The 105,904-nt window shown below is 64.4% G+C and carries 90 protein-coding genes and 1 pseudogene (1 of these 91 cut by a window edge); 51 read left to right on the top strand and 40 right to left on the bottom strand.

Annotation, left to right across the window (positions count from 1 at the left end; translation table 11 throughout):
* The 4 genes from BGRAMDRAFT_RS02945 to BGRAMDRAFT_RS02930 form a co-directional block, all read right to left on the bottom strand.
* A partial coding sequence (locus BGRAMDRAFT_RS02945; protein ID WP_044020204.1) for an RICIN domain-containing protein occupies nucleotides 1-1,178 on the bottom strand: 1,178 nt, incomplete at its 3' end.
* A 76-nt stretch (nucleotides 1,179-1,254) separates the two neighbouring features.
* The gene (locus tag BGRAMDRAFT_RS02940) at nucleotides 1,255-1,878 is read right to left on the bottom strand and encodes an SCO family protein (RefSeq protein ID WP_044020130.1); all 624 of its coding nucleotides are present in this window, start codon (nucleotides 1,876-1,878) and stop codon (nucleotides 1,255-1,257) included.
* A gap of 312 nt (nucleotides 1,879-2,190) precedes the next feature.
* Nucleotides 2,191-3,993, bottom strand: a complete 1,803-nt coding sequence (locus tag BGRAMDRAFT_RS02935) for a NosD domain-containing protein (protein ID WP_006047162.1) — start codon at nucleotides 3,991-3,993, stop codon at nucleotides 2,191-2,193.
* A 54-nt stretch (nucleotides 3,994-4,047) separates the two neighbouring features.
* Nucleotides 4,048-4,959, bottom strand: coding sequence for a polysaccharide deacetylase family protein (locus tag BGRAMDRAFT_RS02930; protein ID WP_157140577.1), 912 nt, complete (start codon nucleotides 4,957-4,959; stop codon nucleotides 4,048-4,050).
* A gap of 586 nt (nucleotides 4,960-5,545) precedes the next feature.
* Here BGRAMDRAFT_RS02930 and BGRAMDRAFT_RS02925 point away from each other — a divergent pair.
* The 4 genes from BGRAMDRAFT_RS02925 to BGRAMDRAFT_RS35235 all read left to right on the top strand — a co-directional run bounded on the left by BGRAMDRAFT_RS02925 (nucleotide 5,546) and on the right by BGRAMDRAFT_RS35235 (nucleotide 10,227).
* Entirely contained in the window at nucleotides 5,546-7,798 is a 2,253-nt protein-coding gene (locus BGRAMDRAFT_RS02925) for a polysaccharide biosynthesis tyrosine autokinase (RefSeq protein WP_006047160.1), read from the top strand.
* Between the two features lie 248 nt (nucleotides 7,799-8,046).
* On the top strand, nucleotides 8,047-9,132 hold the full coding sequence (locus BGRAMDRAFT_RS02920; protein ID WP_232292222.1) for a hypothetical protein: 1,086 nt from the start codon (nucleotides 8,047-8,049) through the stop codon (nucleotides 9,130-9,132).
* Between the two features lie 10 nt (nucleotides 9,133-9,142).
* Nucleotides 9,143-9,634 carry a hypothetical protein gene (locus BGRAMDRAFT_RS35240; protein WP_232292213.1) on the top strand — a complete coding sequence of 164 codons (492 nt, stop codon included), beginning with the start codon at nucleotides 9,143-9,145 and terminating at the stop codon, nucleotides 9,632-9,634.
* Complete coding sequence (locus BGRAMDRAFT_RS35235; protein ID WP_232292212.1) at nucleotides 9,583-10,227, top strand: hypothetical protein; 645 nt, start codon at nucleotides 9,583-9,585, stop codon at nucleotides 10,225-10,227. The genes BGRAMDRAFT_RS35240 and BGRAMDRAFT_RS35235 overlap by 52 nt, the downstream gene beginning before the upstream one ends.
* A 61-nt stretch (nucleotides 10,228-10,288) precedes the next feature.
* Here the strand turns inward: BGRAMDRAFT_RS35235 and BGRAMDRAFT_RS02910 are convergent, their stop codons facing one another.
* From BGRAMDRAFT_RS02910 to BGRAMDRAFT_RS02875, 7 genes are all read right to left on the bottom strand, one after another.
* Nucleotides 10,289-11,221 carry a glycosyltransferase gene (locus tag BGRAMDRAFT_RS02910; protein WP_006047157.1) on the bottom strand — a complete coding sequence of 311 codons (933 nt, stop codon included), beginning with the start codon at nucleotides 11,219-11,221 and terminating at the stop codon, nucleotides 10,289-10,291.
* Nucleotides 11,222-11,294: 73 nt separating this feature from the next.
* A complete protein-coding gene (locus BGRAMDRAFT_RS02905) occupies nucleotides 11,295-12,236 on the bottom strand; it encodes a glycosyltransferase (RefSeq protein WP_006047156.1) in 942 nt (313 codons plus the stop codon).
* 58 nt (nucleotides 12,237-12,294) lie between these two features.
* Nucleotides 12,295-13,449: a glycosyltransferase gene (locus BGRAMDRAFT_RS02900; RefSeq protein WP_044020128.1), complete on the bottom strand. Its 1,155-nt coding sequence runs from the start codon at nucleotides 13,447-13,449 to the stop codon at nucleotides 12,295-12,297.
* 1,099 nt (nucleotides 13,450-14,548) lie between these two features.
* Nucleotides 14,549-15,679, bottom strand: a complete 1,131-nt coding sequence (locus BGRAMDRAFT_RS02890; RefSeq protein WP_175130913.1) for an amidohydrolase family protein — start codon at nucleotides 15,677-15,679, stop codon at nucleotides 14,549-14,551.
* Between the two features lie 8 nt (nucleotides 15,680-15,687).
* Nucleotides 15,688-16,995: an MFS transporter gene (locus tag BGRAMDRAFT_RS02885; RefSeq protein ID WP_006047153.1), complete on the bottom strand. Its 1,308-nt coding sequence runs from the start codon at nucleotides 16,993-16,995 to the stop codon at nucleotides 15,688-15,690.
* A 117-nt stretch (nucleotides 16,996-17,112) separates the two neighbouring features.
* Entirely contained in the window at nucleotides 17,113-18,387 is a 1,275-nt protein-coding gene (locus tag BGRAMDRAFT_RS02880; protein ID WP_006047152.1) for a CaiB/BaiF CoA transferase family protein, read from the bottom strand.
* Nucleotides 18,384-19,343, bottom strand: a complete 960-nt coding sequence (locus tag BGRAMDRAFT_RS02875) for a hydroxymethylglutaryl-CoA lyase (RefSeq protein ID WP_175130917.1) — start codon at nucleotides 19,341-19,343, stop codon at nucleotides 18,384-18,386. Before BGRAMDRAFT_RS02875 ends, BGRAMDRAFT_RS02880 begins: the two co-directional genes overlap by 4 nt.
* Before the next feature lie 263 nt (nucleotides 19,344-19,606).
* Between BGRAMDRAFT_RS02875 and BGRAMDRAFT_RS02870 the strand changes: the two genes are divergently transcribed.
* The 11 genes from BGRAMDRAFT_RS02870 (at nucleotide 19,607) to BGRAMDRAFT_RS02820 (ending at nucleotide 33,358) form a co-directional block, all read left to right on the top strand.
* Nucleotides 19,607-20,380, top strand: a complete 774-nt coding sequence (locus BGRAMDRAFT_RS02870; RefSeq protein ID WP_006047150.1) for an IclR family transcriptional regulator — start codon at nucleotides 19,607-19,609, stop codon at nucleotides 20,378-20,380.
* A gap of 643 nt (nucleotides 20,381-21,023) precedes the next feature.
* Nucleotides 21,024-23,453, top strand: a complete 2,430-nt coding sequence (locus BGRAMDRAFT_RS02865; RefSeq protein ID WP_044020123.1) for an FAD-dependent oxidoreductase — start codon at nucleotides 21,024-21,026, stop codon at nucleotides 23,451-23,453.
* 237 nt (nucleotides 23,454-23,690) lie between these two features.
* The gene (locus tag BGRAMDRAFT_RS02860; RefSeq protein WP_006047148.1) at nucleotides 23,691-24,581 is read left to right on the top strand and encodes a nitrilase family protein; all 891 of its coding nucleotides are present in this window, start codon (nucleotides 23,691-23,693) and stop codon (nucleotides 24,579-24,581) included.
* 57 nt (nucleotides 24,582-24,638) lie between these two features.
* Nucleotides 24,639-25,808, top strand: coding sequence for a substrate-binding protein (locus BGRAMDRAFT_RS02855; RefSeq protein WP_044020121.1), 1,170 nt, complete (start codon nucleotides 24,639-24,641; stop codon nucleotides 25,806-25,808).
* Between the two features lie 67 nt (nucleotides 25,809-25,875).
* Nucleotides 25,876-26,709 (top strand): branched-chain amino acid ABC transporter permease, encoded by an 834-nt coding sequence (locus tag BGRAMDRAFT_RS02850; RefSeq protein ID WP_006047146.1) that lies wholly within the window; start codon nucleotides 25,876-25,878, stop codon nucleotides 26,707-26,709.
* Nucleotides 26,702-28,561 (top strand): ABC transporter permease subunit, encoded by a 1,860-nt coding sequence (locus BGRAMDRAFT_RS02845; RefSeq protein WP_006047145.1) that lies wholly within the window; start codon nucleotides 26,702-26,704, stop codon nucleotides 28,559-28,561. The genes BGRAMDRAFT_RS02850 and BGRAMDRAFT_RS02845 overlap by 8 nt, the downstream gene beginning before the upstream one ends.
* Complete coding sequence (locus tag BGRAMDRAFT_RS02840) at nucleotides 28,558-29,265, top strand: branched-chain amino acid ABC transporter ATP-binding protein (RefSeq protein WP_006047144.1); 708 nt, start codon at nucleotides 28,558-28,560, stop codon at nucleotides 29,263-29,265. Before BGRAMDRAFT_RS02845 ends, BGRAMDRAFT_RS02840 begins: the two co-directional genes overlap by 4 nt.
* Before the next feature lie 20 nt (nucleotides 29,266-29,285).
* Nucleotides 29,286-30,602: an amidase gene (locus BGRAMDRAFT_RS02835; RefSeq protein ID WP_006047143.1), complete on the top strand. Its 1,317-nt coding sequence runs from the start codon at nucleotides 29,286-29,288 to the stop codon at nucleotides 30,600-30,602.
* A 51-nt stretch (nucleotides 30,603-30,653) separates the two neighbouring features.
* Nucleotides 30,654-31,829: a transporter substrate-binding domain-containing protein gene (locus BGRAMDRAFT_RS02830; RefSeq protein ID WP_044020202.1), complete on the top strand. Its 1,176-nt coding sequence runs from the start codon at nucleotides 30,654-30,656 to the stop codon at nucleotides 31,827-31,829.
* Nucleotides 31,826-32,446: an ANTAR domain-containing response regulator gene (locus tag BGRAMDRAFT_RS02825; protein ID WP_006047141.1), complete on the top strand. Its 621-nt coding sequence runs from the start codon at nucleotides 31,826-31,828 to the stop codon at nucleotides 32,444-32,446. The genes BGRAMDRAFT_RS02830 and BGRAMDRAFT_RS02825 overlap by 4 nt, the downstream gene beginning before the upstream one ends.
* 159 nt (nucleotides 32,447-32,605) lie before the next feature.
* Nucleotides 32,606-33,358, top strand: coding sequence for a phage tail tip lysozyme (locus tag BGRAMDRAFT_RS02820; protein ID WP_006047140.1), 753 nt, complete (start codon nucleotides 32,606-32,608; stop codon nucleotides 33,356-33,358).
* 99 nt (nucleotides 33,359-33,457) lie between these two features.
* Here the strand turns inward: BGRAMDRAFT_RS02820 and BGRAMDRAFT_RS02815 are convergent, their stop codons facing one another.
* Both BGRAMDRAFT_RS02815 and BGRAMDRAFT_RS02810 read right to left on the bottom strand, forming a co-directional pair.
* A complete protein-coding gene (locus BGRAMDRAFT_RS02815) occupies nucleotides 33,458-34,939 on the bottom strand; it encodes a helix-turn-helix transcriptional regulator (protein WP_006047139.1) in 1,482 nt (493 codons plus the stop codon).
* Nucleotides 34,940-34,943: 4 nt separating this feature from the next.
* Nucleotides 34,944-35,270, bottom strand: coding sequence for a hypothetical protein (locus BGRAMDRAFT_RS02810; protein ID WP_044020119.1), 327 nt, complete (start codon nucleotides 35,268-35,270; stop codon nucleotides 34,944-34,946).
* A gap of 76 nt (nucleotides 35,271-35,346) precedes the next feature.
* On the opposite strand from BGRAMDRAFT_RS02810, the gene BGRAMDRAFT_RS02805 reads away from it, so the two are divergent.
* Entirely contained in the window at nucleotides 35,347-37,593 is a 2,247-nt protein-coding gene (locus BGRAMDRAFT_RS02805; RefSeq protein WP_006047138.1) for a winged helix-turn-helix domain-containing protein, read from the top strand.
* A gap of 80 nt (nucleotides 37,594-37,673) precedes the next feature.
* Here BGRAMDRAFT_RS02805 and BGRAMDRAFT_RS02800 read toward each other — a convergent pair whose 3' ends face one another.
* Complete coding sequence (locus tag BGRAMDRAFT_RS02800) at nucleotides 37,674-38,096, bottom strand: HrpB1 family type III secretion system apparatus protein (protein WP_006047137.1); 423 nt, start codon at nucleotides 38,094-38,096, stop codon at nucleotides 37,674-37,676.
* A 266-nt stretch (nucleotides 38,097-38,362) separates the two neighbouring features.
* On the opposite strand from BGRAMDRAFT_RS02800, the gene BGRAMDRAFT_RS02795 reads away from it, so the two are divergent.
* Nucleotides 38,363-38,974 (top strand): hypothetical protein, encoded by a 612-nt coding sequence (locus BGRAMDRAFT_RS02795; protein WP_006047136.1) that lies wholly within the window; start codon nucleotides 38,363-38,365, stop codon nucleotides 38,972-38,974.
* A 59-nt stretch (nucleotides 38,975-39,033) separates the two neighbouring features.
* Nucleotides 39,034-40,233 (top strand): cytochrome P450, encoded by a 1,200-nt coding sequence (locus tag BGRAMDRAFT_RS02790; RefSeq protein ID WP_044020201.1) that lies wholly within the window; start codon nucleotides 39,034-39,036, stop codon nucleotides 40,231-40,233.
* A 78-nt stretch (nucleotides 40,234-40,311) separates the two neighbouring features.
* On the opposite strand, the gene BGRAMDRAFT_RS02785 is transcribed toward BGRAMDRAFT_RS02790, so the two are convergent.
* Nucleotides 40,312-41,130: a hypothetical protein gene (locus tag BGRAMDRAFT_RS02785; RefSeq protein WP_006047134.1), complete on the bottom strand. Its 819-nt coding sequence runs from the start codon at nucleotides 41,128-41,130 to the stop codon at nucleotides 40,312-40,314.
* 528 nt (nucleotides 41,131-41,658) lie between these two features.
* On the opposite strand from BGRAMDRAFT_RS02785, the gene BGRAMDRAFT_RS02780 reads away from it, so the two are divergent.
* Nucleotides 41,659-42,348 carry a DUF3455 domain-containing protein gene (locus BGRAMDRAFT_RS02780; RefSeq protein ID WP_006047133.1) on the top strand — a complete coding sequence of 230 codons (690 nt, stop codon included), beginning with the start codon at nucleotides 41,659-41,661 and terminating at the stop codon, nucleotides 42,346-42,348.
* 93 nt (nucleotides 42,349-42,441) lie between these two features.
* Here BGRAMDRAFT_RS02780 and BGRAMDRAFT_RS35230 read toward each other — a convergent pair whose 3' ends face one another.
* Nucleotides 42,442-42,945: a hypothetical protein gene (locus BGRAMDRAFT_RS35230; RefSeq protein WP_232292211.1), complete on the bottom strand. Its 504-nt coding sequence runs from the start codon at nucleotides 42,943-42,945 to the stop codon at nucleotides 42,442-42,444.
* Between the two features lie 579 nt (nucleotides 42,946-43,524).
* Here BGRAMDRAFT_RS35230 and BGRAMDRAFT_RS02775 point away from each other — a divergent pair.
* Entirely contained in the window at nucleotides 43,525-46,092 is a 2,568-nt protein-coding gene (locus BGRAMDRAFT_RS02775; protein ID WP_006047132.1) for a hypothetical protein, read from the top strand.
* 51 nt (nucleotides 46,093-46,143) lie between these two features.
* Here the strand turns inward: BGRAMDRAFT_RS02775 and BGRAMDRAFT_RS02770 are convergent, their stop codons facing one another.
* Nucleotides 46,144-47,229, bottom strand: coding sequence for an aromatic ring-hydroxylating dioxygenase subunit alpha (locus tag BGRAMDRAFT_RS02770; protein ID WP_232292210.1), 1,086 nt, complete (start codon nucleotides 47,227-47,229; stop codon nucleotides 46,144-46,146).
* A gap of 607 nt (nucleotides 47,230-47,836) precedes the next feature.
* Between BGRAMDRAFT_RS02770 and BGRAMDRAFT_RS02765 the strand changes: the two genes are divergently transcribed.
* Complete coding sequence (locus BGRAMDRAFT_RS02765; RefSeq protein WP_006047130.1) at nucleotides 47,837-48,859, top strand: response regulator transcription factor; 1,023 nt, start codon at nucleotides 47,837-47,839, stop codon at nucleotides 48,857-48,859.
* A 15-nt stretch (nucleotides 48,860-48,874) separates the two neighbouring features.
* Here the strand turns inward: BGRAMDRAFT_RS02765 and sctC are convergent, their stop codons facing one another.
* The 9 genes from sctC to BGRAMDRAFT_RS02720 form a co-directional block, all read right to left on the bottom strand.
* A complete protein-coding gene (gene sctC / locus BGRAMDRAFT_RS02760; RefSeq protein WP_006047129.1) occupies nucleotides 48,875-50,704 on the bottom strand; it encodes a type III secretion system outer membrane ring subunit SctC in 1,830 nt (609 codons plus the stop codon).
* Between the two features lie 184 nt (nucleotides 50,705-50,888).
* Entirely contained in the window at nucleotides 50,889-51,704 is an 816-nt protein-coding gene (sctT, locus tag BGRAMDRAFT_RS02755) for a type III secretion system export apparatus subunit SctT (RefSeq protein WP_006047128.1), read from the bottom strand.
* Between the two features lie 54 nt (nucleotides 51,705-51,758).
* Complete coding sequence (locus BGRAMDRAFT_RS02750; RefSeq protein WP_006047127.1) at nucleotides 51,759-52,298, bottom strand: type III secretion protein; 540 nt, start codon at nucleotides 52,296-52,298, stop codon at nucleotides 51,759-51,761.
* Nucleotides 52,299-52,302: 4 nt separating this feature from the next.
* Nucleotides 52,303-53,664: a type III secretion system ATPase SctN gene (gene sctN, locus BGRAMDRAFT_RS02745; RefSeq protein ID WP_044020199.1), complete on the bottom strand. Its 1,362-nt coding sequence runs from the start codon at nucleotides 53,662-53,664 to the stop codon at nucleotides 52,303-52,305.
* A gap of 29 nt (nucleotides 53,665-53,693) precedes the next feature.
* The gene (sctL, locus tag BGRAMDRAFT_RS02740; protein ID WP_006047125.1) at nucleotides 53,694-54,551 is read right to left on the bottom strand and encodes a type III secretion system stator protein SctL; all 858 of its coding nucleotides are present in this window, start codon (nucleotides 54,549-54,551) and stop codon (nucleotides 53,694-53,696) included.
* Complete coding sequence (locus BGRAMDRAFT_RS02735; protein ID WP_114158040.1) at nucleotides 54,536-55,489, bottom strand: type III secretion protein HrpB4; 954 nt, start codon at nucleotides 55,487-55,489, stop codon at nucleotides 54,536-54,538. Before BGRAMDRAFT_RS02735 ends, sctL begins: the two co-directional genes overlap by 16 nt.
* 2 nt (nucleotides 55,490-55,491) lie before the next feature.
* Entirely contained in the window at nucleotides 55,492-56,286 is a 795-nt protein-coding gene (sctJ, locus tag BGRAMDRAFT_RS02730; protein ID WP_175130916.1) for a type III secretion system inner membrane ring lipoprotein SctJ, read from the bottom strand.
* 57 nt (nucleotides 56,287-56,343) lie between these two features.
* The gene (locus tag BGRAMDRAFT_RS02725) at nucleotides 56,344-56,742 is read right to left on the bottom strand and encodes a type III secretion protein HrpB2 (protein WP_006047122.1); all 399 of its coding nucleotides are present in this window, start codon (nucleotides 56,740-56,742) and stop codon (nucleotides 56,344-56,346) included.
* A gap of 66 nt (nucleotides 56,743-56,808) precedes the next feature.
* Nucleotides 56,809-57,384, bottom strand: coding sequence for an HrpB1 family type III secretion system apparatus protein (locus BGRAMDRAFT_RS02720; protein ID WP_006047121.1), 576 nt, complete (start codon nucleotides 57,382-57,384; stop codon nucleotides 56,809-56,811).
* 367 nt (nucleotides 57,385-57,751) lie between these two features.
* Between BGRAMDRAFT_RS02720 and sctU the strand changes: the two genes are divergently transcribed.
* From sctU to BGRAMDRAFT_RS02670, 11 genes and pseudogenes are all read left to right on the top strand, one after another.
* Nucleotides 57,752-58,873: a type III secretion system export apparatus subunit SctU gene (gene sctU / locus BGRAMDRAFT_RS02715; protein ID WP_006047120.1), complete on the top strand. Its 1,122-nt coding sequence runs from the start codon at nucleotides 57,752-57,754 to the stop codon at nucleotides 58,871-58,873.
* Nucleotides 58,857-60,941, top strand: a complete 2,085-nt coding sequence (sctV, locus tag BGRAMDRAFT_RS02710) for a type III secretion system export apparatus subunit SctV (RefSeq protein ID WP_006047119.1) — start codon at nucleotides 58,857-58,859, stop codon at nucleotides 60,939-60,941. The genes sctU and sctV overlap by 17 nt, the downstream gene beginning before the upstream one ends.
* A 29-nt stretch (nucleotides 60,942-60,970) precedes the next feature.
* On the top strand, nucleotides 60,971-61,666 hold the full coding sequence (gene sctP / locus BGRAMDRAFT_RS02705; protein WP_006047118.1) for a type III secretion system protein SctP: 696 nt from the start codon (nucleotides 60,971-60,973) through the stop codon (nucleotides 61,664-61,666).
* A 58-nt stretch (nucleotides 61,667-61,724) separates the two neighbouring features.
* The gene (sctQ, locus tag BGRAMDRAFT_RS02700) at nucleotides 61,725-63,065 is read left to right on the top strand and encodes a type III secretion system cytoplasmic ring protein SctQ (protein WP_006047117.1); all 1,341 of its coding nucleotides are present in this window, start codon (nucleotides 61,725-61,727) and stop codon (nucleotides 63,063-63,065) included.
* Nucleotides 63,049-63,698: pseudogene (sctR, locus tag BGRAMDRAFT_RS02695) on the top strand (type III secretion system export apparatus subunit SctR). Before sctQ ends, sctR begins: the two are co-directional and overlap by 17 nt.
* Nucleotides 63,699-63,752: 54 nt before the next feature.
* Nucleotides 63,753-64,016 carry a type III secretion system export apparatus subunit SctS gene (gene sctS / locus BGRAMDRAFT_RS02690; RefSeq protein WP_006047114.1) on the top strand — a complete coding sequence of 88 codons (264 nt, stop codon included), beginning with the start codon at nucleotides 63,753-63,755 and terminating at the stop codon, nucleotides 64,014-64,016.
* Complete coding sequence (locus BGRAMDRAFT_RS02685) at nucleotides 64,013-64,918, top strand: hypothetical protein (protein WP_006047113.1); 906 nt, start codon at nucleotides 64,013-64,015, stop codon at nucleotides 64,916-64,918. The genes sctS and BGRAMDRAFT_RS02685 overlap by 4 nt, the downstream gene beginning before the upstream one ends.
* A 189-nt stretch (nucleotides 64,919-65,107) precedes the next feature.
* Nucleotides 65,108-66,397 carry a hypothetical protein gene (locus BGRAMDRAFT_RS02680; RefSeq protein ID WP_006047112.1) on the top strand — a complete coding sequence of 430 codons (1,290 nt, stop codon included), beginning with the start codon at nucleotides 65,108-65,110 and terminating at the stop codon, nucleotides 66,395-66,397.
* Between the two features lie 7 nt (nucleotides 66,398-66,404).
* Nucleotides 66,405-66,665 carry a hypothetical protein gene (locus BGRAMDRAFT_RS02675; RefSeq protein WP_006047111.1) on the top strand — a complete coding sequence of 87 codons (261 nt, stop codon included), beginning with the start codon at nucleotides 66,405-66,407 and terminating at the stop codon, nucleotides 66,663-66,665.
* Nucleotides 66,666-66,757: 92 nt separating this feature from the next.
* Nucleotides 66,758-66,922, top strand: coding sequence for a hypothetical protein (locus BGRAMDRAFT_RS34870; RefSeq protein ID WP_006047110.1), 165 nt, complete (start codon nucleotides 66,758-66,760; stop codon nucleotides 66,920-66,922).
* Between the two features lie 136 nt (nucleotides 66,923-67,058).
* The gene (locus BGRAMDRAFT_RS02670) at nucleotides 67,059-67,526 is read left to right on the top strand and encodes a CesT family type III secretion system chaperone (protein WP_029970641.1); all 468 of its coding nucleotides are present in this window, start codon (nucleotides 67,059-67,061) and stop codon (nucleotides 67,524-67,526) included.
* Nucleotides 67,527-67,654: 128 nt separating this feature from the next.
* On the opposite strand, the gene BGRAMDRAFT_RS02665 is transcribed toward BGRAMDRAFT_RS02670, so the two are convergent.
* Nucleotides 67,655-68,113 carry a hypothetical protein gene (locus BGRAMDRAFT_RS02665; protein ID WP_232292209.1) on the bottom strand — a complete coding sequence of 153 codons (459 nt, stop codon included), beginning with the start codon at nucleotides 68,111-68,113 and terminating at the stop codon, nucleotides 67,655-67,657.
* Nucleotides 68,114-68,336: 223 nt separating this feature from the next.
* On the opposite strand from BGRAMDRAFT_RS02665, the gene BGRAMDRAFT_RS02660 reads away from it, so the two are divergent.
* From BGRAMDRAFT_RS02660 to BGRAMDRAFT_RS02645, 4 genes are all read left to right on the top strand, one after another.
* Nucleotides 68,337-69,029, top strand: coding sequence for a GNAT family N-acetyltransferase (locus BGRAMDRAFT_RS02660; RefSeq protein ID WP_006047107.1), 693 nt, complete (start codon nucleotides 68,337-68,339; stop codon nucleotides 69,027-69,029).
* Between the two features lie 94 nt (nucleotides 69,030-69,123).
* Nucleotides 69,124-72,732 (top strand): hypothetical protein, encoded by a 3,609-nt coding sequence (locus BGRAMDRAFT_RS02655; RefSeq protein ID WP_006047106.1) that lies wholly within the window; start codon nucleotides 69,124-69,126, stop codon nucleotides 72,730-72,732.
* Between the two features lie 684 nt (nucleotides 72,733-73,416).
* Complete coding sequence (locus BGRAMDRAFT_RS35225) at nucleotides 73,417-74,097, top strand: hypothetical protein (protein WP_232292208.1); 681 nt, start codon at nucleotides 73,417-73,419, stop codon at nucleotides 74,095-74,097.
* A 375-nt stretch (nucleotides 74,098-74,472) separates the two neighbouring features.
* Nucleotides 74,473-75,435, top strand: coding sequence for an alpha/beta hydrolase (locus BGRAMDRAFT_RS02645; protein ID WP_044020114.1), 963 nt, complete (start codon nucleotides 74,473-74,475; stop codon nucleotides 75,433-75,435).
* On the opposite strand, the gene BGRAMDRAFT_RS02640 is transcribed toward BGRAMDRAFT_RS02645, so the two are convergent.
* Nucleotides 75,415-75,909 carry a lytic transglycosylase domain-containing protein gene (locus BGRAMDRAFT_RS02640; protein ID WP_006047103.1) on the bottom strand — a complete coding sequence of 165 codons (495 nt, stop codon included), beginning with the start codon at nucleotides 75,907-75,909 and terminating at the stop codon, nucleotides 75,415-75,417. The two genes, BGRAMDRAFT_RS02645 and BGRAMDRAFT_RS02640, sit on opposite strands and share 21 nt — an antisense overlap.
* A gap of 291 nt (nucleotides 75,910-76,200) precedes the next feature.
* On the opposite strand from BGRAMDRAFT_RS02640, the gene BGRAMDRAFT_RS02635 reads away from it, so the two are divergent.
* The 3 genes from BGRAMDRAFT_RS02635 to BGRAMDRAFT_RS02625 all read left to right on the top strand — a co-directional run bounded on the left by BGRAMDRAFT_RS02635 (nucleotide 76,201) and on the right by BGRAMDRAFT_RS02625 (nucleotide 79,490).
* Nucleotides 76,201-77,202, top strand: a complete 1,002-nt coding sequence (locus tag BGRAMDRAFT_RS02635; RefSeq protein WP_006047102.1) for a sulfonate ABC transporter substrate-binding protein — start codon at nucleotides 76,201-76,203, stop codon at nucleotides 77,200-77,202.
* A gap of 207 nt (nucleotides 77,203-77,409) precedes the next feature.
* Nucleotides 77,410-78,816 (top strand): selenium-binding protein SBP56-related protein, encoded by a 1,407-nt coding sequence (locus BGRAMDRAFT_RS02630; RefSeq protein WP_006047101.1) that lies wholly within the window; start codon nucleotides 77,410-77,412, stop codon nucleotides 78,814-78,816.
* Nucleotides 78,813-79,490 carry a hypothetical protein gene (locus tag BGRAMDRAFT_RS02625; RefSeq protein ID WP_006047100.1) on the top strand — a complete coding sequence of 226 codons (678 nt, stop codon included), beginning with the start codon at nucleotides 78,813-78,815 and terminating at the stop codon, nucleotides 79,488-79,490. Before BGRAMDRAFT_RS02630 ends, BGRAMDRAFT_RS02625 begins: the two co-directional genes overlap by 4 nt.
* A gap of 126 nt (nucleotides 79,491-79,616) precedes the next feature.
* Here BGRAMDRAFT_RS02625 and BGRAMDRAFT_RS02620 read toward each other — a convergent pair whose 3' ends face one another.
* Nucleotides 79,617-79,850: a DUF2795 domain-containing protein gene (locus BGRAMDRAFT_RS02620; RefSeq protein ID WP_006047099.1), complete on the bottom strand. Its 234-nt coding sequence runs from the start codon at nucleotides 79,848-79,850 to the stop codon at nucleotides 79,617-79,619.
* Nucleotides 79,851-79,913: 63 nt separating this feature from the next.
* Nucleotides 79,914-81,179, bottom strand: coding sequence for an aldose epimerase family protein (locus BGRAMDRAFT_RS02615; protein WP_006047098.1), 1,266 nt, complete (start codon nucleotides 81,177-81,179; stop codon nucleotides 79,914-79,916).
* A 318-nt stretch (nucleotides 81,180-81,497) separates the two neighbouring features.
* On the opposite strand from BGRAMDRAFT_RS02615, the gene BGRAMDRAFT_RS02610 reads away from it, so the two are divergent.
* From BGRAMDRAFT_RS02610 to BGRAMDRAFT_RS02600, 3 genes are all read left to right on the top strand, one after another.
* Nucleotides 81,498-83,708: a VTT domain-containing protein gene (locus BGRAMDRAFT_RS02610; RefSeq protein WP_006047097.1), complete on the top strand. Its 2,211-nt coding sequence runs from the start codon at nucleotides 81,498-81,500 to the stop codon at nucleotides 83,706-83,708.
* Nucleotides 83,705-84,481: an endonuclease/exonuclease/phosphatase family protein gene (locus BGRAMDRAFT_RS02605; protein ID WP_006047096.1), complete on the top strand. Its 777-nt coding sequence runs from the start codon at nucleotides 83,705-83,707 to the stop codon at nucleotides 84,479-84,481. The genes BGRAMDRAFT_RS02610 and BGRAMDRAFT_RS02605 overlap by 4 nt, the downstream gene beginning before the upstream one ends.
* Before the next feature lie 153 nt (nucleotides 84,482-84,634).
* A complete protein-coding gene (locus BGRAMDRAFT_RS02600) occupies nucleotides 84,635-84,955 on the top strand; it encodes a hypothetical protein (protein ID WP_006047095.1) in 321 nt (106 codons plus the stop codon).
* A gap of 35 nt (nucleotides 84,956-84,990) precedes the next feature.
* On the opposite strand, the gene BGRAMDRAFT_RS02595 is transcribed toward BGRAMDRAFT_RS02600, so the two are convergent.
* From BGRAMDRAFT_RS02595 to BGRAMDRAFT_RS02585, 3 genes are all read right to left on the bottom strand, one after another.
* Entirely contained in the window at nucleotides 84,991-86,973 is a 1,983-nt protein-coding gene (locus BGRAMDRAFT_RS02595; protein ID WP_006047094.1) for a DNA-binding protein, read from the bottom strand.
* 148 nt (nucleotides 86,974-87,121) lie between these two features.
* Entirely contained in the window at nucleotides 87,122-88,468 is a 1,347-nt protein-coding gene (locus BGRAMDRAFT_RS02590) for a PQQ-dependent sugar dehydrogenase (RefSeq protein ID WP_006047093.1), read from the bottom strand.
* Nucleotides 88,469-88,506: 38 nt separating this feature from the next.
* The gene (locus BGRAMDRAFT_RS02585) at nucleotides 88,507-90,171 is read right to left on the bottom strand and encodes an alpha-amylase family protein (RefSeq protein ID WP_006047092.1); all 1,665 of its coding nucleotides are present in this window, start codon (nucleotides 90,169-90,171) and stop codon (nucleotides 88,507-88,509) included.
* Nucleotides 90,172-90,219: 48 nt separating this feature from the next.
* Between BGRAMDRAFT_RS02585 and BGRAMDRAFT_RS02580 the strand changes: the two genes are divergently transcribed.
* Entirely contained in the window at nucleotides 90,220-91,794 is a 1,575-nt protein-coding gene (locus tag BGRAMDRAFT_RS02580) for an alpha-amylase family glycosyl hydrolase (RefSeq protein WP_006047091.1), read from the top strand.
* 3 nt (nucleotides 91,795-91,797) lie between these two features.
* On the opposite strand, the gene BGRAMDRAFT_RS02575 is transcribed toward BGRAMDRAFT_RS02580, so the two are convergent.
* On the bottom strand, nucleotides 91,798-93,555 hold the full coding sequence (locus BGRAMDRAFT_RS02575) for an ATP-binding protein (protein WP_006047090.1): 1,758 nt from the start codon (nucleotides 93,553-93,555) through the stop codon (nucleotides 91,798-91,800).
* A 49-nt stretch (nucleotides 93,556-93,604) separates the two neighbouring features.
* A complete protein-coding gene (locus BGRAMDRAFT_RS02570) occupies nucleotides 93,605-94,747 on the bottom strand; it encodes a substrate-binding domain-containing protein (RefSeq protein ID WP_006047089.1) in 1,143 nt (380 codons plus the stop codon).
* A 301-nt stretch (nucleotides 94,748-95,048) separates the two neighbouring features.
* Here BGRAMDRAFT_RS02570 and BGRAMDRAFT_RS02565 point away from each other — a divergent pair, with 301 nt between their 5' ends.
* The 4 genes from BGRAMDRAFT_RS02565 (at nucleotide 95,049) to nosR (ending at nucleotide 98,922) form a co-directional block, all read left to right on the top strand.
* Nucleotides 95,049-96,464: an ATP-binding protein gene (locus tag BGRAMDRAFT_RS02565; protein ID WP_006047088.1), complete on the top strand. Its 1,416-nt coding sequence runs from the start codon at nucleotides 95,049-95,051 to the stop codon at nucleotides 96,462-96,464.
* Between the two features lie 9 nt (nucleotides 96,465-96,473).
* Nucleotides 96,474-96,842 (top strand): response regulator, encoded by a 369-nt coding sequence (locus BGRAMDRAFT_RS02560; RefSeq protein ID WP_006047087.1) that lies wholly within the window; start codon nucleotides 96,474-96,476, stop codon nucleotides 96,840-96,842.
* The gene (locus BGRAMDRAFT_RS02555; protein WP_006047086.1) at nucleotides 96,835-97,437 is read left to right on the top strand and encodes a chemotaxis protein CheC; all 603 of its coding nucleotides are present in this window, start codon (nucleotides 96,835-96,837) and stop codon (nucleotides 97,435-97,437) included. The genes BGRAMDRAFT_RS02560 and BGRAMDRAFT_RS02555 overlap by 8 nt, the downstream gene beginning before the upstream one ends.
* 63 nt (nucleotides 97,438-97,500) lie before the next feature.
* Nucleotides 97,501-98,922: a response regulator c-di-GMP phosphodiesterase, NosR family gene (gene nosR / locus BGRAMDRAFT_RS02550; RefSeq protein WP_006047085.1), complete on the top strand. Its 1,422-nt coding sequence runs from the start codon at nucleotides 97,501-97,503 to the stop codon at nucleotides 98,920-98,922.
* Nucleotides 98,923-98,947: 25 nt separating this feature from the next.
* Here the strand turns inward: nosR and BGRAMDRAFT_RS02545 are convergent, their stop codons facing one another.
* Nucleotides 98,948-99,445 carry a hypothetical protein gene (locus BGRAMDRAFT_RS02545; RefSeq protein ID WP_006047084.1) on the bottom strand — a complete coding sequence of 166 codons (498 nt, stop codon included), beginning with the start codon at nucleotides 99,443-99,445 and terminating at the stop codon, nucleotides 98,948-98,950.
* The gene (locus BGRAMDRAFT_RS02540) at nucleotides 99,445-99,753 is read right to left on the bottom strand and encodes a DUF6566 family protein (RefSeq protein WP_006047083.1); all 309 of its coding nucleotides are present in this window, start codon (nucleotides 99,751-99,753) and stop codon (nucleotides 99,445-99,447) included. The genes BGRAMDRAFT_RS02545 and BGRAMDRAFT_RS02540 overlap by 1 nt, the downstream gene beginning before the upstream one ends.
* Before the next feature lie 116 nt (nucleotides 99,754-99,869).
* Between BGRAMDRAFT_RS02540 and BGRAMDRAFT_RS02535 the strand changes: the two genes are divergently transcribed.
* On the top strand, nucleotides 99,870-100,778 hold the full coding sequence (locus BGRAMDRAFT_RS02535) for a DUF72 domain-containing protein (RefSeq protein ID WP_044020189.1): 909 nt from the start codon (nucleotides 99,870-99,872) through the stop codon (nucleotides 100,776-100,778).
* A gap of 19 nt (nucleotides 100,779-100,797) precedes the next feature.
* Here the strand turns inward: BGRAMDRAFT_RS02535 and BGRAMDRAFT_RS02530 are convergent, their stop codons facing one another.
* Entirely contained in the window at nucleotides 100,798-101,472 is a 675-nt protein-coding gene (locus BGRAMDRAFT_RS02530) for a UdgX family uracil-DNA binding protein (RefSeq protein ID WP_006047081.1), read from the bottom strand.
* A 246-nt stretch (nucleotides 101,473-101,718) separates the two neighbouring features.
* Between BGRAMDRAFT_RS02530 and BGRAMDRAFT_RS34865 the strand changes: the two genes are divergently transcribed.
* The 3 genes from BGRAMDRAFT_RS34865 to BGRAMDRAFT_RS02520 all read left to right on the top strand — a co-directional run bounded on the left by BGRAMDRAFT_RS34865 (nucleotide 101,719) and on the right by BGRAMDRAFT_RS02520 (nucleotide 103,931).
* Entirely contained in the window at nucleotides 101,719-101,889 is a 171-nt protein-coding gene (locus BGRAMDRAFT_RS34865; protein ID WP_006047080.1) for a hypothetical protein, read from the top strand.
* Nucleotides 101,890-102,053: 164 nt separating this feature from the next.
* On the top strand, nucleotides 102,054-103,319 hold the full coding sequence (locus tag BGRAMDRAFT_RS02525) for an acyl-CoA dehydrogenase family protein (protein ID WP_006047079.1): 1,266 nt from the start codon (nucleotides 102,054-102,056) through the stop codon (nucleotides 103,317-103,319).
* A gap of 93 nt (nucleotides 103,320-103,412) precedes the next feature.
* Nucleotides 103,413-103,931 carry an SLATT domain-containing protein gene (locus tag BGRAMDRAFT_RS02520; RefSeq protein WP_006047078.1) on the top strand — a complete coding sequence of 173 codons (519 nt, stop codon included), beginning with the start codon at nucleotides 103,413-103,415 and terminating at the stop codon, nucleotides 103,929-103,931.
* 10 nt (nucleotides 103,932-103,941) lie between these two features.
* On the opposite strand, the gene BGRAMDRAFT_RS02515 is transcribed toward BGRAMDRAFT_RS02520, so the two are convergent.
* Together BGRAMDRAFT_RS02515 and BGRAMDRAFT_RS02510 are read right to left on the bottom strand one after the other, a co-directional pair.
* Nucleotides 103,942-104,643 carry a YceH family protein gene (locus tag BGRAMDRAFT_RS02515; RefSeq protein ID WP_006047077.1) on the bottom strand — a complete coding sequence of 234 codons (702 nt, stop codon included), beginning with the start codon at nucleotides 104,641-104,643 and terminating at the stop codon, nucleotides 103,942-103,944.
* Between the two features lie 258 nt (nucleotides 104,644-104,901).
* A protein-coding gene (locus tag BGRAMDRAFT_RS02510) for an acetate/propionate family kinase (RefSeq protein ID WP_006047076.1) crosses the window boundary here: on the bottom strand, nucleotides 104,902-105,904 show its 3' portion. Its footprint extends 146 nt past the window's final position; 1,003 of the gene's 1,149 nt are visible here — the last part of the coding sequence; its start codon lies off the right edge, out of view; the stop codon is at nucleotides 104,902-104,904.

Below are 105,904 nucleotides of genomic sequence, written 5' to 3'. Positions count from 1 at the left end.
ATGTCGTACATGACCGCGTTGCCGTTCATCGCATCGGTATCGTTCGCGCGCTTGCCCGCATCGGTCACATTGCCGTTACCCGCGGTGTCGAACCAGTGCATGGCCTGGCTCGGCCCCGCGTGGAAAACGCGTCCGTTGGCCACCGCGAACAACCACGCGTGGTTATCGGCGCGGAATATGCCCGCCGCGTCCTGCGTCAATATGTAGTCGGCGAGTATCGCGCCGTTGATTTGCCAACCCACGCCCGATGTCCACGTCTCGCCGTTCTTGCCGCCCTCCCCGCCATTCCACGAGCCGCCCAGCGTGAACACGCTGCCGTTGCTCAACGTGACGGTGCCCTGATAGCCGCGCGGGATTTTCATCAGGTTGCTTGACGTCCATTGACCCGTCGACGGCGTGTAGATACTCGTCTTCGAACTGCTCGATCCGCCGTTGACCAGCAAGCGGCCGTCAGGCAGATTCGCGATGCCTGGACAGAACATGTCGTGCCCGGTATTGCTGACCAGTACCTGCTTGTTGGTCCCTGTGGTTGGGTTGAAGACTGCGGTGTAGGTCTTTCCCGGCGTGATTTCACCCGAGGTGAAATCGAGCAGCATATCGGAGGACCACACCAGCACGTTGCCATCGGGAAGATTGGCTGCCGCTGCGGGAACCATCGGCACGCCGAAAGGCCCCGACCATTTGGACGGCAACGTCTTCACATTCAGACCGCTCAACTGCCAGGTCTGCAGCGCGCTGCCATTGCATGTCTGCTGGCGGATTTGCTGACCCCATCCAGTGAGACTCTGCGCGGCCAGACACAAGCCGCTATGCGCAGCCACTATCGCGTAGCCGTTGCCTTGCGGCTTCGCGGTGAAGGTCTGGTTCGTCTGACCGTTGCACGACCACTGGATGATCGCGGCGTCCGCAGCCTTGCTCTCCGCGTTCACATCCATGCACAGGCCGCTGTTCTGATTAACGAAATGGAATTGCGACCCGATAGGTACAGGCCGCCACTGCTGATTGGCGCCGCCCGAGCAGCCCCAGGAGATCACCGAGGCGCCGGGAGTGGTCGATGCAGAGTCGACGTCCGCGCACACATTGCCGCCGAGCGCTATCGACCCTACCGTTTGCGCTTCTACGCGTCCGGCAAACATGGCAAGCGTCAACGCCAGTGCAGCGACGAAAAATGCATTCATGCACTTGCCGGCATAGCGCGAGAAGAATCTGACAAACGGAATTGGCGCCACGGTTTCTGCTCCAGTGAAGGTTGTACTACGCGCGCCCCAATGCGCTCAGCGCATTGCAAATTTCATCTGCACGCGGAAGATCCGCGCTGCGCCAGCGCAATCGCGCGTTGGCATCGAAGCAGTAGATCTGGGTTGCGTGATCCGCAATATTGCCGAGCGGCAGGCGGCTGCCTGCAAGCGCCATACGCATGCCGTCGATGTCGCGCAATGTGGGTGTCGCCGCAGTCCATGCAGGGCCCGCCTGAAAGCGCTTGAGCCACGCATGCAACGCGGATGGCGAGTCGGAGAGCGGATCGATTCCTATCGACAGCAATCGAACCGGATAACGCCCACGTATTTGTGGCAACCGCTCCTGGACCGCGCTGAACAGCGCCCCTTGCAAAGGACATACGGAACTGCATCCGGTATAGATGGTTTGAAGCGCAGTCACGCCGCCTAGCAACAAGCTGTTGAGCAATCGCTCGGTGCCGGCCTGATCGACCAGCCGCGTATCGTCGAGACGAACAGGCGGCGTGACGAGACCCGAAGTTCCATGCTGTGCATATGACGGCAAAGGCGCCGCCGCGATAGCAAGCGATGCGATATCGCGCAGGAAGACGCGACGCGACGATCTTTCAAGCGGGATGGACTCGCCGGCTTTAGCGCGCATGAGAGCTTTCGGATCAAACAAGGTGTCGTCCTCCGCAAAAGCTCTTTGGGGAAGTCGGCGATCACTACGTTGCTTCGGTTTCGGGGGGCGGAAAACCGGTCACGTATTGGAGGTAGCGATTAACGCCGACGGCAAACGATCGTATGCGAAGATCGCGGCTTCGGTTTGTTTAGTACCCCACACTTCGCAGTGTTTGATGACGCGAAGCGCATACGCGCGCGGCAAGTCAGCGCGTGGGCGAAATGAAAGATCTGGGCAATGCGAAAGCACTGCGGCGATCTCTATTAATTCGCGTGCCGCGATGCTGTTTTTTTAACCCGCGCTGGCATTGCTCGCGAGCAGCATTCCCGAACCGCGAGCCTGCGAATAGCCCGTGCCGCAGCTCATCGCACTGTTTCCTGTGACCGACATGTCGGTGCAGCCCGACAGATTCATGCCGGTCTCGCACCGGCGCACGAGATTCGCCGACACAACGCCGCCGATGCGATTTGCCGCCGCAATGCCGCTTCCGCCCGGCCCGTTGAAACCTTCGACGACATTGCCGACTACCACGGCGCCCGTCGCGCTCGCCTCGAGATAGATGCCGTGCTTCGCGCTTTGCTGACCGAGTACGGTATTGCCGTTGATCACGGGATCGGACACGTCCATGCAATGGATTCCATGCGCGCCCATGTAGCGCAGGTTATTGCCGAGAATCGACGGCGAATCCTGATACTGCGCGAAAATGCCCATTGCGCCATCCGCGGCATTGCACAGCACACTGTTATTGGTGACAGCGGTGCCCTGCCCGCGCTCATGCCACTTGAAAGTCAGTAGCGGCGAGCCGGCGCCTATCGGATTGCTTGCGAGCAGCGCAGTCCCCGCAACACTCACAACGAACGTCGCTGACGGCACGCCTGGCCCGGTGATGAGCTGCCCAAGTTGCACGGCCGGATTTGCAGATGCAAGCGTGGCGCGAGCCGTGCCGTTTGTCGCCGCCCGCTGCTCCACCGCGACCGCGTCATCCACGTCCGAGCCCAGCAAGCAGATTGCGGCTCTCGCGTGACCGCGCGTGAGATCGATGGTATTGCCCGATATCACGCATTGCACCGCTCCGCCATACACGGCAATGCCGGCGTGAATCGGGTCCCATGCGGAGCCGGTGCCGTCCGTTGCCGCGCGGTCGAATATCACCGTGTTGCCTGTGACCGAGCATGCCAGCGATCGGACGATAGCGATGCCCCACCACTTTGCGCCTTCGCAGGTGTTGCCTGTGATGGTCGAGTTGTTGACGTTTTCCGTGACGATGCTTCGCCGAAACGGACCTCGCACGACGTTGCCGACCACCGTACACATGTTGTCCTGAAGTGGGAAAGAGTCGGCATGGTAGTTCGCCAGCCCTTCCATGTGTATACCGATGCGGCAGTCCTGGCCCGCCTTCGCCGTCACGAGATTGCCGGTGATCGTCGCCGCGCAACCCCACACCGTGATACCGTCGCCGCGATCCTCGCCATACGTGGATTTTTGCGTGGGCCCGCCGCCGGCGCCGATACAGTCGATAACCCGGTTGTTCGCGATGATGAAGTCGTGGTACTCACCGGTCGATTCAACCTGGATGCCATTCTGAAAATAGCGAATGGTCGAGCGCGTCACGGAACCCAGACTTGCGCGAAACATGATGCCGACGTTTCGCGCCCCGCTATTCGACTGAAGCATGTTCGGGTTCGTCAGATAGACTCCGTCGAATTCGCAGCCAGGAGCAGTCACCGTGATCGCCGCCGCATTCGCGATGCCTGCGGTAAAGCGCAACTCGCCGCCGCCCATCACCCGAATCGTCTTCTCTATCTTGAGCGGCTTCGTCAGCTTGAACACGTACCCGCCTGGCACATTCACTACTGCGGCGCCGCTGCTGAAAGCCGCTTGTATCGCGGCGCTATGATCGAGCGACGGCGCGCCGGAGCGTGCGTCAGCGCGTGCCTCGGCTGACATGAAGTCCAGCACGCTTGCTTCGCCATTCGGCCCGCGTACATTGACTGCATTCGACGCAGTTGCCGGATTGGCCGAAAAGTACCCCGCCACTGCCGCGCCCGCGGTCGTAGTTATCTTCGTCAGGAAGTTGCGCCTTTGTTCACTCACAATTTTTCCAGCAAGTTGGAGTACAACTGTTGGCCGTTGCGACTTACCGCTTAATTAACCGGCATTCGTCTGCGGCTTGCCAAGGCGAGCAAAGTTCAGCGTTCTGATCAGTATCGACTTGACCGTGCCCAAAGGTAGAAGCCGCCAGGCGAGCGGCACGCCCGTCATTTGCGCGGCAAACCACGGTAATGAGGAATCGTCTTCGATATCGAATGCGCTCAGGCGAAACGGATCGCTTCTTTCGTCGTTCCAGCCCACTGCCGTAGTGCGCCCGGTTTTGTATCCGGTCGCCTTGAGCATCGCCACCTCGCGCGATCCATATCGGCCATACGGGTAAGCGAAGTGTTCGCAAGGTGAGCCGGTCAACTGCTCAACCTCACGCTTCGATTGCGCGAGTTCGTCGATACATTCCTGATCGTCGAGGCGTGTGAGCGTCGGATGAAAGCGCGTGTGCGATTGAAAGTCCACGTACGGCAGCATGGCTTCTATCTGCTCTCTGCTTAGTCCGCTGACCGGTGCTTCGTCGCTGCGCACGTCCTGTTGAAATCCGCGCCGCGCTAACTCCTCGAGCCTTTGCGAATTGGGGAGCTTGATCAGACGCTTGACTCCCGCATGCTGCGCGCCGGGTGTCAGCCACCAGTGAGTGCGCTCGTGCGCCACGATACTGCTGCAAATATAAATAGTCGGACGAACGCCATGCTTGATGAAAATCGGCAACAGTGCCGCGTTTCCGACGTGGCCATCGTCGAATGTCAGTGCTGCGCGCCGGCGACCCTTACCCGGTTTATTTACTTCGGACATCGGAACAAAATCGCAATTCCGCTTCAGATACGCAAGATGTGAATCCAGTGTGGCAGGATCGGGATCGTGATAAAGAAGTACAGCAACCCGGTCTCGCCATAGCAGCAAGCGTGTGAGCGCGGGCAAGCCGCTTACAAGAATGGCGTGCGTAAAGATCGTGCGCATTAGTTGCTTCGGCTTCATGTCACCTCTTGAGATCACGAAGTACAGCACGTGTTGTGCGCTTCCTTATACCGTTGCCGATAAGGTGCGAACGTACGGTTAACCACAAACGCGCCGTGTGCGCCGACTTTCGCGTAACGGCTTTGCTTTTTGCGAATACGATCGCTAGAAAACGCAGCGCAAATGATCCAATAGAACTTGTGCGCTCGCGAACATACGCGTCGAAAATGGCACCGCAGACTCTGGCAGTGCTGACCGGTGCGCGTCACGCAGTGCGCCGCCTTCACACCGTTCTACATGCGACCCGGCTTCATTCAGGCACGAAGCGAGTGTGACGAGTCGCAGCATTCCGACAACGTATGAGCCTTGTTTGCCGCCATGTTTTATCGAGGCAAGAAAGAGGCGTCTGATCGGCATTTCCACGGGTTCGAACGACGCTCCTTGACCCGAGCGGAAAGCAATGAGCCGCGGCGCTTACGCGCGGTAAGCAGACCAATAGCATCCGGCAACGGAACTTCGCTGGCATCGGCGGCTGCGCATCAATGTGTGTGCGGGCAGTCGGTTAAACCTCTTCGATGATGGGTTCCCTATGAACGAGTTTTCTCCAAAATCGCAGGCTGCCGGCTCCGGCCAGAATGACGTGAATCTGGTGCGTTACGTCGACGTCGTCCTCGCGAACCGGTGGCTTGTACTCGCCATTACGAGCATGGTGCTGGCAATCGGTGTCGCGTACAGCTTTCTCGCGCCGCCCGTTTATCAGTCGGATATTCTCCTGCAGGTTGAACAGGAGAGCCCCACCAACACCAAAAGTCTGCTAGGCGACGTGTCTAGTCTGTTCGACGTTAAAACAGAAACCACCGCCCAGATTGAAGTACTGCGCTCGCGCATGGTCGTGGGAAATGCAGTCGACAATCTCAGACTCTACATAAGCGCCGAGCCGAAACGCTTTCCGCTAATCGGCAATTGGATCGCGCGCTGGAACAAAAGCCTGTCTCAGCCCGGCCTGCTCGGAGTCGGCGGCTTTGCGTGGGGCAATGAATCGATCGATGTCGGGACGTTCGATGTCCCCGAGGATCTCGAAGGCGATGACTTCAAGCTGACCTCGCTTGGCGGAGACCGCTATGTTGTCGACCAGAAGCAGCTCGATGCGCCGATCTACGGACGCGTCGGCGAGACGATCGTTTCTAATGAGAGCACCGGCAAGATAACGCTGCGCGTGCAAGCACTCAATGCGAATCCCGGCACCGAATTCGTGCTCGTACGCAACGCGCGACTGAAGACGCTGGAAAACCTGCAAGACAAGCTGTTCATTGTTGAAAAAGGCAAGCAGAGCGGCATCATCGGCGCGTCACTGACAGGCACGGACCGTCAACTGACCGCGAAGATCCTGAACAATATCGGCGATGAGTACGTCGCGGCAAATATCGCGCGCAAGGCTGCTGAGGCTGAAAAGTCGCTCGCGTTTCTCAGCGATCTACTGCCGCAACTGAAGAGCGAGCTTGAAGAATCCGAGCGCAACTACAACGCATTGCGAATCAAGCGCGGCACATTCGACATCAGCGAGGAAGGCAAGACGTATTTGCGCGAAAGCGTCGAATTGCAGGCGAGCGCGCTGGCACTCAAGCAGAAGCGCTCGGAGCTGACTGCACTTTTCACGAGCGAGCATCCGTCGGTTCGTGCCGTCGACCAACAGCTTGCCTCGCTGAGCGCTAAAGAAGCCGCGGTCTCGCAGCGAATGACTTCACTGCCCGAACTCGAACAGGAATCGTTGCGCCTGATGCGCGATGTGCGCGTCAATAACGATCTCTACGTCGGCATGCTCAACAACATGCAGCAGTTGAAGCTCGTGCGCGCCGGCAAAGTCGGCACCGTGCGCCTGCTTGACCGTTCGCTCGTACCGAAGGAGCCCATCAAGCCGAATAAGCCGCTGCTGATCGCAGCGTCCGCGGTACTCGGCCTCTTTCTGGGGATAGCCGCAACTTTCATGCGCCACATACTGCGCGGCGGCGTGACGAACCCTCAGGACATCGAGCAGGAAACCGGTCTGACCGTGTATGCGACTGTGCCGGTGTCGCGCACACAAGCAACGCTCGAGCATGATTCGCCAGAACGCAGCGAGGGCTTGTTGTTGCTGGCGTCGCATTCTCCCGGAGACCCGTCGGTCGAGAGTCTGCGCAGTTTGCGTATCGTGCTGCAGCTTTCAATGCTGGAAGCGGGCAACAATCGCGTGCTGCTCACCGGTCCGAGCGAACAGATCGGCAAATCGTTTCTATGCGCGAATCTCGCGGCCGTGATGACCGGCTCCGGCAAGCGTGTGCTGCTGATCGACGCCGATTTGCGCAGAGGTCATTTGAATGACTATTTCGGCAAGGAATCTCAACCAGGGCTCGCGGACGTTTTGACGTCGAATGCCACGCTGGACGAGGCTCTGCAGCGTAACGTCGCGCCCGGACTCGACTTCCTCCCCAACGGTACTACGCCGTCCGACCCCGCAGAACTTCTAATGGGCGACGCAATGGCGCGTCTTCTCGAATCGGTCGGCGACAGTTACGACATGGTGTTGATCGATACGCCGCCCGTTCTCGCGGTATCCGATGCGGCGGTAGTCGCGCACCGTTGCGGCACCGTGTTCCTTGCCACGCGCTTCGGCACGACTTCGGTCGATGAAGTGCGCGAGTCCGTCAAGCAACTCAGGCATGCGAACGTGGAAGTCAAAGGCGTGATCTTCAACGCCTTTCATCCCGCGGCCTATCGCTACAGCCTCGGTTCGCATGCGGGGCGAAACCGGTATCTGTCGTATCAGTACGCGACTGCCTCGAGCGACTCCAAATCCAATAGTTGACCGGCGTCCAACGGTATGCCGCAAAAAGCCTTTTCGGCCGATGCGGCATGACCCGGACGGCTTTGCCCAAACCGAACTCCAAATAGAAGATGATCGTCAATGTAAAGCATTCGGTGGTTAGTATCGCGGGCGTTGTCCTTAGCCAGGCCGCGAACTTCATTGCGGTCATCCTGATCGGCAAGTTCTGCGGGCCGAGCGAGCTCGGTTACTTCAGTCAGTTGAATGCGATTGGCCTGTTCGCCGGTTCCGTGCTGGGCTTGCGGCTCGAAGTGGCCTGCATGGCAGCGGATAAGAAGCTCGCCGTTCAGGCGCTGGTGAGTTCGAGCTGCGTCGCCACAGCGATCGCTCTGCTGCTCGCCGCCGTCGCGGTGGTCACTGGCCAGCAGAAGTACTTGACCGTCGTGGTGCTCGCGACCGGCGTATTCCTGCAGCAGGCACTGTCTTCCGCACTGGCGAGCGAGCGCAAGTACCTGAGCATTGCCGTGCAGCGTGCATTTCCCAATGTTGCATTCGCGGTCGCATTTATTGCACTGATGATGGCAGCGAGACACCCGTGGAGCGGCCCGGATATCTTCGCGGTATATAGCTTCGTGTTTTTTGCTTCGGCCGTCGTCCCATTGGTCGGCTATCTTTTTGCTTCCCGACCGATGCTTTCGTCGGAGTGCCTGAAGTTCTCCCGGCTGCAATTGGATTACGCCAAGTTCTCTCTGCCGACAACGTCGCTTAATTCGGTCGTGATCTACTCAATCGCGATCCTGATGCCGCTCGCTTTCGCCCCGCACGACGCGGGCGTGTTTGCTCTCGCCTATCGCGTCGGCTATTTCCCCGCGTCGCTTCTGTCGCAGAGTCTCGGGGCTGTATTTCGCCGGGACCTGATCGATCTGGTGGAAAGAGGAGCGGACGTGCGCAGCGGCAGAAATCCGGCGACATCGTTCTCGCTGGTTTTGATGCCGTTGAGCGTGGTTCTCATTGCCGCCGGCTATCTCGGTCTCGCGCTCATCATCAACTTCAAGATGGGAGATCTGTGGCAGCAGTCGATGGAAGTCTACCTGCTGTTTTCGCCGTACTTCCTGACAATGGCCGTGTTCGGTTCGCTTGCACAGGTTTTTATCGTCTTCAGGCAGCAGAAGTTCGATCTGATGATTCAACTGATGAGCGCCGCCAGCATTTTCGTCATTTTCTCTTTCAAAAGCTTCTTCAGGCTCGACTTCATGTCCGTTGTGCTGCTTCTCAGTTTTATGGGAACGCTGGTGGCATGCATCGGAATCTACTATTCGGTGAACGTGGCGAAAGGCGGCATGAGCATCAAGCCGCGGGATTCAGTCGCAATCTAAGGGGATGAACGTGCGCATTGTCAAAGTACCTGGGCTGATCGGGCCGAGCGCGAGTCCCGGTGTGTCGGCGACAATCTGGGTGCTGCTGCTCGCGCTTCTTTGCTTCGTTGCCGTCGCGCATGAAACGGTGCTGCCGGCCAAGTTCCTGCTCGACGAGCAGGTTATCCTCGAACGCATGGTGACGGTTAGCCGCTTCGAAGCGTTCGGCGACTCCTTCGACAACCTCGCATGGACTTTGCGGTGGCTCGGCGCGGGTACGGCGGGAATATCCCTGATCGGATTCTTCGCGTCCACCGTCGGACTGGTGCTCGCGATCTGGCGTTCGGGCGTGACGTCCCTGACCGGCACGGAGTTCCTGCTCGCCTGCTTCTGGCTCGTTGCACAAACGGTTTACATCGGCATGCCGTCGAAGGAGATCGTCATCTCGCTGGCGGTTCTCGTGATTCTGCAGTGCAAGGACTCGCGGTTCATCGTTGTCATATTCACCGCTGCGTCGCGCTGATCGCCGTTTTCTTTCGTACCTACTGGGCGATTACATTGGCGCCGGCGCTATTGCTCTACTTCGGGCCCGCCGTTCTGCGCAAGCCGCTGTCTCTCGCGTTCGTGGCTGTCGTCCTGTTCGCGTGCGTGGCCGTCAACTTCCGCATTCAATACGGCGAAACGCTGGACTTCGCACGCCAAATGGTCAACGAGTCGAGATATCCGAACGAGGTGGGATCGCTTATCGTACAGATCATTCCGGGTGGCAATATAGTCTCGGACGTGACGAACGCCATGCTCATTCTCGGGACATTCCTGCTGCCATTACCGCTGATTCTCTCGGGTGTGGCGACGCAGACCATCGGCGGAATATGCACGTTTTTTACGCTGGCGTTGATGTTCTCGCGGTATCAGGGAAGACGCGCAGTGGCGGCGCCCGATCGTTTCGGGAGCTGTGCTTCTGTTTTATCGTCAGCTTTCTTGCGACCCAGGCGATCTTCGAACCCGACTATGGATCGTTTCTCCGCCACCTATCGCCGATCTCACCGCTTATGCTCTATCTGCTGCTTTCATCGCGTTCGGAGCGGGAGTCGGAAGCGCCTCGCTCCTCTATGATCCGGAGCGCCCGCTCGCATTCCGGCCAGCCGGCGCGCGGATAACCGCGATCGCACGACACTCAATGAACGCGCAGCGCCGCGTTCAGGCAGCGGTCTATTCCCGATGACGCGATCACGTTATTCCACCGCAAGTGTGTGAGACCCGAAGGGTCGTTCGCTGGCACGGTCTCATCCGACAGGTGACCGATTCCTGCAAAGATGTCGCGCCCCGTTACCTTGCACAGTATTCCGAATTCGGCCGCGGCCGTGAGGTTCGACGGCGAATCGTTGCAAATGATCCTTTTGCCTAACGCGGCATACTCGAGGAGCTTCGTCGGCGTCTGCACGTTGTACGGGCGCGAGTAAGGAATCGTGGAAATGGCGTACTCGCAGTTCTTCACGACATCGAGCGCGTCGCGCTGCGGCAGTTTTCCCGTGAATATCAGGCCGGGCGCGCCCTGATAGGCGTCGGCAATTTCCTTTTCGACGGCACCCACAAGCACCAGGGTTTCAGAACCGCGCCGCGCCGAGGCGAAACCCGCGAGGAATTCATCGACGCCCCGCTCCCGCGTAATTTCACCCATATAGCAAAAGGTTCCTGCGGGCAGCGACCCGTTGCGGGTTCCCCTGCACGAGAAGATCCAGTCAGGCACGCCCATCGGCAACAGGATGGTTTCCACACTGTCGTCGAAGTTCATGACCTTCTGCATCGATTCGTTCTGAAAAATCCGGAGATCCGGACGCGGCTGCAGTAGCTTCTTCGCAGTGTCTTTCAGCTCAATGTAGCTACCCACCGACAGCGAGCGATAGTCGTGAATCACGTAGCGCGACGGCAGTCTGCGTGGATAGAACCCCATGATGCACCAGAGCACATAGTTCTGCGGGTCGGAGATCTTTCTGTATTCGGCCATCGTCCCCGAGTCGACAAGATAGCCGTTCTTCTGGAAGTACTCGGTGTATGCGGCGACCTCGGGATAGTTCGCCTTGCCCGTATGCAAAATAAACAGTTTCACTTTTCCCTACCTCCGTTTCTCACACCCGGCAGCCAGGTGATCGACGAACTCTCTGTCTCTGACGGCGTTACTCTTATTGGCTCAAGTTTATTTTTTGCGAAATATAGCTATTGATGTTCGACTTCTCGATCACGCTGTCCCACGCAAGCTGCGTGAAGTTCGCCCTTTCATTGGGCTTCGCCGTTTTCATGGTGGCGATCGTCATGCCGGCGAAGATGGAGGAGCCGGTGATGATGCTGTTGATCCGCAAATCCTCGCAACACGCGACGTTCGACGGCGAGTCATTGCACAAGATCTTCTTTCCGAGCGCCGCATACTCGAGCAATTTGGTCGGCGTCTGATAACAATGCGGACGGTGGTACGGAAAGTACGACACCGCAATCGACGACTTCGCGACAAGTGCAAGCGCCTCGCGCTGCGGCAACGGGCCCGCGAACACCAACCCGCGCTTGCCGGCGTATCGCTCGTAAAGACGCGGCTCGGGTTTGCCTACGAGCAATAGCGAAACATCGCTTTCGCGGAAGTTCTCAAGGAACGCGTCAATGACGAGATGAAATCCCCGCTCGAAGCTCATGTCGCCGATATAGCAGAAGTCGGCGATATCTTCGGCATCGGGTGCTTGTTGCGGCACCTCGAAGATCCATTTCGGAACGCCCATTGGAAGTATCACTGACGGCACGTCGTCGTTGAACTTCATGATGTTCTGCTGCCGCGTGTTCTGGAAGATCCGCAAATTGGGCCGCGCGTTCAGATAGCGCTTTGCGATGTCTTTTAGTCCCGCCGAGCCGCCGACGGACAGCGACCGGTAGTCGTGAATGACGAAGTCCGACGCCAGTTGCTTCGGATAGAACCCCATGATTGCCCACACCAGAAAGTCGGCCTTGTTCTCCAACGCCTTGTAGTCGGTCAGCGTTCCGGCGACCACATCGACACCGCGCGCAGCGTAGTAGTCCTGGTATGCCAAAAGCTCGGGATAATTGGCCCGCCCCGGATGCAGCAAGAAAATTTTGTACACAGTGGGTCTCTCTGAATCGTTGGTGCGCTCAACTAGTCGATCGGATCGAATGCCGGAACTACACTGACTTGTCCGGGTTAGGCTGGATATCGCAAGGTCCGATCGAATGGGTGTCCATGACTTCCTTGCTGCGTTTTTCTGCGGTGGACTCGTAAGTGCTCAGCCATCTGTGAAAGATGATGTCCATCGAAAATTTGGCGATCGCGAGTTCTCTTGCGGCCGCGCCCATCTTTTCTCTCAGTTGCCGGTTGCCGCGGAGCTGCTCCACGTAACCCGGCATCTCTTCGTCGGACCCGACGAATCCCGTCACGCCGTGAACGACCACGTCGCGATTGCCGACCACGTCCGTCACGACCGCGGGGATGCCCGCGACCTGCGCTTCGATGAGCGCCACGGGCATGCCTTCCCAGCGCGAGGTCTGCACGTAGATGTCGAGCTCGGACATCAACGCCAGCGCGCGCGAACGAGTTAGCCAGCCACTGCATGTAAGCGCCGACGCCTGACTCGCATCGGGCACCTCTTCTCGGTTGCCGCCGATCCACACAAAGCGCGTGGTCGAGTCGTGCAACGTGTTCGCGAGAGAGATGAAGAGCTCGTGATGTTTCTGAAACGACGCGCGGCCATTCATTCCGATGACCACATCTCCGTCGTCGCGAATTCGGCGCAATGGGATGCTGCTAATGTCGACGCCGTTCTCTATCAGTTCCGCGTCCTTCACTCGCACCTTCTCTTCGATTTCGCGCAGCTCTCCCGGCGAACACGCGACCACTGTTCCGCCCATCAGGTCGGCCATGCGTTCGAACATCAGATACGCAAGCTGCTTCGTGCGAGAAACGTCGCGACGCAAAAATGCAAGACCGTGCGGCGAGTAGAGAACCTTCGCGTTCTGCGTCGCAATTTTGGCGGCCGCCCGCCCTAATACGCCGGCCTTCGACGAGTGAAGATGAATCACCGTCGGGTCGACGCGCCGCATGTGTCTCGCCAGTTCCCACACGCTCGACCAATCCTTGCGAACATGCACGTCCCTGCACATGGACACGTGCACGAGGTCGACCTTGGGGTGGAACAGTTCGACGAAATTCCTGGGCGTTTCAGGTCGTGTCGAGTAAAGCACCGTGACATGCGCGCCGACTGACGCCGCGCGGTTGCAGAGCTCCGTGAGCATCGACAGAACGCCTCCTCCGAATGCCTCGGTAACGTGAACGATTCTCATGGGGCTCCCACGCCAATTAACGATTTGCCAACTTATTCGCCCTGCTCGCCGTCCAGATATGCGCCAATTAACCGGGTGTCCTGGAGCCTGCGTCCGTTTTAAAACGCAAAATGCGAAAATTAATCTGCGCAACTGGAAGTCATGCGTGAAGCGTCGCCAGGTAATCGATTTCAGGGCGCCGCGTTCTTTTTTGCCCGTAGCGAACACCGTTCAGGCCGCAATACGCGAAGCAATACAATGGATTAATACCAGTTAACGCGAACACGCAATTCGAGTTGCTAATCAACGCGAGACTTAGCTTTTTTCGGATTGATGCCTGTCGATCAACAAGCAAACAAGGAAGGCTACTGCTTCTGCAAACGCGGATTTCGCAAACCGCGATGGAACAAAAAGGAAAATCAGGCTCGCCGCATCTTTTAAATGCCGAAAAATGCAATGCGCAAAACCCTGCGTGACGATAAAAGTCTAAAAGTTATCGCTCCGTGCGGAAGGACACATCGCGCGGTAAGTTTTGCAAATGGCGTTTTGGAAGGAGCGGTAAGACTGACTTTCAGATAATATTATTACTTGGCGGGGATTTTTCGATTTATTCTGGGTCCAACCCATTGATTCGCGGTGAAGCGGCTGGAATGGTTATAAGCACGGTTCATTCACAGCGGATAGACCGCCGGAGCGCTTCTACAAACGGGCGGCCAGGGGCGAAGAGAGCAGCGTATGCTTGTGTCGGAAGGTCCGGGACGCGCAGCGCAACGGCTGCTCCTGGCAGGCATGGCCGTAACAGGCGGTGAACGTTCTACAACGAAGCTGTGACCGTCGGCCTGTCGTTTTGATCGTGTACGCTTTGCTTTTTCTATGGAGTACGGCGTTGACAGCGATTCCGATGGCCCTGAGGATCAAGCACGCGTTCTCCGTTGTACGCGTGCTGTGCATCTTTCTTGTGCTTACCGTTTGCATGCAAGTCGTCCAGACCTTCGAACGGTTCGCCGAGCGGCGCAAGGCGCGTCGCGATAATAAATAGCTTTGGCATCGCGATGCGCCGGGTGGCGCGGCTGCGCTTCTTGCCCGGCGTCGGTAGTGAACGGAGTTAGAACGACCGTCGTCAAGCAAGCCGATAAACGCGCGAGACTGTGCCGCGAAACAGTGCCGCGCGTTCGTCGGCGCTTGCATGCGCAGTGAGGCGCTTGAACGCATTCCAGCCGTTGCTATACGGATACGAGCCTTTGTCGACGGGGAAATTGCTTTCGAACATGCAGCGGTTCACACCGAACGCCTCGATGCAGGTATGCATCCACGGTTTCCAGGCGTCGGCCAGTTCTACCGACGACGGCGGACGCTCGCCCTTCTCGAAGTCGAAGCCGTTGATCCGCATTCCAAGGCCGCCGACCTTCACATAGACGTTCGGCAGTTGCGCCAGTTGACGCATCGAGCGCGACCAGTTGTCGAAAACCTCTTTGCGCTTGTCCGCGTAGCTCGCAATGCGCACGACCCCGCCGCAATGATTGATGATGATCGGCATGTCGGGGTACGTCTTCGCCAGATCGAACAGTTCGGGAAGTTGCGGAAAGAACAGCCACGCATCGTATGAAAGACCGCGTGCGGCCAGTTGCGCGACGCCTTCGCGATAGCTCAAATCGAGCAGCAGACCGCGCGGAACCGCGGACAGCGGATTGACCAGCGTTTGATCGGCGTCCCACGTCACGAGGTGCCGAACGCCTCGAAAGCGCCCTTTGCCCGCCTCGATATGCGCGTCGAGCACGCTTTGCACGGCCGCGCCGCGACGAAGATCCGCGTAACCGACAATGCCCTTTGCGACCTGCGGCGAACCGGCGGGCAACGCGGCAACGGCGTTCGCGACATACTCCGTTTCTCCCACCGGGCGCAGCTCTTCGGGGCCGCTCTGACGATAGCGCGTCAGTCCCTGCATGAAGACGGACGCCGTGATGTTATGCCCCGAGCGTGCATCGGCGAGATAGTCGTCGAGCAGATAAATCCAACCGGGACGTTCATAAAAGTGATGATGCGCGTCGATGATCGGCATCTCCGGCTCGATGGCGGCTTCGGTGCCCGACGCGAGCCATTCCGGGCGAACCGGCAGATAGTTGCTGGTGGTCTTCATGCTGTGCGTGTCCTCTGTGGCGAACGCATGCCTGGGTGCGATGGCGCAAGCCGCAACCGATGTCGCGGCAGCGCTGAGAAAGTTGCGTCTTCCTCGTGAACGGATTGTGTTCATGGTCATTTTTATTGGTCGCGATTGAATGCGTAGAGCGACAGCGTCAGCAGCGTCGTGATGCCGAGCACGATGGCAAGCCCCATCATTCCCGCCGTGAAAGTGCCGAAACTGTCCTTCAGATAGCCGACGAGATACGGTCCGGCGAAGCCGCCCAATGCGCCGATCGAATTGATCAGCGCAAGGCCGCCCGCGGCTGCCTGTCCCGACAGAAAGCGGGCCGGCAGTGTGTAGAAAATGGTTCGTCCGGCAATCGTGCCGATGAGCGCCAGCGTCACGCCGAGCAGCGCCGGGCCGAGTTGATGAAAGTGCGTCGATACGCCGAGCGCCACCGCGCCGATCAAGAGGCCCGCCGCGAGATTTGCAATCGCTCCGCCCCGCCGATCGACGCGTTTCGCCCACCACAGCAGCGCGATCGTCGCGAAGAAGTAAGGCACCGCGGAGAGCCAGCCGGTCTGCGTCACGCTCATGCCGTGTCCCTTGAGCATCTGCGGCAGCCAGATGCCGATGCCGTACGAGCCCATCGTGAAGCCGAACGAGATCATCGCGAGGATGTAGACGCGCACGTCCTTCAGCGCCGCGCCGAAGTGCTTTTCCTTGCGTCCCGACGATGCTTCACGATCGAACGCACCCTGCAGCGCTTCGCGTTCTATCGGCGACAACCATTTGGCGTCGGCCGGCCGATCCGCGAGCATCTTAAGCACGAGGAAGCCGAGCACACACGCGGGCAATCCTTCGATGATGAACATCCAGCGCCAACCGGCCAGACCCAGCACGCCATCCAGTTGCAGAAGCCAGGTCGACAGCGGCGCGCCGATCAGCGATGAAAGCGGCGTCGAGACGGTAAACCACGCCAGCACGCGAGTGCGGTATTGAGCGGGAAACCACACGGCCAGAAAAAAGATCACGCCGGGAAAGAAGCCCGCTTCGCCGATGCCGAGCAGCAGCCGGATCGCGTAGAAGCTGTTGGGCCCGACCGCGGCCGAGGTGGCGGCGGCCATCAAGCCCCACGTGATCATGATCCGCGCGAGCCACCGTCGCGCGCCGAAGCGATAGAGCGCGAGGTTGCTCGGGACTTCGAAGATGCAATATCCCGCGAACATGATGCCGGCGCCCCAGCCGAACTGCGTCGCCGTCAGTCCGAGTTCCTTGTTCATCGTCAGAGCGGCGAAGCCGACGCTCGTACGGTCGAGATAATTGAAGAAGTACGCGAGCGCGAGCAGCGGAATAAAACGCCACGCCGCCTTGCGCACCGCCTGCTGTTCGAGCGAACTGTCGTTCACGCTGTCGGCAGCCATGCCGGGGGAAATTGAGGTCATCGTCGTCTCCATGACTTCGCCGGGCCGCTGCGAGAATGGGCGCGGCCGGGCGGTTTGATGCGTTGGCGGTTTTAACTTTTGCGGTTGCGGCCTTTGCGGTTTTCACCACTAACCGCTTCAGGCACTGGCAAGCTCGTTTGCAGATGGGCTGATGCGATCGCCGGCCTGCCACTCCTGACAGCGGACAACGCCGGCATCGGTCAATTGCCTGACGTGCTCATCCGTATAGCCAAGCTCCGACAGCAGCGCCTGCGTGTTCTGTCCAAGCGCTGGCGGCGCGGCGCGCAGGCGCAGCCGCTCGCCGGCAAGCGTCAGCGGCAACAACGCCGTTCGCGTGGTAACCGGCTGTCCCGCACCGCTTGCGTCGGGCGGCAAGGTCACGTCGGCGAGTCCGCCGGTCGCGAGAAGATGCGGATCGTCGAACAGGTCCTGGGGCTTCGTGATCGGCGCATAAGGCAAGCCGATCCGGTCGAAAATCCGGCTGATTTCCGCCGCGCTGAACGCCTCCATGTGCGTGCGCAGCCGGGGCAACAACCAGTCGCGCGCCTGAACCCGCTGGTTGTTGGTCGCGATCCGTTCGTCCACTTTGAGCTCGTGCAAACCGAACGCATCGCAGAAAAGCGCCCACTGTGTGTCCGATACCACGGCGAGGAAAATCTGTTCGCCATCCTTCACGGAGAACACGTCGTACACGGCCCATGCGGACAGGCGATTCGGCATCGGCGCGGCGGCCTTGCCGGTCACCGCGAACTGCATCATGTGCTGCGCGACGAGAAACACGTTGTTCTCGAACAGCGCACTCTGCACTTCCTGGCCCTGCCCCGTGCGTTCGCGCTGCGCGAGCGCGGCCATCGCACCGATCGCGCCGAACATGCCGCCCATGATGTCGTTCACGCTCGTGCCGGCGCGCAGCGGCCGCCCTTCGGGTCCGGTCATATACGCGAGGCCGCCCATCATCTGCACGACTTCGTCCAGTGCCGTGCGATGGTCGTAAGGCCCCGGCAAAAAGCCCTTGTGCGAAACGTAGATGAGGCGCGGGTTCAGCTTCGACAGCGCGGCGTAGCCGAGCCCGAGCTTGTCCATCGTTCCGCTCTTGAAGTTCTCGCTGAAGATGTCCGCGCCGCCCAGCAGCTTGTGCACGATTTCGAGCCCGCGCGGATCTTTAACGTCGACGGCAATGCTTTTCTTGTTGCGGTTGAAGGTGCTGAAGAAACCCGCACCCGAACCGCGGAGCGCGCGCGTGCTGTCGCCGGCGATCGGCTCGACCTTGATGACCTCCGCACCCAGGTCCGCGAGCACCATGCCGCAGGTCGGGCCCATCACCATGTGGGTCATCTCGACCACGCGCACGCCGCTATAGGGCAGCGACGGGTTGTTGTTGGCATCGCTCATTGCGCGGCTCCTTTGAGGCAAGCTTCCGGCTGGACGGCGCTTGGGCCGCGGCCGTCCGCGTAGGTGAATCCCTTGGGCAAGCCGGCGTCCTGCACGTGTCCGTACAAGGCTTCGCCGGGGAGCGCGTCGGCCAGGATCGAGCGCGCGGCAACGAGCGCATCGATGTCGATGCCGGTGTCGTATCCCATCGCTTCGAGGAGGAACGCGAGGTCTTCGGTGACGATGTTGCCGGTCGCGCCTGGCGCATAGGGGCATCCGCCCAGACCTGCCTGACTGGAGTCGATGGTCGTGACGCCCACTTCGAGTGCCGCGACCACATTGGCGAGACCCTGGCCGCGCGTGTTGTGAAAATGCGCGCCGCCCGCCTTGCTGCCGAACTCGGTTTGCAGGCGGCGAAACAGGCGTCGAACCTGGGCCGGATTCGCATAGCCGCTGGTGTCGGACAGGCCGATTTCATCGACGCCGCACGCCGCCATCGCGGCGCACATGCGGATCGTCTCGTCGTCGCTGACCGCGCCGGCAATCGTGCAGCCAAACGCAACCGACACACCGGCTTCGATTGCAATGCCGGGAAATTCAGCGTCTCGCAACGCGACGATCTGCCGGACCTCTTCGATCATCTGATCGGTCGTCTTGCGGATGTTGGCCAGCGAGTGCTCGTTCGTCACCGACACCGGCAACGTCACTTTATGGACGCCCGATTCGAATGCCGCCTGACATCCGCGCAGGTTCGGCGCGAGGACCGCGACGTTCAGTCCTGGGATCGTCAGCGCGTGCGCGACGACCTCGCGGATGTCGGCCATTTGCGGCAGCAACTTCGCGGGCACGAACGAGCCGACTTCGATTTCCTTGAGCCCGGCTGCGGCGAGCGCGGAGATCCAGCGCAGCTTCGCGTCGGTGGGCATGACGGTTCGGATGCTCTGAAGGCCGTCGCGCGGACCGACTTCACTGATCATCACCGGTAAAGGGAGAGACGTATTCAAGAGATGCTCCTTATCGTTCTGCTATACAGAATGGTGTTCTGTTAAACAAAACTATAGGAGCGCGGTGATTGCGCATCAAGCGGGTAAACCCGTTCGCCGTGTCCGCTTTATAGAATAACGTTCTTCTATGCAGAACGACGTGGACAGTGTTTACCCTTGTATGTGTTACGCCGACGAAAGTTGACGCATCTTCGGCGAACCCCTACGATGGTCTGCACAACAGAACGGTATTCCAGATGCAAGCGGACGATGCAGACAAAGGTGGCGTAGCAGCACTAGACCGGGCCTTCGCCATTCTCGGCGTGTTCCAGCCGGGCGAACGCGCGCTTTCGCTCGCCGAAATTGCCCGGCGAACGGGCTTCTACAAAAGCACGATTCTTCGATTGCTGAGTTCGCTCGAACGCGGCGGCTTTATCCGAAGGCTTGACGGTAACTATTCGATCGGCCCCGAGCCGCTTCGGCTGGCGCAAATATTCCAGGAGTCGTTTCACATCCGCGAGGTGATCGAGCCGGTATTGCGGCAGCTTTCGGACGATTCGGGCGAGACGTCGTCGTTCTACGTCAGGCAGGGCGAATATCGCGTGGTCTTGCATCGCGTCGAGCCGCCGCGTTCGGTGCGCGTGTCGATTCGTGAAGGCGAGCGTTTTCCGATCGATCGCGGCGCGTCGGGGAAAATACTCATCGCATTTTCAAAGCCGTCCCGAGCCACTCACGATGCAGTGCGCGAAAGATTGTGGGCGTTGTCCTACGGCGAGCGCGACCCCGACACGGCCGCCGTGTCGGTTCCGGTCTTCGGGCCGAACAGCGAACTCGCGGGCGCGTTGACGTTGTCGGGTCCGAAAGATCGCCTCGGCGCCAGCGACAAGATGCGAGCCGCGTGCAATCTGTTGCTGACCTCGGCAGCGCGGGCGACGGCTGCGCTTGGCGGCGATCATCGCCTCTTCGCGTATGGCATCGCGCTCGCCGCGCAGTTCGATTTCGCGCTGCCGGGTGAAACGCAAAAAGCGTGAGCGTGTATCGCGGATATGGCCTATGGGCGATTCGTCGCATAGACCTGCGGCTCACTCTCGCCCTGCAACTCAGCGCATATGCCGTAGTGTCGAACATCGTCTGACGCGGCAATAGTCCGACACTCTGAAACGCCACGCTGATCTTGTCGCGGCCTGGATCACGCAAGCCTTTGGCGTTGCGTTTAATGCGCTCATCGTCGGAATGACTAATACGTTCTGGCGCATCGCCCCGCATTGCAAGCGCTGACAACTCTCCCTTCCCTGTTCGTTTCTCCGTCACGCGATTCGCTTCGCTGCGGGCGGACGGCGCGCGCGATAGTACCTTTCCTAGCGGCATCAACGTTCGCGCAGCGACGCTGCCGTCGCCGGCGTGTGTGCGGCTGCCAAGTGCTCGCAGACGCGCGATGAGCGGCAGTAAGCAGGCACCAGACGACTAGCAAGCGATCAGCAAGCCGACCGCTCATCGGCCGCCGAATCCGGCTGACCGGCTCTATCGCCTCGACGCACTGCATGCATTGCCGCTCGCCCTTCATCCATTGCACGCCGCCGGCGGCCCGTGCCCGCACTAACACTCGCACTCGCTGCACAGCGATCCGGTTCACGCGGTCACGACATAGAGACAACTTAACCAGGGAAATACGACATGCCTCAGATCGAACCAGGTTCCTCCGCATCCGGCCACAACCCGCACCTGCCGCCGCCCGGCGGAATTCCCGCCGAGGAGCCGGCCACGCCGTCGGCTACACCGCAACCGCTCTCGCCCAGCCTTCCGACTGCCAGAGCGCGAGGCCCCGAAGGTTCCGGCGAGCCCGCGCCGTCGGCACGCCCGCGCCAGGCGCTGCCGGCATCGAAGACCGACACAGCCGCGCCGGCGCAGAGTAAAGAATGGCCCGCCAGGATCTCCATGCGCGACTATCTGACGCCGGAGAACTGCGGCGCGCTCGCTCGCGATGGCTCGCTTTCGATGCTCGGACGCGCGCTGCCGCGGCTGACGCCGCAGACGGTCGGACGTTATTTCAAGGAGCCGGCGGGCGACTGGCCGCGCGATCGCAACAAGCTTGGCCCCGCGGTCAGTAAAAATCTGACGCTGCTCGCCAGCATGGAGGAAGGACCGAAGCGCGAGCAACTGCACTTAGAGACGACGCTGCAATGGCACGCGCTCTGCGAAGCCGAGCAAGGCGACGTGCTCGAAGCGCTCGGCACGCGGCAAGCGGACCTTCTCGGCGATACGGCGCGCCAGGCTTCGAACGATCTGCCGCGCACGCCGGTTCGCGACTGGCTCGAGCATACGGCCGTTTTCATGAAGCCCGAAACCGCCGCGCGGCTGCTCAATTCGTGCACGCCGGAGGCGCGTCAGAAGCTCGACATGCCGATGCAAGCCGCAGGCGACGACGCCGATCTCAAAGCGCTTCTGAAGGACCGCTTCACCGATCTGCGCATGACCATGCCGCTCGATCACATGTACGACTACACCGGTTTCTGGTGGGACAACAACCGCCAGGTGGGCACGCTGCCAGAAGGCGTCGCGGAGAACCTCAAGGTCTGCGTGGTCGGTGCGGGCCCGGCCGGCATCATGGCGGCGGACGCGTTGAACCGCATCGGCGTGAAGCCGGTCGTGCTCGAACAGGCGGATCACATCGGCGGACGGATTGCGTCGGGACGCTGGGAAGACGATCCCACGCCCTATCATCCGGGCGGCATGCGCTTTCACACGACGCGCGGCAACTTCTACTGGAGCCTCGCCGAACACTACGGCCTGGAGCATGTGCCGTTTCCGAATTCGAGTTCGGTGCAGACGTCGTATCTTATCGGCGGCAAAGTGTATGAAGCGCAGCCCGGCGAGGCGCCGGAGAACGCGACGATGCGCAAGGTCGCGGAAGACGTCATGCGTTCGATGACCGAGCCGCTGCTCGCGCCGATCCGCGAAGCCCGCGACGCAGGCGATACCGCGCGCTTTCGCGAGCTTTGCGACGACGCCAAGCAGAAATTCGACAGCCACACGTTCCAGTCCGGCCTCAAAGAGCTGCTGAAGGAAAAAGGCATCACCTGGAACAAGGACGAATGGCGCACGTTCGGCGCGACGGGCATCGGCGTGGGCGGCTATTCGGGCTACTTCAGCACGGGCTTTCTGGAGGAATTCCGTTTTCTCGCGGACGAGCGTCTGGAGGATCACGTCGCGCTCGTCGACGGCGCCGATGCCCCGCTCTACAAGGTGATCGAAGATAGCGACGACTTGCCCGAAGGAGCCGTTTCGCTTGCCGAGCAGAACGCGATCCAGCTCAACGCCGAAGTTACGAGCATCAAGAAGGTGGACGGAAAGTACCAGGTGACGTGGCTCGACAAGACGAGCAAGGAAACGAAAACCGCCGAGTACGACGAACTATTTTTTGCCGGCGGTCCGCGCGAGGCCGTGCGTCTTGGCCTGACCGGTCCGCAGGAAGGTTCCGAGCCGCTGCTGCCGGACGATTTCGCCGCTGCCGTCAAGGACGCTCGCGTGGTGCCCGCCACCAAGATGGCCGTGAAGATCGCCGCGGATCTGCTGGAAGACCGCCAACTGCCGGGCAATGTTCAGGCGGACGAACTATTTCAGCAGTCGTACGTGGTGCCTGCCCGCGACGGCGGCGCCGTGGTTTATCCAAGCTATACGCTCGGCGACAACTCGACGAAAGTCGCCGGCATGACGGGCCGCGAGCAGATGGACCTGTTTATCCAGACGCTTCGAAACGTGGCCTCGCGCGATCCGGAGAATCCGTCGCATAAGAAGCTCGCGGATCTCGCCGACGTCGTCGAGCAGAGCCGCGAGGGCATCGCGTATACGCACTGGGGCCTGGAGCGTCATCAGTGGGGCGCGTTCAAGATGGACGGACCGGACCAGCTCGACAACACGCGCACGCTGTATGCCGCGCTGCTGCGCATGAGTGACGGTGCGATCGCGATCGGCGAGGAACTGACGTTCGAGGGCGGCTTCGCGAGCGGCGCGCTGGCGTCGGCGACTCATGGCGTGCAGCAGTTCGTGCGGCGTCAGGGCGGGACACTGCCGCCGAATTCGCCGTACTACCAGGAGTTGCTGTAAAGCCGGCATGGCAAACGGCGACCGGCAAGCAGCAAAACAAGTGCTTTCCCTATAACCGTCCTAAGTGCTTGACATGGGAAATTTGATTTCATAAATTCGTTCCCAGTCTGTCGCCATGAATCTTGTGGCGGCACACGGCAACGTTGCCGTGCTACACATGGAAGGCTATGCAGCCCCCTAACCTTGCGTTTTCAACGCTGGTCAGGGGGCTTTTTGTTTTGGGAGACGAAAACAGCAATGTCGCACTACGACCTCGCAAAGCCCGGCTCAGAGGAACTCGTCATCGCGTGCGTGCAGATGGAGCCGCACATCGGTGCCAAGCGCGCCAACGTGGCGCGGCTGATCCGGCATGTGGAAACCGCCGCGGGTAACGGTGCATCGCTCGTCGTATTGCCCGAGCTGGCGACGACCGGTTACGTGTTCGCGGACCGCGACGAAGCGTTCTCGCTTGCCGAAGGCTTGCCCGATGGCGAGACGTCCCAACTCTTCGCCGAGACCGCGCAGCGCCTCGGCGTTCATATTGTCACCGGCATCGCCGAACGCGCGGGCAAGCGTCTTTATAACTCGGCGCTCTTCACCGGTCCTTCCGGCCACATCGGTATTTATCGCAAGCTGCATCTGTGGAATAACGAAAACCGCTTCTTCGAGCCGGGCGATCGCGGCGTGCCCGTGTTCGGCACACCGCTCGGGCGCATTGCGATTGCGATCTGCTACGACGGCTGGTTTCCGGAGACCTACCGGCTCGCGGCGATGCAAGGCGCGGACATCGTATGCGTGCCGACCAACTGGGTGCCGATGCCCTCGCAGCCCGACGACCGCTCGGCGATGGCGGCGACACTCACGATGGCCGCCGCGCACAGCAACGGCATGGCGATCGCGTGCGCGAACCGCATCGGCACCGAGCGCGGGCAACTGTTCATCGGTCAGAGCCTGATCGTGGGCGGCGACGGCTGGCCGCTCGCGGGGCCCGCGAGCGTCGACCGCGAAGAAGTGCTCTACGCGACGATCGACGTCAAACGCACTCGCGCCGCGCGCACGCTGAACGCTTTCAATCACGTCCTGCGCGATCGCCGCGCGGACGTGTACGACCCGATGCTGGGCGCGCGCTGGCCTTCTTTTCAGACATGAAGCATGCCGTATTCGTGCAACTCCCCTACTCTACTCACCACCACTGCGAAGGACATCATGAGACCGTTCACTAAACTCTTCCTGGTTGCCGCGGTCGCGGCAATGGCCGGCGCGGGAACCTGCGCGAACGTGTTCGCCGCGGAGCCGATCCGCATCGGCGTCGCGGTCGGACTGTCCGGCGCGAACAGCGTGGTCGCGCCCGCAGTGGTGCAGGCGTCGCAACTCGCCGTCGATGAAATCAACGCAACGGGCGGCATTCTCGGCCGGCCGGTGCAACTCGAGATCGCCGACGACGCCTCCGGCGCGGTCGGCGCGCAGAAGGCGTACGACACGCTCGTCTTCCAGAAGAACGTCGACGCGATCATCTCGATGGAAACCAGCGCCGCGCGCAATGCCGCGCTGCCGATCGTCGCGCGCGGCAAGAAGCCGTTCATCTACACGTCGTTCTATGAAGGCCGCTCGTGCAATCCGTGGATGTATGTGAACGGCTGGGTGCCGGAGCAGCAGGTCGCGCCGGTGGTCGACTACTTCGCGAAGGCGAAGAGCGCGAAGACCTTCTATCTGGTCGGCAACGACTACGCGTTTGGCCGCGGCATGCTGCAGTTCACGCGCAAGTACATCGAGGCGCACGGCGGCAAGGTCGTCGGCGAGGAATATCTGCCGACCGACGGCACCGACTGGACGCCGATCCTTTCGAAGATCCGCGCGGCGCACCCCGACGCGCTGATCAGCGCGACCGCGGGCGGCGCGCCCAACGTCGCGCTCGCGAAACAGTTGAAGGGCTCGGGCCTCACGCTGCCGTACGGCAATCTCGCGATCGACGAAGGCACCGCGAAAAGCATGGGCGACGTGGCGACCGGCATCTACATGTCGGGCTCGTATCTGACGAGTATCGATACCTCGGCGAACAAGAAGTTTCTCGCGTCGATGGACAAGCGCTTCGGCAAGGACATGAAGACGCCGAACGAACTCTCCGAGCCGCAGTACGAGGCGTTTTTCCTCTACAAGGCCGCGGTCGAAAAAGCCGGTTCCGCCGATCCGGGCAAGGTCATCAAGACGCTCGATCAGGTATCGTTCGATGGTCCGCGCGGTCAGATCGAAATGGTCAAGAGCCGGCATACGCCGCTCGCGATGCGTCTCGGCCAGATCCAGTCGGACGGCTCGGTGAAGATCCTGCAGACTTTCCCGGACGTCGATCCGGGCGCGCAGTGCCCGAACATCAAGTAGGCGCTACCGGCAACAAGGCATCCGCCTGAGCGCGCGGCTCGCCGTGCGGATGCGACTGGAGACAACCATGGTTCTCGCATTAGACATTCTCACCACCACAGCCGTGCTGTTCATCGTGACGGCCGGCCTGATGGTGATCTTCGGCGTGATGAAGATCGTCAACTTCGCGCACGGCGCGTTGCTGACGATGGGCGCTTACGCGAGCTTCGTCGTCACGCAATTGAAGCTCAACCCGTGGCTCGGCGTGCCGCTTGCGATCGTCGTCGGCATCGTGGTCGGCATGCTGGTCGAGCTGATCATCGTGCGGCCCCTGTACAAGCGTCCGCTCGATGCGATTCTCGCGACGTGGGGCCTCGGCATCGTGATCGGGCAAATCATCGTGATGGTGTTCGGCCGCGAAGTGCAGTTCGTCGAAACGCCGCTCAAGGGCGTGGTGTCGATTGCGGGCACCGACTATTCCGCCTACCGCCTCGTGCTGATTCCGGTTGCGCTCGGCATCTGCGCGATCATGACCGCGCTGCTGACCGGCACGCGCTTCGGCGTGAAGACACGCGCGGTCATCATGAACGAAGACCTCGCGCGCGGGCTCGGCATTCACTCGGGACGTATCCGCTTTATCACGTTCAGCCTCGGCGCGGCCTTCGGTTCGCTCGCCGGCGTGCTCATCACGCCGTTATCGAGCGTCGATCCCGACATGGGTCTGCCGTGGCTCGTCAGTGCCTTCATGCTCGTGATGGTGTCCGGGCATTCGATGCTGAGCCTGCTCGTCACCTGCTTCGTATTCGGCGCCTGCCAGGTGCTCGTCAGCACCTTCGTGAGCCCGGTGCTCGGCGGGCTGACCATCGCCGTGCTGGCCGCGCTCACGCTGCGCATCCGTCCGCGGGGGTTCTCTCATGGCTAAAGTCAACGCGTCGCTGGATCATGCCGGGCGCGACTCGTCGCCGGGCAGCAAGCGCTTAGGTACGCAGCAAAAATCGTTGCGCGGTCTTGCGATGATCGGCGTGCTCGGCATTCTGTTGATCGCAGCGGGACCGTTCCTGTTCGGCTCGTATCTGCTGAACGTGCTGATTCAGGCGTTCTTCTTCTCGATCGTCGCGGTGACGGTCGATATTTTGTGGGGCTACACCGGCTATCTGACGTTCGGCCAGTCGGCCTTCTTCGGACTCGGCGCGTATGCAGCCGGTCTGGTGTTCACGCATGGCGGCTTTTCGACGGCATACGTGCTGCTCGCGCTCGCGGCCACGCTTGCCGTGACGGCCGGCGTCGCCGCCCTGCTCGGCTGGCTGTCGTTCTATCGCGGCGCTTCGCCGTTCTTCGCAACGGTCATGTCGCTCGTGCTGCCCATCGTGCTGAGTCAGTTGCTGCTGTCCGGCGGAGAGTGGACCGGATCGAGCTCGGGGCTGACCGGCTATCAGACCTTCGATCTCTCGCTCGAAGCGTGGTACTGGATCGCAGGCGCGGCGCTCGCGGTCGTCGTGGGACTCGCGTGGGTCTTCGTGCGCAGCGACGGCGGGCGCGTGCTCGCGGCGATTCGCGACAACGAATCGCGCTGCCTGTATCTCGGCATCAACACGTCGCTCGTGAAGATCGGGCTGCTCGTCGCGACCGCCGCGGTCGCGGGACTCGCCGGTTTCGGCTATGGCTCGTTCAGCGGCGTGGTCGCGCCCGAACTGACCGGCTTCGTGCTCGGCACGCAACTGATCATCTGGGTCGCGCTCGGCGGACGCGGCACGTTGTGGGGTCCGGTGATCGGCGCGCTGCTGATCAACGTGGGCACGTCGTATCTGAGCGGCATCATGCCGTTCGCGTGGCAACTGATATTGGGCGCCGCGTTCGTCGCGGTGATCGTGTTGTTGCCGCAAGGTCTCGTGCCGCTGCTCGTGAAGCCGCTGCGCCATCTCGCGGGCGAGACGCGCGAACCGGAGCTGATCGAGCGGCCGGTACGCGACGGCGACGCGCTTCATGCCGCCGCGCCCGCGCTGCGCATGAGCGGCGTCGCGCGTCATTTCGGCAGTCTGAAGGTGCTGCAAGGCATCGACCTCGACGCGCAGGCGGGTGAACTCGTCGGCCTCATCGGTCCGAACGGCGCGGGCAAGACGACGCTGATGCGCTGCATGAGCGACGGCGCGGAACGCTCGGCCGGCACGGTCATGTTGTGCGGCAACGATATCCGGCAATTGCCGCCCGACCGTTGCGTGCGCTTTGGCCTCGGCCGCAAGTTTCAGAACGCCAACATCTTCGAAACGCTGACCGTCGCGCAATGTCTGCGCATTGCGGGCACGCTGATCGAGCGGCCGTCGCTCGTGCGGCGCTCGGCCACGCTCGCATTGCCGCCGTATGCGCTCGAAGTGATTCGCGCGACGAACCTCGAACGCAAGCTCGGCGCCGTCGCGAAAGACCTCTCGCACGGCGAACAGCAGGCGCTCGAACTCGCGATGGTGCTCGCGCTCGAACCGCGCATCGTGCTGCTGGACGAGCCGACCGCGGGCCTCACGAAAACCGAGCGCACGCAGATCGGCAACGTGCTTGCGACGCTCGCTCACCGGTACAAGCTGTGTTGCCTGCTGGTCGAGCACGACCTGGATTTCGTCGCGGGCATCGCCACGCGTATCGTGGTGCTGCATCAGGGGCGCATCGTGATGCAAGGCAATTTCGACGAAGTGGTCAACTCGGAACTCGTCAGAACCATTTATGCCGGCACCGCGCAAGGCGATGCAGCCGCCGGCGCAGCAACACAACGGGAGGCGTCGTGAGCCAGCTCGCGTTGAATCTGAAGGATGTGACAAGCGGATACAAGGCGTCGGTCGTGCTGCGCAAGCTGTCGTTCAGCGTCGCGAATGGCGAAGCCGTCGCGCTGCTCGGCAAGAACGGCATGGGCAAGACCACGCTGCTCAAAACGATCATGGGTTATCTGCCGAAGCAAAGCGGCGCGGTGCATGTGCATGGACAGGACATCACGCGGCTGCCGCCGCATCGCATCGCGCGGGCCGGCATTGCCTACGCGCCACAGGAACATGCGCTGTTTCAGGATCTCAGCATCCGCGACAACCTGCGGCTCGGGCTCGTGAACGTCTCCGTGTTCGACGAGCGCTTCGCCGAAATCGAGCCGATTTTTCCGGTGTTCGGCAGCCGCTTGCGCCAGTACGCGGGCACGCTGTCGGGCGGCGAGCAGAAGATGCTGCTGGTGGCGCGCGCGCTGATGATGCGCCCGTCGATCATCCTGCTCGATGAAATCACCGAGGGTCTGCAACCTTCGGTGATCGACCGGCTGGCCGATGCGCTGTTATGGGAGCGCAGCCGTCATGGCACGACGCTTTTGCTGATCGAACAGAACGTGCCGTTCGCGCTCAAGGTTGCCGACCGCTACGCGGTGCTCAAGCAAGGCGAGATCGTCGACGAAGGCAACGCGAAGGACGATGCGGCAGCCGAATCGATCTACGAACATTTGCGCGTTTGACTCTCCTCTGCACTCACGCCATGACTCTTGCCCAATCGTTTTATCGGCCGCAATCCGCTTATGCGCTGCTTGAGCGCGGCGCGCAGAATCCGCATGAACGCAGCAGCCGTGCCGTGCTCGAATCGCTCGCGCGCATCGAGGAAGTCGACGCCGAAGTTCGCGCGATGACCGCCGTTGCCACGCACGAAGCTGCGCTCGCGAACGCGTCCGCCGCGCAAGGGCCGCTTGCCGGGCTGCCCGTCGTGGTCAAGGACATCCTCGACACACACGACTTCGTGACTTCGTACGGTTCGCCGATCTACGCGGATCATCGGCCGAAGTCGGACGCGGCTATCGTCACCTTGTTAAAGCGCAACGGCGCGGTGCTCGTCGGCAAAACGGTGACGAGCGAATTTGCTTACATGGCGCCGACCGTCACGCGCAATCCGTGCGACCCTGGCCGCACGGCGGGCGGTTCGTCGTCCGGTTCGGCCGCAGCCGTTGCCGCCGGCATCGCGCCGTTTGCGATCGGCTCGCAGACGGGCGGCTCGACGATACGGCCCGCTTCGTTTTGCGGCGTCGCCGGTTTCAAGCCGACGCTCGGCATGCTGCCTACCGCCGGCATGAAATGCTTTTCGTGGTCGTTCGATACGGTCGGCCTCTTTGCCGCGGGCGTGCGCGACGTGGCCTATCTCGCGCAGGTTTTGAGCGGACGTCCGCTCGCGCTCGACCGGAACGCGGAGCCGCCCGTGTTCGGTGTGCCCGAGACTTATCCGTGGACCGAACCTTCGGCGAATGCGAGCCACGTGCTCGACACGGCGATACGTGCGATCGAGCGCGCGGGCGGCCGCGTTCGGCCGCTGCGCTTCGATTCATGGATGGCCGAACTGATCGCCGCGCACGACACGATTCAAAGCTATGAGGCGTGGCAAACACTCGGCTTCGAGTACGATTGTCATCGCGCGCAACTGTCGCCGGTGCTGTTTGCGTTTCTCGCGCGCGCATCGAATGTCGATGCCGCGGCGTATGCGAACGCGTGTGCGTCGATGGCTCGCGCGAAAGCCAGGCTCGCCGAACTGTTCGACGGCGTCACGGCGCTGCTCACACCGAGCGCGCCCGACGAAGCGCCCGATGGACTTGCGTCGACCGGCGACCCGGCGTTCAATCGCAACTGGACGCTGCTCGGCAGTCCGTGTGTGAATGTGCCGGGCCTCAGAGGCGCGCGCGGCGCGCCCATCGGCGTGCAGGTGATCGGCCGGCCGTTAGACGATGCACGCTGCCTCGCCGCCGCAGGGTTCGTCGAGCACGCAATCATCGCAAGTGCGGGAATAACAGTTAGCCAACGCGCCGCGGTCTAACCGAACGCAAAGCGCAGCGCAGCGCAGCGAGGAGAACACTGAATGGAGACGATGGAGACGAACGCGCAACCGCCCGCGAAACCGCTGCCCGCCGAATCCGGCTGGCGCGTCGGCGTGCTGTTCTCGCGCACGGGGGTGACGGCGGCCACGGAGTCGGAGCATTTCTTCGGCACCGTCCTTGCAATCGAGGAAGTCAACGCGGCAGGCGGCGTGGACGGTCGTCTGCTCGATCCCGTCGTGTATGACCCGAAAAGCGATCCCGACGAATATCGCCGGCTCGCGTCGCGCATGTTGCAGGAAGACGAGGTCACGGTCATTTTCGGCTGTTCGACTTCGTCGAGCCGCAAGGCGGTCTTGCCGGTCATCGAACGCTATAACGCGCTGCTCTGGTATTGCTCGATCTACGAAGGATTCGAATACTCGCCGAACGTGATCTATACCGGCGCGGTGCCGAACCAGAACAGCATGCAACTGGCGGCCTATCTGTTGCGCAATCATGGCCGGCGTTTTTTTCTGGTTGGCGCCGACTACATTTATCCACGAGAATCGAACCGCATCATGCGCGACATGGTCGAGCAGCATGGCGGCGAGATTGTCGAAGAAGTCTATCTGCCGAGCGACGCGGACCCCGCGGCGCTGCAAGACGTCATCGAGCAGATCCGGGCAGTCGAGCCCGACGTGGTATTTTCGACGCTGATTGGCCGGGGCGCGCGTGCGTTTTACAAGCTCTATCGCGAGCACGGAATCGATCCTGCACGCATCCCGATTGCAAGCTTGACGATGACCGAGGGCGAAACGCGGATGATCGGTCCTGAACTGTGCGGCAACCACATCATTTCCGCGAGCTACGTGAACACGCTGAAGCTGCCGGGCAACCAGCGCTTTCTCGAATCGTGGCGCGCGCGCTTTGGCGACCAACCCGCGAGCATGTGGTCGGAGATGGCGTACAACCAGGTGCATCTGTTTGCGCTCGCACTGGCACGCACGCGCAGCCTCGATACGGCGAAACTGGTCGACGCTGTGTACGAGGTCGAATTCGATTCGCCCGAAGGCTCGCTGCGAATCGACCGCGCGAACAATCACGCGATCCTCACGCCGCGCATTGCCGTGTGCCGGCCTGACGGCGCATTCGACATCGTGTGGGAAGGCCGTCAACCGGTCAAACCCGATCCTTATCTGACTTCCTACGGCTTCGCCGAATTCTGGCTCGACGGAGAGCCGGTATGAACGCAGGCGCGCGCCGCATCTTCGACGATCTGCGCACGCTGCGCGTGGTGGTGATTCATCCGCCCGGCGACGACCGCAGCGTGCTCGAGGAGCAATTACGGCGCATCGGCTGCCCGGTTCGCGCGATCTGGCCGCTGCCCGCGCATTTACCCACGGATGCCGACGTGATCTTTTTTCTGGTGGGCCCCGAAATCAGGAACGCGGGCAACTGGAGCGCCGCCGACACGCAAGCCACGCTGATTGCGCTGTCCGACTACGAGAACCCGACTGCGTTGAAGATGCTGCTCGATACGCAGGCGCACGGCGTCATCACGAAGCCGTATCGCTCGACCGGTGTGCTGAGCACACTCGTGCTGGCGCGCGCTTCGTCGGGTTATCAGCAGCGGCTGCACGCGAAGATCGGCAAGCTCGAGGAGGCGATCAAGGCGCGCCGACATATCGAGCGGGCCATGCGCATTCTGATCGACGCGCATCGGCTGAGCGAGAACGAAGCGTATGAGCACATGCGTTCTCGCGCGACCGAATTGCGCGTGACCGTCGGCGAAATCGCGACGATCGTGATCGACGCTCACGAGGGCATGGAAAAGCTCGGGCTGGGGAAACGGTCGAAGCTTTAGCTTGTAGCTGCCGTGGCTCGCTGCCTCGCTGCCTCGCCGCTTCGCTTTAGCGGCGTCAACTTCCGAACCACGCATCAAACGAAAATTCGCCGCTGCTACAGTTGGCTCGATCCTGCATGCTCAACCGATCTCGTCCCTTACCTTCCGAGCGAGACCACCATGATCGATGCCGCCGAACTCAAACGTCTAGACCAGCTCATTCATCAGCTCGGGCCCGGCGGCTCCGGCACGGGCAGCGCAAGCGACGAGAACATCGCGCGCGAGATCGAGCAGATTCTCGCCGATCTCTTCAGCGATAGCGGCGCGTCAGGCTCCGGCATGCCCTCGATGCCTTCCCTGCCCTCCATGCCCTCCATGCCTTCGCGGCCTTCGACAACTCGCGCCGCGCCCGCCAGCTACCGAAGCACATCGACGACAGGCGGCGTGCCGGCCGGCGACGGCTCGGGCCAATCCAGTTCGGCCAGCACGCCTGAAGCCAAAAAAACCGCGCAGTACTTCATGACCAATCTGCAACGCGACTTCGGCCTGACCCGCAACCAGGCCGCGGGCGTCGTCGCGAATCTGTGGCACGAGAGCGGCGGGATGAACCCAGGCATCAACCAGGGCGGCGCAATCGGCGCGCCGAACTCGAACATGCAATCGGGCTATGGCATCGCGCAATGGACCGGCTCACGCAAGCAGGACTACCTCGACTATTGCTCGGCGAATCACCTCGATCCGTCGAGCGAACAGGCCAACTACGGCTTCCTCAAGCACGAATTGCAGACCACGCAAGCGGGCGCGATCGACGCGATAAAAAGCACACAGTCCGCGCAGGACGCCACCGTTGTGTTCTGCAATACGTTCGAGCGTCCAGGCGATCCGCAGATGTCGAGCCGCCTCGCCGACTTGCAGTACGTGTTGACCGCGTGATGAAGCATGTTCGGCGCGCGCGGTTCTCAAAGCCACTTGTGTTGAGAACCAAACGCGCCGAACCCGCCGAACCCGCCGTTTAGAACAGCACGCGCCGCGTCACCGCTCCAGCGTCTCCGAAGGCGCCTCGTGAAACTGCTTGCGATAGCCGCTCACCAGCGTCGAACGATTCTGCACGCCCCACTTGTTGGCCGTGAACAGCACCGTGCGCTCGCCGTTGAACGAATCGTCGAGAAGGTCCGCGCGAATCCGCTCCATCCGCAGACGGCGAATCAGTTCGGTCGGCGAAAGACCTAGCGAGTGCTTGAACGCGCTTTGCAACGCGCGCTCGGTCACACCCACTTCGGCGGCCACTTCGCGCACCGACAGATCGCGCCGGTCGAGGTTTTCCTGCAAGTAGCGATAAGCGCGCCGGTAACGCGCGGGCAAACGTGCGGCGACGTCGTCCAGTTGCGGCGCCTGGCGCGCGGCCTTGCCCGCATACGACACGAGCACCTGCGAATCGTCGCGCAGGCACTGCGTGGCGATCAGCGCGTAGCGGCCGAAAAACAGCATGCCCTCGCGGCTGCGCCCGAGCGCCTGATGCGTCTTCGCGACCGCATACAGATATTCGAGCTGCCGATGCCCCGTCGACGCCGCATGGTCGATCCGATGCAGCGGCTCGAGCAGCATCTCGGCCAGTTGCGGCGCGTCGGACGCGAGCGCGGCGAGCACGACTTCGAGCCGCGTGGTGCGCAGATAATCGCCGAAGCCGCGCTGTTGCGCCCAGTTCAGATGCGCGGTGATGCCGTCGAGCGCCGCGCGTTCGCCACGCGCCAGCGCGCGCAACTGACGCAAATAATCGACGCGTTGGCGCAGCAACGGCGTGCAGACGTTCAACGCTTCGACTTCGTGAAGATCGGCTTCGTCGCTTGCGGAGGCCATCGAGCGGAATGCGCCGGGTGTGCCTGGTGTGCCCGCGCCGCGCAGCGTCTGGTCGCCGAGGCCCGACTGCCAGTACGCGTGATCGGATAGCAGCGTCGCGCCGCGTAATTCGCGCTGCACCGCGACGTCGAAGCGCAACGTGGCGATCATCTCGCGCCAGTGCCCGAGCGACGGATCGGTGATCGCGGCCGCGAGTTCGTCGAGCGCGTCGCCCGAATCGCGCGAACGGCCGAGTTCGTGCAACGCACCGACAATGCCGAGCCGCGCTTCGATCTGCTGCGCCGCGTCGACGTCGGGCTCGTCGACGAGCCGTGCGAAGCACGACAGCGCGGTCGCGAGCCGGTGACGAAACAGTGCCTGCCAGCCGGCGTTGCGGCACGACGCCGCGCGGATCGCCTGACGCGGCGAGCGGATCGCCTTCTGCGCGCGGCGATACTGTTCTTCGGCTTCGTCGCAGATGCCGAGCGCCATCTGCATGTCGGCATGCAGGCGCAGCAAGTCGGGCGAGCCCGCAGCGCCGCGCGCGAGGTCCGACCAGCGGCTCGCCTGCGCGCCCGCCGGTTGCAGATCGCCGTCGCGTATCTTGTTGAGAAACCCGTCCGGCAGATCCTGCACGGACAACGACGCCGCCAGGGGAAAGTAAAGCGTCAGGAACATTGCGCTACTCCTCGTTGATGCGCGCGGCTCGATTCACCCGCACGCATGCTGCTGCAAACCGATCGTTGCGAATGCCACCATCGTTCGCATCCCCTAATCTATGCAGATATGCGGCGCACATCTTCAACAAATCTGAGCGTTCGGGCCGATTTGAGAACTGTTGAGATTCGCGATGCTTGCCGAACGTGGGCAGGCCCGCGCGCTGGACCCTATTGCCGAACCATGCAACTCGCAATAAGCTGACGAATCCATTGCCCGGCGAAATTGTCAAAAGGCGTCGACCGCGCGTGCGCCGCGAGAACGCCTCTGCGCACGCGGCCACGATCGACATGACCGGTGAGCATTTGATCCGCCGCACGCGGTGGCGCCCAGCCGACCGGGCTCGCCGAATCCGCTGGAGATCCACGATGCCGTCATTACGACCGAACGAAACGATCCTGGCGTTCAGTCGCTTCACGCTGTCCCAGGAGCCGCCGCGGCTCGTCGCCGATGGTCTCGAGGTCGAGCTCGGCGCGCGGGCGCTCGAACTGCTGATCGCGCTCGTCGAGGCGCGCGGCCGGCCTGTCGCCCAGGCCGAGCTTGGGCGACGCGGCTGGCCTGAACTGAACGTCGACGTCAATACGGTTCAATCGCAGATTTCCGCGTTGAGGCGCGCGCTCGGCGACGATCGCGATTTGATCGTCACCGTGCCGGGCTTCGGCTATCGCTTTGCCGCCGAGGTTCAGACCAACAGCGCTGGGGATTACGTTCCGCCAGCTTCGCCCACTCCGCCCGCTCCACCCGCTCCGAGCTGGCAGTTGCCGAGCGAGCCGCCGATCGTGACCGCGCCTCGCGCGGCGCAGCCCGCGTTTGGCGCAGCGGCGAGCCCCGCCCGCACGCAACAGCAACTCACGCCGTTCATCGGCCGGCATGCCGAGCTTTCGGAAGTGCTCGGCCTCATATCGATCACGCGGCTCATCACGCTCGTCGGCGCAACCGGTGCGGGCAAGGCGCGCCTCGCACACGAAGCGGCGCGCCGCCTCGCCGCGCGCTTTCGCGACGGCGTCGTGCCGGTGGCGCTCTCGGCGCTCACGCCCGACGACGGTTTCGCCGCTGCGTTCGCGCTTGCGTTGCATCTGCCCGCGGGTTCGGGACAGACGCCGCTCGCGCGTTTGCTCGACGGCGTGCGCACGCGCGACGTGCTGCTCGTCGTCGATTGCAATGAGTGCGACGGAGCGCTCGCGGCCCACACGCTCGACGCGTTGCTGGCGGCCGGACCGAACGTGCGTGCGATCGTGACCGCGAGTGCGCCGCTTGGCTTGTGCATCGAGGAAGTCGTCACGCTCGGCCCATTGCGCACGCCCGAACAGCCTCGCGTGAACGCGACGCTCGCGCCGGAATACGACGCGCTGCGTCTGCTGTTCGCGCGGCTCGCGACGCTGTCCGCGCGGCGGGAGCGGCAACGGGTTTCGCCGCAAACGTCGCAGCAAACGTCCCAGCAAACGTCGCCGCGTCCGCTGAGCGGCAACGCGCTGCTGACCGCGCTCGACGGCGGGGCGATGTCGCAAGCCGCCATCGACGCCGCCGTGCTCATCACGCAACTGCTCGCCGGCGTGCCGCTCGCGCTCGAACTCGCCGCGGCGACCATCGACCAGAACATGCGCGCCGGCGAGCCGCTCGAAAGCGCACTGGCCCGCTACGCGCAATGTCTCGATGCGCTCATCGGACCACGCATCGAAACGCCCGGCGTTCCGCATTCGCGCTCGGCGCCGATCACGCTCGCGTTCGATTTGCATTTCGCGCGGCTCGACCGACGCGCGCGTCTGCACTTGCTGCGCCTCTCGATGTTCGCCGGCGAATTCCCGCGCTGCGCGGCCATCGGGCTGCTTGGCGCCTGCGAGCCGTCGATGGCGGCGAATGCGGGCGTCGGAGCGCCGGAGCAAACGCACGAACGCACGCCCGCCACCCTGCACGACGCAATCCGCAGCGACGCGCTCACCGACGCCGCGCTCGACGCGTTGACCGAAGCGGGCCTCGTCGAGGAAATCGACAGCAGCGGACAGTGGATGCTGCATATCCGGCGACCCGTTCGCCATCTCGCGCGCGACATGCTGCGCGACGCCGGCGAATACGACCGCACCGCGCTCGCGCTCGCAACCGGTCTGCCGGTGCGGCTGAACGCGCATCGCAAGCGCGGCGAGCGCGCGCATATCGACGCGCTCGACATCAGCGATCTCGAAGACCTGCGCGCGTCGCTCGAATGGAGCACGCAATGCGAACGCTTCGAGACGGCGATCTCGCTGCTCGAAGGGTCGGCCTGGCTGTGGACGCGGCTTTCGCTCGAACGCGAATATCTGCAGCGCAGCCGTGCGGTGCTCGCCGGCGTGCAGGCCGGCGCCACGCCGCGTCGACGGGACGAGATGCGCGTTCATGCGGTTCTCGCGAGCACGCTGCCGCTCGCGCACGCGCCGGTCGCGCAGGCCATCGCCGCATGGGAAACCGTCTACGAACTGGCCAACGCGTGTGCGGACAGCGCGTTCCGCGAGCGCGCGCTGACCGGTCTCATCGTGTGCTGTAGCGAAGCCGGCGATACGCGTCGTGCGGCGGAATTGCAGGCGCGTTACGACCGCATCGTGAAAGCGGGCAATGCGCGCAGCGGGGCCGCGTCGCGATGACGGCGATGACGGCGCTGACTTAGCCGACATCGCTGGCTGCGCATCGCGGCGAGTTGGCGTGGAATTCATCGCGGGCGTCGTCACGTGTATTCATTGCCTAACGCTTCGGCAATGCGCGCGGCAATCGAGTCCCCGCCGATGCTCAGAAACTTCGCGACGATCGCGAGCGCCGTGGGATCGCCGCTGCGCAACACCGCAGCCGCGCAACGCCGCCAGTCGCGATCGGCGAGCATATACAGACACCAGGCCTGCAATGCGGTGACGACGGGCGAACCGTAGCCCTGCTCGTCGATCTGCCGCAACAGACGCAACGCATCGATCCAGCGCCGCGAATTGACGAGCAGCCTCACCTCGCAGATGTCGACGACCGCCGGGTTCGGATGAAGCTGGCGCAATACGAGCAGCAGTTCCTCGAGGTCTGCGTGCGCGCCGAGCCGCAGTCCCACGGAGAAGATCGTCAGCAGCACACCCAGCACCGCGACACTGCATGGATCGTTTTTCATTGCACGTACCTGGGCGAACGAATGGCAGAGAGCGACACCCTGCATTCTCGGACGCGCGGCGCTTGGCTATCGCGCGCATACGAAGCGCGGAGCGTGATCGCGAAGCATGCGGTTGTGGCGCGCGGATTTCGCGTGCTCACACCCCGCTTCGCATCCGTCCGCGCACGCCGATGCCCTTCCCATAGTCTGTCTGTGTTGAAGTCGGCGCGATCTGGCGACCTCATCAGTCTTCGTTATCCGCATGAATCAACCTTGTGAGAGGAACCATGACCACCAATAACGTGAACTCCGCGTATTACCAGAGCCCGACGTTCCAGTACCCAGGCGGGCAGCAGAATGGCGGCGCGAACCAGGCGCAGATCGACGCCGACATCCAGCAGTTGCTCAACGACCTCGGCATCACGGGCGGCCAGTATCCGGGCGGCAGTCAGTATCCCGGCGGCGGCCAGTTCCCCGGCTCGACCGGTCAGTATCCCGGCGCGCCGTCGAACGGCAATCCGCCGCTGCGCTCCATCAAACTCTCGACGCGCTCCGGCGGCGAAGTGAGCCTGCTCGAAGATCCGTCGGGCAATCTCTACGACAAGAACGGCAAATCGGTCGGCACGGTGGGCGCGGACGGCAGCGTGAGCTTCACCGCCGACGGCAAGAAAGAAGTCAACGAACTGATGACGAACGGCCGCTCGCCTTTCGATCTCATCATGAGCGGCGGCCTCGTCGAAGGCGAGAAACAGAGCGACGGCACGTACAAGTTCGCAGCGGATCAGGTGAACATCGGCGCGGGCGATCTGAATCTGAACAGCGCGCCGAACAATCGGGTTCAGCCGCTGACGGTTGAGCAGCCCGCACAGTTGCCGGGTAATTACACTCTTAACGTGTGACTTTTACGTTCGACGTGCCGTTCACCGATACACGCACGCATGCTGACGGCGAACCGCCGATGACCTGCGAGATCCCTGACCCAGGCTCGTACAGCGTGCTGCCGTCGATCATCGGCACGGGTTCGGGCGATCCGTACCCGCTCTATGGATGGTTGCGCGCGCATCGGCCGCTGTGCCGCGACGCGAGCGGTGTATGGCTCGCGTCGTCGCATGCGCTCGTCACCCGCATACTCGACGACGCGCGTTTTTCGGCGCGGCCGCCGCCTGGCACCGAGCCGCTCGACGATCCTCTCGGCTATGCCAGCATGGTCGTGTTTCAAACGGGCGAAGCGCACGAACGGCTGCGGCGCTTTCTCGGGCCGCTGTTTTCACGCAAGGCGTTGGTGTCGCTGCAAGCGTTTATCGACGATGAAGTCGCGCGCCTCGTCGATCAATGCGAGCACTTGCCGCGTTTCGATCTGGTCGCGAATATCGCAAGCGTGTTGCCGGTGCGCACGATCTGCCGTCTGCTCGGGTTTCCCGATGCGCATGGCGCGAGTTATCTGGAGGCGTCGGCGGGCGCGTGGCAACTGATCAGCGGCGCGCCGATGTCCGCCGCGGAACACGCGCTCGCGGCCATGCACACCGAAGCCTTCCTCGCGCAAGTCGAATCGTTCATGCGCGCGATCGACCCTCACGCCGCGCCCGATCATGCGGCCTCGCGCTTCCTGCGGCTCGAACAGGAAGGCGGCATCGGCCGGCGCGAAATGCTCGTCAATATCCTGTTTCTGTTTATCGCGGGATACGGCACGACGCTGCTGTCCATCGGCAATAGCGTCGCCGCGCTGCTGCGCGAGCCGCGCGCGTGGCAGGCGCTGAAGGACGACGTCGCGCTCGTGCCGCAAGCCGTGCGCGAACTGTATCGCTACGATCCCGCGGTGCAGTCCGTGTTTCGCTATGCATGGGACGACGTCGAGATCGACGGCTGCCGGATTCGTCGCGGAGAACGCGTGATGCCGCTCATCGGCAGCGCGAACCGCGACCCGGCGGTGTTCGCCGCGCCCGATGAGATTTGCTTCGAACGCGAGGCCGGACGTTCGCTGACGTTCGGCGCGGGTCCGCATAGCTGCATGGGACTTGCGCTCGCGCGGATGCAACTGGAGTCGCTATTGCGCGCGTTGACTCGGCGCATGCCGGACTTGCGGCTCGCGCCTGGTCAGCAGGCGCGGCAGCAGCACGGTTCGTTTCATGGGTATGACCGGTTGGTGGTCGAGCGTTAGTTAGGCTGAGCGTTAGGCTGTCGTGATTGAACGCGACGCGCGTGAGGCTCGCGCATCTTGCATGCGTGTATCGCGTTGTCACTCGGACAGGAACTTCACGTCGCCCCGGTTGCCCGTATAGGTGTCGTACGACACCACCTGCGGGCCGCTGCCGCCTTGCGTATTATTCGAACCGATCAACGTGATGCGGCCGTTGTCGTTGCTCGCGACGATCTCGACGTGCTCATCGTCGCCGACGATGCAGATGTCGCCCGGTTTCGCCTCGTTGCGGCTCACCGTGCGCCAGCCGTCGCCTTTCAATTCGCTGTGAAGCGTCGACACGAGATTCGTGTGCTGCGACTCGGAAATCTTCCCCGACTTCACGAGACAGGCCGACGCGAAGTTCGCGCAGCACACGGTCGTGTCGACGCCCTTGTCCATCGGCACGCCCTGGTCCGCCATGATGCTGGCCGCCGACTTGTGCAACTGCGTCTGGGCGACGCCCGCCGCATTGCCCGAGCCGGCCGGCCGCACGTTGGCGTCGCCTCGCTCGACGGCGCCGTTCGCGTTGACCGCGCCCGTGCCGGATGAACTGCGATAGCTGGCTTGGGTGACGCCGCCGCTGCTCGTCGGGAGCGAAGGCATCGAGGGCATGGAAGGCATCGGCATGCCCGACGATTCCTGCGATGGACTCGTGATGCTCAACAGGAACTGCAGGAAGAGTTGCTCGAGCGCGTTGTCACCCATGCCGCCTGGCGAATTCCAGTTCGCGCCGGCGTTGCTGCCGACGTTGCCGCCGACGTTTCCCCACGCGTTCGGTTGCGTCGTGATGGATCGCGTGAACAGCGACGAAGGATCGGCCGCGCCCGTATATCCGCCAGCCGGGTAGGACAGCGTGGAAAATGCGCTATACGTCATGACGACTCCTTGTTAGCGAAGCGACGCGGTGGCCTGGCGCGCGTTGTTGCCGGGCACGCTTGAATGTAAACGCGGCGCGATGCAGTTGCCGCGTGCGGCGCGCAACGATGCGCAATAAAGCGAAGCGGACGATGAGGTGTTGCGGCGGGGTGTGGCGTGGACGTTAGCGGTTGTCGCGGGTACTTGCACGGCATCGCGGCATTCTCGCGGGAGCCGACATAGAAAGCGATTCTGCGCAAGTTCGTTCGGCGGGTTGCGACGTGCGGCGGCGCGCACGCGTCGTCGTTGCGCGGCATCGCGGCGATCTCGCGCAGGTCGCCGCAAGAAGTCGACTCTGCGCAAACCGGTCCGGCGGTTTTGAGCGCGCAGCGGCGCACAAGCGCCGTCATTGCGCGGCACTCGCGGCGATCTCGCGCAAGTCGACACAAGAAGCCGCTTCTGCGCAAATCCGTCCGGCGCTTCGCAGCGTGCCGGCGCATCCGTCGCGCTTCATGTCTACTACCGCCATTGCGTTGCGTCGAGATCGCCGTGCCGAAACATTCTCTTTCCGCGCTCTGTCCCGTGGCCGCGTTGCATGCGCCTGCTGTCGCCGTCCGCGCGCTCGTCGCACTTGCGCTCGCGAGTCTACTCACCGCGTGTGCCGACCCGACGCCCGGTTCCATGCAACTGAAGATCGCCCAGCAGCAGAAGCTCGTCCCGCCTGCCAACGAAACCTTGCCGCTGTCGCTGCGAGCCGGATCGCAGGAGGTCCTTCAAGACGTGTTGAGCGCGGTCGGCGATGAAGTGTGGAGCTGCCGGCGAAGCGGCGGCGCGCTTCAGTGGACGTCGACAGGCACGGAAGCCACACTCGTCGATCAGGCGCGCAAGAGCGTCGGCACGGTGATGCCCAACCGCATGTTCAGCGCGTACGACGGCAGCTACATGATTGGACGCCTCGCCGCCGACCAGACCGTCACGCCCGACGCGCTGCCGTGGCAACGCATGGACGCGCGCTTCAATGCCGGCGAGCGCACAGGCGAAGGCCGCTTTGCGAGGACGACGTCGGTGCAGCGCGTGCTGACCTCGGGCGGGCTCCCGCCGAATCCGGCTTGCGATCAGGAAGGCGTGTCGCTGTTCGTGCCGTATTCGGCGACGTATTTGTTCTATCGCGCGAGCGACCCCGCCGCAGTGGTGCCCGCGCCGGAGCCGCCGTTGAACGCGGCATCGGCTGCGCAATAGCGTGGTCGGGTCTTGCGTCACGCACGAGGCGAAACACGACACATCAAATTCGCACGAAACGCGTGACGTATAGCGCCTAACGCGGCGCCCGCCTCACACGCGACGCCCGACGCCACACTCCCGCTTCTCGCGCGCCGCGCCGCTGCATGCTTCGGAGGACTCGATGAACTTCCGCTTTCCGCCACTGACCTCTCTTCTACCCAGCCGCGATAACGCCGCGACTTCATCACAACAGCAACCGCAGCCACAAACCCACCCCACCACCCCCGACTCCCAGACCCCGCTCAGCGGCCTCGCCCGTCTGTCCGACCGCGTGCGACACAATCCTGTCACGCGGATTTTCCGCGCGTCGAACACCACAGTCACAGTGCTCGAATCGACGCTCACCGCAGCCGGCAGCGTCGCCAACCCATCCGCCGATACGCGCTTTCCCCGTCCGCCGCAACGTGCGCCGGCGCAGGAACCGGCATCGCTCGACAGCGCGGCAATCGCGATCGGCGCACAGGGCGCGCAACTCGCGAACGCGTCGATCGGACGCACGGCCGCCTTCCTGGCCGACGACGCCACGCGCGGCGCGCTGCCCGTGCCGAAGTTCATGAGTCCGCGCGCGATCGGCCAGACGCTGCGCCGTCTGCGTAACCGCGAAGCCAACGCGGCCGCCCGCGAATGGGCGCAAACGCTCGACGATCACTTCATGCAGCCCGTGATCGCCGTGAACCGGCTCTTCCCGATTCCAGCCGATGCCACGCCGGAGGTGGCGGACGCGCGGCAGACCGCCATCAATAGCCTGCTCGACGGACTCACGCTGCGCAGGCCCCGGCCGGCGGGTGCGGACGCGTCGTTGCCGCCGGCCGTCGAACGCCTGCCGCAGGAGTGCGTGGTGCCGGTCGCAGAGGCGCTCGCCGAGGCAAGCGGCGGCGATCCCGCGCTGGCCGCGCGAATTCTCGAACGCTTGCAGCAGCCGCTAGACATCGCCAGTAATGCACCACCCGACGCACCCGACGATCTGGAACCCCGCACCTGGCGCTGCGCGCAAAACCTCGCGCACGCGCGTTGCTCCGCGCTCGAAGGTCTGCTGCGTTTGCAGTTCGGCGACGCGCCCCGCATGCGGAGCGCGGCAACAGCGCGGCCGCGCGGCTCGTCGTCTATTTGCAGGCCGGCCACAAGCTGCGTTCGATGGACGCCGACCTCGGCGCCACACCCGCAGATCTCAACGACGACGCGACCTATCGCATGTTCATCGACGATCCGTATGGCCGGCACGCGATGCTCGCGCTCGATGCGGCGCGGCGTCTGCCGCCCGACGCCGTCGACGCGAACGAGACCAACGCCCACGACATCGGCGCATGCGACATCGAAGCGATCACGGCTTACCGTCTGTGGCAAATGGGCTTCGACGAAAGCGGCCCCGGCTCCGATCTGGAGCGCGCGTCACAGTTGCTGTTCGACGGCGGCACGACGTGGGTTGAGCGCGGCGCACAGCGGCAGCAGCGCAAGGACGCGGCGCTCGGTTCGATCGACGGCGCACCGCCTGCCCAGCGCTTCGCGCATGCGAAGGCGCGCGTGGGACTTGCGGTACACGACGTGCCGCGCGTGTTCGGCAGGAACCGCTCGCCGATCGGCGTCTCGAGTCTGCTTGGCGCCGACACGCCGTTCTTCGACACGACGCGCGGACGCTACGACACCGCGCTGATCGCCGCCCGCGCCGCGCTGCTCGACTACAGCAACGAGCAGTTGCCACGCGCGGCCACGCCCGGCCGGATGCTCACGCATGCGCTGAACGCGGAGCGCCTGCGGGCATGGACCGATGCGCGCCCCGATGTGCCGTCCGACGCGCGGCTTCGCGAGTTGCAAAAGCGCCGGCCCGAATCGTTCGAAATCGGCCGGCGCGACGCGCGGCGGATGTGGGACGCCGCGCGTGCACGCGTCGCCGCAATGCGCGGGCAAGGCGATCCGCGAGCGCAGCGCAACGTCGAGCGCTGCTTGCGCATGTTCGACGACCGCGAGCGGCGCCGTCGCTTCGTCGATGAAATGACGGACGGCGGCTTCACGCTTGCCACGCTCGAACGCTGGTTCAATGCAAGCGCGATGGCCGCCGACGACGCCCCGCTCGCCGAGCCCACGCAGCGCAATCTGCAGGCCGCGCACGATCTGCTGGACAACCCCGGCATTGCGCCGCTCGAACGGATCACGACGCGCAACTTGCGCGAACAGCATCTCGCGCTGATGGCGCAGAACGTGCCGGGCACGGGCTTCACATCGTATGACGGCAATGCGCTCGGGCTCGACGCCAGCGCGTGGGGCAACTTGCCCGCGAAGCTGCTGGTCTCCGCGGGACCGATCGTGACGGTACTCGGCGGGCGCGATTCGATGTATTCGATCGGCACCGCGTACGAAGGCGGCCAGATGATCTTCGGCAACCGCAGCCGCGTGAACGGCGCGCTGGGCGCGCAAGGTTTCGTCGGCGCGGCGCTCGATGTGGCCGGCGTCGCCGGCATGGCGGGCGGCTGGGCATCGTCGGGCGTGGGCGGCTCGCTTGCGTGGGAGCAGTCGGTCGTGCTGCGCGCGCGGCGGCTAGCGCCCACGCCCGCGACCGCCGCGCACGAGGCCGAGGTCTGGCACAAGGACAGCCGGCAGATGGTCAACGCGTACTGGGACGCAGCCGAACAGGCGCAGACACCCGACGAGTTCATGCAGATTCTCGCCGCCGGTATCGCGGACAACGAACGTATTTCGCTGTCGTCGCAAAGCAATAACGCGACGTCGGTCACGGCGACGCCGCTGACCGTCGGCGGCGTCGCGCGTGCGAACGTGCCGGGCGCGAGTTCGCCGGACCGCGTCGGCGTTTATGCGGGCGTGAGCTCCGGCGTGACGCTCTATTCCGCCGCCGATCTGAAGGAGAGCGGCGCGTTTGCCAGCACGATCGGCGCGACTGCCGTGCAGGGCTCGCTGACGGCGAGCGCGGGCGCGCAGTTCGCGCCACGTGCGATTGCGCTCGGCGACGACGGTTTGAGCACGGGCTTGGACTTAGGCGACGTGGGATCGGTCAGCCCTGCCCCGAAGACGCTGGCCGGCGCGGCCGTCGACGTCACGCCGTTTGGGCGCTCGTCGTTCGTCTTCGCGATGCGCGATAACCGCGGCCTAGTCGCCGAATACACGATGCAGGACCGCATGTTCCGCAACGCCGACGACTGGGCCCGCTCGGTGCGCGCGAATCCGGCGTGGGCGCACGGCATCGGCGCGCAACGGCTGCAACAGGTGATCGAGCAGACGCAGTTGGAATCGTCCGGCGAGTTTTCGTTCGGCGAACGCTGGGTCATCAAGGATGAATGCGTGCCGCGCCTGAACCAGTATCTGACGCTGTCGAATCAGTTGCGCTCGCGTCTGGAAGATGATGCGTCCACGCAAACGCTGAGCCGCGCGCAGCGTGCGCTGATCGAGGCGAAGCTGCGCACGCTCGAACGGAAAATGCAGAGCGCTTTCGAAGACCCGTCGGCGTGGCGGCCGCTCGGCTTGTTCGGTTTGCGTGAGGTCGCGCGAAGCAGCTCGCAGGGCTGGAAATATGGACTGCGGGCATCGCATGAGCAAAGCCGGATCGGCAAGAGCCTGACGTTCTGGACGCCGGTGTCGGAACCGGAAGGTGAATCGGCTGCGTTGGAAGTTGGTGGCGTGGTGCCGACGCATGCAAGTCCGGGCACGGGCACAGGCACAGCGGCCGCTGACGCGCCAGGCGGCGCGATGTAACGACGGGCGGAGGCTTTGTCGATGGCTTTGGCTGCTGGCCGCAGCCCCCAACTACAATACCTCCCCCGCCGTCGATACGCCTTGCCGCGCTTCGTCCGCGATCAGCCGTTCCATGATGCGGCGCGCGTGCACCGCGCCCGCGTCGATCGGCAGCATCGCCGGGCGCAGCGACCAGAAATCGCGATCGCCGATCATGCGTTGCTGCGCTTCGAGCATCGGAATGTCTTCATCGCGAAACGGCGCGAGCAGGCTTTGCGCCGTGCGGCTCACCAGCTCCGCGCCATGCTCGCCGATCGCGCGCGGCAAACCGAACGCGAAAAAATAATGCGAACTCGCGGCGGTTTCGGGGGTGAGCCAGTGCGCTGAAACCGCTTCGCGCGTCGTCTCCGGCAAGCCGCTTTCGCAAATGCGCACGACGATTGTGAGCAGCCCTGGCGGTATCCATTGCACGTCGAGTTCGCGGTCGGCGCGCTCGCCATAGAGCAGATTGAAACTCTGCGTGAGCATCGGCCGCAGATATTCGCCCTTCATCTCGCGACGCACCGACACCGTGTTGCCCGCGACCGTCGCACGTACCGCGCCGCTCGCCATCTGCTCGCTGCCGAGCGTTTCCGGATGCAGGTACTGAAAGTGGCTCAGGTCGAGCAGATTGTCCGCGCTCAACTGATAGTTCGCGTGCGTGTGCAGATAGCGCTCGCTCGTGAAGTTCTCTTGCGGATCGAGATAGTCGAACGCGGGAAGCGGCGTATTAGATGCGCGTTGCGGATCGCCCGGCCAGAACCAGATCGCGCCGTATCGTTCGCGCACCGGATAGTGACGCGCTTCAGCGCGCGCGGGCACGCGGCCATCGCCGTGCGGATTAAACACGCAGCGGCCTTCCGCGCCAAAACGCAGCCCGTGATACGGACATTCGAGCGCACCGTCGACCACGCGTCCGCGCGACAAAGGCGCGAAGCGATGCGGGCAGCGATCCGCGAGCGCAACCGCTTGTCCGCCGGCAACGCGATACAGCACGACGGGCTCGTCGAGCAGCGTGCGCGCCAGCGGCGCATCCGCCGTGACCTCGCTGGACAGCGCGGCGACATACCAGGCGTTGAGCAGATACGGCACGGCGAGTCTCCAGTCGGATCGAGGCACGATTCACCTGCGGCGAGCCCATATTAGGCAATCCGTAATTAAACACGCTCAACAATTCTCATAGCGGTAAATAACGGCAGACGCGCAATTAAGCAGGCGCTCGTGCGGAAATAAATGCGTATTACGGATTGCAAGCGATGGACGCGCGTGTCGCTTGCCCCCAATACCGCAGCGGTTAAATATTGGCCGGCGTCTAAACCGCGCCCTAACCTTACACGAACATTACATCAATGTAAGGATCGCGCGTAAACGGCTGTCGCAAAAGCGATTTCCGCGCTTCGCGCAGCTTCGCGTCTGTAAGGTTTAACGCGCCCTGCTCCGTCATTATTTTTTCGGCAAGCGGCAAAAAACGTCTATTGCGCCGAGTGAACTACGAGAAACAGGTAGTCGAAAAATGGCAATTTCGTGATCCGCTTTTCAATCAGGCGATTGAATCGCGGTGAGGAAACAAAACGTTACATCCTTGATGGACCGCTCCCTCTACTGTCGAGTCATTCGAATTGCGTAATCGGCCCAAACCGCAAACGCATCCGCCTACCCGTTCCACGAATGACGTTCGCCCTTCGCCCGTGAGTCTCGCGGGCGAGCGGTATCGCACGGAGGAAAAATGAAACTTGCAGTGATGACCAGAAGCGCAACACTGTTCGGGTTGATCTGCCGTTGTTTCGAAGCCGACGGCGCAGTCTGCCATCGGTTCGCCGATGACGTCGCCTTCGCGCGCGCAATCTATCGCGACGAATACAGCGCGATCCTGATCGACGCCGACACCGGTCTCAATCCGCTGCGCCCGGTGCTCGCGCGGCGCGCCTGCTATGCCGACCGCCGCGCGCCGCTGATCGTGATCGGCGCCGGCCACGACCGCGAAGCCATCGCGCGGCTGTTCGATGCGGGCGCGGACGACGTCGTGCTGTCGCCCGTCGATGCACGCGAGGTGATGCTGCGTGTGCACCTCGCATTGTTGCGCGTGCAACTACAGAGCGCCGATTCGAGCGACACGCTGGAATGCGGCGCATACCGGCTCGATCGCCGCAACTGCACGGTTCACGTCGACGGCCACGCGGTGCGCCTCACGCCGCGCGAATTCGCGATTGCGTGGCTGCTGTTCTCGCGCCGCGGCGAATATGTGAGCCGTCGCCAGATCGCGGGCGCTGTATGGAGCCGTTCGGAGGACATCATTGGACGCACGCTCGAACAGCACATCTACAAGCTGCGCAAGAAGCTCGAACTGAACGGCCCGTGGGGCGTGCATCTGCGGACCTTGTATGCGCACGGCTACCGCATCGAGATGACCGATACGGCGGAGGCCGCGCTTGAAGAAAGCGTTGAAAGCGCGGAGAGCATGGATAGCGTGGATTGCGTGGATAGCCACGGCGTCGCATTGGAGACACTGCACGACGATGCCCGCACAGCCGCGGCCATGACCTGCCTCGCACCGATGCAGCCCGTCGCTGCGCCGGCCGCGCCGCCTCGCGCGGAAGTGCATCCCGCCGATAGCGCGGTGGCCCGCAATGCGCCCGCGTGGGGCGACTCGCAAGCAGCGTTCGCCGCGTCCGCGAGCAGCGCGCCGAAAGCGCCGTACGCGTTGCTGAGCGCAGCCGCCCTCGCCGCGCGCACGCGCGGCAACGGCTAGCCCCAAGCGTCGCGCTCAAAACTCGATGATGCGCGGCGACAGCAGAAACAAGCGCTCCATGTGACTGCGCTGGTCGTCGCGATAACGGAACAGCCCGCCGATCAGCGGAATTTTCGAAAGACCCGGCACGCCGGTTTCGCCGTTCGTCGACGTATCGACGCGATAGCCGGCAATCAAAAGACTCTCGCCCTGCCCGACGAACGACTCCGTGTTGATCGTGCTGGTCGTAATCACAGGAATGTTGTCGACCTGCTGCGAGGTAATCGCGCCGTCCTCGATATGAACGTTCAGCTTGATGTCCGTCCTGCCGCTTTCTTCCACGACGAGCGGCAACACGCGCAGCGACACGCCGGTCGACACGCTGTACAGATCCGCCGACGTGTAGCCCGACACGCGCACGAAGAAGCGCGTCTTCTGGTCCATCACGGCCTCCACGTTATTGAGCGTCGCGACCTTCGGGCTCGCATCGATCTTCGCGAGATTGCTTTGCTGCAGCGCGTTCACGCGCGCGAGCAGATAGCGGCCCGCGTTGCCGAGCACCGCCGTGAGCGATCCGCCGAGCGGCGTCGTGTTGATGACAGTCGTGCCGTCCGAGAGCGTCTGCGTGCCGAAGATCGGATCGATGTTGCCGTTGTAGCCGTTTTGCTGCGTCGTGCCGTTGCCGGTCTGAATGTCGATGTGACTGTTATGCGCGCGCCAGTCGACGCCGATCTGCTTGAGCGCGTTGTCGTCGATCTCGATGATATGCGCCTCGATTTCGATCAGACGCGGCCGCACGTCGAGCTTGTCGATCAGGCTTTGATACTGCGACAGGCGTTGCGGCACGTCCCGGATCAGCACCGAGTTCGTGCGCGGATCGGCTTCGATCACGGGCAGCGTCTGGCTGCCGCTCACCGACGTGTCGCCGCTGCCGCCGTCGCCGCTATCGGACGAACCCACCGACTGCATGCCAGGGCCACCGCCCGCGGCCATGCCGTTCAGCAATCCGCCGATGCCCGGCGCGACGCCGCCGTTCGCCGCAATGCCCGCAGGCAGCGGTGGATTCACGCCGCTTTCGTAGCCGCCGCCGTCGGTGCTGCCGGTCACGTCGCGCATCGGTTGCAGGCGGCGCATCGTCGGTTCGCGCGCCGCGCGATTGGCGGCCTGCTCGTAGCTGTCCGCGCCGTTGCGCCCGCGCTTGTCGCGCGGATGGTACATGGACGACAGCACGTTCGCGACGCCCGACACGGTCACCGTCTTGCCGTCGATCTCGACGTTGTGATCCGCGGCCCACGCATGATGCAACTGGAACACGCGAATCATCGAGCCCGAGCGCTGCGCCGCGTTGTCGTCGAGCCGGCGCGCGACTTCCGACACGAGTTGCACATACGCTTGCGGGCCGCTCACGAGCGCGGTGCTCTGGCTCTCGTCGTAAGTGATCGGAAAGCGCGAATTCTCGATGCGCAGTTGCGTGAGCGCCGCGCGCAAGTCGGCGGCGCTCGCATGATCGAGCTTGATCACGCGTCGCGTGACGGTGTTCACATCGCTAATCGACAGCACGCTGCCGTCGTAGAACCACACGAAGCCGAAGCTCGACGCGAGCGTGTCAAGAAAGCGCTGCGGCGGCATGTCGAAGCGGCCGCTCACGCTGCCGTGGACGTCGCCGGAAATGGTTGCGGGCACACCTTGTCCCGCGGTGAAATCGCGCAGCACGTCTTTCACGTCCTGCCCTTCGGCGCTGACGTGGACCACGGAACTGCGCCAGCGGATCGCGGCGGCTTCGGCGGGCGCCGCGAGCAAGGCGGGCAACGCGAAGACAAGAGACGCTGCCAGCCGGGCAGCAAGCATGAGCCGTTTGTTGTTCATGGGTTCCACGATGTCCACGATGGTCGATGGGTTGGCCGTGCGTCATGCAACGTGAGCCGGCGATGCCCAATGTATCGAAGCGTGTGAAGCACATCCTCAACAAATCTGACGGTTCATGCGCATTTGAGGAGTGTTGAGAATTGGCGGCGCGGCGCGCACGCTTATTTGCCCGCTCATTGCCCGCTTATTTGCGCAGCGGCCCCGCGATGGCGCGCAACTGTTCGCCGAGACCCGAGAGCACGAGCTGATCGCGGACCTGGTCGACAAAAATCCCGACGAAGAGCGCAAGCATCATCACCGTGAGCGCGCCCTTCACCGGCTGACTGAGCGTCATCAGCTCGAGTTTTTGCGCCGACTTCGCCGCGAAGCCGAACGCGAAATCGACCAGCAGCAGCATCAGCATCATCGGCGCGGCGAGCTTGGCGGTGGTCTGCATCAGCGAGTCGGTTTGCTGCAGCACGAAGCTTTCGAGCACGTTCGCGGGCACCGGCGTCGCGGCGCTCAACGGCCACCAGTGATACGACTCGTACAGCGCGCCGAGCAGGAACGTCATGCCGCCGAAGGTCCAGAACGCGACGCTCGCCACTTGCGCGAGCAAGGTGCCCGTCGGCGTGGACTGCTCTTCGCGCAATGGATTGGTGATCTGCACATTGTTGTAGCCGGCCAGATCGTCGACGTAGATGCCCGCGCCTTCCGCGACCCAGAATACCGTCGATGCCGCAAAGCCCAGCAGCAGGCCAATGGCCGCCTCGCGCAAGCCGATCACGACAAGCGCCGTTCCGGTCAGCGACGTATAGAGCGAAACCGGCTGACCATACGCGATGAACGAGCTGAACAGCAGCACGACGCCATTGCGCACCACGCCTTGCAGGATGCCGTCCGCCGTCGGAGGGAACAGGTAGAGCATCACAAAGAGGCGCACCGAGCACACGCCGAGTACGGTCAGCGAGCGAATCAGTGTGGCGCCGAATTGCGGCAGTGTGGTGATGGTGTCGTACATTATGGATGGCTAATCAAATTTGGAACCGTGTGGTTTGCTCATTGCGCGGTGTCTTCAAAGGGCTCTGCCGTGGGTGCCGGTCGGCGGACGCAAACGCGCTAGCGCCGTTTCCTCCGCTTCGTCGTCCTCGGCGTCGCTGGCTTGACGGTCCAGCTCGATATGCAAGTGCGCGATGCGCTCGCCGCACAGATCGATGCGGCTGCGATTCAGCGCCAGTGCGCGCGTGGCCGCGGCGAGTTCGTCGGCCCTGCCGCGCAACGCGGACTCAAGCGTGGCCAGTTCGCCTTCCATCTGCTGAACACGCACGGCGACGACATCGGCGTAGCGCATCGTCGCGTTGAGTTCGGCGAGACGAACGGCGCTGCCGCCCGTCATCATCTGCGCGATGCGGGCGTGAAAGCCGCGCAATTGCTCGCGCTCGGCCTCCGTGCGCGCGAGTTGCGCGTCGCGTTGCGCGAGCGCTTCGGCATGCGCAGCGCGCGCGGCGATCAGGACCAGTTGCAGACGGCGCTCGAGCCGCTCGCGACGGCCTATCGTCAGTTGAAGCGCGGCCACCCGTCGTCGTGTCGTCTCGGGACTGTGCGTCGTGCTCATCGTGTCAACCGTTCGCCAGTTGGAAAAGCCGCGCCTCGGTGTCCTGCGGCGCGGCCAGTTCATGCGTCGCCTGATTGAAGAACGCGCGGATCGCGTCGATCTTGCGAATCGCCTCGTCGGCAAGCGGATTGCCGCCCGGTTGATATTCGCCGATCTGCAGCAGCATCTCGACCTCGCGATGCTTCGCCAGCAACTCGCGCAGCCGGCCTGCCGCGCGCACATAGTCGGGCGTCATCACTTGCGGCATCACGCGAGACAGGCTCGCGAGCACGTCGATGGCCGGATACTGGTTTTTGGCGGCGATTTCGCGTGACAGGATCATGTGTCCGTCGACGATCCCGCGCACTTCCTCGGCAATCGGATCGTTGCCCGACTCGTCCTCGGCGAGCACCGTGTAGAGCGCCGTGATCGAGCCGTGCTCGCCCATGCCCGCGCGCTCGAGCAGGCGCGGCAACTCGGCGAAGATCGATGGCGGAAAGCCGCGCCGCGCGGGCGGCTCGCCGGCGGCGAGGCCGATCTCGCGCTGCGCGCGGGCAAAGCGCGTGAGCGAATCCATCATCAGCAGCACGCGTTGGCCGCGGTCGCGAAAGTGCTCGGCAATCGCGGTCGCGACATAAGCCGCCTTCGCGCGCTCGATCGACGAACGGTCCGAGGTCGCGCACACGACGATGGAGCGCGCCATGCCCTCGGGTCCGAGAATCAGCTCGACGAACTCGCGCACTTCGCGGCCGCGCTCGCCGATCAGCGCGATCACGGTCACGTCGCATTGCGCGCCGCGCGCGAACATGCCGAGCAGCGTGCTCTTGCCGACGCCCGCCGGCGCGAAGATGCCCATGCGCTGACCTTCGGCGAGCGTCATCATGCCGTCGACGATGCGCACGCCGGTCGCAAGCGGCGTGTCGATCATGCGCCGGCTCATCGGCGAAGGCGGGTTCGCGAAGACCGGGCGCTCTTCGATGGTATCGAGCGGCCCGAGTCCGTCGATCGGCTCGCCGAGGCTGTCGATCACGCGGCCCAGCAACGCGTCGCCGACCGGCACCGTCAGCGAACGGCCGAGCCCGACGACGCGCGTCGAGCGCGAGATGTCGGCGAGCCGCGAGAACGGCGAGAGCAACGCGACGTCGCGCGTGAAGCCGATTACTTCGGCATGCTGAAGTAATTCGCCGTTCGCCGCGCGCAGTTCGCACAGCTCGCCGAGCGTCACGTCGAGGCCGGCCACCTTGACGAGCGTGCCGATGACTTCCAGCACCTTGCCGGTTCGCGCGATGCTCGCTGTCGACAGGATCTCGTGTTCGATCGCATCGGCGAGGCGCTCGGCATCGAAAAGCGGAAGCAGCGCGTCGTCCGGGTCGTCGGCTTCGTGCATGGCGGGCGCATTGGCTGCGCGCGGCGGGGTCATCGCGAGCCCTCGTCGTGCCCGCCGTTCCAGTCACCGTCTGCATGGGCGAGTTCGGCGGCGGCGTGCTCGTGCTCCTGCACATACGGCGCGAGCGATTCGGCGACCGCGCCGAGTTCGCTCGCGGATTGCTTGAGCGCTCGCGAGACGGCGAGCCGCATCGCGCGCATTTGCGTCGCGAGGCTCGCGTCGATGGCGCCGAAATCGGACTCGCACAGGCAACTGCCGGGGGCGAGCCGCTTGTCGGCGACCACGGACAGCGGAAACGGCCGGCCGAGATCGCGCCAGCGCGCGGACAGCCGTTCGAACGCGACGCAGGCCTTGTCGTAGTCGACGGGGCTCACGGCGACGCGCAGCCACGTCGCGCCTTCGACGATGCGGTCGACTGCCGACAGCGCCCGCTCGAACAGTTGATCGGCCTGCTGGACCTGCACGATCTGCTCGACGGCCACGGTCACGATGCTCGCGATCCGCTCGCGCATTTTCAGTTGCGCGCGGCGTTGGCCGGCGCCCGCGTCCGCGAGCCGCTCGACCCAGTCCGCGAGCGCGCGCTGTTCGCCGTCGCGGTAACCGCGGGCGGCGGCGTGCTCGTACTCGTCGCGCGCGGCCGCGAGAATCGTTTGGGCTTCGGCGTGCGCGGCGGCGACGATCGCTGCGGCTTCGTCGCGCGCGGCGGCGAGGGTCGCTTCGCGGTCGGCGGCGAGTTGCGCGTACGCGGCGTCGATTTCGATTAGCGCGCCGAACGCGGCGCGCGGCACGACGTCCGCATGCGCGCCGACATGGCCACGGCCGTGTGCGTCGCCGTCGATGCTGACCGCGGCCGGCAGTAGACGGTCCGATCTCAGCCAAATAGCCATGCCCACTCCGGAAGCAGTTCGGGAAGTTGCGCGAAGAGGAACGCGGTGCCGCCTGTGTCGAGTTCGCGCGCGGTCGTGGCGGGCCACGGCGGGAGTAAGTCGCGGGGCAAGGCGAGGCGTAGGAGTGGACAGGGGCGTGGCCACGCGAACAGCGCCGCCTCCTGCGCATCGCTGGCGGACAGCGCCACGTCACGTGCGATCAGCGCATAGCCTTCGTACGCCAGCCTTTCCGCGTCGAGTTCTTCGAGCGAAGGCAGATGTCCACGCGTGACGAGGCGCGCTACATCCGGCACATTAGCCGACGCGCCGCCAGCGCCGCCGCCATGCCTCGGCGCACCACCCAACCGTTCGAGCGGCACGCCGATCCATTCCGCGAGGCGGCGGCGGCTCGGCTTGTCGATCAACCTGCGCACCTCCGCCCGACGCAACAGCAGCGCGCGCATGCGCAGCACGCGCAACGCGTCGTCCACGGGCAACGCATCGAGCACGAGCGGACTGGGCGCGCGCAAGCTGTCGAAGTCCGGCAGCGGCACGCCGGCCGCGCGCAACAGCGCCCGCGAACAGGCCGCAACCGCACCGGTGTCTGTGTTCGCCAGCGCGTCGCGCAGTGCGTCGAATGAGGCGGATACCGTGGCCGGCGACACATCGAGCGCGGGCGCCCACCATGACGGATGCGCCCAGCGCGCGGCGTCATTTGCATTGCGCTGCCACGCGGCGAGCGCGGCAGCGGCGCGAGAAAATGGGAAGGCTGCGGGGGACGGCGCGGAGCGTGCTGCTGGAAACGCGGCGGATGCGGGCGTAGAAAGCGCAGAGGAAGAACTCGCTGATCCCGTCCCCGCCAACCCAACCGAAGAACCCGCTGATGCCTGAGCCGAAAGCGCACGCGAAGACCCCGCCGCCCCCCACGCGGCTAACCCACCCGAAGACACCGCCGCCATCATCACGCCGCAGAAGAAGGTTTCGCACGCCGCCACTTGCCGACGAGCGCGCTGATTCGTGCATAAACACGCGGATACAGCGGACCCGCCGCGGCCTTCGCCGGCATCCCGCGCCGCAACCACAGAAAGAGACTCGCGGCGCCGACGAGAAACACCAGCGCCGCACCAATCAGCGTCGGCAGCGGCGAGACTTGCGCGGGCGCGGGCTTCGGCAGATCGACGGGATCGGCGGCCACGGCCGTCACGCTCACCGCGTCGTAAGTCAGACCTTCGACGCTATGCATCACCAGCGTCTTGATCTGCGGCACGAGCGCGTTCGCGTCGGAATCGGGCCGGTATTTGATGAACACGGACGCCGACGACGGCTTCATCTGCTGCGCAAGCGGATCGTTGTTCGGCAGCACGATCTGCACGCGCGCGACGATCACGCCGTCGATCTTCGAAAGCGTCGCCGACAATTCCTGCGACAAGCCGTAGATAAAGCGCACGCGTTCCTCGGTCGGCGTCGACACGAGGCCGTCCTTCTTGAAGAGGCTGCCGAGATCGTCGTAACGGCTATGCGGGAGGCCGCGCTCGCGCAGCACCTGCATTGCGTGGACGAGCTGCTTGTCGTCGACTTCGAGCGTCCAGGTCTTGCCGTTGTCGATGGTGCTCTTGGACGCATCGACGCCCTGCTCCAGCAGCGCCACCACCATCTCGTTCGCGTCCTGTTCGGTCAGATTGCGATACAACTCCTTCTGGCAGCCCGCGAGCACGATACAGCCGGCAAGCGCAAGCCCGAGCGCGGCCGCGCGCATCGCGCGGACCGAGGCGTGTCTCGCTTGCGTGGCGTCTCGCATCGTCTGCAACATGGGCTATTGATTCTTCATCAGCGTTTCAACCGACGACTTCGACGAGTTGACCACGCCCATCTTGGCCTCCATGTCGAGTTGCGTGCTGGCGAGTTCGAGCGTCGCTTTCATCGCGGCGGCGGTCATCTCCTGGACCGACATGCTGTTCGCCTGGCTCGACAACGCGACCACGTCGTTCACCGACTTCTGGATCTCCGCGTCCTGCGACGCCGCCATCTTCGCGATCACATTGGTACTCATGTCGTCGCCGCGATTGGGCGGCGCCATGCGCGGATTCTGCATCAGCGATTTGAAGCGGTCGCCGGCCTGTTGCAGCGATGCGTCGCCACCGGCCGCGTGCGATGCCGGCGCTGCCGCTTGCAACGCGGCCGCGATCTGCTGGTTCGTCACAGGAAGTGTCATGCTCAGCCTCGTGCCGTTGAATGTTTCGGATGACGTAGCATCATGCCGACCGCCGCGAACAGATAATCAGATGCGCAAATAGCCTTGCTGCGCGATCGCCTCGTTATGCGCGGCAGTGGGCGGCGGCGGGCTCATGGCGGGCGGCTCTTGCGGCAGGTCGTCGTTGAGCGCGGTGATCGACAGCGGCACTTCGAAGGTGCCGCCGTTGCGATAGACGCGAATCGCCTCGCGCAGATCGTCGCGAGCTTCGAGCGCGCGCACGAGCTGGCGCGTGTCGCGGTCCGGGTTCTGCGCGAGCGCGGCGCTCGCCCATTGACGCCAGCCGGCATCGCCCTTCACGGACAGGCAGAACGCGAGCAACGCCTTCGCATACGAGAAATGCGGCGCGCCTTCGATCACGCGCGAGAACACGCGAATCGCATCGTCCCAATGGCCGCGCTGCATGTAGAGCACGGCTTCCATCGTGTCGAGCTCGGCCATTCGCGGGCGCAACAGACGCAGCGCGTCGAGCGTCAATTCGATGTCGTACGGATCGGCTTCGAGCGTCGGAAAATTGTTGAGCAGCGCGCAGGACAGCGTGTCGATCAGACCGCCCACAATGGCCTGACTGCAGTTGAGGTAATCCGGCGTGGCGGTACTCATGGCGAGAACTCCTGCTGATGGACTTGTCGACGAAGCGCTGCCGCGCAAGGCCGAGTCAGCATCGGCATGCGGCGCGCAGCGATGCACCAGGATACCGCTGCGCTTTGCGCCGCAAATGCGCGATACGAAGCGAGCGTGATCCACGCGAAGTGGGCGAGCGGCGTGCCGTGTCATGCAGCGCCGCGAGCCCGAACTGCGTCGCTTCGTTTGCCGGACGCGGGCTTCGCATCCGCAGCGCCGCGTGGCGAGCGGCCCGCTACCGTCGGGCTACCAGGGCAAGGAGCCTCGTGACCGCATATCAAACACAGCGGCATACACGACGGCATACAGCGGCACCCAGCGCATGCGATGACCCGAGCGGAATGTCATGAGCGAAGAAAAAACCGAGCAGCCTACCGACAAACGCCTGCGCGACACACGCAAGGACGGCGAGACGTCGAAGAGCGCCGACCTGGTCGACGCCGCGACGATGGCCGCCGTCGTCGGCGTACTCGCGTTCGCGGCGGCGAGCTTCGGCGGGGCGCTGCGTTCGATCGTGACGACCGCGCTCGAGTTCGCGTCGGGCAACCACGATCAGCCGCTCATGTACGGCAAGCTGTTCGACCTCGGTAAACAGGCGCTAATCGTGATCGTGCCGTGCGTGGGCGCCGCGGCGCTCGCGGCAGTGGCCGCGCTGATGCCGCAAGTGGGCTTTCAGATCGCGACCAAACCAGTCGTGCCCGATCTGAAGCACGTGAGCCCCGTCGACGGCGTGAAGCGGATTTTTTCGTGGCGCACGGTGATCGACCTCGTGAAGATGATCGTCAAGGCCGCGATTATCGGCGTGGTGATGTGGTTCACGATCAAATGGATTTTGCCGTTGATCGTCGGTTCGCTGTATCAGCCGCTGCCGGAATTGTCGAAGCTCTTCTGGTCGCTGCTGATCAAGCTCTTCGCCGTCGCGGTGGCCGTGTTCATCGCGATCGGCGTGATCGACGTCAAGCTGCAACGCGTGCTGTTTCTGCGCAAGCTGAAGATGTCGAAGGACGAAGTCAAACGCGAACGCAAACAGATGGACGGCGACCCGAAAATCAAGGCGGAACGCAAGAAGCTCGCGCGCGAATTCGCGACGTCGGCAGCGCCCGCGCAGCGCGTCGGCTTCGCGAATGCGCTGATTGTGAACCCGACGCACTATGCGGTCGCGATCCGCTATGCGCCGGCCGAGCATCCGTTGCCGCTCGTGATCGCGCGCGGCATGGACGAAAGCGCGGCGCAGTTGCGGCGCTTCGCGCGCGACGCGAATGTGCCGATCATCGGCAACCCGCCGGTCGCGCGCGCGCTCTACAGGGTCGGCATCGACGAGCCGATTCCCGAAGAGCTGTTCGAGACCGTCGCCGCGATTCTCCGCTGGGTCGACGCGATCGGCGCGCGGCAAATCGAGAGCCCGCACGGCGGGCACAGCCACGACAACCACGACAACCTCAAGAGCCGCGATGTTCAAGACACTTAAGCTACCCGCCGTCGGTGAGATCGGCATCGCGTTGCTGGTGGTCGCGATCATCTCGCTGATGATCCTGCCGCTGCCGCCGTTTCTGATCGACATCCTGCTCGCGATCAACATCACGATCAGCGTGACCTTGCTGATGGTGACCATGTATGTGCCCAACGTGGTGTCGCTTTCGGTGTTTCCGTCGCTGCTGCTTTTCACGACGCTGTACCGGCTTTCGCTGAACATTGCGTCGACCAAGTCGATTCTGCTGCACGCGGACGCGGGCAACATCATCGAAAGTTTCGGCGAACTCGTGGTGGGCGGCAACCTTGTGGTCGGCATGGTCGTCTTCGTGATCATCACGACCGTGCAGTTCATCGTGATCGCGAAAGGCTCCGAACGCGTGGCCGAAGTCGGCGCGCGCTTCACGCTCGACGCGTTGCCCGGCAAACAGATGAGCATCGACGCCGATCTGCGCGCGAACCTTCTCACGCCCGAAGAGGCGCGCCGCAAGCGCGCGACGCTGGCCGTCGAAAGCCAGTTGCACGGCGGCATGGACGGCGCGATGAAGTTCGTCAAGGGCGATGCGGTGGCCGGGCTCATCATCACGCTCATCAACATCATTGCGGGGATCGCGGTGGGCGTCGCGTATCACGAGATGACGGCGGGCGAAGCGGCGAACCGCTTTTCGATTCTGTCGGTCGGCGACGCTATGGTCTCGCAGATTCCGTCGCTGCTGCTTTCGGTGGCCGCGGGCGTGATGATCACCCGCGTCTCCGACGAACGCGACGCGCGGCCTCTGTCGCTCGGCGACGAGATCGGTCGCCAGTTGTCGGCAAGCGCCCGCGCGCTCTACTTCGCGAGCCTGCTGCTGCTCGGCTTTGCCGCCGTGCCCGGCTTTCCGACATCGCTGTTCCTGCTGCTCGCGGCGATCCTCGCGTTCTGCGGCTATCGGCTCGGCAAGCGCAAGCCCGCCGCGACCACGCATGCGGGCGAGGCCGTCAACGCAATGCAGCGCGCCGGCTCCAAAGCCGAGACGCCCGCGATTCTCACGCGTGCGCCGCAGTTCACCTGCCCGCTCGGCGTGCGCATCTCGCCCGACCTCGTCGCGCGCCTGTCGACGGCCGCGCTCGACCGCTCGTTCGAAACCGAACGCGCGCGTTTGCAGGAGTATCTCGGCTTGCCGTTTCCCGGTATCACGATGTGGACCAGCGACGAGTTGCCCGCGTCGAGCTGCGAACTGCTGATGCACGATGTGCCGTATTGCGCAATCGAATTGCCGCCCGGCAAGGTGATGCTGCCGGACCCGAGGCTCACGGGCACACGCGAGCCGCTTTCCGCCGACAGCGAAGCACTCGCCGCGCGTAGTGAAAAACGCCGGGGACTCGACGGCGGGCCTGGGCCCACGTGGTGGATCGACGAAAAGAGCCTGCCGCCGAAGCAACCGGCGTGGCGCGCCGAACAGGTGATCGCGCATGCGTCGGTGGCGATGCTGCGCAAACATGCGTCGCTCTTTCTCGGCATTCAGGAAGTGCAATGGATACTCGATCAGCAGAACGCCGAGTATCCGGGACTCGTCGCCGAAGTGCAGAAAGTGCTGCCGCCCCAGCGTATCGCCGATGTACTTCGCCGGCTGCTGGAAGAGCAGATTCCGATCCGCAACGTGCGCAATATTCTGGAGAGCCTCGTCGTGTGGGGCGCAAAAGAAAAGGACATGCTGATGCTCACCGAATACGTGCGCGGCGATCTAGCGCGCTTTCTCGCGCATCGCGCGGCGGGCGCGGGCCGGCAATTGCCGGCGGTGCTGTTCGATCTGCCGGTCGAGCAGCATATCCGCCAGGCGATCAAGCAGACGCCGACGGGCAACTTCCTCGCTCTGCCGCCCGATGAAGTCGGTTTTCTGATCGACCGCATTCAATCGTTTGTAGGCGATACGCCGCGTGACGGCGTCGCACTCGTCACGTCGATGGATATACGCCGCTACGTGCGCCGCATGATCGAGGCGCGGCTCGGCTGGCTCGCCGTCTACTCGTATCAGGAACTCGGCGAGCATGTCGAACTGCAGCCGCTCGGCCGCGTGACGATCTAGCCGCGCCGATCGCCTTCACGTTCACGCTCATGACGATCATCGAACCGCGGCCGTTGCGCATCATTCCGTCCGACGCCGATTCGCGTCCCGCCGCCGACGCCGCGCGCGCGCGGCGTTTCGATTACGCGGCGCTGGTGCGTCGCACGCGCTCGCAACGCACGCCGGTTTCATTCGACGAAGCCGCAGGCGCGTCGCAAGCCGAGTGCGCGTGCGCAGCAAACGGCGCGGCAGACGACGACGCGCACGCGAACCGCTTCGGCGACGATCACGCCCGCGATTCAAGCGCCGAAACAGAAGCCGAGACCGAAGCCCATGCCGCCGATGAAAGCGCGCATGCATCGGAACGCGCTTTCGCCGCTCACGAAGCGTTGCTACAGCGCCTGCCGCCAGCGACGATGCCCGCCGTCGACGCCCTCTTTCGCACGCAAGGCCATTTCCTCGAACTGGCGCGCTCGCTCGCGCGAGAGGTCGCGGCCTTCTGCGCGGACCCCGCGATCGGCGACGCGGGCAACTGGGAAGTGCGCATTCCGCTCGACGAACGCATTCTGCCGGACACGACGCTCTATCTGTCTCTTTCGCGTTTCTGGTTGTCGCTTCGGTTCGACACGCGGGGCATCGAAACGCGGCAGTTACTCTTCGACCACAGTGCGATGCTCGAACGCGAGCTCGCTTCGCTGCTGAACGCGTGGGGCACGCCGCGCGACATCGAACTGACGGTGTGGTGAGCGCGCCGCCCGTCGTTTATCCTGGCCGACGCTGGCCGCATTCCTGAACCGACGCCGCATGGGTTATTCGATCGCCGAAATGCCAGGGGTGGACGCTGCCGCGGAACGTGCGGCGGCGAGGGTTCCCCAAACGGCGGCCATCGCAAGACTGCCGCTTCGCGCCGTGCCGCCGCTTGCCGCGCGCGTCGCGCGGCTCGTCTGCGATGCCGGCACTGCGCAATGGCTCGCGCGCGATGCCGCTATCGTCGATTGGCAAGCGACGCTCGAACCCGCTGCCGGGCGCAGTCACGCGCCCCTCGAACAGCCCGGCGTGCTCGATCTCGCGCATGCGGCCGGCGCGGTTCGCGTGCTGTTCGATCTCGCCGCGTATCCTGCCCTCGACATCGCCGCGCTGCCCGACGGCACGCTCTCTCGCGCGCCGGTGCCCGGCGATACGGCTCGCGCGTTGCGCATCGCCGTCGCCGGTGTGCTGCTCGAACCGCTGCTGAAGCGGCTCGCTGCGCTCGGCCTCGGCGATATGCATGTCACGCAGCTAGCGCGCGGCACGCCGCCTGAAACTTCTGCACACGATTGCACAACATTCGACGCGACCTTCTCGCTCGACGGCACACGGCATCGCGCGCGCGTGCTGCTTGCTGCGTCCGTGGTGGACGCGCTCGAAGCATTGCACGGCACCCGCAAAGTCCACCTTACCGCCGACACTTTTCGTGCGCACGCTTCATCGCAGACACAAAACAGCGCGCCGTTCGACGGCTATAAAGTGCCCGGACGCCTGATACTCGGCTCACGCCGTCTGCCCGTCGACACGTTGCGCGCGCTCGAAGCCGGCGATGTGTTGCTGCGTTCGCTGCCGGGCAATCTGCGCGCGCTGCTGCCGGCCAGCGGCGTAGAACGCATCGACGAAACCTGCGCCGCTCACCCAGCCGACGCCAACGGCACGACCCACGCCACGACCCACGCCCCCCCGCTCGCCGAGCCCGCGACGGCGACGGCGAGCGCCACCGTGGCCTGGGGCTCGCCCGGCCTGATGCGCGTTCACGCGCAAGTCAACATTGAAGGCCGCAGGCTTTCACTCACGAAGGAGCCCATCATGACCGATGAGCTGGACCCTGTTCGCCCGGACGATTTGCTCGCACCGGATCAACATTCGAATCCGATCGACATCGGCGAACTCGATCTGCCCGTCCAGTTCGAAGTCGACACCGTCGCGCTGCCGCTCTCGCAACTGTATGCGTTGCGCCCCGGCTATGTGCTCGAACTGCCGACGCCGGTTGCCGACGCGCAGCTCAAGCTGGTCACGCATGGCCAGACCATCGGCTATGGCGAGCTCGTGACCGTGGGCGATCATCTGGGCATCCGCATTTTGCGCATGGCGCACGGCGATGGTCCAGTTCAGTGACATCACCGGACTGCTGATCGTCATCGTTGCGATCAGCCTCGTCCCTTTCGTCGCGATGGTCGTCACCTCTTACGCGAAGATCGTGGTGGTGCTCGGCCTGTTGCGCAATGCGCTCGGCGTGCAGCAGTGCCGCCCAACATGGTGCTCAACGGCGTGGCGATACTCGTGTCGCTGTACGTGATGGCGCCCGGTCGGCATGCAGCGATGCAATCGATGCAGGGCCAAACGATCGCCGGCCAGCCCACTCAGGCGCTGATCCAGGTCTTCAGCGCCGCGCGCGAACCGTTCCGCACGTTCTTGCAGAAGCACACGAACGAGCGCGAAAAGCGCTTCTTCATCCGCTCGGCGAATGTCGTGTGGCCGAAAGACGCCGCGTCGAGCCTGCATGAAAACGACCTCATCGTACTCGCGCCCGCCTTCACGCTGACCGAACTCACCGACGCGTTCAAGATCGGCTTTCTGCTCTACATCGCGTTTATCGTCATCGATCTGATCATCGCCAATGTGCTGCTCGCGATGGGCCTGAATCAGGTCACGCCGACCAACGTCGCGATTCCGTTCAAGCTGCTTCTGTTCGTCGTGATGGACGGCTGGTCGACGCTGATTCACGGCCTTGTGATGACGTATCGTTAGCACGCAAAGACCGGGAACATCGACTCATGGACATCGACTCATGGACATCGACTCATGGACATCGACACGCTCGTTCGCTTCACCACTCAGGGCATGCTGCTCTGCATGTATATCTCGCTGCCTATCGTGATCGTCGCCGCGCTGGTGGGACTCGGCGTGTCGTTCCTGCAGGCGATCACGTCGATGCAGGATCAGACGCTTTCGCACGGCGTGAAGCTGATTGCGGTGACGGTCGCGATCGTGATCGCCGCGCCGTTTTCGGCGGCGGCGCTGCTGCACTTCGCGAACGAGATCATGCATACGGCGGTGCCGCAATGACGCGCGTCGGCACTCCGTTCAACGCGGCGTCGCTGACGGCACACGCGGATGCGGCTCGCGAACGCTCGCAGCAAACAACGGTCGCGCGCTTCGCGGTGTTGTATCGCGGCACGATTACGTTCAGCTATGCGCGCACGCAGCAAGCGGCGATGCGCGGTTCGCAGCTCGCGCGCAAGCTCGCGGGGCTCAACGCGCGCAGGCGCAATGCCGCGCGTCGCACGGGCGTGCGACGGCCCATCGTCGTGACGGGTAACGATGCGAGCGAGCATGCGCCGGATGCCGCCGACTCCGCTCGTGTAACGCGCGACGGCGGCGGTGGCCGCGGCAATGGCGGGCAATCGCATGACGGCCGCGACGGCGCTGACGGCGAGAATCGCGAGAATGGCGCGCCGCGCACGCAGGTTCGCATGCGCAGCAGCGGCCGGGCGGCGATCGCGGCACCGGAGCGCGGGCCGTTGCAGAAGTTCGTCGAGGTGCAAGCGGGTCGCGCCGATCTTTCAGAGACGCTGCCGCGCCTCTGGTGCGACGCGCTGCTCGCATCGCGCGATGAAGCCGCCGCGCGTCCGCAGGCATCGCTCGATGCGCTGCTGCATGAGCGCTTCATCGATCTGCTTCGCGTGCAGTTGCAAACCGGTGCGCCCGGCGACGCGGACATGGGCGCATGGCGGCAGCGGCTGATCGACGCGTCGGCATCGCGAGGCGCTGGTTCAGATCGCGCGGGCGCAGGCGCAGGAGGCGAAGCATCGGCGGAACAAATCGGCCGCACAGGACGGCTTAATCTGCTGTTGCCGCTGTTGCTGCTTATGTACGGCAAGCCGTCGACACCGCCAATGCGCGAGCGCGCATTGAACGTGCGCATCGTGCAGCGCGGCGCGGCGCTTGCGGCCGCCGCGCGCCGTTAGTGCCGTTAGTGCCGCTAATGCCGCTAATGCCGCTAATGCCGCTAATGCCTCGCATTCTCCCGCCCTCGCGCGCAGTTTCGCTTTCCATGTATCCGCTTCGCATTGTGTGCTGGAACGTCATCGGCGGCGGCTAGAGTGAGTGTCGAAGGCGTGCCGCTGCGCGCCGCATCATCCTTGAACGGGCTTTCCATGACGAAGCTGCTGCGTATCCTGACTGGCGTGCATGCCGGCGCGGAATTGCGTCTCGGCACCGGCGCTCATCGGATCGGCGCGGATGACGACGCCGACATCCGCATCTCCGACTGGCATGGCGACGATGTGCTGCTCATCGTCGATGCGAGCGGCGTGGTGAGCGCGCGTCGGATGATGGCGGTCATGGCGGGAGATTCCGCGGCTCAAAGCGATGAGTCAAACAGTAACAACAACGAAAGCAACGACGGCACTCAGGGAGTCCTCCCCACATCGCAAGACGAAGACGAGCCGGGCACCGTCATCCTGCTCGAGTTCGTGCCGATGCAGTTCGGCGATACCGTCGTGTGCATCGGCTCGGACGACGCGGCCTGGCCGAGCGATCTCGACCTGCTGTCCACGCTGCTCGTCAAGCCGGACGAAACCCGGCGCGCGGCGGAGCGCTCGCGCCGCCGCAGAATGACGGGCATCGTCTCGGCGTGCGCGATGCTCGGCGCGGTGCTCGTGATCGGCTCGGTGATGCTGACGACGGCGGTCAGCCGTGCCGCATTGCCGCGCGACGCGGGCGACCTCGCGCAGCGCGTGAATCTCGAACTCGCCGCCGCGCACATGAAGGAACTGCACGCGCAAGTGCGAGGCGCGACGGTGATGGTGAGCGGCATGGTCGCGACGCCCGACGAAGACACGCAAGTGCGCAAGATGCTGATGCGGATCTCGCCGAACGGCATCGTGAGGCACTACGACATCGCGCAGAACGACGTGCGCAACATCGCCGATTCGCTCGCGATGCAGGGACTCAAAGTCGTCTACACAGGACGCGGAAACTTCGAGATCAGCGGCAAGGCGGCCAATCCGCGCGACGTCGAATCGGCCGTCGCGCGCATGCGCCACGATCTGAGCGACAACGTCAAGGACGTGCGTGTGCGCGTCGCGCAAGCGGACGATGCGTTGCCGTCGGCGCCTTCGTTCTCTTTCCTGATGTCCTCCGACGATGTGCGCTACGGCCAGACACCCGACGGCGTCAAACACATTTATACGTTGCCGGAAGAGCCGGCTTCGTCGGCGGCCGCTGCGGGAAATGACGCAGGAAATGATGCGAGCGATGCGCAGAAGAATGCGAGTAGCGACGAAACATCCGCCAACAACGGTCCCGCGATAATCGCGAGCGGCGCTGCACGCGGCGTGATGCAGCCCGTCGAGGATATTCCCGCGACGCCGCCCTCGCCCGCCCCGCGCGCGGCGAACAAGACCGCGGCAAACAAAACCGCTTATCTGCCGCTACCGAAGTGAGGTTCCCATGACGCAAACATCGAACATCTACGCGCCGCTCGAAGCGTGCGCCGCCGACTTCAACGATCTGCAGAAGACGCTCGCCGATCCGGCCGGCGGACCGCGTCTTGCCGCAATACGCGAGGCGCTCGAGGCGACCGCGAAAAACGTCGGCGAGGCGCACGGCGCAACCGAACTCGACCGCAACGATCTCGCGAAGCTCTATCGCGGTCTGCTCGCCGCGAGCCGCATCGTCGGGCAGCTTGCGGATAAACGCGGCGCAACCTGAGCGCCGCGCACGAGGCTCGCCCCTGTGCGGCGGCTGTGGTTGCCTGCCGCACAGGGCAGCATTTCTTCTTAACTTGAGCACGAGGAGGTCTTATGTCTATCGGTCCGGCAATGGGTGCGATCACCGGCATGGCCGCGCAAGGCAGCACCGCTGCTATCGGCGCGGCGCAGGCCACGCTGCAGATGTCGCTGGCGGGCGCGGTTGCCAACACCATGAAAACCGCGGGTCAGACGATCCAGGGCGGCACCGGGCATTAAGCGCCAGGCGCGCCGCAAACCGCGCTGCGGAATGCGGTGCAAGCTTGTCGCCAGTTTGCCGGCCGGCTCGCGGTTCGCCGCGTGCCGGCTCTTTGCGTCATCGGCGGGATTTTATTGAGTTGCGCGGGCCTTTGATTTGGACACCAACGATAGTTCGGAGCGCTACGCATCATTGGTGCGCGATCTGTGCGCGACGGTCGGCCTCGCGGATGCCGAGCATGTGTTGCGCACGCGCTCGATCGAGGTGGAAGGCTTCGACGTGCGGCTCGAACACTTCGAAAACGATCTCGACGCGCTCTACGCCAATTTTCATTACGGCACCGTGACGGCCGGCCGCACGCTGGTCGTGTTCCGGCTGATGCTGGAAGCGAACCTGCTCATCTACGCGCAAGACCAGGCGCAACTCGGGCTCGATACGGATACGGGCGGCATCGTGCTCGTGCTTCGCGTGCCGATGACTTACGACGTCGACGGCGCCGCGCTCGCCGATCTGCTCGCGCACTACGCCGAGCATGGCCGCTATTGGCGCAAGAACATCATCGAATCGACGGATGAGATGTTCGAAGGGATCGTGGCGGGGGAATTTACGTGGCTGCGTGCTTGAAAAGATGTGAGAGGCAGAGCGACGGTGTCGAACCTGTTCGCGTGACGCGGCCGCCAACTTGATGACGCACATGCAAGCGCAGACGCGACCGCGTACAGCGGCCGGTCAAGCGCTGCATGACAGCCGGCTCACGTCGCGCCGTGAATCACCTCGCCGACACGCTTCGTGAATTCAACGAGCAACGCGATGTTGGCGAACATGTCCCTCGCGGCGGCCGCGTCGAATGCGGCTTGCCCGATAGGAGGCGCGTCGGAGAATCGCGTTTGCACGGGCCGAACCGGCAGCGTGCGCGTCGACGACGACTGGCTATCGTCGTCGACGCGTGCCGCGCCTGGAGCGATCACCACGACACTTGGTCTGCGCAGCACCGGCAGATTGTCGCCGCCCTTGCGCGACAGGCTGAACTTGACCGGGCCTTGCGGCGGCGATGCGATGTCGCGCAACTGCGCCAGTTCGCCTGCGAGCTTCACGCTCGTCGGCACGAGCGCCGCGCGCCTAGGGGCTTTGTCTAACGGCGCGTGATGATTTGCACCTTCTATGCCGCCGACGCTCGCCGCCGGCAATGCGGCAATGGCTTTGCTGCTCACGTTGGACTCTCCCAGGTTCGGCGCGGCAAACCGGCATGTGCCGCCATGACGGCACCTTAGCGTTGGCTCGCACGCGACGTATCGGGCCGAGCGAAATGCCGGCAGGCGATGCGAACGCGTGGGCCTTCCCCTTCGCATTTGCGCCTCCGCCTTCGCGGCATCCGCGATGTGTCATGCATCTCTTCATCGACAATCGGATCAACGCCGCGCCTGGAGATCTCCGATGTCGCCATCGCCATTCCGCTTTCCCGCCCGCATCGAATCCGCCGACCTGTTGATGCGGCCGCCCGAGCCGCGCGATGCCGAAGCCCTCTTCGAAGCCATGCTCGGCGATGCCGCGACGACGCGCGACCTCAGTTTCAAGCGTCACACGCAACTCGACGAGACACTCGCGTTCATCGACGATTCCGTGCAAGGCTGGCGCGACGGCACACTGATCCGCTGGGTTCTCGAAGACCGCGCGAGCGGCCGGCTCACCGGCATGATCGAATTGCGGCCGCATCCGCCGCGCGTCGAAGTCGGCGTGATGATCAGCCGGCGCGGCGGTGCGCGTCGCCGGCGCGCGGGCCTGCATGCGCTGCGCAAGCTGCTCGCGTGGATGCTCGCGCAACCGCCGATTCTGCGCATTTACGCGTATTGCGCCGTGGATGGCGACGCGCACAGCAGCATGGAGAAGCTCGGCTTCACGCTCGAAGCGAAGCTGACGAATTACGAGTGCCGGCCCAATCGCGGTCTACTGGCCGGCGACAGTTATCTGTATGCGATGACGCGTCCGCTGCAAGCGCCCGACGATACGCCTGCGACACGCTGGCTCAATGAATACGCGGCGCTGGACGCACATCTCGACGCGGGCGACGTCCACGATGCAGCGAACCCGCACGCGGCTGCGGAAGAATCGCACATCGTCGCTTCGTAATTCGATGCCGCGCTTCGCATCGCGCGGCGCGGCAGCAACCGGCTGTCACATTGGGAGGACATAGTGCAACGCGGTCTCCTTCTGCCGCGTCGACATGTTCCGCTATCGCCCGCTCGATGTTTCGTCCGCTGACAGCCTGATCGAAAACGCGCCTGCCGCGGCGCAAGCGGAGGTCGCGGCGGCGCTCCCGCCGACGCCGACGCGGCGGCGCATGCCTGAGTGGTTGCGCGGGGCGCTTGCGCGGCCCGCGCGGGTCGTCGGCGCGCGCCGCGTCGAATTGAGCACCGCGCTGTTTCAGCACAGCACGCAGGGCAGCGCATCGGGGCCCGAGGATCACGCGCCTGGGGAGCGCCGCTTTCCGCCGATCACCACGGCGAGACATGCGCGGCGCGGGACCGATCCGTTGGCGGATATGGGACTGCTGGCCGCGGGTGCTGGTGGTGCTTTGGGTACGCGCGAGGGTGGCGCCGTCGCGCATGACATAGATGAAGCGGATCAGGCAGCGACGTCATCGCGGCAGATTCCGCTCGATGTCATCACGACGCGCGCCGGGCTCGTTGGGTATGTGCAGCGGCTATTTAACGACGGCTTCGAGCAGCCAGTCGATGCAGCGACCCTTGCTGATCGTTTGCATCGACTTTGCTCGGCTGAGGAGCGGGTCGGTGCTGCCTCGCTCTCCGCTTACGGGACGGCCAATGAAACCGTCAGCGGTATCGCAAACCACACCGCCAATGCGACCACCAGCGAGACCGCCAACGACATTGCGAACCGCGCCGCTAACAACACCAACAACAACAACACCAACGAAATCGCCAACGAAATCGCCAACGAGCTTGCGAACGACATCGCGAACAATACCGCCGACCACGCCACCGATCTCAACGACATGCAAGCGGCGCTGCGGGGCGCACTGTTAGCCGACGCGCTCGCCCAAGCGGGCGCGGCCGATTGCCGATCCGCGCATCTGATGATCGAGCGCATCGGCATGCTCGACTTCGCGGCACCGCATCTGCGGCGTTCGGCGAGCGACGCCGAGCGCGACGCATGGCGCGCGGCGCACGTGCTCGCGCGCTCCAGCGAGGGCCGCGCGATACTCACCGCGCTGCGCAGCGCGACGCTCAATCCCTACGACGACGACCTCCATTGCTTCGGCGTCGAAGCGTTGTTGACGAGCGCCAATGCACTCAAGCCGATCCACGCAGACGATTCGACCGCAACCGACGATCCCGCGCCCGGCGCACTCGCGGCCCGCATAAGCACGATCGGCGAAAATCCGCGAGCCGCGGCTGCGCCCACAACGAATAGTGCTGGCGCCACGACGCTGGCCGCACGCGCATTCGATGCCGCATCGACCCTGCTGACCCACGGGCGCGACGCATTGACCGCCGATCAGCGAGGCGCGCTGTTCGCGTGGCGTCAGTCGTTCCGTGACGACGCGCGCCACAGCGAGTTGTCGCAAACGAAGCAGCGCCTCGCGCGCTTCACAGAAAACACGATTCCGCGCGTCGGCGAAAAACGTTGGAAGACGTTGCTGCCGCGCATGTTCCGCGGTCGGCACGGTTCACCACTTTCCGCGCTGCGTCTCGGCACTCAGGGCGTGCCGCGCCAAACCATCGCCGCCGAAGAGGCGAAGGTCCGCAAGCACTTGCAGGCGGCGCTGCCGCAGTTGCTAGAAAGCCCGGCGATGGATCCGCGAGCGGCGCTCGCTCATGCACGGCCCGAGGCGTCGCTCGCGGAACTCGCGGCGCTAAGCGTCTGGCTGGAGCGCGGCGGCTTTCCGCCCGGCCGTCTCGATGACGACACGCTGCGCGCGATCGCGCAGCGCGCTCACGCGATGTGCGAGGAAGCGACGCAGCCGGTGCAGGCTGGCGCGAATTCATCCACATCGGCTTCAGCAGCCCACGCCCCGGTGCCGCGCCGCCTCCGCGCCAGCCTCCGCCGAACCACCGCCACCTGGCTCACAATGCCGCCGCAGCAGTTCGCGAAAACGCGGCCGTTCCGCTTGATCGCGAAGCGCCCGTTCACCGTTGAACGCCTTGCGGTGTGGGGCAAGGTGGCGGGCCTGCCCGACGACGCGCCGTTCTGGCACACCGTGAACGAGTTGCGCGCGGCCACGCAGCTTGCGCCGGACATGCGCGCCGCGAACAATGTCGACGATGTGCGCGAGACGCTGGTCGACGTGGCCGCGAATCTGCAATCCGGGCAGCGTCTGCGCCTCACCGACGGCGGGCGGCAAGGCATCAGCACGCGCGGCCTGAACATCACCGTGGAAACCGTTCTGCGCGGACACGGCATGCCGATTTCGCCGCGCCTCGATCTGCGCGCGTCGCGCACCCGCGAGGCGGTGATCGACATCAGCCGCTCGACGCATGGCGCGGCGCTCTTCATCGGCACAGCGAAGTCGAGCATGCGGCACGTCGGCGCGGGGCTGCTGGTCGGCTATGACGTGAGCACCGCGTTGACGGCGCTGCGCGCGGGACTCGTCGCGAACGCCACGCTGCATGCGCGCGAACTCAGCGAGCCGCGCGGCGTGACGCTGCGCGTCGCGCGGCGGTTGCTGCCCGACGGCAGCGGCTACGACGACGCGTCGCTGCGCGCGAAGCTGGCCGGCATCGTCGAGCATCTGTTCGACGAATCGGCCAGCGCGCACGACGACGGGCCCGAAGGCGTCTGGAACCGCCTCGCGTCGCGCTACTGGGACGACGCGGACGTGTCCACCAGTTGGACCGATGCTCACACGCTCAACCGCCGGCGCGGCGTCACGCTCGACGCGAACGCGACGGCCAGGGTCGCGAGCTTCGGCCGCGACACCGTCGTCGATCCGGGAAGCGGCGAACGCACGCGTCCGTTGTCGGTGCGAACCGGGCCGTCGGCGGGCGGCGGCTGGCAGCGCTCGCGTCAGAGCGCGGAAGTGGTCGAGCGCAGCGGCCGCGTGCAGGTCGAAGAGCATCGTGTCGGCATCGGCAGCCATTGGCAGTTGCGTGGCGGCATCGCGCCGGGCTTTTCTCATCCGCTCGATGGCGAGGGCCGGCACACGGTGGGCCTCTTTTCTATCGACGCGCCCGCCGCGACGATGACCCTGCGCGAGCGCAACCGTTCCGCGAAGCTGCTGCTCGTGCGCGAGGATGGCCGGCTCAATCATCGCGGCTCGATTCTCGACATCGAGTATCTGGACGCGCGGACCTACACGCGCGCCGTCGATGACGCGCGCGGCGAGCTCGTCGCGCTCTTTGCCGCCGAGGCTCTCGCGCGCCGCGAGCGCAACGAGGCGCTCGGCAAGAGGGGGCATGCGAGTCATGTGCGTTACGAACCTTCGCCGGACGCGCAGGCGGCGGAGCGCATCGACGAGCATCTGGCGAGCGTGCGCAAGAACCAGCGGCCGAATTTGACATATGTGCAGCGCTATCGATTGCGGCGGCAGGCCGCATTGCGGCTCGACGCGAATCACGCGGCGCTCGCGCAGGCGGGCGGCGACGCTCGGCTTCAGACGCGCATCGCCGCGGCTAACGCGACGATCCTGGACGACCCCGCTTCGTGGATGGCCATCGAGCTGAAAGTGAAGGAGCGCAATGCGAGCGCGCGCAGCTTCGGCCCCAACGCCGTGCTGCAACTGACGACAAGGACCGGCGCTGTGGGCGATCGGGAGATTGTGACGGAGGGTGTGCCGTTTGAGGTGCTGGAGGCGTTGGATCGGCGAGGGTGAGCGAGAGCACGGTGGTGAAGGTGCTGCAAGCGTTGATCGCTGAGTGCGGTCGCGGGCGCGACGTTCCAGACCTTGCAAGCGTGGGATTGATGAGTTCGCCGAGGACGCGACGTCCAGGACGCTGACCGCGTTGGATCGCTGAGCGCGATCCCGCTTCGCGTGTGCGATGGAGGGTTCGCATCGGCGGATATAAGTCCTTCGCAGGAAGACGACAATCCGCTGATTGAGCCGTTCCGCGGCACAGGAGGAATCATGTCGACTCCCGTTGGCGGCAACCCGCCATTCTCCGATCCGCGCATCGGCAACGGTCAGTATGGTCCGCAAGGGCCCGACGATGCACATTCGCCAGCAGGTCCGCACGCGCCAGGCGGCGCTCGGGCCCGGCCGGGCTCGAACTCGCCTATCGATGGTCTTCCGCACGCGGCAAGCGGTACGTCCGGGGACGGTGCGCGAAGGGTGCAATGGGGCGCGAGCGGGGGTGGTGGTGCTGCAAGCGTCAGTGGTGCCGGTGTTGGTAACGCCGGCGCCGCTGGCCCCTCTCCCGGCGCTTTCGGCGGGCCGAGTTCCGCCGCTGCCGGGCAGCCTCACCCTCCGTATCCGCCGCATCCACCGCACCCGCCGCACGCCCCGAATTACCAGCCGCCCGCGCAAGGTCTTACCCAGCCGTGGCAAGGCAGGTCCAGCATGAAGGGTTGGGCCGTGGTCGCGGGGCTGATGACGATACCCTCGGTGCTGTCGCTCGGAATGATGGGCGGCGGCATGTCGTTCGGCGCGATGAGCGCGCTGTTCGGACTGAGTTCGATCGCGGAGATGGGCGTGCTCGGCATGCTGCTGTTCCGCGGTAGCAGCGGCGCGGGACAATTCGGCGCGCGTTGGCGTCAATATGGGCAGCAGTCGGCGCCGTACGCGCAACCCTGGCAAGGAGGGCCGCAGGCGCCGTATTCAGGCGCGCCTGGTCAGCCGCCGTTTTCGCCACCGCCTTATGCGCGGCCGACGGGTTGGGGGACCTATGAGGCAGCGTACGGCTGGCCTTCGTCGGGTGCGCAGCCTTATTCATCGCAACCGATGAACCCCGCGCCGCAGTCTGGATGGGGGCAGCCGCCTCCTGGACATGCGCAGGGCTATCCGCCTGCGTCAGCGCAACCGCAAAGCTATCCGCCCACGGCGGCACAACCGCAAGGCTATGCACCCGCGTCGGCACAACCGCAAGGCTATCCACCCGCGCCCACCCAACCGCCGCCGAGCACTGGCTGGGCGCAGCAGCCGCATGGACATGGCGCCCCGCCACCTATGCGCCTGCCGTACCGGCCTCGGCCTGCGTTGCCGCCCGGTCCGAACGCAGGTGGAGATGACGTTACTGGTTGAGCGTTCTGGCCGCTAGGCAAGCGGGTGCCTGGCGACTCCCAAAGCGGGAGCGGCATCGAAATCGGCTTACGCATTGGCACTGTGGTCGGCTTGAGCATTCGCAGCGGCTTCAGCTTCTGCACTCATGCTTGCTTCTGCATCGGCATTCACATTGGCTCGGGCAGCGGCTTCAGCTTCCACTCCGGTATCGGCGTCCGGTTTCGGTTCGGCTTCGGCTTCGGCACCCGCTTAGCTTCCGGCTTCACTTCGCATCGCATCGGCATCGCCCCACTCCGCCCCCCCACTTCGCATCCCCACTTCCCCCTTCGCGCCTGCAAGCCATCTGCATGGACCGATTTCTACGCTCGATCAGGTCACCTCCGACCGGACGAAGCCATGTCGCTTGCCCCCAGCGTGCAGCAGTTCCTCGCGCGTCGCACGAGCGCCGGCGCGCAGACTCTCGACGCCCTCGAGCTGCGCACCGCGCGGCAGCGCTTCGATTACTACACGCCGCTCGGCGACGTGCCGCCGCGCGCGCTCGCGGCCGTCGAAGACCTGACGATCGAAACGCGCGACCACGCCCGGCTGGACGCGCGCGTCTACTATCCGGCGCCGCCGTGCTGGGCCGATCCGCAGCCCGCCTTGCTGTTCTTTCATTCGGGCGGCTATGTCGTCGGCAGCGTCGCGACCGCCGACGCGCTATGCCGCGCGCTCGCCGACGAAGCCGGCTGCGCGGTCGTCTCGGTCGGCTATCGGCTGGCGCCGGAATACCGCTTCCCGCATGCCGTCGACGATGCATTCGACGCCCTCCGCTGGCTGCATGCGAACGCGGCGTCGCTGGCCATCGACGGCACGCGGCTCGCCGTCGGCGGCGAAAGCTCCGGGGCCACGCTCGCGACCGTCTGCGCGGTCGGCGCGCGCGACAGCGGCATCCGTCTCGCGCTGCAACTGCTGGTTTATCCGGCGCTGTCGGCGGGAATGGAAACCGAAGCGCATCGTCAATTTGGCGACGGCTATTTTCTGTCGCTCGACATCATCCGCTGGATCCAGCGGCATTACCTCGCCACTGCGGATGACCGCCGCGACTGGCGCTTCGCGCCGCTCGACGGCGAGCGCGACGCCCCGCGCGACTGGAGCGGACTCGCGCCCGCATGGATCGTCTCGGCGGAATACGACCCGCTGCGCGATGAACACGCGCGCTACGTCGACAAACTGAAGCGCCACGGCAATGAAGCGAGCGTCGTCTATTACCCGGGCATGATCCACGGCTTTTTCTCGATGGGCGGCATGATTCCGGAGGCGTCGCTCGCGCATCGCGACGCGGCCCGCATGCTGCGCTCAGCGTTGGGCATCCCGTGAATCGGACACGCGCTCGATTCCCGCGCCACTATCTCGCCGCTCGGGCAGCACGTTCCAGCCACGCAGGATCGCCGCGATCTGCCGCGCGTAGCGGTCGCGCAATGCCGGCGTCGCCGAATGGTACGCGCCCACCGCCGCCCACGTATTGCCGTACCTGACGATCTGCCGCCGCAATTGCCACGCGGCGATGTAGATGTTCTTGCACGGCGTCATCAGTTCGTCGCGCGTGATGCCGTAGCGCGACAGCGTGCGCAAATGAATCGAGTTGATCTGCATGACGCCGTAATCGGTCGAGCCGTTCGCGTTCGCATGCGTCGCGCCAGGCTGGTTGCGCGACTCCTGCCACGCGATCGCGCGCAGAATCAGCGGATTGACATGCTGATAGGCGGCGGCATCGTCGAAACAGTTGGCCTGCGCGGGCGTTGCGGCGCTCGCCGCGCAGGCAATCGCGAGGCCGACGGCACACGCATGCACGCGCGATGCAGCATGCGCGCGCAGGGCTCGCGCATCGACGCGACGAGTCGGGCAGAAGGCGGAAAGCACTGACGTCACGATTAAAACGCGTCTGGTGAACCGGGGCTCTCATCATGCCCGGAGCACCGTGCGCCGCGTTCCGTTCGCGCGAACCCGCGCGCGGCGATGCGAAGCGCGCCGTCGCGTCTATTCCATTTGCGCTGATTTGCTTACGGCGAAAGATCGGTTCGTCAGGCTCGCGCCCGCGGGTACGATGGATCGGCCCATGCATCCCTAACTTTTTCGCCTGCCATGTCCACGACAACAAATCGAAACCACCGCCGCTCGTTCATCAAACTCTCCGTGGGCGCCGCCGCGGCAGCCGCATCGGTCGCCGTCTCGACACTGGTGTCGCCGCTCGCGTTTGCGCAGGCGCCGTCGCAAGCCGCGCCGCGCTCGCTGCGGATCGGCAATCAGAAGGGCTACCTCAATCTGCTCAAAGGCCGCGGCACGCTCGAAAAGCGGCTTGCGCCGCTGAATGTATCTGTGAGCTGGACGGAGTTTGCCGCTGGCCCCGTGCAACTCGAGGCGCTGAACGTCGGCTCGATTGATTTCGGCGATGTCGGCGAAGCGCCGCCCATCTTCGCGCAGGCCGCCGGCGCGCCGCTCGCCTATGTCGCGGCGACGGTGCCGCGGCCGCAATCCGAAGCCGTGCTGGTGCCGCCGGGCTCGTCGATCCGCTCGGTGGCGGATCTCAAGGGCAAGAAGATCGCGCTCAACCGGGGCAGCAACGTCCACTACTTTCTCGTCAAGCTGCTGCGTCAGCATGGCCTGCAATACTCCGACGTGAACGTGGCTTACCTCGCGCCCGCCGATGCGCGCGCCGCGTTCGAACGCGCCTCCATCGACGCATGGGTGATCTGGGACCCGTTCTTCGCCGCCGCGCAAAAGACGCTCGGCGCGCGCGTGGTGGCGGATGCGAGCGGCGTCGTCGGCAATCGCGGCTACTACTTCTCGTCGCAGAGCTATGTGGCGAAAAATCCCGACGTGATCCGGATCGTGATCGAGGAAATCGAGAAGGTCGACCAATGGGGCAGCCGCAACAAGGACCAGTTGTCGAGCGAACTGGCGCAGCTTTGGGGCTTGCCGAAACCGGTCGTGGATGCCGCCGTGGCGCGTCAGCAGTTCGGCACCGAGCGCATCACGCGCGCGATTCTCGGCGAACAGCAGCAGATCGCGGACGCGTTCCTCGACCTCGGCCTGATTCCGAAACACGTCGACGTGCTGAGGGCCGGACCGCCGAATCTGGCCTGAGCAGGAGCTTGCAGACACTGCGGCCAGCGCTTAAAAGCCGTGTCCCGGGATAGCTTCCTGTAAAGCCCGGCACAACTCCGGGTTGCTCTCGCGGCCGCGGTGGACTAAATCTAAAGCCGGGGCGCGCTCGGTGGATCCAGCGCGCACAGCGCAAGGCGGCGGTCCCACGTCGCGCCACGCCCCGAGCCAGACAGAGGAGATACCGTCATGGGCATGCGCCCCGATCCCACGTTCCACGCCTCGCCGCGTCTCGCGATGGATGCGCCCGCGGAAGAATACGCGTACACGCTGCTGCTCAGCCCCGATTTCTCGCAGCCGGACGCACTCGCGGTCATCGACGTGAAGCCCGGCTCGCCGACTTATAGCCAGGTGGTTCACACGGTGCCCGTGCCGAACAAGGGCGACGAATTCCATCATTTCGGCTGGAACGCGTGTTCGTCGGCGCTCTCGCCGCTCACCGGCCACGCGTTTCTCGAACGGCGCTATCTGATCATTCCGGGCATGCGCTCGTCGCGCATTTACATCGTCGATACGAAGCCGCATCCGACCGAGGCGAAGATTCACAAGATCATCGAGCCCGAGGAAATCTTCCGCAAGACCGGCTATTCGCGTCCGCACACGGTTCATTGCGGACCCGAAGGCATTTACGTGAGCACGCTCGGCGGCGCAGGGCCGGACGGCACCGACGGCCCTCCCGGCATCTTCATCATGGACTGCGAAACGTTCGAGGTGCTCGGCCGCTGGGAAATCGACCGTGGTCCGCAGCAAAAGCACTACGACTTCTGGTGGAATCTGCCGCGCGACTACATGGTGTCGAGCGAATGGGCGTTGCCGCCGCAGTTCGAAAACGGCATCGTGCCTGAGGACCTGCTCGCGAACAAATACGGCCACGCCGTGCACTTCTGGGACCTTCGCGCGCGGCGCAATGTGCAGACGATAGATCTCGGCGCGAATCACCAGATGGCGCTCGAAGTGCGGCCCGCGCACGACCCGAGCCGCGAATACGGCTTTATCGGCGTGGTGGTCGACACGACCAATCTCGAAGGCTCGATCTGGACCTGGTGGCGCGAAGGCGGACAGTTTCACATCGAGAAGACGGCGACCATTCCACCGGAGCCCGCCGACCCGGCATCGCTGCCGCCGCTGCTGCAAGGATTCGGCGCCGTGCCGCCGCTCGTCACGGACATCGATCTTTCCATCGACGATAAATTCCTTTACGTCGCCTGCTGGGGCACCGGCGAAATGCGCCAATACGACGTGACCGAGCCGCGCAAGCCGAAGCTCGCCGGCTCTGTGCATCTTGGCGGCATCGTGCGGCGCACGCCGCATCCGAACGGCGAGGCGTTCACGGGCGGCCCGCAGATGGTCGAGATCAGCCGGGACGGCAAGCGCGTCTACTGGACCAACTCGCTTTACTCGACGTGGGATAACCAGTTCTATCCGAACGGCGTGCCCGCCGCGCAGGTGATGGCGCATGCGGACCCGGCGGGCGGCCTCGCGCTCGCGGACGATTTCTGGGTCAGGTTCCCCGACGGCTACCGCGCGCATCAGATCCGTCTGGAAGGCGGCGACTGCTCGACGGATTCGTTCTGCTATCCGTCGGTGGGCGTTTGAGCGCAGGCTGGTCGCACGCGGGCCTGTGGCTCGCGGTCGTCGCAAGCGGTTGTTATCACGGCGCAAATCCGGCGATGGGATGGCCGCTCGCCGTATCGAGCGCATTGATGCAACGGAAAGCGTGCGCGCTTGTTAGCGCGCTGCTGTGGCTCGCGACCGGCCATGTGCTGGCGATCTTCCTGATGGTGATGCCGTTCGCGATGCTCGGCGCGCTGCTCGCGTGGCAGCGCGAAATCCAGGCGGGCGCGAGCGCGCTCGTGATCGGCTTCGGCGTCTTCCTGTTGCTGTGGCGGCGTCATCCGCGAGTGCTCGCGCGCATTGCGCCGTCGCGGCTCGCGCTGTGGTCGTTCGCAATCGCGCTCGCGCACGGCGCGGGACTGATGCTCGTGCCGATCTACCTGGGCCTGTGCAGCGCGAACGATCTCGACCGCGCGCACGAAGCCGCGCAGACGCTGATGCAGTCGCGGCTCGGCATGGCGCTCGTCGTGTCCGGCGTGCATGCTGCGGCGATGGTGCTCACGGGCGGCGCGATCGCGTGGCTCGTCTACCGTTATCTCGGGCTCAGGTTCGTGTCGCGAAGCTGGTTCAATCTCGACGCAATTTGGGCGTTCAGTTTTATTCTCGTCGGCACGCTTGCGCTCATGCTGAATGCGCGCGATTTTGCGTGGTCGTGAATGGATGGACCGCGCGCCGAAACGCGCGGCGCGGTCCATTCACGTTATCGCGCTACTACGCTGCTGCGAGCGCCGCATCACGACCGCAGGGACGCAGCGACGCATCATGGACGCAGCACAGCCGCCCTATTCCACGTTCGAAGCCTCCCGAACCACAGACGACACACTGTCGAAAGAGCGATCACCCATTCGTTTGAGCACGGCCAGAACTTCGCCGTCCGCGCCATTGCGCTGCGCAAGCTCGACCAGCTTGTCGCGGGTGGTCGGAAACTCCGCCCCTTCGAGCGCGCGTTCGATTTCCTCCATGCGCGGTTCGTCGGGATGGCGGTGGTTCTGCGAGCGAGCGGGATGCTGAGCCATATTCATCTCCTTGCCGGTGGAAAAGCCTGGTCTCAACGGTTTCGCATAATGTGTGCCGCGCGCTTATTTGCCCGCCGCGCCCTGCGTTCTGAAACGCCACTCGGTGACTTCGTGGAACGTCTCGCCGGGCCGCAGCACCGTCGACGGAAACGCCGGCTGGTTCGGCGCATCCGGAAAATGCTCGGCCTCGAGCGCGAACGCGTCGCCCTGCCGGTAGGTCTTGCCCGATGTGCCGACCACGCTGCCGTTCAGGCCGTTGGCGGTGTAGAACTGCAAGCCGGGCTGCGTCGTATAAAGCTCGAGCACGCGGCCGCTTGCCGGATCGACGGCGCGCGCCGCAAAGCGCGGGGGCGCGTTTTCGCTGGACTTGTCCGCCGCGTTGCTTTCCTGCCGCGCCGCATCAAGCACCCAGTTCTGATCGAAGCCGTGCGCGTAGACCAGTTGCCTGAACGACGAACGCAGCCGCTCGCCGATCGCGGTCGGCTTGCGCAAGTCCATCGGCGTGCCGGCCACGCTCGCGAGTTCGCCGGTTGAGATCGACGTCGAATCGGTCGGCGTGTAGCGCGACGCCCCGATCTGGATCGTCTGCCGCTCGATGCTGCCGCTGCCCTCGCCCGCCAGATTGAAATACGAGTGATTGGTGAGATTGACGACGGTCGGCTTGTCGGTGCTCGCCTGATAGTCGATGCGGAACACGTCGTCGTCCGTCAGCGTGTAGGTGACCCGCGTGGTGAGCGTGCCCGGAAACCCATTCTCGCCGTCGGGGCTCACGTAGCTCAGTTCGGCACTCGCGCCGTGCGGCGATTCGACCGGCTTCACGGTCCATATCTTCGCATCGAAACTCGACGGACCGCCGTGCAGCGTGTTCGGCGGATCGTTGACGGGCAGCGTCCACGTCTGGCCGTCGAGGGTAAAGCGTCCGTTCGCGATGCGGTTCGCATAGCGGCCGATCAGCGCGCCGAAATGGATGTTGCCGTTGAACTTCTCATAGTCGGCAAGACTCGCGAAGCCGAGCACGATGTTGGCCATGCGGCCATGACGGTCCGGCGTGCGAAGCTCGCTGATGACGCCGCCATAGCTCAGAAAGCTCACCGTCAAGCCGTGCGCGTTCGTGAGCGTGTAACGCGTGACGGGATGACCATCGGCGGTGACGCCATACGGCGCCTGCGTCAGCGAGCCCGCCACCGACACGCACGGCAGCCACGCGCACGACAGCGCCACGAGCGCCGCACCGACAAATCTTGCCGTGCCCGCTTGCACGCGATTTTTCGCGCTGCGGGGCGCGCCTTCGCCGGATCGCACGACGACATGCGGTGCCTGCCAATTCATGCACGACTCCTGGAAGCAAATAGACAGCGCCTTGCAAAGCGCATGCCTCGCGCGTGCGCCAGGCCTCGCGCGGAGCTTTAAACGATCGCTGCGTTATGTCTGCCAAATTTTCAACGGACGTAGAGCAAATACACGCCGCCCGCCGCTTGCAATAGCGGCGAGCGCTGTCACACGCGGTCGAATGCACCCGGCTGACATGCCGTGGAATGCGACTTGCATGCCGGTTGCCACTGACCGTCGCACGAACCCGCTGCCCGAACCTGTAACACGAACCCATTGCACAAACCCGCAGCACACAAACCCGCCGCACGCGCCGCCATGAGTGAACCCGACCCGATGCAATCCGAACTGCTCGACCCGCCGTCGCGCGATACCGCCGACGCGCCGCCCGCCGTCCCGAACGGCGCGGTGATGGACACCGGCTCCACCTGCGAATGGATTCTCCAGGCGCACCGCGCAAGCGTGCTGATCGACGCGGCTTCGTACTACGCGGTCCTGCGCAAGGTGATTCCGCGCGCGCGTCATTCGGTGTTCATCCTCGGCTGGGATATCGACAGCCGCATCGAGCTGGTTCCCGGCGGCGTCGACGACGGCTTTCCGCCGAAGCTTTCCGAGTTCCTATGCGCGGTGCTCGACGCGAATCCGCAGTTGCGCATCTATCTGCTCGGCTGGGATTTCGCGATGCTGTATGCGTTCGAGCGCGAATGGCTGCCCTCGTACAAACCGGCGTGGCATGCGCACCGCCGCTTGTGGTTCCGGCTCGACGGCCGGCATCCGCTCGGTGCATCGCATCACCAGAAAATCGTCGTGATCGACGACAGCCTCGCGTTCACCGGCGGCATCGACCTCACCGGCTCGCGCTGGGACACGCCCGAGCATCGGCCCGACGATCCGCTGCGCAAGAATCTCGGCAAGACGAGCTACGAGCCGATGCACGACGCGCAACTGATGTTCGACGGCCCCGCGGCCGCCGCCATCGCGCATCTGGCCCGCGAGCGCTGGCGCCGCTCGCGCCGCAGCGGCAAGGCCGGCCGGCCGTTCAACGGCAAGTCGCCGCCGCGCACGGATTTGTGGCCGTCCGACATCGAGCCGGATTTCGCCGACGTCGATCTGGGCATCTCGCTCACGGAGCCGGCCTACGACGGCCGGCCCGCGATCCAGCAGGTGAAGGCGCTGCATCTGGCCGCCGTGGCCGCCGCGCGCCGCAACATCTATATCGAGAACCAGTACTTCACGGCGAATTCGGTCGGCTCGGCGCTGCAAAAGCGTATCGCGGAACCGGACGGCCCCGATCTCGCCGTCGTGTGTCCGTACCGGCAGAGCGGCTGGCTTCAGGAAGCGACGATGGGCGTGCTGCGCGCCCGTCTGCACAAGCTGCTGAAAACGGCGGACAGCAACGGCCGCTATGCGATGTACGCGCCCGCCGTCGATGCGCCGAACGGCCGCTTCATCAACGTGCACAGCAAGATCATGATCGTCGACGAGCGGCTGCTCGTGATCGGCAGCGCGAACCTCAACAATCGTTCGATGGTGCTCGACTCCGAGTGCTGCATCGTGATCGACGCCCGCGACAATCCCGAGCGGCAAGCGGCGATCGCGCGGATTCGCAACCGCCTGCTCGCCGAACATCTCGATTCGAGCGAAGCCGACGTGGACGAGGCGCTCGCGCGGCATGGCCGGCTCAACGCGGCGATCGCGAGCATCAAGAGCAACAGCGATTCGGTGCGCACGCTCGAACCGTTGACGCCGGAAGTGCCGCCCGAACTGCGCGACATCGCGGATGGCGTTCACGTGCTCGACCCCGAAGCGCCGATCGCCGCCAATGAACTGCTCGCGCAGTTCCTGCCGGAGCCGACACATCGTCCGGTGATTGCGAAGTTGCTGGTGCTCGGCGCGCTGGCGCTCGGCGTCGTCGCGCTCACTGTCGTCTGGCGCTTCACGCCGTTCGGTCACGAACTCAGCTTCGCGAAGCTCACCTCGGAGACGCAACGGCTCGCGGCCACGCACTTCGGCCCGATTGCGGTGGTGGCGATGTACGTGGTGGCCGCGCTGCTTTCGGTGCCGGTGACGTTGCTGATCGCCGTGACGGGCCTCGTGTTCGGCGCGATAGCGGGCGCCGCCTATGCGCTCACGGGGACGCTGATCGCCGCGGCGGCGGGCTGGGCGGTGGGCGCCTGGCTCGGCCGCGACGCCGTGCGCGAACTGGCCGGCGCGCGCCTGAATCAGCTCAGCGAACGCTTGCGCAGCAAGGGACTCGTCGCGGTGATCCTGTTGCGGCTCGTGCCGGTCGCGCCGTTTTCGATCGTCAATCTCGCGGCGGGCGCATCGCATATCCGCTTCTGGGATTTCATGGCGGGCACCGCGATCGGCATGGCGCCGGGCGTCTTGCTGGCGACGTCGTTTGCTCGCCAACTCGTCACGGCGGTCAGGCATCCGACGCCGCTTTCGTTGCTGCTGGTGGCCGCGATCGGCGTGGCGCTGGTGTCCATGTCGCTCGTCTTGCGGCGCATGCTGATGAGGCGGCAATGAGTGGCCGCGCCAACGAAACCGTGACCCTCGAAGAAGCGCAGCCCGTGCCGCGCGTGCGTACAGCGTCGGCTCATACACGCGACGCGGGGGAGCCGCTGCGCATCGTCACATACAACATTCACGGCGCGGTGGGCACGGACGGCAAACGCTCGGCGGCGCGCATCGCCGAAGTGATCGCGGCCTTGAACGCCGACGTGGTCGCGTTGCAGGAAGTGCCGCTCGGCGGCGCGGCGAGCATCGACGTGCTGCGCGAATTGCAGGACCTGACCGGCATGCACGCGGTGCCCGGCCCGACGCTCGACGGACCCGACCGGCGCTTCGGCAACGCGGTGCTGACCAATCTGCCGGTGCTCGCGGTGCGCACGCTGGACCTGTCGTTCGGCAGCCGCGAAGCGCGCGGCGCGCTCGATGTCGACATCGACACCGGTAATGGCTTGATGCGGATCGTCGCGACGCATCTCGGCCTGTCGGCGCGCGAACGACGTGCCCAGGTGCGGCTGTTGCTCGAAGCGTTCGATACGCCCGATCTTCCCGTGATCCTGCTCGGCGATCTGAACGAATGGTTCGTGTGGGGATGGCCGCTGCGGGCGCTGCTCACGCGCTTTGGCCGGGTCGCCGCGCCGCGCACGTTTCCGTCGCGCTTTCCGGCGTTTGCGCTCGACCGCGTGTGGGTGCATCCGGCCGCGCGTCTCGTCGATATCGAGGTGGATAGAAGCAGGCCGGCGCGTATTGCGTCGGATCATCTGCCGCTGGTCGCGCGGGTGTTGCGCTGAATTGAATGCTTGTGGCGAACGGCGGGTTGTTGTCGTTGTTGCGAGGGCTTGATGGAACGGCGCGTGCTGCGTTTGCCGTAGACATTGCGATTGGTGTCGTTCGCTATGGACTGGCACCGCCCTCAGCTTGCAATCTCAGCCAGGAGATCCCTCATGACCGAGCAGCCCGACCGTTCTTCCACTTCGCGTTCTTCCAGTCCGAACAACGAGCCTGTCGCGCCGCCCTCGCCGTCCACGCCTTCACGCGAGGGCATGTCGGGGCCGGGGCCGGCTCAGCCGCAGCCGATTCCGTCGCCCGCGCCCGGCACGCCGCGCACGCCGGGCGGCAATCAGCTCGACGCCATCGACGAAGCCGACGCCGACAAGGTCGTGCCGAAGGACCCCAAAGAGACGCAACTGCGCGACACGATCTCGCCGCCGGGCGCGGGCAGCCATAGCGTCGACGACGACGGCTCGCCGCCCAAGCCGTTATAAGTCGGCGCGAGCGGCGCGGTCAGTCCGTCAGTCGATCAGGCCTCGATCTTCGACATGACCGCCGTTGCCGGATCGTAGCGATAGCCCTTCTGCTCGAGACGTTCGGCGAGCGTCGCGCTGATGAATTTCTGCTGCGCGTCGCGTGAAATCAGATCGTGGTCCGGCTTCAGCCGCTCGAGTTCCGATGACAACCTGCGCAAGAGCGCGACTTCGGCGGCGCTGCGGGCGTCGAGGAACGTCACTTTCTGATTGGTCGCGCTCAGGCGCTGCTTGAGTTCCTTGGCATGCGCGATCCACTGCTCGGCGAGCGTGCGCAGTTCGGCGTAGGCCTTTTCGTGAGCCTTCGCCTGACTCGTCATCTGACGGCGCAGCGACGCGATCTCGTCGGCCATTACGGCTTCTTTCGACTCATCGTCGGCGGACAGTCCTTCCGGCGACGTGCCCTGCTGCTGCGCGTGCGCCGTTTCGAGTTCGGCAAGCTGACGCTCCAGTTCCGCGACGCGCTGTTCGGCCGCCTGCGCGCGGCTCGTTGCCGCCGACGCATCCTGGGCGAGCCGGGTCGTTTCAGCCGTCGCCGCCGCGTTGGCCTCGCTCATCGCCGCAAGCTGATCGCGCGCGGCGGCGAGTTCGTGCTGCACGCGCTCGACCTCGGCGCGCTGAGCCGCGGCTTCGTCGCCGTGAGCCGCGTGCGCGTCGCGCTCTGCCGCGAGTTCGGCGCGCGCCTGGTCAAGCTCGGTCTGCAGCGCGGCGAGTTGCGCGAGGCTTTCGCTGGCTTGCAACGCGGCGTCCTGTGCACGCGATGACGCCGCGTTCGATTCGTCCGCCCATCGTTGGACTTCTCTCGCGTGGGCCTCGCCGGCTTCGCCCAACGCGGCCGCTTTCTCGTGCGCGGCGTCGCGCTCGGCGATCAGCCGCGCGATTTCTTCGTCCCTGGCGACGGTCGCGGCGTTCAACGCTTCGCGTGCGCCGCGCTCTTCGGTCAGCGACGTTTCAGCGGCTTCGAGGCGGGCTTGCATAGCCGACGCGTGTTGCTCGGCTTCGGCAAGGCGAGCTTCCGCCGTCGATGCGCGTTCCTCGGCGTGAGCCACGCGGCCTTCGGCGTCTCGTACGCGCTCGTCGGTCTCGGTCGCGCGAGCTTCGGCGGCCGATGCGCGTTCTTCGGTTTGCGCGACGCGAGCTTCAGCAGTGGATGCGCGCTCGTCAGCTTCGGCGATCCGCGCTTCAGCGGCCAACGCCCGCTCCTCGGTTTGCGTGACGCGCGCTTCTGCGGCGAATGCGCGCTCGTCAGCCTCCGCGATCCGCGCTTCAGCGGCCAACGCCCGCTCTTCCGTTTGCACGACGCGCGCTTCGGCCGCCGATGCCCGCTCGTCAGCCTCCGCAATACGCGCCTCCGCAGCCAACGCCCGCTCCTCCGCCTCCCCGACACGCGCCTCGCTGGCGGCCTCGCGTTCCTCCGTCTGCGCAACGCGCGCCTCCGCCGCCGCGGCGCGGTCCTCGAGTTCAGCGACGCGATCCTCCGCGGTCTTTGCACGGTCCCGCAGCGCCGACAGTTCGGTCGCGAGGCGATTCACGGCCTCTTCGGAAATGCTCAGCGCGTTCGTGAGCGTCGCGACGCGTTCGCGCGCGAGTTCGGCCTCGGCGAGCGTGTTCTGATACTCGGCGAGCGCCTCGTCACGCTCGGCGGCGAGCGCCTCCGCGTGGCCGCCCGCCAGCGCGAGCCGCTGATTGACGACCCGCTCGGCTTCCTCGCGCGCGCTCGCCCACAGATTGCCGGCGGCGCTCAGCATGGTTTGCGCGACGTCGTCCGGCAAGCCGGTCATGACCGACGCCGGCGCCTCCGCCGACGCAGGCTGGCGCGCTTGCCGCCAACGCTCGACGGCCGCCGACACGGCGACGATCGAACCGCAGCGCAGTTCGCCCCAGATTGCCAGCGCGGACACCTTCTTGCCTTCGCCGGCCATGCGGTCCGCGATTTGAGCCACCCGTTCGTCGGTGACGATGTCTGTTTCCATGGACATGAACGCCTCGAAAATCAAAGTAAGCAGGCGGGGATGGAGCGTTCCGCGCCGTCGTGAGTGGCAGGTATTTTACCGGGCAATGCGGCAATGCCGCGAGGCCGCGGCGGCCTGATCCGCGCGCGCGCCGCGGCTCGAACAGGCCGCATCGTCACTTGCCGCTATACACCACCTTCCAGACCACGTTGCCGACATCGTCGGCGACATACAACGCGCCGGCCTTATCGACGGCGACGCCGACGGGCCGCCCGAGCGCGTGGCCATCGGCGCTGAGAAAGCCGCTCAGGAAAGTCTCCGGCATGCCCGCCGGCCGCCCGTGCTCGAACGGCACGAAAACGACCTTGTAGCCGCTGTATTCCTTGCGATTCCACGAGCCGTGCTGGCCGACGAAAGCGCCGCCCCAGTAATGCTGCGGAAAGCTCCTGCCGGTATAGAACGCAAGTCCGAGCGATGCCGTGTGATTGCCGAGCGCATAGTCCGGCGTGAGCGCGCTCGCCACCTTGTCGGGCCGCTGCTCCTTCACGCGCGTATCGACGTGCTGGCCGTAATAGCTGTAGGGGAAGCCGTAAAAGCCGCCGTCCTTCACCGCGGTCATGTAGTCGGGCACGAGGTTATCGCCCAATTCGTCGCGTTCGTTGACGGCGGCCCACAACGCGCCGCTCTCCGGCTGCCAGTCCATCCCGTTCGGATTGCGCAGCCCCGCTGCGAACACGCGGGAGCGCCCCGTCGCGGGCGTGAATTCGAGGATCATCGCGTGCCCCTCTTCGGCCTCGATGCCGTTTTCCCCGACGTTGCTGTTCGAGCCGACCGTCACATAGAGACGCTGCCCGTCGCGGCTCGCCACCACATTCTTGGTCCAGTGATGATTGATCGGCCCGGCCGGCAGATCGGCCACCTTCTCGCCGGGTGTTGTGATCTGCGTATCGCCCGCGCGATACGGAAAGCGCAGCAGCGCGTCGGTGTCCGCGACATACAGCGAGTCGCCGACGAGCGCCATGCCGAACGGCGAATGAAGCCCCGAGATCAGCACGCTGCGGCTTTGCGCGGTGCCGCCCTGGCCGCGCAGCAGCACGATCCGGTCGGGACTCGGCACGCCCGCGCCCGCGCGCTTCATCACGAACTTCATTACCTGCTTGCGAACCCAGCCGACAATGCCGCCGTGCTCGTCGTGCTGCGCGGGCGCATTGCTCTCGGCGACCAGCAGATCGCCGTCAGGCAGCGGATACACCCAGCGCGGATGCTCGAGCCCGCTCGCGAAGGCCGTCACCGTGAAGCCCGGCGGCGCGATGGGGATGCTCTGGCTCGAGCGCGTTTGCACGGGCGCGATGTTGATGGTCGGCAGCAGCGAGGTTTGCGGCGACGGCAGTTCGGGACGCGGTCCCAAACCCGTGTCGCCGATGTCCTCCGTCGTCGACGCGCAGGCGGCCAGACTCAGCGCGAGCATCGCGGCGACTGCGCCGAGGCGCGCTTCGGCCCATCGCGTGTGAAGCTTGTTCATTACATTCGCCTCGCAGGTTGCGGATTTTATGCGCGTGCCTAGACCTCGCCGCGCCGTAGCAGATAATCGAGCCCGCCGACCCGAAACCATCGATAGCCATACGGCTCGAGCACGACCGCATGACGGCCGTCGTCCTTCTCCTCGCTGTGATCGTCCGAGAGCAGGTTGATGAGCCGGTTCTGTTCCGGCTCCTTGCAGCCCGAGCGGAATTTCACCGTGCATGCCTGCGCGCCGAAGTTATGCAGGCATATCACCGAGTTGTTGCGCCAGTCGTAGCGAAGCGCGAGCACATCGTTGCGCGAGGTGCGCAGCACGGCGAAGTCGCCCCAACTGATTTCCGGCACTTCGCGGCGCATGCGGATCATGCGTTCCATCCAGTTCAGCAGCGAATTCGGATCGCGCCGCTGCGTCGCGACATTGATGCGCTCGAACCCGTAAGCGCCGCCCGTGATCACGCGGCACGGCGGCTTCGGGTGCTTGGTGAAGCCGCCTTCCGGTTCCGTCGACCATTGCATCGGCGTGCGCGCGCATTCGCGCTCGGGCAGGCGCAGGTCGTCGCCCATGCCGATTTCATCGCCGTAACGGAACACCGGCGTGCCGGGTAACGTCAGCATCAGACTGTAGGCGAGTTCGAGCCGGCGCCGGTCGCCCGCGAGCATCGGCGCAAGCCGGCGGCGAATGCCGCGCTCATAGAGCTGCATGTCGGGCTCGGGCGCGAACGCGGCAAACACGGCGTCGCGCTGCTCGGGCGTGAGGCGGCCAAGATCGAGCTCGTCGTGATTGCGCAGAAACACGCCCCATTGCGCGGTCGACGGACGCGGCCGCGTGGCCGTCAGCGCTTTTTTCAGCGGCGCGGTATCGCCGGTTGCCAGCGTGTAGAACGTGTGCTGATTGAGCTGGAAATTGAACATCATCTGCAGACGCTCGCCCTGATCGCCGAAATATTCGAGGTCGGTATTGGGCAGCACGTTGGCCTCGGCGAGAATGATCGCGTCGCCCTGACGCCATTGCAGGAACTCGCGAAACGCGCGCAGCATGTCGTATTGCTCGACGGGCTTCTTGACCTTCGGGCCTTTCGTCGCGATCACGAAAGGCACCGCGTCCATGCGAAAGCCCGACACGCCGAGCTGGATCCAGAAGCCCATGATCTTCAGCAATTCCGCGCGCACGTACGGGTTCGCCGTGTTGAGGTCCGGCTGAAAGTCGTAGAAGCGATGGAAATACCAGCGCTTCGCCTGCTTGTCGAACGACCATGTGGACTTCTGCACGCCGGGAAATACCACGCCGTCGTTGGCGTTCGGCGGCTGCCTGTCGGACCAGACATACCAGTCGCGATACTGCGACTCAGGATCGCTGCGTGCTTCCCTGAACCACGGGTGCTGATCGGACGTGTGATTAATGACCAGGTCGATCATCACGCGCAAGCCGCGCTCGCGGCACGCATGCGTGAACTCGGAGAAGTCGCCGAGCGTGCCGTATTTCGGATCGACGTTGTAGTAGTCGCAGATGTCGTAGCCGTTATCGCGCCCCGGCGAAGGCTGGAAAGGCATCAGCCACACCGTCGTCACGCCGAGCCCCTGCAGGTAGTCGAGGCGGCGCAGAAGGCCCTTGAAGTCGCCGACACCGTCGCCGTTCGCGTCCATGAACGTGCCTACCGAGAGGCAATACACAATCGCGTTCTTGTACCAAAGGTCATTGAGCATGCAACCTGCGCCTTGCGCCATAACAATCGATCGTTGAGAGGACTTGCAATGTCGGAACTGGCATGGTGGCAACGCGGCGTGATCTATCAGATCTATCCGCGCTCGTTTCAGGACAGCAACGGCGACGGCATCGGCGATCTCGCGGGCATGAGCTCGCGTCTGCCGTATCTCGCCGAACTGGGCGTCGATGCAGTGTGGGTGTCTCCGATCTACCCGTCGCCCATGGCCGACTTCGGTTACGACGTCGCGGACTACTGCAACATCGACCCGATGTTCGGCACTCTGGCCGACTTCAAGCAATTCGCGGACCGCGCCCACGGACTCGGCATGAAGGTGCTGCTCGACTTCGTGCCGAATCATTCGTCGGACCGGCATCCGTGGTTCGAGGAAAGCCGCTCGTCGCGCGACAATCCGAAGCGCGACTGGTATCTGTGGCGCGATCCGGCGCCCGGCGGCGGGCCGCCTAACAACTGGCAGAGCCGCATGGGCGGGTCCGCGTGGGAATGGGACGAGCGTACCGGCCAGTACTACTATCACGCGTTCCTGCGCGAACAGCCGGATCTGAACTGGCGCAACCCGCAGGTGCGCCGCGCGATGGACGACGTGCTGCGGTTCTGGCTGGATCACGGCGTCGACGGCTTTCGTGTCGACGTGCTGTGGCTTCTCATCAAGGACGCGCAGTTCCGCGACAATCCGCCGAACCCCGCCTATGAGCCGGGTCAGCCCGACCATCACCGGCAATTGCACACGTACACCGAAGACCAGCCCGAAGTGCACGACATCGTGCGCTCGATGCGCGCCACGCTCGCCGAATACGGCCAGCGTGTGCTGATCGGCGAGATCTATTTGCCGGTTCCGCAACTCATCCGCTATTACGGCGCGAACGGCGACGGCGCGGACATGCCGTTCAATTTCCAGTTGCTCAACGCAACATGGCATGCCGGCGAAATCGCACGCATGATCCGCGATTACGACACCGCGCTGCCCGAACACGCATGGCCGAACTGGGTGCTCGGCAATCACGACAATCCGCGCGTCGCTTCGCGCGTGGGCCTCGCGCAGGCACGCGTGGCCGCGGTGCTGCTGCTGACGCTGCGCGGCACGCCGACGCTGTATTACGGCGATGAAATCGGTATGACGGATGGCGTGATTCCGCCGGATCAGGTGCAAGACCCCGCTGAAATCCGCCAGCCTGGCATCGGCCAGGGACGCGATCCCGAGCGCACGCCGATGCAATGGGACACGTCGCTGCCGAACGCCGGTTTTACAACCGGCAGGTCATGGTTACCGGTCGCGAGCGAGACGAGCGTGCATATCCAGAACGGCGATCCGTCGAGCATGTTGTCGCTTTATCGCCGGCTGCTTAAATTGCGGCGCAACAATGCGGCGCTCGTGCAAGGCGCGATTGAACACGTCGCGGCTTATGGCGATGTGCTGACATACGAGCGGCATCACCGCGGCCAGCGTTTGTTCATTGCGCTGAACATGGGTGCAGCGGATGCCGAAGTCGAATCGCGTGAGGGCGTGGTGCTGCTCTCCACATTTGCGGGCCGCGACGGCCAGCCGCTCCGGCAAGGCGCGAATCGTCTTGCTGCGGGCGAGGCGCTGATTGCGTCGGTGTAATAGTTATTCTGCGCTTGCGGCCAGCGCTTCTTCGGGACTCTTCGGCAGCACCACTCTGAAGGTCGAGCCGTGCCCAACTTCGGAGCGCACCTCGATGCGCCCGCCCTGCTTCCTGACGATGCCATACGAAATCGACAAGCCGAGCCCCGTGCCTGTGCCGACCGGTTTGGTTGTAAAAAACGGATCGAAGATGCGGTCGCGATGTTCCGGCTTGATGCCCTGTCCGCTGTCTTCCACTTCGATCCATACGCTCGTTTCGTCGTGACCTGTGCGCACGACGATGTGCCCATGCCCTTCGATGGATTGCGCCGCGTTCATCAGCAGATTCATGAATACCTGGTTGAGTTGCGACGGAATGCATTCGAGCTCGGGAATCGCGCCGAACTCGCGCTTTAACTCAGCCTTGTACTTCAGCTCATTCCAGACGATGTTGATCGTCGTGTCGAGATTGCTCTCGAGATTGGCCCACTGCTTCTCGGCCTTGTCGACATGCGAAAAGTCCTTCAAGCCCTGCACGATGCGCTTGACTCGCTGCAAGCCTTCCACGGATTCGGAGAGCAGCGTCGGAATATCGCTGCGCAGATAGTCGATGTCGATCTCGCGCTTCAGTTCGATGAGCGCGGCCCGCGACTCCGCAATCAGCTCGGCCTCGCTGCGCTCATAAGCGGCGAGCGCGGTCAACAAGTCCGCCATATAGCGTTGCAGCGTGCCGAGGTTGGCATTCACAAAGCCAACCGGATTGTTGATCTCATGCGCAACGCCCGCGGCAAGCTGACCAATCGACGCGAGCTTTTCCGACTGCAACAACTGGCTATGCGCTTGCGCAAGCTCGTTGATGAGCGCTTCCTGACGCGCCTTTTCTTCACGCAGCGCGGCGTACGCATGCGCAAGCTGGCGCCGGTCGTCCTGGAACTGTTCGACCGCGCGCGCCATTTCGCCGATTTCGTCGCGGCCCTTCACCATGCGCGAGACGTGCTGCTCATCGGCAGGGTCGCCGCTGCGCAGATTGCTGCTGACCACTTCGAGCCGCGCGAGCACATGCTTGCCGAGAAACGCATGCGCGACGAGCCACGCAAACAGCAGGCTCACGGCAACGAGGCCGGTAATCCAGCGCTCGTGTCGCGCGGACGTTGCCGCGAGCCGCTGCACGGCCTGCTGAAACTCCTGCGTGCATCGGTCGGATTGAAGCTGCGCCGAGGCGACCATTGCGCTCGCTTGCTGACGCAGGCCGTCGCTGAATCGATCGCGCGAGGCGAGGGTTTGCGAATCGGCTCGCGCAGCCGTGCTGTTTTGATCCGCCATGTTAGGTGCATGCGCAATCGCCGCGCTCAACTCGCTCTCGCGCAACTGCGCGACGATGTTCACCGTGTTGCGAAACAACTGGCTCGCCTGATGAAGGTCGAGCACGCTGACGTCGTCGTCATTGGCGGCGGCGAGCCGGTCCGACAGGCGGTCGAATAGTTGCAGTTGCCTGATGATGTCCGCGTAGCTCGCACGCATTGCATCGAGCGAACCGGTGCTCGCGAGCCGCGCCGATTCGCGCTCGATCAGCAACGTGTGCTGCACCAGCGTGTCGGCGGCCTGCATGCGCGTGAGTTCGCCGGTGGCGAGCAGGCGCGTCTCGTTGGTCGCCACGCGCAGCGTGTAGACGGCGGTCAGGCCGCTCGTCGCGATCAGCAGCGTGAGCACGACCGTCGCCAGCGTGAACTGCCGGCGCAATGAGCGCGGCAACAGCTTCAGGCGTCTCGCCGCTAGTCGCATGAACTGCGCTCCGGGTGCGTTGTTTTGTTCATCGGCGCGTTCATCGCCTTTATCGCTTCCAGATGCCGCGATACAGGTTGCGATAGCCGTTGCCAGGATCGAACTGCCCTTGCAATCCGCCATCGAACGCGATGTTTGCGGCCGTCACCAGATGCACCGGCGACACATAACCTGTGACCGGCTGATGCGCGAGCAGCCGATTCAATTCGTCGACGAGTTGCCAGCCTTGAAAGTTGAGCGGCTCCGCGACCGTGCCGGTCTGGAACGTGCCGGCCTGAATGCGCAGGAAAGCGGCCGCGCTGCCGTCGCCCGCGGACAGCATGCTCAGGCCGCGGCCCATGTTGCCCGCGCGCGTGAGCGCGGGCGCCGCGTAGTCGAAGTAGATGTCGTTGATCGACAGCGCGTAGTTCCAGCTCTTGCCGTATTGCGCGAGCAGTTCGTCGGTGACCGCGGGCATCTGCTCGGCGCTTTTTGAAATCGCCACGTCGCGCACGGCAAGCAGCCGGCAATCGCGGCATGCACGAATCACGTCGAGCATGGCATCCGTCTTGGCTCTTGCGATCTGGAAATTGCCGTCGGTAAACACCACGACGCCCGCGCGCGCGCCTGACTGAATCACCGCGGCCATCGCCGTGAGGCGCGCGACGTCGAGCGGATTGGTCGACACGTTCATCGCGACCGGACTGTTCGTCATTGCGCCTGCAATTGGCCCGACATGCCAGCCGACGAGCGGAATGCGGCGCGCCGCGAACGGCTGTAAGTCCTGCTTCATCTCGCCCGCGTCGACGCCGACGAGGATCGCGCCGTCCGGCTGCAATGCGAGCGCCGCGGCAACGGCCTTGCTGCGGCCTTCAGCGGTTCCGTGCGCATCGTAGACACGCGTATTCCAACCGATCGCGTTGGCGGCTTCCTTGATGCCTTTCGCGACGCCCAGCACGCCGCCGTTACGCAGATCCTCGCTGATGATCGCGATGCTCGCGCCCGCCACCGCCGACGGCCCGGACTTCGGGCCGCTCCAATGCGACGCCGGTTCGCTCGCGCTATCCACGGCGCGCTGCATCGCGGCGAGGTCGAGCGCGGTGTCGGCTGTCGCGCGATGAGCGGGCTGCGGCGCGCTCTGTCCGCATACGGGACGCATGCACAGGCCGCAGAGCACGAGCAACGCGGCCGTGAGCCCAAGGCGTGAACGCATGAATTCTCCCGATATGCCGAACGATGCGTCATCGCCGCGCGCTCTCCCCAATGCGGAGCGTGCGAGGCGAGACATTCCTCTTGCTCGTGTTAACGGCGGATTCGCGGCCTGCTTGATACGCCATGCATTACGGGAAACCCTTGCATTGCGGTTGGTGTTGCCGTTGCGCTTTTGCGCCACGTGGCATGCGCTTTGGCCCAGGGTAAATACCGCTCCGCGCCCGCCCCTTACTTTCCGTTAATTCATTCATGGCGGCGAAGAGAGCGCCGCATGCTTTGTCTTTTCACGGGCCATTTCTTCGGTGAAAACCAGTCTGTCGGAAGCTATTGTCGAGCGCGTGAACTGCGGCGTCTTCACCGTCGATCGCGAGTTACGTATCCTGACGTGGAATCGCTTCATGCAATCGCATAGCGGGCGTTCGGCCGAATCGGTAGTCGGCCAGAATCTGCTCGACGTGTTTCCCGAACTGCCGCGGCAATGGCTGAGCAGAAAGATCGAAGGCGTGTTCGTGCTGGGCACGCCGGCTTATTCGTCGTGGGAACATCGGCCGTATCTGTTTCGCTTCGAGCATTCGCGTCCGATCACGGGCACGATCGACGCGATGCGCCAGAACTGCAACTTCATTCCGATCGAGAACAGCCGCGGCGAAGTGGTCGCGGTCGGCGTCGCGATCGTCGATACGACCGACGTGTGCATTGCGTACGGCGAGCTTCAGGATCGCGAGAAGGCGGTCACGAACGCGCTGGCCGAGCTGACCGTGCGCAACCAGCAGCTTACTTCGCTCAACGATGCGCTCGCCCATGCGCATCAGCAATTGCTGCAATCGGAGAAGCTGGCCGCGATCGGCCAACTCGCGGCGGGCGTCGCGCATGAGATCAACAATCCGGTCGGCTTCGTGCTGTCGAACCTGAACACACTCGACGGCTACGTGAAGACGCTGATCCGTTATGCAGCCGACGTTCAACGCATGGTGAGCGAAGCCGCGCCCGCACTGAAGCATGACATCGAGGCGCTCGCGGAACAGGCGGACCTCGACTATCTGCTCGGCGACGCACCGACGCTCGTGCACGAATCGAAGGAAGGACTCGCGCGCGTGCGCACCATTGTGGTCGATCTGCGCGACTTCTCGCGTGTGGACAGCACGCAGGTATGGGAACTCGCGGACATTCATCGCTGCATCGAGTCGACGCTGAACATCGTCCATAACGAAGTGAAGTACTGCGCGCATCTCGTGCGCGAATATGCGGAGATTCCATTCGTGCGCTGCATTCCGTCGCAGATCAGCCAGGTCGTGCTCAACCTGGTCGTGAACGCGGCGCAGGCTTACGGCGGCAATCACGAGCAGCACGGCGCGCCGCGCGGCACCATCACCGTGCGCACCGGCATGGATGCGGCCGACCCGTCGCGCGTGTGGTTCGAAGTCGCCGACATGGGCTGCGGCATCCCGCCTGAACTGTTGAAGCGCATTTTCGATCCGTTCTTTACGACGAAACCCGTGGGCCAGGGGACCGGCCTCGGTTTGTCGGTGACCTATGGAATCGTCAACGCGCATCGCGGCACGATCTCCGTGGCGAGCACCATCGGCGAAGGCACCACCTTCCGCGTCACGCTGCCCGTCGACGGAGCGCAGCCTGAAGACAGCAACACCGAAGCGCTCGCGCAAAGCGGTTCGCTCGATGCAATCGCGTTGCCGGCGCAGTCGCCGGCAGCCACATGAGGTAGACCTATGCCATTGCCTGTACTCGTTGTCGACGATTCGACACTCGCCCGCAAACTATTGATCCGCTCGCTGCCCGAGGAGTGGGACATCGAGATCACCCAGGCGTCGGACGGCGCGGCCGCGCTCGAGCTGTATCGCGCCGGCAAGGGCGCCGTGATGTTTCTCGATCTGACGATGCCCGTCATGAACGGCTTTCAGGTGCTCGAAGCGATCCAACACGAGGGCCTCGATACGTTTGTGATCGTCGTGTCGGCGGACGTGCAGTGCGGCGCCGTCGAGCGCGCGAAGTCGCTCGGCGCGATCGGCTTCATTTCCAAGCCGGTATCGCCCGAAGCGATCCGGCCGATTCTCGCGGAGTACGGTCTCCATGAATGAACAGTTTCTGAACGAAGACCAGCGCGACGCGTTGCAGGAGATCTGCAACGTCGGCATGGGCAAGGCCGCCGCCGCACTGGCCAAACTGCTGGGCGCTTTCGTCACGCTGTCGGTGCCGAATATCCGCGTCGTCGGCGTCGAGCAATTGCGCGTCGCGCTCGGCGCACAGGACGACAGCGAATTGCGGCCGGTGCGCCAGGCGTTTCAATCCGACATATCCGGCGAGGCGATCGTGCTGGTCGGCAAGGACGGCCAGCGCGAACTGCAACAACTGATGGGTCATGACGTCGGCGAGCCCGACACCGAAGTCGAAGTGTTGTGCGACATCACGAACCTGCTGGTCGGCGCCTGCGTGCAAAGCGTGTTCGAGCAGTTGGGGCGGCACATCTGCTTCTCGCAACCGACGCTGTTGCCTTGTGCGACGAAGACGCAGGACGGACTGCTGCCCGGCGGACGCTGGGACGTCGCGCTGCTGCTCGAGATTCACTTCACGCTCGAGCAAGGCGGCTTCGGCGCGCGCATGGTGCTGTTGCTGCCCGATGCGGCGATCCGCGGAATGAAGGAAGCGCTCGACCACTTTCTGGAAGCGCTGTAATGCGGGCCGATGCAAAGCGCGCTGTAAAACGCGCTGTTATTTGCGCTAACCACGAGGTTAATCATGGCTGAGCTTCAGGCAACCGGCAATTCCATCGAGCCCGCTCGCGAAGAACCCGTGCAGCAAACACTGCCCGCTTCTTTCGATGCCGTTGCGGATGCCGCGCCCGCGACAGTCCCCACGCTGCTGCTCGTCGACGATGAGCCCGGCGTGATCTCGTCGCTCAAACGCCTGCTGCGCCCGCTGAAGTACGAGGTGCTGAGCGCGAACAGCGGCGCGGAAGCACTCACGCTGCTCGAATCGGCGCGCGTCGACGTGATCATTTCCGACATGCGCATGCCGAACATGGACGGCGCGGAGTTTCTGTCGCGCTCGCGCAGCATGGCGCCCGACGCGATCCGCATTCTGCTCACCGGCTATTCCGAAGTCGATGCGGTCGTGCGCGCGGTCAACGAAGGCCACGTCTATCACTATCTGCACAAGCCGTGGGACGACCAGGATCTGCTGCTCACGATCCAGCGCGCGCTCGAACAGCTCGCGCTGCAACGCAAGACCGAACGGCTCGCCGCGCTGTTGCAGGAGCAGAACGAGAAGCTCTCGTCGTTCAACATGGAACTCGAGCGCGAGGTCGATGCACGCACCGAGGAAATACGTCAGACCGTGATGTTTCTCGAAGGCGCGCAACAAGACCTCAAAAGCAACTTCCTGACGATGGTGAAGGTCTGCGCGAACATGGTCGAAATGCGCTGCGGGTTGCCCGGCCATTCGGCGCGAATCGGCGAGACGGCAAGACAGCTCGGCGCCGCGCTCGGCCTGAGCGACTACGCGTGCAACGAATTGCTGATGGCGGGCTTGCTGCACGGCATCGGCAAGCTGTTTCTGCCCGATGCGCTGCTGAAGACGCCTATCGCCAAGCTGCAGCCGCAGGAAGCGAAGCTCTATCAGCTTCATCCGTTGCATGGGCAGATGGCGCTCACGCCGGTCTCGCAACTAAGCGGCGTGCAGGCGATGATTCGCCATCAGTATGAACGTTACGACGGACGCGGCACGCCGGATGGCCTGCTCGGTGGCCTGATTCCGCTCGGCGCTCGCGTGCTTGCGCTGGCGCGCGATGCGGAAGATTTGCGCATCGGCGTGATTGCACCGCAAAAGATGAACGACGCGCAGATCATCTCGACCGTGCGCGCGCAAAGCGGCATTCGTTACGATCCGGCGATTGCGGAGAAGTACATCGAGTTGCTGATGAAGCACGCGGAATTGACGCCGGAAGGCGTGCCCGACCGCGTCGACGCATCGCATCTTAAGGAAGGCATGAAGCTCGCCGACGATCTGCGCACGTCGCGCGGCACGCTGCTGATGACCAAGGGCAAGGTGCTGTCCGCCGAGCAGGTCACGCAGATTCGCCGCTATGAAATCCACGAGGGCGAGCCGTTCGTGATTCTGGTCGAGCGCGCGGCGGAGGTGCGGAAGGCGGAAGTGGCGTGAGCGGGCCGGATGAGGTCACGTCAGCTCATTCGTTGCTGTTGCTGTTGCCGTTGCCGCGGCACAGCGCGGCGGCCGCGAAACCTGCTGCGAGCGCCGCATACACGTAGAACATCGAGCGCTTCGTCAAATGCGCTTCAAAGCCTGGCGTGAGACGGCGCGGCACCATGTGATAGTCGACGGTATAAGCGACGGCCGCAGTCGTAACCGCACTCGCCGCGATGTCCGCGACACCGGCGCGGCGTTTTACATGGCACTGCCAGCGGTCCAGTAATCCTTCGAACAGCACGCCCCAAAAAATCGCCGACGCCTGATGGATCGCGAGACCCGTCAGCGTGAAGCGCGCGCTCGGACCCGTTTCGCTGAACGCGCGGCGCGGCCACAAGCAATGCGTGACGGCGTTGAGCGGCGCGTACGGCGTGCTGCCGTCGGCGCGCGCTCGCGCGGCGGCCGCGACGGCTGCGGCGCTGCCCGCCGCAGTGCCCGACACCGTCGCGCGGCACACGAGATTGGCGAGACGGTTCATCAGTCGCCTCCCGATCCGTGCGCTGAATCTTCGAGACCGTGTCCGGCCTTGCTTCGCTCGACCAGATAGCAGCCGCGCTCGACGCCATCGCGTAACGCCTCGGCATGCGTCGTCCATTCCGGTGTGACCGGTTCGACGTCGGGCAGCGCGAACGGCTTGCCGTCCACGGACGCGTCGATTCGCGCGACCCACGCGCCCCGATCGTTCTGCTTCGCACTGACGACGATATCCACGCCGCGATGCGTCACGCGCATCGTGCCGTCGCTTTGCGTCTCGAGGTCCGTGCTGCGGAAATCCGTGCCTGCCATGCGTGCCTCCAATGCATCGTCCGATACGCGGATGGAGCAACGTGCGTGCCCTGCGATGGCACGGCCATTGCTGCGCCCCAGGTTCAGAGACAGACGTCAGACATTTGGGCATCGACGTGAAAAGCACATCCGGCGAGATTCATATCGGCATTTCAGGCTGGCGCTACAAAGGGTGGCGCGGGACGTTCTATCCGAAGGGCCTGAAGCAGGACAGCGAGTTGCAGTACGCATCGGGCCTCATGCAGACGATCGAAATCAACGGTACGCACTACAGCCTGCAATCGCTCGACAGTTGGCTGCACTGGTACGCCGAAACGCCGCCCGGTTTTGTTTTCAGCGTGAAAGGCGCGCGCTATCTGACGCACCTTCTGCGCTTTCGCGACGAGACGGCCACCGTCGCGTGTGCGAATTTTTTCGCGCAGGGACTGCTCGCGCTGAAGGACAAGCTCGGGCCGATACTGTGGCAATTTCCACCGTCGTTGCGTTTCGATCCCGAGCACATGGAGCGCTTCCTGAGCCTGCTGCCGCGCGATACCGAAGCGGCGCTCGCGCTCGCGCAACAGCACGATCAGCGCGTGAAGACGCCGTATGTCGAGATCGACCGCAAACGCAAATTGCGTCACGCGATTGAAGTGCGTCACGACAGTTTCGTCGACCCCGCGTTCGTGAAGCTGCTGCGTCGTCACAAGGTCGCGCTCGTCGTGTCGGATTCGACTGAAGCATGGCCGCAGTTCGAGGATCTCAGCGCGGGCTTCGTCTACATCCGTCTGCACGGCACCGAGACCAAGTATTCGGGAGAGTACTCCGATGCGGCGCTCGAACGATGGGCGCGCAGAATCGAATCGTGGAGCCAGGGTTCGCAGCCCGCCGACGCACGTCTCGCCGCGCCGGCCCTGCAGCCGCCTCGCGCGCAAACGCGCGACGTGTACTGCTATTTCGACAACGACGCAAAAACCAACGCGCCGTTCGACGCGCAACGATTGATGGAGCGCCTCGGGCTGCACGCGCAGCAAGCGGCGGCGTGAGAGCACGCCACGCCCGCTTCTATTTGCGCCGCTGCGCGAGTTTTTTCGCGTCCTGCAGCGCGGCGACGATCGCCGCATACGCGCGATGCCGCGTCTCGGGATCGGGCGCACGCAAAGCGAACGAAGGATGATACGTCGCGACCACGAGCCGGTCGCCATGTTCGATGACCTTGCCGATTGAATCCTGCAAGCGCGACTTCGGATCTTCGAGCACGGCTTTCAGCGCGGTCGCGCCCAATGCGACGATCACGTGAGCGCCGACGCTCTCGAGTTCCTGATCGAGCCAGTAGCGGCACGCGTCCACCTCGCGTTGCCCCGGCGTTTTATGCATGCGGCGCTTGCCGCGCGGCGTCCATTTGAAATGCTTGACCGCGTTGGTCACATAGACTTCCTTGCGACCGACGCCGGCTTCGACGAGCGCGTCGTCGAGCAACGCGCCGGCTGGGCCGACAAACGGCAAGCCTTGCAGATCTTCCTTGTCGCCCGGCTGCTCGCCGACCATCATGATCGGCGCGCGGCGTGGACCGGCGCCCGGCACGCCTTGGGTCGCGTTGGCCCAGAGCGGACAGCGGCGGCAATCGTCGAGCGTCGCGGGATGCTGGTCGGGATCGACCTCGGGCGCGGCCGGCTCTTCGCCTTCCGAGGATGATGGGCGCTTGGGTGTGCGCTTCGGTGTGCGCTTCGTGGTAACCATAGTTCGTCGCGTTGCGCTGCTCGCTTCGCGTTTTTTGCATGGGGCGGATATGCACGCGAAGCAAGCAAGCCGCGTTCCGACGATTGGCCACGCACTGCATCATGAAGCCAGGCGCGCAATGTGCTTGGGAATAAGCCTGCCGATGGCCCTTGCGTTAGCGGCATCATAGGCAACCATCGGAGCGCACGGTAAATTTTTCACGGCAGGCAACCGGCGCCATGAGCCGACAACAGAAGGAGAAAAACGATGACCCTGCTTATCTACCTGGTCGGATGGATCATTTTTATCGGCGGCGTCGCGTGGGGATTGACGGCGCTGCACGTCGCGCAGCACATCATCGCGATCGTGGCCGTGATTCTGTTCGGCATCGCGGTCATCACCGGTGCGACGCGAGCGCGCAATCGGGATCGGTCGTGACAGGAGTGGACTTGCGCACGCGTCCAGAGCGCGTGCCGTCCATGCACGCGCCAAATCCATTCCTCTCTCCCTGCTAAGAATCAGCGAAATCCTTCGTTGCTCCGCGCTCGCCGTATGTCTTACCGTTGCCGGATTGCGCATTGCGCGTCCCATACGGAGAACCCATGTCCGCGCCCTCTTCACACGACAACCCGCCGCATGCGGCCGGCCTTGCCGATGCCGCGCAACTTTTCGACGACAACGCGCTGACGCGCCGCTTCGCGCCCGTGTTCGCGCGCATCGCAGAAGGCGCGGTGCATCGCGAACGGCATCGCGAGCTTGCCTACGAACCCGTCGAATGGTTGCGCGAAGCCGGCTATACGAAGCTGCGCGTACCGACGCAATACGGCGGCGAAGGGGTGTCGCTGAGCGAGTTCCTTGGCCTCGTCACGCGCCTCGGCGAAGCGGATTCGAACCTGCCGCAAATCCTGCGCGTGCATGGCGGCTTTATCGAATCACTGCTGGAATATGGCGACGACGCGTTGCGCGACCGCTGGCTCACACGCGTCGCGCAAGGGCAGATCATCGGCGGCGCCGTGGCCGAACGCACCGCCGTCACCAACAACAGCCTGCGTCTCACGCAGACCGACGGCGCGTGGCATCTCGACGGAGAGAAGTACTACACCACCGGCACGCTCTACGCGGACTGGGTCGACGTCACCGCGCACGACGGCGAAAGCGACCTGCGCGTGCTCGTCAAAACCGACACGCCGGGTCTCGAACGTATCGACGATTGGGACGGTTTCGGCCAGCGCCTGACGGGCAGCGGCACCACGCGCTTTAACCATGTGCCCATCTCGCGCGAGAACGTGTACCGGCGCTATGACGCGTCGGCGCCGCGCCGCAACAGCGTACTCACGTCGTACTATCAGGCGCTGCACATCGCGAATCTCGCAGGCATTAGCCGTGCCGCGCTACGCGACGCCGTCGCCTTCGCGCAGGCAAAGACGCGAACCTTCGGAATCCCAGGCGAATCGAGTCCGCGCGACAATCCGCTCGTGCAACGCGTCGTGGGCCGGCTCGCGAGCCTCGCCTATTCGACGCAAAGCATCAGTGCATCGCTCGCAAGGGCCATCGACGAAGTACTGATCGCACGGCACGAAGGCCGCACGACCGAAGAGACCTATTTCCGGCTCGACATCCAGACCTTCCAGGCGCAGCAGATCGCCATCGAGCAAACGTTGCAGGCCGCGACGCTGCTGTTCGAAGTGGGCGGCGCATCGGCGACGAGCGAAACGCGGCGCTTCGACCGCTACTGGCGCAATGCGCGCGTGCTCGCGTCGCACAATCCGGCGATCATCCGCGAGGCCGCCATCGGCGACTTCTATCTGAATGGCAGGCCGCACAACGAGCGCTTCGGCATAGCGCGGCCGGCCGCGCAGGCGGCGTGACACGCGCGGCTCCAGGCCGCGCCTTCATGTGGCACAGTAACGTCATCGGTGCACGCGCGCGGAGCGCGGCACGCCACTGCCCTGACGAGCCCCATGAAGAATCTGCCTGCCTACGAGCCGCCGGTCGACGAACAGCAGCTTCTGCTGAAATGGATCCGACGCGCGCGCGAATCCCAGATGAGTCACTACGACATGGCCGATCTGCTGTCCGCGCGCGACCGGCAGATGGGCTGGCTCGTCACTGTGCTGGCCGCGTTCGTGGGCACGGCCGTGTTTGCCTCGCTGAATTCGAGCGCCGTTTCGTTCGAGGTCAGGATGCTGGTCGGGCTCGTGAGCGTGGTTGCCGCGGTGTCGGCGGCGCTGCAAACGTATCTGCGGTATGCGGAGCGCGCCGAAAAACATCGCGCGGCGGGCGCGCGTTATGGCGCGGTGCGGCGGCGTCTCGAATCGGTTTTCGCGGGCGACCCCGACGCGCGCGACGGCCACTATCTGACCGCTATTCGCGACGAGCTCGACCGGCTCGCACAAGACTCGCCGAATGTGCCGCCGCGCAATTTCTATCGCACGCAGCGTGCGTTATCCACCGATCCGCGCCGCGGCACCGACACCTGAGCGTCAAAGCTCACGCATCGAGATCGTTCGCGTCGATGCCCAGCTCGGCGGCCATGCGCCGCACCACCACCTGCAGCCGGCTGACTTCGTCGGCGAGTCTTTTTTGCTCGGCTTTCAGCGCCTCGAACGCGGAGAGCGGCACGCTTTCGTCCGCGCTGCCGCCCGGCTGCGCGAACTCGCTCAGGTTCACTTCGCCGCACAGCAAATGCATCCAGCGATGTTCGCGCTCGCCTGGCGTGCGAGGCAGTCTGACGACACGCGGCGGATCGTTCGCGGCGAGTTCGTCGAGAAACGCTTCGACCGACGAAATATCGGCGAATCCATGAAAGCGCGCGCTGTTCAAACGCAATTCCGCGGCCGTCTGCGGGCCGCGCAGCAGCAACGTGGTCAGCAACGCAGCCGATTGACTAGGCAATCCAAGCACGCGATTCATGTTGTGCTCGAAGCGCGGCACGCGGCTGCTGCTGCCTTCCATGACGAGGCTGAGCCGCTTGAGGCCGTCGAGCGCGGTCAGCACTTCGGCTTCGGTCGCGTTCATCACCGGCGAGCGGCCGGTCTTCTGGTTGCAGCCCAACGTCAGTGCGTTGAGCGAAAGCGGATAACTATCGGGCACCGTGTGCTGTTTTTCGACGAGCACGCCAAGCACGCGCCCCTCGAGCAGCGTCAACGCGCGGATCGAAGGACGGGAGGGAACATCGGGAGTCGAATTCATGTGGTGTAGCGGCATGGCTGCCGTGGTGATCGGTGAAACGCCTTGCCGCGCTCAGCGAGGCGGCACTTTTCTGGTTGTGGGCACTATGATAAACGGCCTGGGCGCCGGCGGTGCATCTATCTCGCCGCAGCGGGTCGTATCGCGCGCCGCTGGGCATGTCGCCTGCCTGGCTTTCTGCTTTTTCACATGGAGTATTCGATGCCTATGCGTTTGCAGCCGGTCCTGCGCGTGAGCGCCGTGTCGCTCGCAGTGGGAGCATCACCCACGCAACAACGCACGGCAATGCCTCGCAATCTGTTTCTCCTCTTCCGTATGAACCGCCCTCACCTTGCCCGACGCATCGCCCTCCCGAAGGCCAAGAAACCCCAGTCCCTCGCAGATGCGCTTGCGAATCTCCGCGCTATGCTCGCCAATGCCGCCGGTGAACACCAATAGGTCGATGCCGCCCAGCAAGGCCGCATATCCGCCGATGGTCTTGCGCACCGCCGTGGCGAACGCGTCGAGCGCGAGGGACGCATTCGCGTCGCCCGCCGCCGCGCGTTGTTCGAGCGCCTGCATGTCGCTCTCGCCATCGGCGTAACCGGCGAGGCCGCTGTGCCGGTTCAGCAGCGTTTCGAGCGCGTCCGCGTCGAGCTTTTCCACACGCATCAGATACAGCAACACGCCCGGATCGAGATCGCCGCAGCGCGTGCCCATCGGCACGCCGCCGGTTGGCGTCATGCCCATCGACGTATCGATCGATTTCCCGTCGCGCAACGCGCATACGCTCGAACCGTTGCCGAGATGAGCGAACACCGCGCGCGGCGGAAGCGCCGCGCCCAGTTGCGCGACGAGCGATTCGTACGAAAGCCCGTGAAATCCATAGCGAATCACGCCGGCATCCGCATAACGGCGCGGCAACGCGAGCCGCGCCGCGCGCGGCGGCAGCGTCGCATGAAACGCGGTGTCGAAGCAGGCAAAGTGCCCGGCGTTGCCGAAGATGGTCTGCGCCTCGTCGATCAACGCAAGCGCCGGCGGAATATGCAGCGGCGCAAAATGCACGGCATCCTGCAAACGGCGGCGCACCTCGGGCGTGAGCCGCTGATGCGTGCGCAGATGCGGCCCGCCATGCACCACGCGATGCCCGACCGCCGTTGGCTGCGCATAGTGCTGAGCGGCAAGCACAGCCGAGAGCTTTTGCAACGCATCGGTCTGCGATTCCAGCACATGCTGCTCGTGCACCAGCACGCGTGCGTCCGGCGCAGCAATGCGCAGGCTGCCG

It is taken from the genome of Paraburkholderia graminis C4D1M (genome assembly GCF_000172415.1).
GTDB classification, from domain to species: domain Bacteria; phylum Pseudomonadota; class Gammaproteobacteria; order Burkholderiales; family Burkholderiaceae; genus Paraburkholderia; species Paraburkholderia graminis.
Note: the sequence above shows the minus strand (reverse complement) of the source record. Positions and strands in the feature narration are given on the sequence as shown.

Bases quoted from the DNA above. Each gene is read 5' to 3' on its own strand.
- BGRAMDRAFT_RS02940 (WP_044020130.1), bottom strand. From the start codon at position 1,878: ATGCGCGCTAAAGCCGGCGAGTCCATCCCGCTTGAAAGATCGTCGCGT.
- BGRAMDRAFT_RS02930 (WP_157140577.1), bottom strand. From the start codon at position 4,959: ATGCGCACGATCTTTACGCACGCCATTCTTGTAAGCGGCTTGCCCGCG.
- BGRAMDRAFT_RS02925 (WP_006047160.1), top strand. From the start codon at position 5,546: ATGAACGAGTTTTCTCCAAAATCGCAGGCTGCCGGCTCCGGCCAGAAT.
- BGRAMDRAFT_RS02900 (WP_044020128.1), bottom strand. From the start codon at position 13,449: ATGAGAATCGTTCACGTTACCGAGGCATTCGGAGGAGGCGTTCTGTCG.
- BGRAMDRAFT_RS02890 (WP_175130913.1), bottom strand. From the start codon at position 15,679: ATGAACACAATCCGTTCACGAGGAAGACGCAACTTTCTCAGCGCTGCC.
- BGRAMDRAFT_RS02885 (WP_006047153.1), bottom strand. From the start codon at position 16,995: ATGACCTCAATTTCCCCCGGCATGGCTGCCGACAGCGTGAACGACAGT.
- BGRAMDRAFT_RS02880 (WP_006047152.1), bottom strand. From the start codon at position 18,387: ATGAGCGATGCCAACAACAACCCGTCGCTGCCCTATAGCGGCGTGCGC.
- BGRAMDRAFT_RS02875 (WP_175130917.1), bottom strand. From the start codon at position 19,343: ATGATCAGTGAAGTCGGTCCGCGCGACGGCCTTCAGAGCATCCGAACC.
- BGRAMDRAFT_RS02870 (WP_006047150.1), top strand. From the start codon at position 19,607: ATGCAAGCGGACGATGCAGACAAAGGTGGCGTAGCAGCACTAGACCGG.
- BGRAMDRAFT_RS02865 (WP_044020123.1), top strand. From the start codon at position 21,024: ATGCCTCAGATCGAACCAGGTTCCTCCGCATCCGGCCACAACCCGCAC.
- BGRAMDRAFT_RS02860 (WP_006047148.1), top strand. From the start codon at position 23,691: ATGTCGCACTACGACCTCGCAAAGCCCGGCTCAGAGGAACTCGTCATC.
- BGRAMDRAFT_RS02855 (WP_044020121.1), top strand. From the start codon at position 24,639: ATGAGACCGTTCACTAAACTCTTCCTGGTTGCCGCGGTCGCGGCAATG.
- BGRAMDRAFT_RS02850 (WP_006047146.1), top strand. From the start codon at position 25,876: ATGGTTCTCGCATTAGACATTCTCACCACCACAGCCGTGCTGTTCATC.
- BGRAMDRAFT_RS02845 (WP_006047145.1), top strand. From the start codon at position 26,702: ATGGCTAAAGTCAACGCGTCGCTGGATCATGCCGGGCGCGACTCGTCG.
- BGRAMDRAFT_RS02835 (WP_006047143.1), top strand. From the start codon at position 29,286: ATGACTCTTGCCCAATCGTTTTATCGGCCGCAATCCGCTTATGCGCTG.
- BGRAMDRAFT_RS02830 (WP_044020202.1), top strand. From the start codon at position 30,654: ATGGAGACGAACGCGCAACCGCCCGCGAAACCGCTGCCCGCCGAATCC.
- BGRAMDRAFT_RS02825 (WP_006047141.1), top strand. From the start codon at position 31,826: ATGAACGCAGGCGCGCGCCGCATCTTCGACGATCTGCGCACGCTGCGC.
- BGRAMDRAFT_RS02820 (WP_006047140.1), top strand. From the start codon at position 32,606: ATGATCGATGCCGCCGAACTCAAACGTCTAGACCAGCTCATTCATCAG.
- BGRAMDRAFT_RS02815 (WP_006047139.1), bottom strand. From the start codon at position 34,939: ATGTTCCTGACGCTTTACTTTCCCCTGGCGGCGTCGTTGTCCGTGCAG.
- BGRAMDRAFT_RS02810 (WP_044020119.1), bottom strand. From the start codon at position 35,270: ATGTCGATCGTGGCCGCGTGCGCAGAGGCGTTCTCGCGGCGCACGCGC.
- BGRAMDRAFT_RS02805 (WP_006047138.1), top strand. From the start codon at position 35,347: ATGCCGTCATTACGACCGAACGAAACGATCCTGGCGTTCAGTCGCTTC.
- BGRAMDRAFT_RS02800 (WP_006047137.1), bottom strand. From the start codon at position 38,096: ATGAAAAACGATCCATGCAGTGTCGCGGTGCTGGGTGTGCTGCTGACG.
- BGRAMDRAFT_RS02795 (WP_006047136.1), top strand. From the start codon at position 38,363: ATGACCACCAATAACGTGAACTCCGCGTATTACCAGAGCCCGACGTTC.
- BGRAMDRAFT_RS02790 (WP_044020201.1), top strand. From the start codon at position 39,034: ATGACCTGCGAGATCCCTGACCCAGGCTCGTACAGCGTGCTGCCGTCG.
- BGRAMDRAFT_RS02785 (WP_006047134.1), bottom strand. From the start codon at position 41,130: ATGACGTATAGCGCATTTTCCACGCTGTCCTACCCGGCTGGCGGATAT.
- BGRAMDRAFT_RS35230 (WP_232292211.1), bottom strand. From the start codon at position 42,945: ATGAACTTCGGCACGGGCAGCGCGCCGCGCGTGGCGTCGTCGGCCAGG.
- BGRAMDRAFT_RS02775 (WP_006047132.1), top strand. From the start codon at position 43,525: ATGGACGCCGACCTCGGCGCCACACCCGCAGATCTCAACGACGACGCG.
- BGRAMDRAFT_RS02765 (WP_006047130.1), top strand. From the start codon at position 47,837: ATGAAACTTGCAGTGATGACCAGAAGCGCAACACTGTTCGGGTTGATC.
- sctC (WP_006047129.1), bottom strand. From the start codon at position 50,704: ATGAACAACAAACGGCTCATGCTTGCTGCCCGGCTGGCAGCGTCTCTT.
- sctT (WP_006047128.1), bottom strand. From the start codon at position 51,704: ATGTACGACACCATCACCACACTGCCGCAATTCGGCGCCACACTGATT.
- BGRAMDRAFT_RS02750 (WP_006047127.1), bottom strand. From the start codon at position 52,298: ATGAGCACGACGCACAGTCCCGAGACGACACGACGACGGGTGGCCGCG.
- sctN (WP_044020199.1), bottom strand. From the start codon at position 53,664: ATGCACGAAGCCGACGACCCGGACGACGCGCTGCTTCCGCTTTTCGAT.
- sctL (WP_006047125.1), bottom strand. From the start codon at position 54,551: ATGGCTATTTGGCTGAGATCGGACCGTCTACTGCCGGCCGCGGTCAGC.
- BGRAMDRAFT_RS02735 (WP_114158040.1), bottom strand. From the start codon at position 55,489: ATGGCGGCGGTGTCTTCGGGTGGGTTAGCCGCGTGGGGGGCGGCGGGG.
- sctJ (WP_175130916.1), bottom strand. From the start codon at position 56,286: ATGCGCGCGGCCGCGCTCGGGCTTGCGCTTGCCGGCTGTATCGTGCTC.
- BGRAMDRAFT_RS02725 (WP_006047122.1), bottom strand. From the start codon at position 56,742: ATGACACTTCCTGTGACGAACCAGCAGATCGCGGCCGCGTTGCAAGCG.
- BGRAMDRAFT_RS02720 (WP_006047121.1), bottom strand. From the start codon at position 57,384: ATGAGTACCGCCACGCCGGATTACCTCAACTGCAGTCAGGCCATTGTG.
- sctU (WP_006047120.1), top strand. From the start codon at position 57,752: ATGAGCGAAGAAAAAACCGAGCAGCCTACCGACAAACGCCTGCGCGAC.
- sctV (WP_006047119.1), top strand. From the start codon at position 58,857: ATGTTCAAGACACTTAAGCTACCCGCCGTCGGTGAGATCGGCATCGCG.
- sctP (WP_006047118.1), top strand. From the start codon at position 60,971: ATGACGATCATCGAACCGCGGCCGTTGCGCATCATTCCGTCCGACGCC.
- sctQ (WP_006047117.1), top strand. From the start codon at position 61,725: ATGGGTTATTCGATCGCCGAAATGCCAGGGGTGGACGCTGCCGCGGAA.
- sctS (WP_006047114.1), top strand. From the start codon at position 63,753: ATGGACATCGACACGCTCGTTCGCTTCACCACTCAGGGCATGCTGCTC.
- BGRAMDRAFT_RS02685 (WP_006047113.1), top strand. From the start codon at position 64,013: ATGACGCGCGTCGGCACTCCGTTCAACGCGGCGTCGCTGACGGCACAC.
- BGRAMDRAFT_RS02680 (WP_006047112.1), top strand. From the start codon at position 65,108: ATGACGAAGCTGCTGCGTATCCTGACTGGCGTGCATGCCGGCGCGGAA.
- BGRAMDRAFT_RS02675 (WP_006047111.1), top strand. From the start codon at position 66,405: ATGACGCAAACATCGAACATCTACGCGCCGCTCGAAGCGTGCGCCGCC.
- BGRAMDRAFT_RS34870 (WP_006047110.1), top strand. From the start codon at position 66,758: ATGTCTATCGGTCCGGCAATGGGTGCGATCACCGGCATGGCCGCGCAA.
- BGRAMDRAFT_RS02660 (WP_006047107.1), top strand. From the start codon at position 68,337: ATGTCGCCATCGCCATTCCGCTTTCCCGCCCGCATCGAATCCGCCGAC.
- BGRAMDRAFT_RS02655 (WP_006047106.1), top strand. From the start codon at position 69,124: ATGTTCCGCTATCGCCCGCTCGATGTTTCGTCCGCTGACAGCCTGATC.
- BGRAMDRAFT_RS35225 (WP_232292208.1), top strand. From the start codon at position 73,417: ATGAAGGGTTGGGCCGTGGTCGCGGGGCTGATGACGATACCCTCGGTG.
- BGRAMDRAFT_RS02645 (WP_044020114.1), top strand. From the start codon at position 74,473: ATGTCGCTTGCCCCCAGCGTGCAGCAGTTCCTCGCGCGTCGCACGAGC.
- BGRAMDRAFT_RS02635 (WP_006047102.1), top strand. From the start codon at position 76,201: ATGTCCACGACAACAAATCGAAACCACCGCCGCTCGTTCATCAAACTC.
- BGRAMDRAFT_RS02630 (WP_006047101.1), top strand. From the start codon at position 77,410: ATGGGCATGCGCCCCGATCCCACGTTCCACGCCTCGCCGCGTCTCGCG.
- BGRAMDRAFT_RS02620 (WP_006047099.1), bottom strand. From the start codon at position 79,850: ATGGCTCAGCATCCCGCTCGCTCGCAGAACCACCGCCATCCCGACGAA.
- BGRAMDRAFT_RS02615 (WP_006047098.1), bottom strand. From the start codon at position 81,179: ATGAATTGGCAGGCACCGCATGTCGTCGTGCGATCCGGCGAAGGCGCG.
- BGRAMDRAFT_RS02610 (WP_006047097.1), top strand. From the start codon at position 81,498: ATGAGTGAACCCGACCCGATGCAATCCGAACTGCTCGACCCGCCGTCG.
- BGRAMDRAFT_RS02605 (WP_006047096.1), top strand. From the start codon at position 83,705: ATGAGTGGCCGCGCCAACGAAACCGTGACCCTCGAAGAAGCGCAGCCC.
- BGRAMDRAFT_RS02600 (WP_006047095.1), top strand. From the start codon at position 84,635: ATGACCGAGCAGCCCGACCGTTCTTCCACTTCGCGTTCTTCCAGTCCG.
- BGRAMDRAFT_RS02595 (WP_006047094.1), bottom strand. From the start codon at position 86,973: ATGTCCATGGAAACAGACATCGTCACCGACGAACGGGTGGCTCAAATC.
- BGRAMDRAFT_RS02590 (WP_006047093.1), bottom strand. From the start codon at position 88,468: ATGAACAAGCTTCACACGCGATGGGCCGAAGCGCGCCTCGGCGCAGTC.
- BGRAMDRAFT_RS02585 (WP_006047092.1), bottom strand. From the start codon at position 90,171: ATGCTCAATGACCTTTGGTACAAGAACGCGATTGTGTATTGCCTCTCG.
- BGRAMDRAFT_RS02580 (WP_006047091.1), top strand. From the start codon at position 90,220: ATGTCGGAACTGGCATGGTGGCAACGCGGCGTGATCTATCAGATCTAT.
- BGRAMDRAFT_RS02575 (WP_006047090.1), bottom strand. From the start codon at position 93,555: ATGCGACTAGCGGCGAGACGCCTGAAGCTGTTGCCGCGCTCATTGCGC.
- BGRAMDRAFT_RS02570 (WP_006047089.1), bottom strand. From the start codon at position 94,747: ATGCGTTCACGCCTTGGGCTCACGGCCGCGTTGCTCGTGCTCTGCGGC.
- BGRAMDRAFT_RS02560 (WP_006047087.1), top strand. From the start codon at position 96,474: ATGCCATTGCCTGTACTCGTTGTCGACGATTCGACACTCGCCCGCAAA.
- BGRAMDRAFT_RS02555 (WP_006047086.1), top strand. From the start codon at position 96,835: ATGAATGAACAGTTTCTGAACGAAGACCAGCGCGACGCGTTGCAGGAG.
- nosR (WP_006047085.1), top strand. From the start codon at position 97,501: ATGGCTGAGCTTCAGGCAACCGGCAATTCCATCGAGCCCGCTCGCGAA.
- BGRAMDRAFT_RS02545 (WP_006047084.1), bottom strand. From the start codon at position 99,445: ATGAACCGTCTCGCCAATCTCGTGTGCCGCGCGACGGTGTCGGGCACT.
- BGRAMDRAFT_RS02540 (WP_006047083.1), bottom strand. From the start codon at position 99,753: ATGGCAGGCACGGATTTCCGCAGCACGGACCTCGAGACGCAAAGCGAC.
- BGRAMDRAFT_RS02530 (WP_006047081.1), bottom strand. From the start codon at position 101,472: ATGGTTACCACGAAGCGCACACCGAAGCGCACACCCAAGCGCCCATCA.
- BGRAMDRAFT_RS34865 (WP_006047080.1), top strand. From the start codon at position 101,719: ATGACCCTGCTTATCTACCTGGTCGGATGGATCATTTTTATCGGCGGC.
- BGRAMDRAFT_RS02525 (WP_006047079.1), top strand. From the start codon at position 102,054: ATGTCCGCGCCCTCTTCACACGACAACCCGCCGCATGCGGCCGGCCTT.
- BGRAMDRAFT_RS02520 (WP_006047078.1), top strand. From the start codon at position 103,413: ATGAAGAATCTGCCTGCCTACGAGCCGCCGGTCGACGAACAGCAGCTT.
- BGRAMDRAFT_RS02515 (WP_006047077.1), bottom strand. From the start codon at position 104,643: ATGAATTCGACTCCCGATGTTCCCTCCCGTCCTTCGATCCGCGCGTTG.